Annotated in this window: 103 protein-coding genes, 1 other RNA gene and 1 pseudogene (1 of these 105 cut by a window edge); 58 read left to right on the forward strand and 47 right to left on the reverse strand. The window is 73.7% G+C overall.

The annotated features are described in order from the left end of the window. The 4 genes from Sdi02f_RS22055 to Sdi02f_RS22070 all read right to left on the reverse strand — a co-directional run. The coding region (locus tag Sdi02f_RS22055; RefSeq protein WP_108933886.1) for a glycoside hydrolase family 13 protein at window positions 1-1300 on the reverse strand (1300 nt) is incomplete at its 3' end. A 119-nt stretch (window positions 1301-1419) separates the two neighbouring features. Beyond that, a complete protein-coding gene (locus tag Sdi02f_RS22060) occupies window positions 1420-2331 on the reverse strand; it encodes a sugar ABC transporter permease (protein ID WP_030403961.1) in 912 nt (303 codons plus the stop codon). A 13-nt stretch (window positions 2332-2344) separates the two neighbouring features. Beyond that, window positions 2345-3349: a carbohydrate ABC transporter permease gene (locus Sdi02f_RS22065; RefSeq protein ID WP_030403962.1), complete on the reverse strand. Its 1005-nt coding sequence runs from the start codon at window positions 3347-3349 to the stop codon at window positions 2345-2347. A gap of 110 nt (window positions 3350-3459) precedes the next feature. Continuing rightward, on the reverse strand, window positions 3460-4731 hold the full coding sequence (locus Sdi02f_RS22070; RefSeq protein WP_030403963.1) for an extracellular solute-binding protein: 1272 nt from the start codon (window positions 4729-4731) through the stop codon (window positions 3460-3462). 391 nt (window positions 4732-5122) lie between these two features. Between Sdi02f_RS22070 and Sdi02f_RS22075 the strand changes: the two genes are divergently transcribed. Continuing rightward, a complete protein-coding gene (locus Sdi02f_RS22075) occupies window positions 5123-6157 on the forward strand; it encodes a LacI family DNA-binding transcriptional regulator (protein ID WP_030403964.1) in 1035 nt (344 codons plus the stop codon). A 94-nt stretch (window positions 6158-6251) separates the two neighbouring features. Beyond that, on the forward strand, window positions 6252-7112 hold the full coding sequence (locus Sdi02f_RS22080) for a phosphatase PAP2 family protein (protein WP_037799966.1): 861 nt from the start codon (window positions 6252-6254) through the stop codon (window positions 7110-7112). 40 nt (window positions 7113-7152) lie between these two features. Here Sdi02f_RS22080 and Sdi02f_RS22085 read toward each other — a convergent pair whose 3' ends face one another. The 3 genes from Sdi02f_RS22085 to Sdi02f_RS22095 form a co-directional block, all read right to left on the reverse strand. Continuing rightward, on the reverse strand, window positions 7153-10155 hold the full coding sequence (locus tag Sdi02f_RS22085) for a bifunctional [glutamine synthetase] adenylyltransferase/[glutamine synthetase]-adenylyl-L-tyrosine phosphorylase (RefSeq protein WP_030403966.1): 3003 nt from the start codon (window positions 10153-10155) through the stop codon (window positions 7153-7155). 294 nt (window positions 10156-10449) lie between these two features. Further along, the gene (locus Sdi02f_RS22090) at window positions 10450-11076 is read right to left on the reverse strand and encodes a DUF305 domain-containing protein (protein WP_031087254.1); all 627 of its coding nucleotides are present in this window, start codon (window positions 11074-11076) and stop codon (window positions 10450-10452) included. Continuing rightward, complete coding sequence (locus tag Sdi02f_RS22095; RefSeq protein WP_030403968.1) at window positions 11073-11747, reverse strand: thioredoxin-like domain-containing protein; 675 nt, start codon at window positions 11745-11747, stop codon at window positions 11073-11075. The genes Sdi02f_RS22090 and Sdi02f_RS22095 overlap by 4 nt, the downstream gene beginning before the upstream one ends. 292 nt (window positions 11748-12039) lie before the next feature. On the opposite strand from Sdi02f_RS22095, the gene glnA2 reads away from it, so the two are divergent. Beyond that, a complete protein-coding gene (glnA2, locus tag Sdi02f_RS22100; protein WP_030403969.1) occupies window positions 12040-13401 on the forward strand; it encodes a gamma-glutamylpolyamine synthetase GlnA2 in 1362 nt (453 codons plus the stop codon). An 81-nt stretch (window positions 13402-13482) separates the two neighbouring features. Here the strand turns inward: glnA2 and Sdi02f_RS22105 are convergent, their stop codons facing one another. The 3 genes from Sdi02f_RS22105 to Sdi02f_RS22115 all read right to left on the reverse strand — a co-directional run bounded on the left by Sdi02f_RS22105 (window position 13483) and on the right by Sdi02f_RS22115 (window position 16990). Continuing rightward, a complete protein-coding gene (locus Sdi02f_RS22105) occupies window positions 13483-14346 on the reverse strand; it encodes a hypothetical protein (RefSeq protein WP_159107666.1) in 864 nt (287 codons plus the stop codon). A 259-nt stretch (window positions 14347-14605) separates the two neighbouring features. Continuing rightward, window positions 14606-15832 (reverse strand): MFS transporter, encoded by a 1227-nt coding sequence (locus Sdi02f_RS22110; RefSeq protein WP_108933888.1) that lies wholly within the window; start codon window positions 15830-15832, stop codon window positions 14606-14608. A gap of 105 nt (window positions 15833-15937) precedes the next feature. Next, a complete protein-coding gene (locus Sdi02f_RS22115; protein ID WP_030403972.1) occupies window positions 15938-16990 on the reverse strand; it encodes an endonuclease/exonuclease/phosphatase family protein in 1053 nt (350 codons plus the stop codon). 308 nt (window positions 16991-17298) lie between these two features. Between Sdi02f_RS22115 and panB the strand changes: the two genes are divergently transcribed. From panB to Sdi02f_RS22130, 3 genes are all read left to right on the forward strand, one after another. Further along, complete coding sequence (gene panB / locus Sdi02f_RS22120; RefSeq protein ID WP_108933889.1) at window positions 17299-18174, forward strand: 3-methyl-2-oxobutanoate hydroxymethyltransferase; 876 nt, start codon at window positions 17299-17301, stop codon at window positions 18172-18174. 200 nt (window positions 18175-18374) lie between these two features. Next, window positions 18375-19406: an ATP-binding cassette domain-containing protein gene (locus Sdi02f_RS22125; RefSeq protein WP_030403974.1), complete on the forward strand. Its 1032-nt coding sequence runs from the start codon at window positions 18375-18377 to the stop codon at window positions 19404-19406. Continuing rightward, window positions 19403-20230 (forward strand): ABC transporter permease, encoded by an 828-nt coding sequence (locus tag Sdi02f_RS22130; protein WP_030403975.1) that lies wholly within the window; start codon window positions 19403-19405, stop codon window positions 20228-20230. Before Sdi02f_RS22125 ends, Sdi02f_RS22130 begins: the two co-directional genes overlap by 4 nt. Window positions 20231-20253: 23 nt before the next feature. Here the strand turns inward: Sdi02f_RS22130 and Sdi02f_RS22135 are convergent, their stop codons facing one another. Then, window positions 20254-24216 (reverse strand): AfsR/SARP family transcriptional regulator, encoded by a 3963-nt coding sequence (locus Sdi02f_RS22135; protein ID WP_167458232.1) that lies wholly within the window; start codon window positions 24214-24216, stop codon window positions 20254-20256. 195 nt (window positions 24217-24411) lie between these two features. Here Sdi02f_RS22135 and Sdi02f_RS22140 point away from each other — a divergent pair, with 195 nt between their 5' ends. Beyond that, window positions 24412-25209, forward strand: coding sequence for a site-2 protease family protein (locus tag Sdi02f_RS22140; RefSeq protein ID WP_030403977.1), 798 nt, complete (start codon window positions 24412-24414; stop codon window positions 25207-25209). A gap of 6 nt (window positions 25210-25215) precedes the next feature. Here the strand turns inward: Sdi02f_RS22140 and Sdi02f_RS22145 are convergent, their stop codons facing one another. Beyond that, window positions 25216-25404 carry a hypothetical protein gene (locus Sdi02f_RS22145; protein WP_030403978.1) on the reverse strand — a complete coding sequence of 63 codons (189 nt, stop codon included), beginning with the start codon at window positions 25402-25404 and terminating at the stop codon, window positions 25216-25218. Window positions 25405-25457: 53 nt separating this feature from the next. Next, on the reverse strand, window positions 25458-26165 hold the full coding sequence (gene npdG, locus Sdi02f_RS22150; RefSeq protein ID WP_030403979.1) for an NADPH-dependent F420 reductase: 708 nt from the start codon (window positions 26163-26165) through the stop codon (window positions 25458-25460). A 129-nt stretch (window positions 26166-26294) separates the two neighbouring features. Here npdG and Sdi02f_RS22155 point away from each other — a divergent pair, with 129 nt between their 5' ends. Both Sdi02f_RS22155 and Sdi02f_RS22160 read left to right on the forward strand, forming a co-directional pair. Then, the gene (locus tag Sdi02f_RS22155) at window positions 26295-26909 is read left to right on the forward strand and encodes a hypothetical protein (RefSeq protein WP_030403980.1); all 615 of its coding nucleotides are present in this window, start codon (window positions 26295-26297) and stop codon (window positions 26907-26909) included. A gap of 482 nt (window positions 26910-27391) precedes the next feature. Beyond that, on the forward strand, window positions 27392-28726 hold the full coding sequence (locus Sdi02f_RS22160) for an MFS transporter (protein WP_051849799.1): 1335 nt from the start codon (window positions 27392-27394) through the stop codon (window positions 28724-28726). Here the strand turns inward: Sdi02f_RS22160 and Sdi02f_RS22165 are convergent, their stop codons facing one another. Beyond that, on the reverse strand, window positions 28727-28975 hold the full coding sequence (locus tag Sdi02f_RS22165; protein ID WP_030403982.1) for a hypothetical protein: 249 nt from the start codon (window positions 28973-28975) through the stop codon (window positions 28727-28729). It lies immediately after the preceding gene. A gap of 57 nt (window positions 28976-29032) precedes the next feature. On the opposite strand from Sdi02f_RS22165, the gene map reads away from it, so the two are divergent. After that, the gene (gene map, locus Sdi02f_RS22170) at window positions 29033-29890 is read left to right on the forward strand and encodes a type I methionyl aminopeptidase (protein WP_030403983.1); all 858 of its coding nucleotides are present in this window, start codon (window positions 29033-29035) and stop codon (window positions 29888-29890) included. Window positions 29891-30032: 142 nt separating this feature from the next. Further along, complete coding sequence (locus Sdi02f_RS22175) at window positions 30033-30680, forward strand: biliverdin-producing heme oxygenase (RefSeq protein WP_053639463.1); 648 nt, start codon at window positions 30033-30035, stop codon at window positions 30678-30680. Between the two features lies 1 nt (window position 30681). Here Sdi02f_RS22175 and Sdi02f_RS22180 read toward each other — a convergent pair whose 3' ends face one another. From Sdi02f_RS22180 to Sdi02f_RS22205, 6 genes are all read right to left on the reverse strand, one after another. Beyond that, window positions 30682-31326 (reverse strand): PhzF family phenazine biosynthesis protein, encoded by a 645-nt coding sequence (locus Sdi02f_RS22180; protein ID WP_030403985.1) that lies wholly within the window; start codon window positions 31324-31326, stop codon window positions 30682-30684. Between the two features lie 82 nt (window positions 31327-31408). Next, entirely contained in the window at window positions 31409-32005 is a 597-nt protein-coding gene (locus tag Sdi02f_RS22185) for an NADPH-dependent F420 reductase (RefSeq protein WP_030403986.1), read from the reverse strand. Between the two features lie 41 nt (window positions 32006-32046). Beyond that, window positions 32047-32880: an inositol monophosphatase family protein gene (locus tag Sdi02f_RS22190; RefSeq protein WP_031185751.1), complete on the reverse strand. Its 834-nt coding sequence runs from the start codon at window positions 32878-32880 to the stop codon at window positions 32047-32049. A 110-nt stretch (window positions 32881-32990) separates the two neighbouring features. Continuing rightward, window positions 32991-33950, reverse strand: coding sequence for a LysR family transcriptional regulator (locus Sdi02f_RS22195; protein ID WP_030403988.1), 960 nt, complete (start codon window positions 33948-33950; stop codon window positions 32991-32993). A 297-nt stretch (window positions 33951-34247) separates the two neighbouring features. After that, window positions 34248-35834 carry an HtaA domain-containing protein gene (locus Sdi02f_RS22200; RefSeq protein WP_108933891.1) on the reverse strand — a complete coding sequence of 529 codons (1587 nt, stop codon included), beginning with the start codon at window positions 35832-35834 and terminating at the stop codon, window positions 34248-34250. A 30-nt stretch (window positions 35835-35864) separates the two neighbouring features. Continuing rightward, entirely contained in the window at window positions 35865-37292 is a 1428-nt protein-coding gene (locus tag Sdi02f_RS22205; protein WP_108933892.1) for an HtaA domain-containing protein, read from the reverse strand. 102 nt (window positions 37293-37394) lie between these two features. Between Sdi02f_RS22205 and Sdi02f_RS22210 the strand changes: the two genes are divergently transcribed. From Sdi02f_RS22210 to Sdi02f_RS22240, 7 genes are all read left to right on the forward strand, one after another. Next, on the forward strand, window positions 37395-38426 hold the full coding sequence (locus tag Sdi02f_RS22210) for a heme/hemin ABC transporter substrate-binding protein (protein WP_108933893.1): 1032 nt from the start codon (window positions 37395-37397) through the stop codon (window positions 38424-38426). A 23-nt stretch (window positions 38427-38449) separates the two neighbouring features. Continuing rightward, window positions 38450-39508: a FecCD family ABC transporter permease gene (locus tag Sdi02f_RS22215; RefSeq protein WP_234328478.1), complete on the forward strand. Its 1059-nt coding sequence runs from the start codon at window positions 38450-38452 to the stop codon at window positions 39506-39508. Beyond that, the gene (locus Sdi02f_RS22220; protein WP_030403993.1) at window positions 39505-40350 is read left to right on the forward strand and encodes a heme ABC transporter ATP-binding protein; all 846 of its coding nucleotides are present in this window, start codon (window positions 39505-39507) and stop codon (window positions 40348-40350) included. The genes Sdi02f_RS22215 and Sdi02f_RS22220 overlap by 4 nt, the downstream gene beginning before the upstream one ends. Window positions 40351-40572: 222 nt before the next feature. Continuing rightward, window positions 40573-41745: an iron uptake system protein EfeO gene (efeO, locus tag Sdi02f_RS22225; RefSeq protein WP_108933894.1), complete on the forward strand. Its 1173-nt coding sequence runs from the start codon at window positions 40573-40575 to the stop codon at window positions 41743-41745. Beyond that, a complete protein-coding gene (efeB, locus tag Sdi02f_RS22230) occupies window positions 41742-43004 on the forward strand; it encodes an iron uptake transporter deferrochelatase/peroxidase subunit (protein WP_108933895.1) in 1263 nt (420 codons plus the stop codon). Before efeO ends, efeB begins: the two co-directional genes overlap by 4 nt. A 2-nt stretch (window positions 43005-43006) precedes the next feature. Then, window positions 43007-43879, forward strand: coding sequence for an iron uptake transporter permease EfeU (gene efeU / locus Sdi02f_RS22235; protein ID WP_031088000.1), 873 nt, complete (start codon window positions 43007-43009; stop codon window positions 43877-43879). Then, complete coding sequence (locus Sdi02f_RS22240; RefSeq protein WP_167458233.1) at window positions 43839-44828, forward strand: SCO2278 family lipoprotein; 990 nt, start codon at window positions 43839-43841, stop codon at window positions 44826-44828. Before efeU ends, Sdi02f_RS22240 begins: the two co-directional genes overlap by 41 nt. Before the next feature lie 9 nt (window positions 44829-44837). Here Sdi02f_RS22240 and Sdi02f_RS22245 read toward each other — a convergent pair whose 3' ends face one another. Together Sdi02f_RS22245 and Sdi02f_RS22250 are read right to left on the reverse strand one after the other, a co-directional pair. After that, window positions 44838-45569 (reverse strand): bifunctional DNA primase/polymerase, encoded by a 732-nt coding sequence (locus Sdi02f_RS22245; protein WP_108933896.1) that lies wholly within the window; start codon window positions 45567-45569, stop codon window positions 44838-44840. 106 nt (window positions 45570-45675) lie between these two features. Beyond that, on the reverse strand, window positions 45676-46317 hold the full coding sequence (locus Sdi02f_RS22250; RefSeq protein ID WP_030403999.1) for a TetR/AcrR family transcriptional regulator: 642 nt from the start codon (window positions 46315-46317) through the stop codon (window positions 45676-45678). A 125-nt stretch (window positions 46318-46442) separates the two neighbouring features. Between Sdi02f_RS22250 and Sdi02f_RS35680 the strand changes: the two genes are divergently transcribed. After that, window positions 46443-46598 (forward strand): DUF6243 family protein, encoded by a 156-nt coding sequence (locus Sdi02f_RS35680; protein ID WP_234319923.1) that lies wholly within the window; start codon window positions 46443-46445, stop codon window positions 46596-46598. 12 nt (window positions 46599-46610) lie between these two features. On the opposite strand, the gene Sdi02f_RS22255 is transcribed toward Sdi02f_RS35680, so the two are convergent. The 4 genes from Sdi02f_RS22255 to Sdi02f_RS22280 form a co-directional block, all read right to left on the reverse strand. Further along, on the reverse strand, window positions 46611-47273 hold the full coding sequence (locus Sdi02f_RS22255; RefSeq protein ID WP_030404000.1) for a response regulator transcription factor: 663 nt from the start codon (window positions 47271-47273) through the stop codon (window positions 46611-46613). 28 nt (window positions 47274-47301) lie between these two features. Further along, on the reverse strand, window positions 47302-48282 hold the full coding sequence (locus tag Sdi02f_RS22260) for a small ribosomal subunit Rsm22 family protein (protein ID WP_053665958.1): 981 nt from the start codon (window positions 48280-48282) through the stop codon (window positions 47302-47304). A gap of 450 nt (window positions 48283-48732) precedes the next feature. Continuing rightward, window positions 48733-49908: a serine hydrolase domain-containing protein gene (locus Sdi02f_RS22275; RefSeq protein WP_174843382.1), complete on the reverse strand. Its 1176-nt coding sequence runs from the start codon at window positions 49906-49908 to the stop codon at window positions 48733-48735. Beyond that, complete coding sequence (locus Sdi02f_RS22280) at window positions 49857-51194, reverse strand: multidrug effflux MFS transporter (protein ID WP_030405252.1); 1338 nt, start codon at window positions 51192-51194, stop codon at window positions 49857-49859. Before Sdi02f_RS22280 ends, Sdi02f_RS22275 begins: the two co-directional genes overlap by 52 nt. Window positions 51195-51379: 185 nt before the next feature. Here Sdi02f_RS22280 and Sdi02f_RS22285 point away from each other — a divergent pair, with 185 nt between their 5' ends. Then, window positions 51380-52438: a Gfo/Idh/MocA family protein gene (locus Sdi02f_RS22285; RefSeq protein ID WP_167458234.1), complete on the forward strand. Its 1059-nt coding sequence runs from the start codon at window positions 51380-51382 to the stop codon at window positions 52436-52438. Here the strand turns inward: Sdi02f_RS22285 and Sdi02f_RS22290 are convergent. Then, window positions 52425-54077: an alkaline phosphatase D family protein gene (locus Sdi02f_RS22290; protein ID WP_108933898.1), complete on the reverse strand. Its 1653-nt coding sequence runs from the start codon at window positions 54075-54077 to the stop codon at window positions 52425-52427. The genes Sdi02f_RS22285 and Sdi02f_RS22290 overlap by 14 nt on opposite strands. Window positions 54078-54209: 132 nt before the next feature. Between Sdi02f_RS22290 and Sdi02f_RS22295 the strand changes: the two genes are divergently transcribed. Further along, complete coding sequence (locus Sdi02f_RS22295) at window positions 54210-55001, forward strand: SDR family oxidoreductase (RefSeq protein ID WP_108933899.1); 792 nt, start codon at window positions 54210-54212, stop codon at window positions 54999-55001. A gap of 228 nt (window positions 55002-55229) precedes the next feature. On the opposite strand, the gene Sdi02f_RS22300 is transcribed toward Sdi02f_RS22295, so the two are convergent. Further along, the gene (locus tag Sdi02f_RS22300) at window positions 55230-55556 is read right to left on the reverse strand and encodes a nuclear transport factor 2-like protein (RefSeq protein ID WP_030405248.1); all 327 of its coding nucleotides are present in this window, start codon (window positions 55554-55556) and stop codon (window positions 55230-55232) included. A gap of 169 nt (window positions 55557-55725) precedes the next feature. Here Sdi02f_RS22300 and Sdi02f_RS22305 point away from each other — a divergent pair, with 169 nt between their 5' ends. Both Sdi02f_RS22305 and Sdi02f_RS22310 read left to right on the forward strand, forming a co-directional pair. After that, window positions 55726-56268: a DoxX family protein gene (locus Sdi02f_RS22305; RefSeq protein WP_030405247.1), complete on the forward strand. Its 543-nt coding sequence runs from the start codon at window positions 55726-55728 to the stop codon at window positions 56266-56268. Window positions 56269-56305: 37 nt separating this feature from the next. Then, window positions 56306-56644 (forward strand): MazG-like family protein, encoded by a 339-nt coding sequence (locus tag Sdi02f_RS22310; protein WP_031081422.1) that lies wholly within the window; start codon window positions 56306-56308, stop codon window positions 56642-56644. 66 nt (window positions 56645-56710) lie between these two features. On the opposite strand, the gene Sdi02f_RS22315 is transcribed toward Sdi02f_RS22310, so the two are convergent. After that, window positions 56711-57715, reverse strand: a complete 1005-nt coding sequence (locus Sdi02f_RS22315) for a polysaccharide deacetylase family protein (protein ID WP_108933900.1) — start codon at window positions 57713-57715, stop codon at window positions 56711-56713. Between the two features lie 34 nt (window positions 57716-57749). Continuing rightward, a complete protein-coding gene (gene xynA, locus Sdi02f_RS22320) occupies window positions 57750-58751 on the reverse strand; it encodes an endo-1,4-beta-xylanase XynA (protein ID WP_108933901.1) in 1002 nt (333 codons plus the stop codon). Between the two features lie 351 nt (window positions 58752-59102). Here xynA and Sdi02f_RS22325 point away from each other — a divergent pair, with 351 nt between their 5' ends. Continuing rightward, entirely contained in the window at window positions 59103-60152 is a 1050-nt protein-coding gene (locus tag Sdi02f_RS22325) for an LLM class flavin-dependent oxidoreductase (RefSeq protein ID WP_030405244.1), read from the forward strand. 83 nt (window positions 60153-60235) lie between these two features. Here the strand turns inward: Sdi02f_RS22325 and Sdi02f_RS22330 are convergent, their stop codons facing one another. Further along, on the reverse strand, window positions 60236-61891 hold the full coding sequence (locus tag Sdi02f_RS22330; protein ID WP_055467773.1) for a serine/threonine-protein kinase: 1656 nt from the start codon (window positions 61889-61891) through the stop codon (window positions 60236-60238). 233 nt (window positions 61892-62124) lie between these two features. Here Sdi02f_RS22330 and Sdi02f_RS22335 point away from each other — a divergent pair, with 233 nt between their 5' ends. The 5 genes from Sdi02f_RS22335 to Sdi02f_RS22360 all read left to right on the forward strand — a co-directional run bounded on the left by Sdi02f_RS22335 (window position 62125) and on the right by Sdi02f_RS22360 (window position 68480). After that, window positions 62125-62934: a 3-hydroxybutyrate dehydrogenase gene (locus Sdi02f_RS22335; RefSeq protein WP_030405242.1), complete on the forward strand. Its 810-nt coding sequence runs from the start codon at window positions 62125-62127 to the stop codon at window positions 62932-62934. A 172-nt stretch (window positions 62935-63106) separates the two neighbouring features. After that, a complete protein-coding gene (locus tag Sdi02f_RS22340) occupies window positions 63107-64537 on the forward strand; it encodes an MFS transporter (protein ID WP_051783198.1) in 1431 nt (476 codons plus the stop codon). A 49-nt stretch (window positions 64538-64586) separates the two neighbouring features. After that, window positions 64587-66554: a helix-turn-helix domain-containing protein gene (locus Sdi02f_RS22345; RefSeq protein WP_030399652.1), complete on the forward strand. Its 1968-nt coding sequence runs from the start codon at window positions 64587-64589 to the stop codon at window positions 66552-66554. Between the two features lie 127 nt (window positions 66555-66681). Next, window positions 66682-67710: a hypothetical protein gene (locus tag Sdi02f_RS22355; protein ID WP_245962231.1), complete on the forward strand. Its 1029-nt coding sequence runs from the start codon at window positions 66682-66684 to the stop codon at window positions 67708-67710. Window positions 67711-67937: 227 nt separating this feature from the next. Then, a complete protein-coding gene (locus tag Sdi02f_RS22360; protein ID WP_030399654.1) occupies window positions 67938-68480 on the forward strand; it encodes a DUF488 domain-containing protein in 543 nt (180 codons plus the stop codon). A 34-nt stretch (window positions 68481-68514) separates the two neighbouring features. Here the strand turns inward: Sdi02f_RS22360 and Sdi02f_RS22365 are convergent, their stop codons facing one another. The 5 genes and pseudogenes from Sdi02f_RS22365 to Sdi02f_RS22385 form a co-directional block, all read right to left on the reverse strand. After that, entirely contained in the window at window positions 68515-69423 is a 909-nt protein-coding gene (locus Sdi02f_RS22365) for a ferredoxin family protein (protein ID WP_031081431.1), read from the reverse strand. Beyond that, window positions 69423-69704 carry a hypothetical protein gene (locus tag Sdi02f_RS22370; RefSeq protein WP_108933902.1) on the reverse strand — a complete coding sequence of 94 codons (282 nt, stop codon included), beginning with the start codon at window positions 69702-69704 and terminating at the stop codon, window positions 69423-69425. Before Sdi02f_RS22370 ends, Sdi02f_RS22365 begins: the two co-directional genes overlap by 1 nt. Before the next feature lie 195 nt (window positions 69705-69899). Further along, window positions 69900-70303: RNase P RNA component class A (gene rnpB / locus Sdi02f_RS22375), an RNA gene on the reverse strand. A 70-nt stretch (window positions 70304-70373) separates the two neighbouring features. Next, window positions 70374-71201: pseudogene (locus tag Sdi02f_RS36875) on the reverse strand (DMT family transporter); the annotation flags it as partial. 19 nt (window positions 71202-71220) lie between these two features. Further along, entirely contained in the window at window positions 71221-72057 is an 837-nt protein-coding gene (locus Sdi02f_RS22385) for an AraC family transcriptional regulator (protein ID WP_108933903.1), read from the reverse strand. Between the two features lie 108 nt (window positions 72058-72165). Between Sdi02f_RS22385 and Sdi02f_RS22390 the strand changes: the two genes are divergently transcribed. The 4 genes from Sdi02f_RS22390 to eda all read left to right on the forward strand — a co-directional run bounded on the left by Sdi02f_RS22390 (window position 72166) and on the right by eda (window position 75091). Continuing rightward, complete coding sequence (locus Sdi02f_RS22390) at window positions 72166-72927, forward strand: MerR family transcriptional regulator (protein WP_108933904.1); 762 nt, start codon at window positions 72166-72168, stop codon at window positions 72925-72927. Beyond that, a complete protein-coding gene (locus Sdi02f_RS22395; RefSeq protein ID WP_108933905.1) occupies window positions 72924-73538 on the forward strand; it encodes a hypothetical protein in 615 nt (204 codons plus the stop codon). The genes Sdi02f_RS22390 and Sdi02f_RS22395 overlap by 4 nt, the downstream gene beginning before the upstream one ends. 37 nt (window positions 73539-73575) lie before the next feature. Next, on the forward strand, window positions 73576-74358 hold the full coding sequence (gene yaaA, locus Sdi02f_RS22400; protein ID WP_030399660.1) for a peroxide stress protein YaaA: 783 nt from the start codon (window positions 73576-73578) through the stop codon (window positions 74356-74358). A 73-nt stretch (window positions 74359-74431) separates the two neighbouring features. Then, window positions 74432-75091, forward strand: coding sequence for a bifunctional 4-hydroxy-2-oxoglutarate aldolase/2-dehydro-3-deoxy-phosphogluconate aldolase (gene eda, locus Sdi02f_RS22405; protein WP_030399661.1), 660 nt, complete (start codon window positions 74432-74434; stop codon window positions 75089-75091). On the opposite strand, the gene Sdi02f_RS22410 is transcribed toward eda, so the two are convergent. Genes Sdi02f_RS22410 through Sdi02f_RS22420 form a run of 3 tightly spaced genes read right to left on the reverse strand, consistent with a single transcriptional unit; the run spans window position 75066 to window position 78252 of the window. Continuing rightward, entirely contained in the window at window positions 75066-76634 is a 1569-nt protein-coding gene (locus tag Sdi02f_RS22410; protein WP_108933906.1) for a bifunctional RNase H/acid phosphatase, read from the reverse strand. The two genes, eda and Sdi02f_RS22410, sit on opposite strands and share 26 nt — an antisense overlap. A gap of 11 nt (window positions 76635-76645) precedes the next feature. Beyond that, entirely contained in the window at window positions 76646-77389 is a 744-nt protein-coding gene (locus tag Sdi02f_RS36120; RefSeq protein ID WP_037798361.1) for a zinc ribbon domain-containing protein, read from the reverse strand. Beyond that, window positions 77386-78252: a Nif3-like dinuclear metal center hexameric protein gene (locus Sdi02f_RS22420; RefSeq protein WP_108933907.1), complete on the reverse strand. Its 867-nt coding sequence runs from the start codon at window positions 78250-78252 to the stop codon at window positions 77386-77388. Before Sdi02f_RS22420 ends, Sdi02f_RS36120 begins: the two co-directional genes overlap by 4 nt. A gap of 233 nt (window positions 78253-78485) precedes the next feature. Between Sdi02f_RS22420 and Sdi02f_RS22425 the strand changes: the two genes are divergently transcribed. Both Sdi02f_RS22425 and Sdi02f_RS22430 read left to right on the forward strand, forming a co-directional pair. Continuing rightward, window positions 78486-79730, forward strand: coding sequence for a hypothetical protein (locus tag Sdi02f_RS22425; protein WP_031081446.1), 1245 nt, complete (start codon window positions 78486-78488; stop codon window positions 79728-79730). Between the two features lie 97 nt (window positions 79731-79827). After that, a complete protein-coding gene (locus Sdi02f_RS22430) occupies window positions 79828-79995 on the forward strand; it encodes a hypothetical protein (protein ID WP_037798358.1) in 168 nt (55 codons plus the stop codon). Between the two features lie 162 nt (window positions 79996-80157). Here Sdi02f_RS22430 and Sdi02f_RS22435 read toward each other — a convergent pair whose 3' ends face one another. Continuing rightward, on the reverse strand, window positions 80158-81057 hold the full coding sequence (locus Sdi02f_RS22435; RefSeq protein ID WP_108933908.1) for a MaoC/PaaZ C-terminal domain-containing protein: 900 nt from the start codon (window positions 81055-81057) through the stop codon (window positions 80158-80160). A gap of 130 nt (window positions 81058-81187) precedes the next feature. Here Sdi02f_RS22435 and Sdi02f_RS22440 point away from each other — a divergent pair, with 130 nt between their 5' ends. From Sdi02f_RS22440 to Sdi02f_RS22455, 4 genes are all read left to right on the forward strand, one after another. Next, window positions 81188-82120, forward strand: a complete 933-nt coding sequence (locus Sdi02f_RS22440) for an ABC transporter ATP-binding protein (protein ID WP_030399667.1) — start codon at window positions 81188-81190, stop codon at window positions 82118-82120. Beyond that, the gene (locus Sdi02f_RS22445) at window positions 82117-82833 is read left to right on the forward strand and encodes an ABC transporter permease (protein ID WP_030399668.1); all 717 of its coding nucleotides are present in this window, start codon (window positions 82117-82119) and stop codon (window positions 82831-82833) included. Before Sdi02f_RS22440 ends, Sdi02f_RS22445 begins: the two co-directional genes overlap by 4 nt. Before the next feature lie 38 nt (window positions 82834-82871). Continuing rightward, window positions 82872-84092 carry a sensor histidine kinase gene (locus Sdi02f_RS22450; RefSeq protein WP_108933909.1) on the forward strand — a complete coding sequence of 407 codons (1221 nt, stop codon included), beginning with the start codon at window positions 82872-82874 and terminating at the stop codon, window positions 84090-84092. Between the two features lie 82 nt (window positions 84093-84174). Continuing rightward, complete coding sequence (locus tag Sdi02f_RS22455) at window positions 84175-84747, forward strand: response regulator (protein ID WP_438363749.1); 573 nt, start codon at window positions 84175-84177, stop codon at window positions 84745-84747. A gap of 485 nt (window positions 84748-85232) precedes the next feature. Here the strand turns inward: Sdi02f_RS22455 and Sdi02f_RS22460 are convergent, their stop codons facing one another. Continuing rightward, window positions 85233-86681, reverse strand: a complete 1449-nt coding sequence (locus Sdi02f_RS22460; RefSeq protein ID WP_053638986.1) for an MFS transporter — start codon at window positions 86679-86681, stop codon at window positions 85233-85235. 248 nt (window positions 86682-86929) lie between these two features. Between Sdi02f_RS22460 and Sdi02f_RS22465 the strand changes: the two genes are divergently transcribed. From Sdi02f_RS22465 to Sdi02f_RS22485, 5 genes are all read left to right on the forward strand, one after another. Beyond that, window positions 86930-88687, forward strand: a complete 1758-nt coding sequence (locus Sdi02f_RS22465) for an MFS transporter (RefSeq protein ID WP_108933911.1) — start codon at window positions 86930-86932, stop codon at window positions 88685-88687. 97 nt (window positions 88688-88784) lie between these two features. Next, on the forward strand, window positions 88785-89453 hold the full coding sequence (locus Sdi02f_RS22470) for a class I SAM-dependent methyltransferase (protein WP_167458235.1): 669 nt from the start codon (window positions 88785-88787) through the stop codon (window positions 89451-89453). A 22-nt stretch (window positions 89454-89475) separates the two neighbouring features. Further along, window positions 89476-90462 (forward strand): N-acetylmuramoyl-L-alanine amidase, encoded by a 987-nt coding sequence (locus Sdi02f_RS22475; protein ID WP_053638989.1) that lies wholly within the window; start codon window positions 89476-89478, stop codon window positions 90460-90462. A gap of 157 nt (window positions 90463-90619) precedes the next feature. Further along, window positions 90620-91465, forward strand: a complete 846-nt coding sequence (locus tag Sdi02f_RS22480) for a DUF5336 domain-containing protein (protein ID WP_030399675.1) — start codon at window positions 90620-90622, stop codon at window positions 91463-91465. 107 nt (window positions 91466-91572) lie between these two features. After that, the gene (locus Sdi02f_RS22485; protein WP_030399676.1) at window positions 91573-91860 is read left to right on the forward strand and encodes a hypothetical protein; all 288 of its coding nucleotides are present in this window, start codon (window positions 91573-91575) and stop codon (window positions 91858-91860) included. 16 nt (window positions 91861-91876) lie between these two features. Here the strand turns inward: Sdi02f_RS22485 and Sdi02f_RS22490 are convergent, their stop codons facing one another. From Sdi02f_RS22490 to Sdi02f_RS22500, 3 genes are read right to left on the reverse strand one after another with little or no spacing between them, the layout of a single operon-like run. Further along, the gene (locus tag Sdi02f_RS22490; RefSeq protein ID WP_030399677.1) at window positions 91877-92965 is read right to left on the reverse strand and encodes a prenyltransferase/squalene oxidase repeat-containing protein; all 1089 of its coding nucleotides are present in this window, start codon (window positions 92963-92965) and stop codon (window positions 91877-91879) included. Further along, window positions 92962-93696 carry a class I SAM-dependent methyltransferase gene (locus Sdi02f_RS22495; RefSeq protein ID WP_030399678.1) on the reverse strand — a complete coding sequence of 245 codons (735 nt, stop codon included), beginning with the start codon at window positions 93694-93696 and terminating at the stop codon, window positions 92962-92964. Before Sdi02f_RS22495 ends, Sdi02f_RS22490 begins: the two co-directional genes overlap by 4 nt. Beyond that, window positions 93690-95081, reverse strand: a complete 1392-nt coding sequence (locus Sdi02f_RS22500) for a glycosyltransferase family 4 protein (protein ID WP_030399679.1) — start codon at window positions 95079-95081, stop codon at window positions 93690-93692. The genes Sdi02f_RS22495 and Sdi02f_RS22500 overlap by 7 nt, the downstream gene beginning before the upstream one ends. Window positions 95082-95290: 209 nt before the next feature. Here Sdi02f_RS22500 and Sdi02f_RS22505 point away from each other — a divergent pair, with 209 nt between their 5' ends. The 7 genes from Sdi02f_RS22505 to Sdi02f_RS22535 all read left to right on the forward strand — a co-directional run bounded on the left by Sdi02f_RS22505 (window position 95291) and on the right by Sdi02f_RS22535 (window position 102668). Beyond that, window positions 95291-95953: a TetR family transcriptional regulator gene (locus Sdi02f_RS22505; RefSeq protein ID WP_037798423.1), complete on the forward strand. Its 663-nt coding sequence runs from the start codon at window positions 95291-95293 to the stop codon at window positions 95951-95953. Between the two features lie 300 nt (window positions 95954-96253). After that, the gene (locus Sdi02f_RS22510; RefSeq protein ID WP_031081466.1) at window positions 96254-97519 is read left to right on the forward strand and encodes an SCO2321 family membrane protein; all 1266 of its coding nucleotides are present in this window, start codon (window positions 96254-96256) and stop codon (window positions 97517-97519) included. Beyond that, entirely contained in the window at window positions 97516-98181 is a 666-nt protein-coding gene (locus Sdi02f_RS22515; RefSeq protein WP_108933913.1) for an SCO2322 family protein, read from the forward strand. Before Sdi02f_RS22510 ends, Sdi02f_RS22515 begins: the two co-directional genes overlap by 4 nt. 112 nt (window positions 98182-98293) lie before the next feature. After that, window positions 98294-99460 (forward strand): energy-coupling factor transporter transmembrane component T, encoded by a 1167-nt coding sequence (locus tag Sdi02f_RS22520; RefSeq protein WP_053638992.1) that lies wholly within the window; start codon window positions 98294-98296, stop codon window positions 99458-99460. Beyond that, window positions 99457-101154, forward strand: coding sequence for an ABC transporter ATP-binding protein (locus tag Sdi02f_RS22525; RefSeq protein ID WP_108933914.1), 1698 nt, complete (start codon window positions 99457-99459; stop codon window positions 101152-101154). The genes Sdi02f_RS22520 and Sdi02f_RS22525 overlap by 4 nt, the downstream gene beginning before the upstream one ends. Beyond that, window positions 101151-101996: an ECF transporter S component gene (locus Sdi02f_RS22530; RefSeq protein ID WP_030399685.1), complete on the forward strand. Its 846-nt coding sequence runs from the start codon at window positions 101151-101153 to the stop codon at window positions 101994-101996. The genes Sdi02f_RS22525 and Sdi02f_RS22530 overlap by 4 nt, the downstream gene beginning before the upstream one ends. 258 nt (window positions 101997-102254) lie before the next feature. Beyond that, on the forward strand, window positions 102255-102668 hold the full coding sequence (locus Sdi02f_RS22535; protein ID WP_030399686.1) for an aggregation-promoting factor C-terminal-like domain-containing protein: 414 nt from the start codon (window positions 102255-102257) through the stop codon (window positions 102666-102668). Between the two features lie 20 nt (window positions 102669-102688). Here the strand turns inward: Sdi02f_RS22535 and Sdi02f_RS22540 are convergent, their stop codons facing one another. Continuing rightward, a complete protein-coding gene (locus Sdi02f_RS22540; RefSeq protein ID WP_167458236.1) occupies window positions 102689-103729 on the reverse strand; it encodes a GlxA family transcriptional regulator in 1041 nt (346 codons plus the stop codon). Between the two features lie 132 nt (window positions 103730-103861). On the opposite strand from Sdi02f_RS22540, the gene Sdi02f_RS22545 reads away from it, so the two are divergent. Then, window positions 103862-104452: a cysteine hydrolase family protein gene (locus tag Sdi02f_RS22545; RefSeq protein ID WP_108933915.1), complete on the forward strand. Its 591-nt coding sequence runs from the start codon at window positions 103862-103864 to the stop codon at window positions 104450-104452. Here the strand turns inward: Sdi02f_RS22545 and Sdi02f_RS22550 are convergent. Continuing rightward, window positions 104449-104883: an ATP-binding protein gene (locus Sdi02f_RS22550; RefSeq protein ID WP_108933916.1), complete on the reverse strand. Its 435-nt coding sequence runs from the start codon at window positions 104881-104883 to the stop codon at window positions 104449-104451. The genes Sdi02f_RS22545 and Sdi02f_RS22550 overlap by 4 nt on opposite strands. Before the next feature lie 93 nt (window positions 104884-104976). Between Sdi02f_RS22550 and Sdi02f_RS22555 the strand changes: the two genes are divergently transcribed. The 6 genes from Sdi02f_RS22555 to Sdi02f_RS22580 all read left to right on the forward strand — a co-directional run bounded on the left by Sdi02f_RS22555 (window position 104977) and on the right by Sdi02f_RS22580 (window position 111433). Continuing rightward, complete coding sequence (locus Sdi02f_RS22555; RefSeq protein WP_108933917.1) at window positions 104977-105825, forward strand: helix-turn-helix domain-containing protein; 849 nt, start codon at window positions 104977-104979, stop codon at window positions 105823-105825. Continuing rightward, window positions 105800-106060: a DUF397 domain-containing protein gene (locus tag Sdi02f_RS22560; RefSeq protein ID WP_107049478.1), complete on the forward strand. Its 261-nt coding sequence runs from the start codon at window positions 105800-105802 to the stop codon at window positions 106058-106060. The genes Sdi02f_RS22555 and Sdi02f_RS22560 overlap by 26 nt, the downstream gene beginning before the upstream one ends. A 217-nt stretch (window positions 106061-106277) precedes the next feature. Then, complete coding sequence (locus Sdi02f_RS22565; protein ID WP_108933918.1) at window positions 106278-108506, forward strand: glycoside hydrolase domain-containing protein; 2229 nt, start codon at window positions 106278-106280, stop codon at window positions 108504-108506. 14 nt (window positions 108507-108520) lie between these two features. Next, window positions 108521-108967 (forward strand): hypothetical protein, encoded by a 447-nt coding sequence (locus Sdi02f_RS22570; protein ID WP_053638996.1) that lies wholly within the window; start codon window positions 108521-108523, stop codon window positions 108965-108967. Continuing rightward, entirely contained in the window at window positions 108964-109653 is a 690-nt protein-coding gene (locus Sdi02f_RS22575) for a hypothetical protein (protein WP_108933919.1), read from the forward strand. The genes Sdi02f_RS22570 and Sdi02f_RS22575 overlap by 4 nt, the downstream gene beginning before the upstream one ends. Before the next feature lie 124 nt (window positions 109654-109777). Next, entirely contained in the window at window positions 109778-111433 is a 1656-nt protein-coding gene (locus tag Sdi02f_RS22580) for a DUF8823 domain-containing protein (RefSeq protein ID WP_031081482.1), read from the forward strand. Here the strand turns inward: Sdi02f_RS22580 and Sdi02f_RS22585 are convergent. Then, on the reverse strand, window positions 111387-111946 hold the 3' end of the coding sequence (locus Sdi02f_RS22585) for a bifunctional glycosyltransferase 87/phosphatase PAP2 family protein (protein WP_030399696.1). The gene runs 1624 nt beyond the window's last position; the window shows 560 of its 2184 coding nt (coding positions 1625-2184); its start codon lies off the right edge, out of view — the gene reads right to left on this strand; its stop codon occupies window positions 111387-111389. The genes Sdi02f_RS22580 and Sdi02f_RS22585 overlap by 47 nt on opposite strands.

Raw genomic sequence — 111946 nt, forward strand, 5'->3', positions numbered from 1 at the left:
CCACCCGGCAGCCGTCGCGGAAGCCGTCCTGGCCGGCGCCGCGGAAGTACGCCGGGTCCTGGCGCACCTCGTCGGGCAGGTCGACGACGTCCGGCAGGCCCAGTTCCTCGCCCTGGTAGACGTAGGCCGAGCCGGGCAGCGCGAGCATCAGCAGGGTCGCGGCGCGGGCCCGGCGCAGGCCCAGTGCGCGGTCGCCGGCCAGGCGGATCTGGGTGCCGAGGCCGGCCGGGTTGGCGAAGCGGGTGGAGTGCCGGGTGACGTCGTGGTTGGACAGGACCCAGGTGGCGGGGGCGCCGACGGGGCGCATGGCGTCGAGCGTCCGGTCGATGACCGCGCGCAGTTCCTCGGCGTCCCAGTGGGTGCCCAGGTACTGGAAGTTGAACGCCTGGTGCAGTTCGTCGGGGCGCACGTAGTGGGCGGTGCGCTCGACGGTCGGGGTCCACGCCTCGGCGACGAAGATGCGCTCCCCGCTGTACTCGTCGAGGATGCGCCGCCACTGGCGGTAGATCTCGTGCACGCCGTCCTGGTCGAAGAACGGCATGACATCGTTGCCCAGCAGCTTCAACTGCTCGTGGGAGCCGAGGTCGGGCAGGCCCTCGGCCTTCACCAGGCCGTGGGCGACGTCGATGCGGAAGCCGTCCACGCCCATGTCCAGCCAGAACCGCAGGATGGAGCGGAACTCGTCGCCGACGGCCGGGTGCTCCCAGTTGAAGTCGGGCTGCTCGGGGGCGAACAGGTGCAGGTACCACTCCCCCGGCGTGCCGTCGGGCTCGGTGACGCGGGTCCAGGCGGGGCCGCCGAAGATGGACTCCCAGTCGTTGGGCGGCAGTTCGCCGTTCTTCCCCTTGCCGGGGCGGAAGTGGTAGCGGTCCCGCGCCGGGGAGCCGGGGCCCTCGGCCAGCGCGCGCCTGAACCACTCGTACTGGTCGGAGGAGTGGTTGGGCACCAGGTCGACGATGATGCGCAGGCCCAGCGCGTGGGCGTCGCGGATCAGCGCGTCGGCGTCCAGGAGGGTGCCGAACATGGGGTCGACGGCCCGGTAGTCGGCGACGTCGTAACCGGCGTCGGCCTGCGGGGAGGCGTAGAAGGGGCTGAGCCACACGGCGTCCACACCCAGGTCGCGCAGGTAGGGCAGGCGGGTGCGGACACCCTCCAGGTCGCCCATGCCGTCGCCGTTGCTGTCGGCGAAACTGCGCGGGTACACCTGGTAGATGACCGCGTCCCGCCACCAGTCGTGGCGCCCTGCGACGGTGGCGACGGCGGAGGTGGGGGCCGGTGCGGCGGAGTGCTGCTGGCTCATGTCGTCCTTGGTACGTAGCGGAACGGAGTGGAGGCGTGGGCGGGGGGGGAGGCGGCCGGCCGCGGTGCAGCGGGGTCGGATGGGCACCGCGGCCGGACGTTTTCCGGGCAGGGCGGTGATCAGCCCTTCGTGCCGCCCGCGGTGAGGCCGGTCACGAGGTTCTTCTGCACGAGGTAGAAGAACGCGGAGACGGGTATCGCGACGAGCACGGCGGTGGCCGCCATCAGGTTGCGCTGCGCGTCGTGCTCGCTGACGAAGCTCTGCAGTCCGACGGCGAAGGTGTACTTCGTGTCGCTCAGCATGAACGTCGAGGCGAAGGCGACCTCTCCGAAGGCCGTGATGAAGCTGTAGAAGCCGGCCACCGCGAGGCCCGGCCGGGCCAGCGGCAGGATCAGCCGGAAGAAGGTGCCGAACGGGGACAGCCCGTCCACGCGTCCGGCCTCGTCGATCTCGAAGGGGATGGTGTCGAAGTAGCCCTTGAGCAGCCAGGCGCAGTACGGCACGGCGGTGGAGCAGTAGACGAGGACCAGCCCGAAGTAGTTGTCGATGAGCTGGAGCTTCGACAGGATCTGGTACATCGGCACGATCAGGACCGCGATGGGGAACATCTGGGTGACCAGCAGGACCCACATGAGCTTCTTGTAGCCCGGGAAGCGCATCCGCGAGACCGCGTAGCCGGTCGTCGCGGCGACCATCACGCCGATGACGGTGGTGCCCAGCGAGACGATCAGCGAACTCTTCAGCCAGTCGAAGAAGTTGGTGTCCTGGAGCACGAACGCGTAGTTGTCGAAGGTCATCTTCGACCAGATGCGTCCGGGGTGCAGGTAGTCGTCCTTGTCCGGGCCGAGGGACAGGTAGACCAGCCAGGCGACCGGGAAGAGCGCCACCAGGCTCGCGACGGTCAGGACGCCGTGGGAGGCGAGGGAGGCGGCGCGGCTGCGTTCGCCGCGGCGGCGCACCTTGCGCGGCGGCGCGGTGGGCGCGGTGACTCGCTCGGCGGGCGCCTTGGTGGGTGCGGTGCTTGTACTCATGGCGGCTCCTGCCTCAGTTCGCGAGCTGCTGCTCATTGCGGTTCAGCCAGCGGCGGTAGAAGGAGGTGAAGACGATCAGGATGGCCAGCAGCAGGATGCCGTAGGCCGCGGACTGCGCGAAGTCGCGCGGCTGCTGCCCGAAGCCGAGCTGGTACGCCCAGGTGACGAGGATCTGCGCGTCGGGGGCGGTGTTGCCGAACAGCAGGAAGATCACGGCGAACTGGTTGAAGGTCCAGATGATGCCGAGCAGGACGACGGTGGAGCTGACGGTCCTGAGGCCGGGCAGGGTGACGTAGCGGAAGCGCTGCCAGGCGTTGGCGCCGTCCATCTCGGAGGCCTCGTAGAGGCTGTTGTCGATGGACTGCAGGCCGCCGAGGAGCGAGACCATCATGAACGGCACACCGCACCAGGTGTTGACCATGATCGCGGAGAACCGCTGCCAGAAGGTGTCCTCCAGCCAGGCGGGGGTCGGCAGGTGCAGCCAGTCCAGGGCGGTGTTGATGATGCCGGCGTCGGCGAGCATGAAGCGCCAGCCGAAGACGGTGACGAAGGTGGGCACGGCCCAGGGCAGGACCAGGATCAGCCGGTAGAGGGTGCGGCCGCGCAGCTTCTGGTTGAGCAGCAGGGCGAGCCCGAGGCCGATGAAGAAGTGCAGGCCGACGCAGACGGCCGTCCACACGATGGTCCAGATGAAGTGCGACCAGAAGCGGTCGTAGGCCGTCGGGCCCCACAGGATGTCGGCGTAGTTGTCCAGGCCGACGAACTTGTAGGTGGCCTCGATCTCGTTGACGCCGATGGTGCGCGCGCTGTTGAGGCTGTTGGCGTCGGTGAGGGTGAGGTAGAGGCCGTAGCCCAGCGGGTACAGCACGAGGACGCCGATCACGACGGCCACCGGCGCGATCATGGCGTAGGCGTACCAGTGCTTCTGGTAGCCGTCTTTCAGACGCCGGCCCAGGCCGGGCCGCGGGGTGCGGTCACCGCGGCGCTTGCCGGTCGCGCGGTCGATGGCGACTGTCATGGTTCGACACCTTCGGGAGCATGGGGAAGATCAGAACGTCGGGCGTGCGGCGCACGGCCGGTGGCCGCCGGGCCCCTCCCCTCCGGTGGGGGCCCGGCGGCCACGCGGACTCACTTGCTGAAGTCCGGCACCAGCTTGGCGATCGCGGTCTCGACGTCGCCCAGTCCGTCGTCCAGGGACTTCTTGCCGCCGGCGATCTGGGGCAGCGCGTCGTCCAGCGGCGTCCACAGGGAGCTGTACTCGGGCAGCGCCGGCCGCGGCTGGGCGGCGGGCAGGACCGTCTGGAAGCCCGCGATGCCCGGGTCGGTCTTGACCTGGCCGGTGTAGGCGTCGTCGCGGGTCGGCAGCGTGGAGTTCTTCAGGGCGACGGTCTCCTGGGACTTCGCCGAGGTCATGAACTTCACGAGCTTGAGCGCCGCCTCCTGGTGGGCCTTGTCCGAGCCGGCGTAGACCGACAGGTTGTGGCCGCCGGTCGGGGCGCCCGCCTTGCCGGTGGAGCCGGCCGGGACGGTGGCGATGCCGAGGTTGTTCTTGTCCTTGAAGGCCGAGCCCTTGTAGAAGTTGGTGATCTCCCACGGGCCCTGGATGATCGAGGCGACCTTGCCGCTGACGAACGCCTCCTGGATGTGGGCGTAGGCGTCCGCGGTGGTGTCGGCCTTGTGCAGGCCCTTGCCGTTGAAGAGGCTCAGCCAGGTGCCGTAGGCCTTCTTGGCCTCGGGCGAGTTGACGGTGACCTTCTTGGCGTCGGCGTCGACCGTGTCGGTGCCCTCGCCGTAGAGGAACGGCTGCGCGTAGTAGCCGGCCGTGGAGGCCCAGTAGCCGTCGACTCCGGTCTTGTCCTTGATGGTGGCTGCGGCCTTCTTCAGGTCGTCCCAGGTCTTGGGGGCCTCGACGCCGGCCTTCTCGAAGAGTTCCTTGTTGTAGACGAAGGCGAGGGTGTCGGTGACCAGCGGCACGCCGTAGGTCTTGCCCTCGTACTTGGCCTGCTCGATCAGGTTGGGCTGGAACTTGTCCTGCTCGGCGAGGGCCTCGGTGCCGTCCAGCGGCAGGAAGAAGCCCTTCTTGGCGAAGGCGGGCGTCCAGCCGACCTCGGAACGCAGCACGTCGGGCGCGCCCTTGGAGCCTGCGGCGGTGTCGAACTTGTTCTGCGCCTGGTCGAAGGGGACGTTGACGAAGTTGACCTTGATGTCCTTGTTGGCCGCCTCGAACTCCTTGACCAGGGCCTTGTAGGTCGGCGCCTCGTTGGTCGCGTTGGAGGTGTCCCAGTATGTGATGGTGACCGGTCCGCCCGACTCGCTGTCGCTGTCGCCGTCCCCGCCGCACGCCGTCGCCGCCAGAGCGAGGGACGCCACCAGCGCGGTGGCCGCTATGCCACGCCGCATGAGTTCTCCTTGAGGGTGAAAAGCCCGTGTGGTGCAGGGTGCGGGCCCGTCCGCCGCTCCTGCCACTGTCGGCCGCGTCGTTGCCGCCGCCGAGCGACGTGAACGTAACAGCGTGGAAAGCTTCGCGAAAGGTCTTGCAGCAAAAATGTGCAAGAGATCTCCGAAGTTATCCGGGCGTGACCTCCTGGCGACCGTCATGAGACGCTTGTTTACGGGGCCCGAGCGGTATCGGGCGGGTTGTGCAAGACTCTGCAAGCTCTTGCCGCCACTTTCTCGAGGGAGCGCGATGACGCAGCAGCCCGCGCCGGGCCGTCCGACGGGCCGTCCAACAGGCCGCCGACGGCGCCCGATCGGTGTGCAAGGAGGCGGCCGACAGGTACAGTCCACCCCTGTGACCACACGGCTTGCCGACATCGCCGCCCAGGCGGGAGTGAGCGAAGCGACCGTCAGCCGCGTCCTCAACGGGAAGCCGGGCGTCGCCGCCACCACCCGCCAGTCCGTGCTCGCCGCCCTCGACGTGCTGGGCTACGAGCGCCCCGTGCGGCTGCGGCAGCGCAGCGAGGGCCTGGTCGGCCTGATCACCCCGGAGCTGGAGAACCCGATATTCCCGGCGCTGGCCCAGGTCATCGGCCAGGCACTGACCCGCCAGGGCTACACGCCGGTCCTCGCCACCCAGACGCCGGGCGGCTCCACGGAGGACGAGCTGACCGAGATGCTGGTCGACCGCGGGGTCGCCGGCATCATCTACGTCTCCGGACTGCACGCCGACACCACCGCCGACATGCAGCGCTACGAGCGGCTGCGCGCGCAGGGCGTGCCGTTCGTCCTCGTCGACGGCTTCTCCTCGCAGGTGCAGGCGCCGTTCATCTCCCCCGACGACCGGGCCGCGATGAGCCTCGCGGTCACCCACCTCGTCTCGCTCGGCCACACCAGGATCGGGCTGGCCCTCGGGCCGAAGCGGTTCGTGCCGGTGCAGCGCAAGATCGAGGGGTTCGTGCGCGCCGTCCAGGAGCAGTTGGGCCTGAGCGCCGAGACCGTGGAGAAGGAGCTGGTCCAGCACTCCCTGTACACCCTGGAGGGCGGTCAGGCGGCGGCCGCCGCGCTCATCGGGCGGGACTGCACGGCGGTGGTCTGCGCCAGCGACATGATGGCGCTGGGCGCGATACGCGCGGCGCGGCAGCAGGGCCTGGACGTGCCCAAGGACATCTCGGTCGTCGGCTTCGACGACTCGCCGCTGATCGCCTTCACCGACCCGCCCCTGACGACGGTCCGCAAGCCGGTCCCGGCGATGGGGCAGGCGGCGGTGCGCACCCTGCTGGAGGAGGTCGGCGGGACCCCCGCGCCGCACAGCGAGTTCGTCTTCATGCCGGAGCTGGTGGTGCGCGGCTCGACGGCGTCGGCACCGGGCGAGCGGCCCCGCCCCTGACGCTCCTCGGGGTGCCGGATCCGGGCCGGATGCGGGTCGGACCGACCTGGGGGATGATCGGTGGAAGAAGGCTTTTCTGGCAGACTTCATGCCTATGGGTGACGCGACCGTGAGGACTGGGGAACGCCTCGAGGACGGCGTTCCACACCCCGTCACCGGGACGACGGGGAAGGGACTCCTGCGCCGGCTGCGCACCCCGCGCCGGCCCCGCCTCTGGTTCGAGATCCTGCTGATCGCGCTCAGTTACTGGACGTACTCCCTGGTCCGCAACGCGGTGCCGGAGCAGCGGACGGCGGCACTGCGCAACGCCGACTGGATCTGGCGCGTCGAGCAGCAGCTCGGCATCGCCGTCGAGGAGAGCGTCAACCACGCCGTGAACTCGGTGACCTGGCTGGTCGTGGGCATGAACTACTACTACGCCACGCTGCACTTCGTGGTGACGCTCGGTGTCCTGGTGTGGCTCTTCCGCAGCCATCCCGGCCGGTACGCGGCGACCCGGCTGGTCCTCTTCGCGACGACCGGTGTGGCCCTGGCCGGCTACTACCTGTATCCGCTCGCCCCGCCCCGTCTGATGAACGGCGGGCACTTCGTCGACACGGTGATGGTCCACGAGACGTGGGGGTCGATGGCGTCCGGGGACCTGAAGAACATGTCCAACCAGTACGCCGCGATGCCGTCGATGCACATCGGGTGGTCGGTGTGGTGCGGGCTGACGATCTTCGCCCTGGCGTCGGTGCCGTGGGTGCGGGTGCTGGGGCTGGTGTATCCGGTGCTGACGCTGGTGGTGATCGTGGCGACGGCGAACCACTTCTGGCTGGACGCGGTGGGGGGTGTGCTGTGCCTGGCGTTCGGCTACGCGGTCGCCGCCGCGTGGTACGGGCGGCTGCCGTACGCGCTGCCCCGTCTCGTGCCGGCCGCCGCGCGGCGGAAGGCGTGGTCGCCGGGGCGGGCGTAGCCCGCGGCCGCGGGGCGGGCGTGCCCGCGGCCGGGTGACGTCACGCGTAGAACAGCTCCTCCACCACCGTCCGTGCCCGGCGGGCCGTGCGGCGGTACTCGTCGAGCATGTCGCCCGCGTGGCCCGAGCCGTGGCCGAGGTAGCGGCCGACGGCCGCCAGTTCCCGCGGGTCCGTCGGGAAGGTGTCCCCGGCCCGTCCCCGCACCAGCATCACCGCGTTGCGCACCCGCGTCGCCAGCACCCATGCCTCGTCGAGGATCTCGGCGTGCTCGGCCGACACGAACCCGGCGTCGCGGGCGGCGGCCAGCGCCGTGCGCGTCCCGGTGGTCCGCAGCCCGGCGACCTCGTGCCCGTGCCGCAGCTGGAGCAACTGCACGGTCCACTCCACGTCGGAGAGCCCGCCCGGCCCCAGTTTCGCGTGCAGCTTGGGGTCGGCACCGCGCGGCAGCCGCTCGGACTCCATGCGGGCCTTCAGCCGCCGGATCTCCCGCACGGCGTCCTCGGTGAGCCCGCCCGCCGGGTAGCGCAGGGGGTCGACCAGCTCGACGAAGCGCCGCCCCAGGTCCTCGTCCCCGGCGACGAACCCGGCCCGCAGCAGGGCGTGCGACTCCCACCCCAGCGACCAGCGCCGGTAGTACGCCTCGTACGACTTCAGGGTCCGCACCAGCGGCCCGGACCTGCCCTCGGGCCGCAGGTCGGCGTCGATCAGCAGCGGCGGGTCGGCACTGGGCACCTGGAGCAGGCGCCGCATCTCGGAGACGACCTTGTTGGCGGCGTCGCCCGCCTCCCGCTCGTCCACCCCGTCGCGGGGCTCGTGCACGAAGAGCACGTCCGCGTCGGAGCCGTAGCCCAGCTCGCGTCCGCCGAAGCGGCCCATGCCGATGATCGCGAAGCGGGTCGGCAGGACGTCGCCCCACTGGTCCCGCACGACCGCCCGCAGCGTCCCCGCCAGCGTCGCCGCCGTCAGGTCGGACACCGCGCCGCCGACCAGGTCCACCAGGGCGCCCTGGTCGGCCTCGACGGGCTGGGCCTCGGTGCCGTAGGAGCCGACGATGTCGGCGGCGGCCGTGCGGAACAGCTCCCGGCGCCGTACGCCGCGCACCGCGGTGACGGCCTGTACGGCGTCGTCGGCGCGGCGGACCGCGGCGAGGGTCTCCTGCTCCAGGGCGGCCCGGCCGCGCGGCCGCAGCCCCCCGGCGACGCCGTCGCCGAGCAGCGCGACGGCCTCCGGGGCCCGCATCAGCAGGTCGGGGGCGAGCCGCCCGGCGGACAGGACGCGGGCGAGGTTCTCGGCGGCGGCGCCCTCGTCGCGCAGCAGCCTGAGGTACCAGGGGGTGGTGCCGAGCGCGTCGGAGACCTTGCGGAAGTTGAGCAGCCCGGTGTCCGGGTCGGCGGAGTCGGCGAACCAGCCGAGCAGCACGGGCAGCAGGGTGCGCTGGATCGCCGCCTTGCGGGTGACGCCGGACGCCAGCGCCTCCAGGTGCCGCAGCGCCGCCGCCGGGTCGGCGTACCCGAGGGCCACCAGGCGCTCCCGGGCGGCCTCGGGGCTCAGCCGGGCCTCGCCGGGCGCGAGCTGGGCGACGGCGTCGAGCAGCGGCCGGTAGAACAGCTTCTCGTGCAGGCGGCGCACGACGGAGGCGTGCCGCTTCCACGCGCGCAGCAGCCCGCTCACCGGGTCGGTGCGCAGGCCCAGCGAGCGGCCGAGGCGGCGCAGGTCGGCCTCGTCCTCGGGCACGAGGTGGGTGCGGCGCAGCCGGTGGAGCTGGATGCGGTGCTCCATGGAGCGCAGGAAGCGGTACGCCTCCTCGAGCTGGGCGGCGTCGGTCCGGCCGACGTAGCCGCCCGCGGCGAGGGCCTCCAGCGCGTCCAGGGTCGTGCCGCTGTGCAGGGAGGTGTCGGCCCGCCCGTGCACGAGCTGGAGGAGCTGCACGGCGAACTCGACGTCCCTGAGGCCGCCGGGGCCGAGCTTGAGCTGCCGGTCGACCTCGGCGACGGGGATGGTCTCCACCACCCGGCGGCGCATCTTCTGCACGTCCGGGACGAAGTTCTCGCGGTCGGCGGCCTGCCAGACCAGGGGCTGGAGGGCGGCGACGTACTCGGCGCCGAGCCCGGGGTCGCCGGCCACCGGGCGGGCCTTGAGCAGCGCCTGGAACTCCCAGGTCTTGGCCCAGCGCTGGTAGTAGGCGACGTGGCTGCTGAGGGTGCGCACCAGCGGGCCGTTGCGGCCCTCGGGGCGCAGGTTGGCGTCGACGGGCCAGATGGAGCCCTCGACGGTCGTCTCGGAGCAGATCCGCATCATGTGCGAGGCGAGCGAGGTGGCGGACCGCAGCGCCTTGGTCTCGTCGGCGTCGGGGCCGGGGTCCGCCGGCTCGCCCACGAAGATCACGTCGACGTCGGAGACGTAGTTCAGTTCGTGTCCGCCGCACTTGCCCATCGCGATCACCGCGAGCCGGCACCGCGCCGCGTCCTCGGGTGCCGCCGCCTCGGCGAGGGCCAGGGCGGCGCGCAGGGTGGCGGTGGCGAGGTCGGCCAGCTCGGCGGCGGTCTCGGCGACGTCGATGGTGCCGCACACGTCGCGGGCGGCGATGGACAGCAGGCAGCGCCGGTAGGCGACGCGCAGGGAGACCGGGTCGGTGGCCTCGGCGAGCCCCCGCTCGAACTCCTCGACCCCGCGGTGCAGGTCCCGCGGCTCGAACGTCACCAGGGCCTGCCAGTCCCCGGCGTGCCGGGCGAGGTGGTCGCCGAGCGCCTCGCTGGCGCCGAGCACCCCGAGGAGACGGTCGCGCAGCGGCTTGGCCGCTATCAGGGTGTCCAGCAGCTCCTGCCGGGCGGTGGGGCCGGGCTGCGCCTCCAGGAGCCGTACCAGGCCGTGCAGGGCCAGGTCGGGGTCGGCGGTGGCGCCCAGCGCCTCCAGCAGGACGGGGTCGGCGCGCAGCTCGGCCAGCTCGGCGCCGTCGAGGAGCCGTTCGGCGGCGGAGGGGTCGGTGAACCCGTGCCGCAGCAGCCGCGTGAAGGTGCTGCTCCTGCGTCCCGGCGCCGTCATCTCGGCCTCCTGTCGGACCGTGCGGGTCGTGGGTCCCGCGGGATCAAGGTCGTACGGGCTGAGCGTAACCGGGGAACGGGGCGCGGGCGCCGGGGCGTACCGCTCCGGCTCCTCCGGCGGCCCGCTTCGGTCGTGCGGGCGCGCCACCACGACCGGCACCCGGGCGGCAGGCCCCGCCCGGCCCGGTGCCCGCCCGGACGCCCGGTGCGGGTGCCTGGCCGGGCGCCCGGAGCGGCGGACGGGGCACGGCGCACGGCGCACGGAGCACAGGGGCACGGCGCACGGGGCACGGCCTCACGTCCGCGGCTTCGCGCCCCGCTCGGCCAGCAGGTCGGCCATCAGCCGGATCTCCGACTCCTGCGACTCCACCATGCCCCGGGCCAGCCGCTTCTCCACCCCGACCGTGCACCGCTCGACGCACCCCTCGGCCATGTGGACGCCGCCCTTGTGGTGCTCGGTCATGAGCTGGAGGTAGTAGACCTCGGCCTGCTTGCCGTTCAGCGTCCCGAGCTTGTCCATCTCGGCGTCGGTGGCCATCCCCGGCATCAGCGAGCCCTCACCGGCCGAGGGCGCGTCCCCCATGCCCATCCAGGTCATCGGCGGGTCGGACGACACCTTGGGCAGCGCCCACAGGTCGAGCCAGCCGATCAGCATGCCGCGCTGGTTGGCCTGGGTCTGCGCGATGTCGTACGCGAGCCGCCGCACCTCCTCGTCGTCGGTGCGGTCGCGGACGACGTACGACATCTCCACGGCCTGCTGGTGGTGGACCGACATGTCCCGGGCGAACCCGGCGTCCGCGGAGCCGGCGGCCGGCACCTCGCTTCCGCCGTCGTCCCCGGCGACCGCGTAGGTGATGCCGCCGGCCGCGACGAGCACCGCCGCCGCGGCCCCGACGGTCCACCCGGTCCGTTTCGGGGTCACTGGGACAGCCCGTTGGTGCACGCGGCCCCCGGCTCGGGGGTCTGCTCGCCCTGGACGAACTTCTCGAAGAACGCGTCCACGTTCGGGTCGTCGGCACCGGTCACCGTGCGCTGGTGCCCCCAGGCGGACAGCACGATCGGGTCCTTCTGCTTGTCGTCGGGACTCATCAGCGAGTACGGGGTCTTCTTGACCTTGGCGGCCAGCTTCTCGACGTCGGCCTCGGACGCCTGGTCGGTGTAGGTCACCCAGACGGCGCCGTGCTCCAGCGAGTGCACGGCGTTCTCGTTGTTCAGCGGCTTGGTGTACACGTCGCCGTTGCAGTTCATCCAGACCTGGTTGTGGTCGCCGCCGACGGGGGGTTCGACGGGGTAGGTCACCTTCTTGGTGACGTGGTCGCGGCCCAGGTCGCCGTCCCAGGTCCGCAGCCCGTCCGCGCCGGTGACGAACTTGCCGGAGGTCTTCGTCCCGTCGCCCTTCGACTCCATGCCGTCGGAGTCGTCCGACTGCGACCGTACGAGGACGACGCCGCCGACGACGAGACCGGCGACGACCACGGTGCTGAGCGCGATCGCGAGGAGCCTCCTGCGGCGGTCGCGGGCCTCCTCGGCACGCCGCATCTCGGCTATGCGGGCCTGGCGCGCCGTGCTGCTGCTCTTCTTGGCGGAACCCATGGGGTGCTGCCCTTCTGGGAAGGAATCTCGGGACGAAGGAGCGGTGAGGGTCCGCTGATCGTAAGGGGGCGGGGCCCGTCCTTCGTAGGGCGGGCACAGGATCTGTCGCGGCCGCGGCCCAGGAATGGCCCGATCGAACAGGTGGCCTCTACGCTGCGGTCACGGGGTGGGCCGGCCGAGACAGGTCGGCAACGCCTACGCAACGGCGCTGTGGTGTGATGCTCACGTGCCCGACCGCCTCCCGCCGTACCGGAGACAGGCGGCCTGACCAGCAAGGATGGGGAAGCGGAAGATGGACAAGCAGCAGGAGTTCGTGATCCGGACGCTGGAGGAGCGCGACATCCGGTTCGTACGCCTGTGGTTCACGGACGTACTGGGCTTCCTCAAGTCCGTCGCCGTGGCCCCGGCCGAGCTGGAGCAGGCCTTCGACGAGGGCATCGGTTTCGACGGCTCCGCGATCGAGGGCTTCGCCCGGGTCTACGAGTCCGACATGATCGCCAAGCCGGACCCGTCGACGTTCCAGGTCCTGCCCTGGCGCGCGGAGGCGCCCGGCACGGCCCGCATGTTCTGCGACATCCTCATGCCGGACGGCTCGCCGTCCTTCGCGGACCCCAGGTACGTGCTCAAGCGCGCCCTGGCCCGCACCTCCGACCTGGGCTTCACCTTCTACACGCACCCCGAGATCGAGTTCTTCCTGCTGAAGGACAAGCCGGTCGACGGCTCGGTGCCGACCCCCGCCGACAACTCCGGCTACTTCGACCACACCCCGCAGAACATCGGCATGGACTTCCGCCGCCAGGCGATCACGATGCTGGAGTCGATGGGCATCTCGGTGGAGTTCTCCCACCACGAGGGCGCCCCGGGCCAGCAGGAGATCGACCTGCGCTACGCGGACGCGCTCTCGACGGCCGACAACATCATGACGTTCCGCCTGGTCATGAAGCAGGTGGCGCTGGAGCAGGGCCTCCAGGCCACGTTCATGCCGAAGCCGTTCTCGGAGTACCCCGGCTCGGGCATGCACTCGCACCTGTCCCTCTTCGAGGGCGACCGCAACGCGTTCTACGAGTCCGGCGCCGAGTACCAGCTCTCCAAGGTCGGCCGCTCCTTCATCGCGGGCCTGCTGCGGCACGCGGCGGAGACGTCCGCGGTCACCAACCAGTGGGTGAACTCCTACAAGCGCATCTGGGGCGGCACGGAGCGCACGGCGGGCGCGGGCGGCGAGGCCCCCTCCTACATCTGCTGGGGCCACAACAACCGCTCGGCCCTGGTCCGCGTCCCGATGTACAAGCCCGGCAAGACCGGTTCGGCCCGCGTCGAGGTCCGCTCCATCGACTCCGGCGCCAACCCGTACCTCACCTACGCCGTCCTGCTGGCCGCCGGCCTCAAGGGCATCGAGGAGGGCTACGAACTCCCGCCGGGCGCCGAGGACGACGTCTGGGCGCTCTCCGACGCGGAACGCCGCGCCCTGGGCATCGAGCCCCTCCCCCAGAACCTGGGCGAGGCGCTGGCCCTGATGGAACGCAGCGACCTGGTCGCCGAGACCCTGGGCGAGCACGTGTTCGACTTCTTCCTGCGCAACAAGCGCCAGGAGTGGGAGGAGTACCGGTCCCAGGTCACGGCGTTCGAGCTGAAGAAGTCGCTGCCGGTGCTGTAACGGGACCGGGGGCGGCCCGACGGCCGCCCCCGTTCCGGGCGTGGGACTTTCAGTCGTGGGGACGCTCGGTCGTGGGGACTTTCAGTCGTGGGGGACTTCCTCGATCACCGTCTCCGCGAACCGCCACGAGCCCCTGTTTCCCAGCGCCTCCGCGCGCAGCCCCGTCTCCCAGGCGATCCGGGCGGCCCGCTGCCGCGGGACGTCGGGGTACTCCTCGGGCTGGACCTCGATGTAGCCGCGCCGGTCGGCGGGGTGGCTGCGCAGCACTTGGCGCAGCTTCAGCTCCTGCTCGTCCGGCGTACCGGCGTCGCCGGTGACATGCCGGTACGCCTTGCCCCCGCCGGCCGTGCGCTTCCGCTCCTCCCGTCGGCGCGCCGCGTCCGAGCCGCGCCATGCCATCCACCCGACCGCACCGAGCGCGGCGAGACCTGCCGCCCCCGCGCCGATCAGCTCGCCGGTGGCGTCCGCCTGCCCCGGCGTCCGGGGGCGGAGTGCGCCTTCCGGGTCCGCGATCACGGTCAGTTCCTGGCCGACGTCGTAGAGGTCGGTCGTCGTCTCCAGCTCCGGCCCGGGCACGCGGGAGCCGTCCTCCCGTCGCAGCTCGTAGTGGGAGTGGCGGCCCTTGCGTCCCCGGGCCGGGTCGAGCCGCTCCTTCACGACCGTGGCCGTGACCTCCTCGCCGCGGTGCTGCAGCGTGAGGTCGTCGCGTCCCAGGTCGAAGACGTACACCGACATTACGGAGGTGACCACGACGAACAGCGCCGCGTACGTGCTCGACTCCCGGGCACCGAGCCTGCGGATCAGAACGACGAGAAGCAGCCCGTGCACGACCCACAGAGCGGTCTCGACGAACGCCCCGGTTCCGTCGACGAGGAGGAACATCGCCACGATCACGGCGATGGTGTAGCAACCGATGCCGACCGCGAGCGGGACGGAACGCCTCACGCTCCTCCCGCGGGCCTCGTCCCTCGCCTGCCGCACGCCGGCCATGCTCGTCGCTCCGTTCCTCCGCCGTCCTGGGCATCGGCCTTCAGGGCGTTCTCCGCACCCGGTTCCTCGTCCGGGACCGCCTTCATGATGCCGCCCGGCCGCGGGCACGGTGGTGCGGGTGCTGTCCGCGCTGCGGCGGCGCGCCGCGTGAGGCTGCCCCGGGTGGTCACGGCAGCGCCGGCGCGAGGCGTTCGACCTCATCGGCGCACCGCCGTCACCGCCGTACCGCCTCCACCCCCTCCGGCACGTGACCCGCGACCACGCGCTCGCGGACGGGTGCCGGGGTGAGGGACGCGCGGCGTCGGTCCACCGCCCACGCCGTGCCCGCGACCGCGAGGCCCAGGACCGCGAGGGCTGCGCCCGCCGTCGCCGGGGAGGTGACCCCGAATCCGGCGGCCAGGCCGAGGCCGCCGATCCAGGCGCCGCCCGCGTTGGCCAGGTTGAAGGCGGCCTGGTTGGCGGAGGAGGCGAGGGAGGGGGCCGCCGCGGCCTTCTCCATCACCATCAACTGGAGCGGGGACCCGGTGACGAAGGCGGCCATGCCGAGCAGGGCCACCGACGCGGCCGCCGTGACCGGCGTGCGCATCAGCAGGGGGAAGAGCCCCAGCACCACGACGAGGGCGGCCAGGCCCCCGAAGAGCGTGCCGCGCAGGGAGTGGTCGGCCAGGCGTCCGCCCAGCAGGTTGCCCGCGGTGGCGCCGACGCCGAAGAGGGCGAGCAGCAGCGTCACGCTGGTCTCGGCGAACCCGGCGGCGTCGGTCAGCATCGGTGTGATGTAGCTGTACGCGGCGAAGAGCGCGCCGAAGCCCGCGACCGTCGTGCCGAGCGCCAGCCAGACGGGCAGGGAGCGCAGGGCGGCCAGTTCGCCGCGCAGGCCGGCCGCGGGGGCGGGGGCGTGGTCGCGCGGGATCAGGACGGCCAGCGCCGCTATCGCCGCCACGCCGATCGCGCTCACGCCGAGGAAGGTGGCCCGCCAGCCGAGGTGCTGGCCCATGGCGGTGGCGGCGGGGACGCCGACGATGTTGGCGACGGTGAGGCCGAGGAACATCAGGGAGACGGAGCGGGCCCGGCGTTCCGGCGCGACCATGCCGGTGGCGACGACCGCGCCGACGCCGAAGAAGGCGCCGTGCGGCAGCCCGCTGACGAAGCGGGCGGCCAGGAGGGAGACCTCGCCGGGGGCGACGGCCGACAGGGCGTTGCCGAGGACGAAGAGGGCCATGAGGGCGATGAGGACCGTGCGGCGGGACATCCGGGTCGTCGCCGCGGCGAGCAGCGGGGCGCCGACGACGACGCCGAGCGCGTAGGCGGAGACGAGGTGGCCGGCGGTGGGGATGGAGATGCCCAGGTCGTCCGCGACGTCGGGCAGCAGGCCCATCATCACGAACTCGGTGGTGCCGATACCGAAGGCGCCCACGGCGAGGGCGAGCAGGGCCAGGGGCATGAAGGGTCTCGCCTTTCGAGAGCGGAGTGCGTACGGGTGAGGGGGACGACTGTATGTTCCCGTACGGAACAAAGGCTCTCAGGGCGGGTATTCCGCAGGCGAATTTCAGGAAGCCGTTGTGTCGACCTTCACACGCGCGGCGATCGGAAGGTGGTCGCTGCCGGTCGCCGGGAGGGTCCAGCTCGTCATGGGTTCGACGCCGGTGACCAGGATCTGGTCGATGCGGGCCATCGGGAAGGACGCCGGCCAGCTGAAGCCGAAGCCGTCGCCCACGGCGCCCTGCGGGGACCGCAGTTGCGAGGTGATGGCGGTGAGCGAGCGGTCGTTCATGGTGCCGTTCAGGTCGCCGAGGAGGATCTTGCGGGGCAGCTTCTCGTGGGAGATGGCCGCGCCGAGGGCCTCGGCGCTCTTGTCCCGCTGCCGCGCGGTGAACCCGGCCTCCAGCTTCACCCGTACGGAGGGCAGGTGGGCGACGTAGACGGCGATCTGCCCGGACGGGGTGGTGACGGTGGCGCGCATCGCGCGCTTCCAGCCCATCTCGATGTCGACCGGCCTCACGGCACTGATCGGGTACGTGCTCCACAGACCGACGGTGCCGACGACCGCGTGGTGGGGGTACTTCTCCTCCAGCGCCTTCTCGTACGTCGGCACGGCGGACGCCTTCAGCTCCTCCAGGGCCAGGACGTCCGCGCCGGCCGCGGCGACGGCGCGGGCGGTGCCCGCCGGGTCGGCGTTGTCGGCGTTGACGTTGTGCGTGGCCACGGTGAGGTCCCCGCCGGTGCCGGTCTTGTCGAAGAGCAGGCCGCCGAAGAGGTGGAGCCACACGCTCACCGGCAGCACCAGCGCGATCAGCGCCGTCGCCGACTTGCGCACCAGGGCGATCGCCAGCAGGACCGGGACCAGCAGGCCGAACCACGGCAGGAAGGTCTCCGTGAGGCTGCCGAGGTTGCCGATGGTGTTGGGGATGCGCGAGTGGGCCGCCATGACACCGGCCAGGAGGAGCGCGACGGCGGCGGTGACCAGGCCCCGGCGCCAGATCCGCCGGTCGCCGCGCCAGCCGCCGACCGCCCGGACGAGCAGGCGCCGAATCCGGGTCCCGCGGCGCTCGGGGTCCGAGTCGCCGCTGTCCGTCTCCGTCATGTACGCCTGCTGCGCCATACCGTCGCCTCACTGCCCGCCGTGCACACCGTCGCCCCCTGTGACTCAGCACCATAGGGGATGATCGGTTCCGATCCCGCCGTCCCTCGACGGCCGTACGGGCACGAGGACGAACGGGCCTTCCCGGGGAGTTCCTCCCGGCGCCCGGACGTGCCCTTCTGTGACAGAACGGGCACATTTCACCCCGTGGGACCGCTCCGCCGCGTGACGCGGGCCCCACTAGCCGCCGGCCCGCTCCAGGTGCCACCATGGAGGGGATCCGGGGACGCCGTCAGGGTGCCTCGAGATGACATGAAGGAGCCGTTGCCATGACGCAGCTTCCGGCTGCCCAGACGCCGCAGCCCAAGCCCGCCGAGGGGAACAGGGCGCTGTACGGCGGCAAGATCAACCGCCGTATCACCGTCCGGGACATCACCGCCGCCAAGGAACGCGGCGAGAAGTGGCCCATGCTCACCGCGTACGACGCGATGACCGCGTCCGTCTTCGACGAGTCCGGCATCCCCGTGATGCTCGTCGGCGACTCCGCGGGCAACTGCCACCTCGGCTACGAGACCACCGTGCCCGTCACGCTGGACGAGATGACGATGCTCTCGGCCGCCGTGGTACGGGGCACCAGCCGCGCCCTGATCGTGGGCGACCTGCCCTTCGGCTCCTACCAGGAGGGCCCGGTGCAGGCGCTGCGCTCGGCGACCCGGCTGGTCAAGGAGGCCGGGGTCGGGGCGGTCAAGCTGGAGGGCGGCGAGCGCTCGCACCGGCAGATCGAGCTGCTGGTGGAGTCCGGCATCCCCGTGATGGCGCACATCGGCCTCACCCCGCAGTCGGTCAACTCCATGGGCTACCGGGTGCAGGGCCGCGGCGAGGAAGCGGCCCAGCAGTTGCTGCGCGACGCCAAGGCGGTGCAGGACGCGGGCGCCTTCGCGGTCGTCCTGGAGCTGGTGCCGGCCGAGCTGGCCGCCGAGGTGACCCGGACGCTGCACATCCCGACGGTCGGGATCGGCGCGGGCCCGGACACGGACGCCCAGGTGCTGGTGTGGACCGACATGCTCGGGCTGACCGGCGGCCGGATGCCGAAGTTCGTCAAGCAGTACGCCGACCTGCGCAGGGTCATGGGCGACGCGGCGAAGGCGTACGCCGAGGACGTCGTCGGCGGGACCTTCCCCGCGGACGAGCACTCCGTCCACTAGCAGACCACCGCGGTACGACCCCGGCCCCCGCCGATCTTCCCCCGTCGGCGGGGGCCGGCGGTCCTTCCGGGCCGCCCGCCGTCCGGGCCGGGTGCCGCCGAGGCGGACGGCGGGGCGCTGTCGGCGGGATGTCGGTGGCGCCGGACGGCTGTCGGCGGACTGTCGGCGGTTTGTCGGTGGTCCCTGCCATCGTCTGGGGCATGAAGCGAATCGACGACATCCCCCGGGCCGCGGACAGCGCGGTCACCGTGCGGGGGCTGGTCAAGCACTACGGCGAGACCAAGGCGCTGGACGGCGTCGACCTGGACGTGCGCGAGGGCACCGTGATGGGCGTGCTCGGGCCGAACGGCGCCGGCAAGACCACCCTCGTGCGCATCCTGTCCACCCTCATCACCCCCGACTCCGGCCAGGCGTACGTCGCCGGCTACGACGTCGTACGCCAGCCGCGGCAACTGCGCCGGGTCATCGGCCTGACCGGGCAGTACGCCTCCGTGGACGAGAAGCTCCCCGGCCGGGAGAACCTGTACATGATCGGCCGGCTCCTCGACCTGTCCCGCCGGGACGCCCGCGCCCGCGCCGACGAGCTCCTCGAGCGGTTCTCGCTCACCGAGGCCGCCAAGCGCCCCGCGTCCACGTACTCCGGCGGCATGCGGCGCCGGCTCGACCTGGCCGCCTCCATGATCGGGCGCCCGGCGGTGCTGTACCTGGACGAGCCCACCACGGGCCTGGACCCGCGCACCCGCAACGAGGTGTGGGACGAGGTCAAGCGCATGGTCGGCGACGGCGTGACCGTGCTGCTCACCACGCAGTACATGGAGGAGGCCGAGCAGCTCGCCTCCGAGCTGACCGTCGTGGACCGCGGCAAGGTCATCGCGAACGGCGGCATCGAGGAGCTGAAGGCCAAGGTCGGCGGCCGCACCCTGCGGATCCGCCCGGCCGACCCGCTCCAGCTGCGCCCGCTCGCCGCCTACCTGGACGAACTCGGCATCACCGGGCTCGCCCGCACCACGGTGGACACCGAGCGCGGTGCCGTCCTGGTGCCGATCCTCAGCGACGAGCAACTGACGGCCGTCGTCGGCGCGGTGACCGCGCGCGGCATCACCGTCTCCGCCGTCACCACCGAACTGCCCAGTCTGGACGAGGTGTTCCTGTCCCTCACCGGCCACCGCGCCAGTGCCCCGCAGGACCCCGCGCCCGCCCCCGACGACACCCGCGAGGAGGTCGCCGTATGAGCGCCGCCACCACCACCGCGCCCGCCCCCGCCCTCACGCCCGACGCACGGATCTCGCCGCGCGCGCACGTGCGGCACACCGGCGCCCTGGTCCGCCGCAACCTGCTGTGGATCCGGCAGGACCCGGAGTCGATGTTCGACGCGCTGCTGATGCCGGTCGTCTTCACCCTGCTGTTCGTGTACGTCTTCGGCGGCTCCATCGGCCAGGCCCTGGGCGGCGGACAGGACGGCTACGTCCAGTACGTGATCCCCGGCATGATCGCGATGATGAGCATGACCCTGTCCCAGGGCGTCGGCACCGGCTTCAGCCAGGACTTCAACTCCGGTGTCATGGACCGGTTCCGCTCGCTGCCGATCGGGCGCGGCTCGGTGCTGTTCGCGAAGATCGCGGTGGAGATGCTGCGGATGCTGTTCGCGACGACCGTGCTGATGATCGTCGCCGTCCTGGTCGGCTTCGACATCGATCGCTGGGCCGGGCTGTTCGCCGCGGTGGGCCTGTCCGCGGTGTTCGCCTCGTCCATCATGTGGGTGTTCATCACCCTGGGCGTGGTCCTGAAGAACGCCCAGTCCGTGCAGGCCATGGGCTTCCTGGTGCTGTTCCCGCTGCAGTTCGGCTCGTCGATCTTCGCGCCGACGCAGTCGATGCCGGGCTGGCTGCAGGCCTTCACCGACTACAACCCGCTGTCCACCCTCGCCGACGCGGCGCGCGGGCTGATGGTGGGCGGTCCGGTCGCGCACGACCTGTGGATCACGCTCGGCTGGTCGGTGGCGATCACCGCGGTGATGGCACCGGTCGCCATCCACAAGTTCCGCACCAAGACCTGAGCGGGACGCGGGCGCCGTACGGGTCAGACGAGGGCGACGGCCTCCTCCGCGGAGAGCCGGCCGCCCTCGGCGCACGCGGCGTCGTACGCCTCGGTGCCGAGCACCTCGCGCAGCCGTTCGGCGGCCCGCTCGCGCGCGTCCCGTTCCATGCCCGTCGGTACGTGGCCCGGTGGCAGCATCGCCTCCGCGGCGCCCATGCACCGGGCGCCGTCCGCGGCCGGACGCCCGCCGTCCACGCGGGCCATGGCCATCGCGGCGATGGTCAGGTACGCGGAGCGCATGTGCGGGGCGACCGCCGCCGAGAGCGGGTCCTCGGCCCGCACCAGCGCCTGGCGGATCTTGGCCATGCTCTCCTCGTGCCGGTCCTCCAGGGTGGCGATCCACGCCTCCGAGGCGAGGATGAAGGCGTCGAAGACCACGAAGTGGGCGATGGAGAACTCCTCGCGCAGCAGCCGCAGTTGCTCGCCCGCCTCGGCGGTCCGCCCGGTCATGCCGAGCCGTCCGGCGAGGAACAGCCGGGCCGCGGGCATCGCGCCGTTGTGGCCCGTGCCGCGCGTGCGCTCGATGACGTCCCGCAGGATGCGCTCGCCCTGTTCGGCGTCGCCCGCCTCCAGGAGCACGCTGCCGAGGCGGGCGTCGAGGATCTCCACCTGGGCGCGGGCGCCGAGCCGTTCGGCGTACCGGGCGGCGGCCCGGTAGTCGTCGGCGGCGCGTTGGTAGGCGCCGATGCGCTCGTGGGCCTCGGCACGCCCGGAGAGTGCCTCGGCCATGCCCCAGGCGTCGCCGAGGCGGCCGTAGATCTCCAGCGCCTCGTCGGCGTCGCGGGCCGCGTCGCCCGCCCAGTTCGTGCGGTTGGCGAGCATGTTGGCGCGCATCTGCAGGGCGTTGGCCAGTTCCCACTCGAAGCCGGGGGTCTCGCGGCAGGTGCGCACGGTGGCGTCCATGATCTCGCGGAGCCGGGTCAGGTCTCCGGTGAGCATGACGGCGTAGAACCAGAGCAGGCCGGGGCTGGAGCAGGTCTGGGGCATTCCCGGCTCGTAGGTGTCCGCGATGATGCGCAGTTTGCGCTGGGCCGCCGGGTTCTGCCACGCGTCCAGTTCGGTGTCCATGCAGGCCAGGTGGCCCAGGTGCACCCCGCGCCGGGCCTCGGCGAGGACCTCGCCGGTCATCGGGGGCGGGGCGGAGGTGCAGCGCTCCCACACCGGGCGGGCCGGGGTGACGGGGTCGGTGAAGGGGTCCGGGCCGAGCGCCATGACCTCGACGAGCCAGTTCCGGGCCTCGACCCGCAGGTCGCGCATCTGCCAGTACCAGGTCAGGGACAGCGCCAGGCACAGCGCCTCCTGCTCGTCGCGTTCGGCGACGGCGTGGCGCAGGGCGGTGCGCAGGTTCTCGTACTCGCGCTCCAGCCTTTCGATCGCGGCGAGTTGCTGCGGGCCGCGCAGCAACGGGTCGGTGGTGCGCGCGAGTTCGCGGTAGTACGTGAGGTGGGCGCGGGCGGCGGCGGGGCGGGCGCCGGCCTCGTCGAGGCGCTCGCCGGCGTACTCGGCGACGGTCTCCAGGAGCCGGTAGCGCATGCCGTCGCCGTTGCTCCGGTCGGTCACGGGCGCGGCGACGACGAGGGACTTGTCGACGAGGGAGCCGAGGGCGTCCAGCGCGGCGGGCCCGCACACGGCCTCGGCGGCGGCGAGGTCGCAGCCGCCCGCGAAGACCGACAGCCGCCCCAGCACGTCGCGTTCGTCGGCGTCGAGCAGCTCCCAGGACCAGTCGACGACCGCGCGCAGCGTCTGCTGTCGGGGCAGGACGGTGCGGCTGCCCGAGGTGAGCAGGCGGAAGCGGTCGTCGAGGCGGTCGGCGATCTGGCGCGGGGTGAGCATGCGGAGCCGGGCGGCGGCCAGTTCGATGGCCAGCGGCAGCCCGTCGAGGCGGCGGCAGATCTCGGCGCAGGCGGCGGCGGTCGCCTCGTCGGCGTCGACGCGGAAGCCGGGGCGGGCGGCGGCGCCCCGGTCCGCGAGCAGCCGCAGCGCGGCGGGCTCGGGCAGCGGCTCCACGGGGCGCACCGACTCTCCCGGTACGCCGAGGGGTTCGCGGCTGGTGGCGAGGACGGTGAGGTGGGGGCAGCGGGCCAGCAGTTCCTCGGTGAGGCGGGCGGCGGCCTCGACGACGTGCTCGCAGTTGTCGAGGACGATCAGCATGCGGCGCCGCCCGCAGTGCTCGACGAGCCGCTCGACGGCGGTGTCCTGTCCCTCCGAGGCGGTGACGGCCCGCATCTCCTCGGCGCCGGCGCGGTAGAGCACCGTCTCGCGGGCGCCGACGGCGGTCAGGACGGCCTCCGGTACGTCGGCGGGGTCGTCGACGGGCGCCAGCTCGGCCAGCCACACCCCGTCGGCCGCCGTGTCCCCGACCCCCTCGGCGACCTCCTGCGACAGCCGCGTCTTGCCGGCCCCGCCGGGCCCGAGGAGCGTGACGAGCCGCGTCCCCGCCAGGTCGGCGCGCAGCGCCTCCACGTCGTCGTCCCGTCCGACGAACGAGGTGAGCCGGGCCCGAAGGTTGCCCCGGGGCCGGGACGCCTCCACGCCGGGGGCGGTGGACGGCTCGGGGGCCGTGGTGGAGCGGGGCGTCCCCGCGCCGGGGGCGGCGGACGCCCCGGGCACGACGGCGGAGCCGGGCGGCTCCACGCCGGGGACGGCGGGCGTGGGTGGGGTCCCGGGCGCCGTGCCGGACCCCGGGAGGGCAGCGGACTCGGGGGCCCTGCCGGGGACGGACGCGGGCGCGGGCCCGGACCGCGGAGCGGAGGCAGGGGGCCGGCCGGGGGCCGGCTCGGCTCCGGAGGCCGGGACCGGGCCGGGGGCCGGAGCCGTCTCGGGTCGCGGACCGGAAGCAGGGCCCGTCCCGTCGGCCGGCCCCGCGCCGGACGCCGGCGCCGTACCCGTACCCGCAGCAGCCCCGGCACCGGCACCGGAGTCGGGCCCCGCACCCGGCACAGACCCGGAGCCGGCCCCGGAGACAGACCCCGCACCCGGCACGGCCCCGGAGGCCGTGGCCGAGCCGGGGGTGGAAGCGCTGTCGGGCCCCGCGCCGGAAGCAGCCGCCGCCCCACCACGCGGCACCGCACCGGGCCCCGGCCCCGAGCCCCGGGCGGACCCGGCACCGGACCGGTCCCCCACGCCCGGCGCAGCCCCGGAACCCGCACCCGGTCCGGGCACCGCACCGGAAGCAGGGGCCGCGCCCGAGACGGGGGCCGCGCCCCGTGCCGGGGTCGGGGCCGGTGCGGGGCGGAGGAGTTCGGCGTGCAGGGCACGCAGTTCCGGGCCCGGGTCCGTGCCGAGGTGGTCGGTGAGGTGGTGGCGTACGGCCTCGTAGGCGGCCAGGGCCTCGGCGGTGCGGCCGGTGTCGCGCAGGGCGCGCAGCCGCAGGGCCTGGAGGGGCTCGTCGAGCGGGTGGGCGTCGCACAGGGCGGTCAGCTCGGGCAGGGCGTGCTCGGCCTCCCCCAGCTCCAGGCCGGCGGTGTGGCGGGCGCGCAGGGCGTCGAGGTGCCGGGTCTCCCAGCGGGCCGCCTCCGCCGTGCGGCCGGGCAGGTCGGCGACGACGGGGCCCCGCCACAGCGCGAGGGCGTCGTCGAGCACGACGGCCGCCTTGGCGGGGTCGCCGTCGGCGAGGGCGCGGCTGCCCTCGCCCGCGAGCCGGTCGAAGCGGTACAGGTCGACGTCGTCCTGGACGGCGTCGAGCCGGTACCCGCCCTCGGCCGAGGCGACCGCCTCCGCGCCCAGCGCGCGCCGCAGCCGCCCGACCAGTGCCTGCAGGGCGCCCGTCGCGTCGGCGGGCGGGGCCCCGTCCCACACCTCCTCCACCAGCAGCCCCGCCGGGACGGCGCGGCCGGCCCGCAGGGCGAGCACGGTCAGCAGGGCGCGCAGCCGCGCCCCGCCGAGCGGGACGGCCGTGCCGTCGGGGCGGAGTGCCTGTGTGGTGCCGAGGATGCGATAGCGCACGGCCCCATTGTCCCCGTTGCCGTCGGAGCCGGTCACGGGGTTTTGGCCGCACGGCGTGGCCGGACCCCTCGCCGCTCGCTCCCCCGGCCCGGAACGACCGCCTTCCCCGAGACGTTTTCCCCGTGCGCCCGGTACGGTCGGGCAGTCCCGCGCCCCGCGGACGCCCGCACGCGTGCCCGACAGTCAGGGAGTTCCATGACCACCGCCACCGCCCGCCCCAGCGACCGGAGGATCAGCCCCGTCTTCCTCGGGATCGTCGCCGTCGCCGCGGTCACCGGGTGGGCCACCTGGACCGGGTTCGCCGAGCAGCCGGGGCTGGCGGTGTTCCTGTTCGTGACGGCCGCGTGGGTCGTGTCGCTGTGCCTGCACGAGTACGCGCACGCCCGCACCGCGCTGCACAGCGGCGACATCTCGGTCGGCGCCAAGGGCTACCTCACGCTCAACCCGGTGAAGTACACGCACGCCCTGCTGAGCATCGTGCTGCCCGTCCTCTTCGTGATCATGGGCGGGATCGGGCTGCCCGGCGGTGCCGTCTTCATCGAGCGCGGGCGGATCAAGGGGCGGTGGCGGCACAGCCTCATCTCGGCGGCGGGGCCGCTGACGAACGTGCTGTTCGCCGTCGTGTGCACGGCGCCGTTCTGGCTGGACGCGCTGGACGGCGTGCCGCGCGACTTCCGGCTCGCGCTGGCGTTCCTGGCGCTGCTCCAGGTCACGGCCGCGATCCTGAACTTCCTGCCGGTGCCGGGCCTGGACGGCTACGGCGTGATCGAGCCCTGGCTGTCGTACCACGTGCGGCGGCAGGTGGAGCCGCTCGCCCCGTTCGGGCTGCTGATCGTGTTCGCGCTGCTGTGGATCCCGGCCCTGAACGGCGTGTTCTTCGACGCGGTGGACGCGCTCCTGCGGAGCCTCGGGATCGGCGACGTCGACACCTACTGCGGCTTCGAGCTGTACCGCTTCTGGCAGACCGACCCGCTGTGCACGCCGGGCGGCTGACGCCGCTCAGGAGGCGGCGGAGGCCCGACGGGCGTCCCGGCCGCGCTTGGCGTAGTACCAGCACATGTTGGACGACAGCCCCGACAGCAGCACCCACACGACGCCGATCAGCACGCTGCCCTGCACGAAGGAGACGACGGCGGCGGCCACGGCGAGTACGCAGACGACCAGGGCGTAGAGGGCGAGGCGGGGCATGGCGGGGGCTCCTGTCGGGGGGACACTGGTGCCCACCAGTGTCCCCCATCGCCTCATACGTCGGTGACGCGGAGCCCGGCGTGGGCCTTGTAGCGGCGGTTGACGGAGATCAGGTTGGCGACCAGGGACTCGACCTGGTGGGCGTTGCGCAGCCGCCCGGCGAAGATGCCGCGCATGCCGGCGATGCGGCCGGCGAGGGCCTGCACGATCTCGACGTCGGCGCGCTCCTCGCCGAGCACCATCACGTCGGTGTCGATCTCGTCGATCTCCGGGTCCTGGAGGAGGACCGCGGAGAGGTGGTGGAAGGCGGCGGCGACCCGGCTGTCCGGCAGCAGGGCGGCGGCCTGCTCGGCGGCGCTGCCCTCCTCGGGCTTGAGGGCGTAGGCGCCCTTCTTGTCGAAGCCCAGCGGGTTGACGCAGTCGACGACGAGCTTGCCGGACAGCTCCCCGCGCAGGGCTTCGAGGGTCTTGGCGTGGCCGTCCCACGGCACGGCGACGATCACGACGTCGCTGCGGCGGGCGGTCTCGGCGTTGTCGGCGCCCTCGACGCCGTGCCCGATCTCCTCGGCGGCGGCCACGGCGCGCTCGGCGGCGCGGGAGCCGACGATCACCTTCTGGCCGGCCCGGGCGAGGCGGTACGCGAGGCCCTTGCCCTGGGGCCCGGTGCCGCCGAGCACGCCGACGACCAGCCCGGACACGTCGGGCAGGTCCCAGGGGTCCTTGGCGGGGGCCTTGTGTGCAGCACTGTCGGTAGAGGTCATGGGGCGACCCTACGTCCGTGACGGCCGGCCCGGGGGTACGGGGCCCGCCCGGCGCAGGCGTCCCCGGGCCGGGTGAATCCGGGGCGAACGCGGGACCCCGCGCGGGGGGTTGCGGCAGGATGCGGCCCCATGGACGCCGTACGGGTCGCGCTGCTGCGGGAAGTGCTCGCCGGGACGGAGTGGCTGGGGGCCACCCGGTCCTTCGCGGGGGCGCTGCGCGGGTCGGTGGTGCCGCACGGGGGCGGTCTGCTGCTGGTGGGCACCCCCGGGTACGAGCCCTGGCACCTGGCGGCGCACCTGGTGGACGAGGCCGCCTGGTCGGGGACGCCGGAGCTGGCGCCCACGCTGGTGCGGCACGACGCGCGTCCCTCGGACCCGGCGCACCTCGCGGTGGGGCTCGGCCGGCTGGCGGCGGCCCGGCGCGGGGAGACGCTGCTGGTGGTCACGCCCGACGATCCGGGCGCGGGTCTCCTGGAGCGGGTGCACGACGCCCGCCGGGCCGGGGCGACGGTGCTGGCGCTGGGCAGCGGCAGGGAGCCGGGCGAGCGGGAGCTGACGGCGATGGCCCACGAGACGCTGACCGTCCCGGACGGCGCGGAACTCGACCTGGACACGGTGCAGCACCTGGTCAGCGCGTCCGCCGGCGAGAACGCGGTGCCCCCGCCCCGGGGCCGCCGCCGCTTCCGGGACCGCCTGTCCCGCCTGGCCGACCACCTGACGGCCCCACCGCCCTCGGGGTGGTGACGGGACGACGCCCCGCCCTGCCGCCGCTTCCGGGACCACCTGCCCCGCCTGGCCGACCACCTGACGGCCCCACCGCCCTCGGGGTGGTGACGGGACGACGCCCCGCCCGGCCGCCGCTTCCGGGACCACCTGCCCCGCCCGGCCGACCACCCGACGGCCCCACCGCCGCCGGAACGGTGACAGGACCACACCCCGCCCGGCCCCCACCCCGCGACCGCCTGCCCCGCCCGGCCGGTGCCCACCCGTCCCGGCAGTAGTGGCCACTGGGGTCCGCTCGGCGCCCCCCGACCGGCCGACGGCCGTCCGCTGCCGACGGGGTCCGGGCCGGCCCGCTCCCCCTCTGCCCGCTCCTCCCTCTGCCCGCTCCCCCGTCTGCCCTCTCCCTCCCCTCCCCGCCGCCGGGCGACCCCGCCCCGGCCAGTGGCACCGGCTCGCGAAAACCGGTTGCCGGTACGCGGCCGGCCGCCGGACGATGACCCCTCGTGACCGACACGACCTCCCCCTCCGACGCCCCCGCCGGAGGTCCCGCGGACCCGCCCGCCGGGTTGCGTGCCCTGTTGCCCGACCTCTCCCCCTGGCGGGCCTCCCCGGACTTCCGCCGGCTGTGGGTTTCCGGGCTGATCACGAACTTCGGGAGCTTTCTGACGTTCGTCGCGCTGCCGGTGCAGCTCAAGGAGCTGACGGGGTCGGCCGCGGCGGTGGGCGCGATCGGGGCGGTGGAGCTGGTGCCGCTGGTGGTCTTCGGGCTGTACGGCGGTGCGCTCGCCGACGCCTGGGACAAGCGGAAGCTGATCCTGTGGACGGAGGCCGGTCAGGGCGTGCTGTGCGCGGCCCTGCTGGTCAACGCGCTGCTGCCGAGCCCGGCCGTGTGGCCGCTGTACGTGATCGCCGCGTTCACCTCGGCGCTCGGCGCGGTCCAGCGCCCGGCCCTGGACTCCCTGATCCCGCGGATCGTGGCCCACGAGCACCTGCCGGCCGCCGCCTCGCTGAACGCGCTGCGCTGGCAGGTCGGCGGCATCGCCGGGCCGGCGCTCGCGGGCGTGGTGGTGGCGTACGCGGGTCTCGGCTGGGCGTACGCGGTGGACCTGGCCACCTTCGCCGCCTCGGTGGCCCTGGTGGCGGGGCTCGTCTCCTCGCCCGCCTCGCACGAGGCGCGCAAGCCGTCCTGGGCGGCGATCGCGGAGGGCGCCCGGTACGCGTGGAGCCGCAAGGAACTGCTGGGCACGTACGCGGTCGACGTCGCGGCGATGCTGCTGGCCATGCCGCTCGCGGTGCTGCCGTTCCTCGCCGACGAGCTGGACGCCGCGTGGTCGCTCGGGCTGATGTACGCGGCGATCCCGGCGGGCTCGCTGCTGGTGAGCGTGAGCAGCGGGTGGACGTCGCGGGTGCACCGGCACGGGCGGATGGTGGTGCTGGCGGCGGCCGGGTGGGGCCTGGCGATCGCCGCGGCGGGCGTCGCCGGGAACGTGTGGCTGGTGCTGGCCTGCTTCGTCCTCGCCGGGGCCTGCGACATGGTCAGCGGTGTCTTCCGCAGCGCCATGTGGAACCAGACCATCCCGGACGAGCTGCGCGGCCGGCTCGCCGGGATCGAGCTGCTGTCGTACTCGGCGGGCCCGCAGCTCGGCCAGGTCCGGGCGGGCGGCACGGCCGCGCTCACCGGGGTGCGGGCGTCGGTGTGGTCGGGCGGGCTGCTGTGCGCGGGGGCCGTGGGGCTGCTCGCGCTGTGCCTGCCGACGATGATGACGTACGACGCCCGGACGAACGAGCACGCGGTACGGCTGCGCGAGAAGCGCGCAGCCGACGCCGCGAGCGGCTGATCAGCCGTCCCGGCCGCCGTCGCCGTCGGCGCTTCCCGTGGCCGGGGCGTCGTGCCACTTGGGGTCGTTCTCCCACTCGAGGTTGCGCTCGCGGGCGGTCTGCATCGCGTGCTCGGCCTCGGTGCGGGAGGCGTACGGCCCGAAGCGGTCCTTGCCCGGGCAGTCCGGGCCCTCCTCGACCTTCTGGTGCTCCAGGCAGTAGTACCACTCGCCCGGTTTGCCGACCGTGCGCTTCTTGAACAGGGCCATGGGCAGCTCCTCTCGCCACCGACATGTTCCCCCATGCGTGCTGGTTAGACTCGCTCCATGTCTGGCCAGTCGCTGCTCGTACCAGGGGAGCTGTCTCCCACCCGTTCCGTGCCCGGAAACATCCGCAGGCCCGAGTACGTCGGCAAACCCGCGCCGACGCCGTACACCGGTCCGGAGGTGCAGACGCCCGAGACGGTCGAGGCGATGCGCGTGGCCGGGCGGATCGCCGCGCGGGCGATGGAGGAGGCCGCGAAGCACATCGCGCCCGGCGTGACGACGGACGAACTGGACCGGGTGGCGCACGAGTACATGTGCGACCACGGCGCCTACCCCTCGACGCTCGGCTACCGGGGCTACCCCAAGTCCCTGTGCAGCTCGGTCAACGAGGTCATCTGCCACGGCATCCCCGACTCCACGGTGCTGCGCGACGGCGACATCGTGAACCTGGACGTGACGGCGTACATCGGCGGGGTGCACGGCGACAACAACGCGACCTACCTGGTCGGCGACGTGGACGAGGAGAGCCGGCTGCTCGTCGAGCGGACCCGGGAGTCGCTGGCCCGCGCGATCAAGGCGGTCAAGCCGGGCCGGCAGATCAACATCATCGGCCGGGTCATCGAGTCGTACGCGAAGCGGTTCGGGTACGGGGTGGTGCGGGACTTCACCGGCCACGGCATCAACACGTCGTTCCACTCGGGGCTCATCGTCCCGCACTACGACAGCCCGCACGCGACGACCGTCATGCAGCCCGGGATGACCTTCACCATCGAGCCGATGCTGACGCTGGGGACCCACGAGTACGACATGTGGGACGACGGCTGGACGGTCGTGACGAAGGACCGCAGGCGCACGGCGCAGTTCGAGCACACGCTGGTGGTGACGGACTCCGGGGCCGACATCCTCACCCTGCCCTGACCCGGCCCCGCACGCGCCACGCGGGACGGCCCGCTCTCCCCGGAGGGCGGGCCGTTTCGCGTGCCGGTGGGTAGGCTTTTACCGACAGCCCGTCGGCAAGCCTATTGACTTAGGTAAGCCTAACCATAGAAAATCATGCCTCATGGACTCCTTCTCGACGCTCATCCGCACCGCCTCCCACGAGCAGCACGTGGAGGCGGAGACCTCGACGTTCATGAGCGACCTGCTGGGCGGGCGGCTCGGCGTCGACGCCTACGCCCGCTACACCGAGCAGCTCTGGTTCGTCTACGAGGCCCTGGAGGCCGGCACCGGCCATCTGGCGGCGGACCCGGTGGCCGGGCCGTTCGTCCGGCCGGAGCTGCTGCGGCTGGCCTCCCTGGAACGGGACCTCGCGCACCTGCGCGGCGCCGACTGGCGCACGGGGCTGACCGCCCTGCCCGCGACCGAGGCGTACGCGGCCCGGGTGCGCGAGTGCGCCGAGCAGTGGCCGGCGGGGTACGTCGCGCACCACTACACGCGCTACCTCGGCGACCTGTCGGGCGGGCAGATCATCCGCGACAAGGCCGAGCGGACGTGGGGCTTCGCCCGGAAGGGCGACGGGGTCCGCTTCTACGTCTTCGAGGAGATCGCGAACCCGGCCGCGTTCAAGCGGGAGTACCGCGACCTGCTGGACGGCATCCGGGCGGACGACCTGGAGAAGCAGCGGGTCGTCGCCGAGTGCAAGCGCGCCTTCGCCCTGAACACGGCGGTCTTCCGGGCGCTGGGCGAGGAGTTCCCGCTGTCCGCCTGAGTCACCGCTCCAGGCGCACCCGCCCGCCGATCTCGACCCAGCCCTCGGGCTGCGGCGCCGTGAGGATCTGCGAGCCGACGCCCTGCGTGATGTTGAGGGCGCGGCCCAGCCGTGCGGTCAGCAGCAGCGCCGCCGCGCCGGTGGCCTCGTCCTCGTCGATCCCGTCGTCGCGCCCGGGGAAGGCGCGGGCCCGCACCCGCCCCGCCGCCTCGTCCTCCCACGCCCAGGCATAGATCCACTCGCCCTTCGGGGGCACCGCGAGGCCGTCGACCTCGGCGACGGTGGCGTACTGGCGCAGGGTGCGCGCCGGCGCCCACTCGGGGCGGGCCTCGATCCAGGTGAACTCCCCGTCGAGCCGGGCGCCCACCACCCCGGCCCCCGTGACGAGTTCGGGCACGTCGAGGAGCCAGGCGGTGCCGACGCAGGGGTGCCCGGCGAAGGGCAGGCGCAGGGTGGGCGTGTAGATGTCGACGACGCCGCGCTCCGGGTCGTCGACGAACACGGTCTCGCTGAAGCCGAGTTTCGCGGCCAGCTCCTGGCGCCGCCCTGGCTCCGGCAGTACGGAGCCGTCCCGGACGACGCCCAGTTCGTTGCCGTATCCGCCGTTCGGCGCGCAGAAGACGCGGAGCACGTCGTAGTCGGTCACCAGGGCATTCAAGCACCAGGGGCGGGCGGCCGGAGCGGCGCGGGGGCCCGGCCCGCGGTTTCCTCCGAGGCCGCGGCGGCCCTCAGCGGGTGATCGAGACGGCGAAGGGCGCGAATCCGCTGGAGCGCATCACGTGGGGGACGAACAGGACGGCGGCCTCCGTGGCCCGCGCCGTCTCGATCCCGCCGAGGTCCGTGACCCACTCCTGCCGCCAGCCGAGGTCGGCGAGCAGTTCACGGACCGTCTGCTTGGCCTCCTGGTCCTGTCCGGAGAGGAAGGCGGTCGGCGACTGGGTGAGCGAGGCGGGGGCGGTCATCACCGGGAAGAGCATGGTGTTGAGCGTCTTGACGACGCGCGTTTCGGGGAGCGCTTCCTGAAGTTGCTCGGCCAGGCTCGAGCCGGGGTGGATCAGGCGGGCGGGCAGTCCGTCCGGTCCGTCGACGGTGGCGTTGGAGACGTCGACGAGGATCTTGCCCCGCAGTTCCGCACGCAGCGCGGAGAGCCGCTCGATCGAGCCGGCGCCCGGGGTGGCGTTGATGACGACCGGCGCGGTCCGGGCGGCGTCGGCGGCGGCGCCCGGCGTGCGGTCCGCCACGGTCACCTCGTGTCCCGCCCGCGTGAGGGCCCGGGCGAGATTGCCGCCGACGCGGCCTTTTCCGAGTACTGCGATCGTGGTCATGCTGATGGGGTTCCTTCCGTGGCTGCAGGTGTGGGCGGGCGTCAGCGGGAGAGCGTGGTGACGGCTGCGGCGTGGACGCCGGGAGCGGCGGCCAGGAAACTCCCGCTCCGCGGGGTCCAGGGGCGGCCCTCGGCGTCGGAGACCCGTCCGCCGGCCTCGGTGACGAGGAGCGCCCCGGGGAGCAGGTCCGCGCGGGCGCCGGCGAACTGCCAGAAGGCGTCGATCCGGCCGGCGGCCACGTCGAGCAGGTGCAGGGTGGCGGGCACGGATGTCCGCACCACGAGGGCGTCGAAGAGCATCGCGGTGATGGAGGAGCCGATGCGCCGTACGACGTTCTCGTCCTCGTCCGGCCGGGCCTGGCTGGTGGCCACGAGGCCCAGACCGAGATCGGCGGTCCGGGACACGCGCAACGGGCGGCCGTCGAGGTGGGCGCCGGCGCCGGTGAGTGCGGTGCAGGTCTCGCCGGTCAACGGCAGGTGGACCGCGGTGAGCACCGGCCGGTTGTCGCGCACGAGCGTGGCGGTCACCGCCCATTCCGGCAGGCCGTGCAGGTGGTTGACGTTGCCCTCGGCCGGGTCCACTACCCACCATTCGCCGGCCGGCAGGGCCCCGCCGTCCAGTTCCTCCTCCACCCAGCCGGCGTCCGGGCGAAGGCGCGTGAGGGCGGGGCGCAGGATGCCGAGGGCCGCGTCGTCGTTGGCGGCGAGCGCGCTCATCAGTTCCTCGCGGCTCTGGTGGCGGACCACGCCCGTGAAGCGCTCCCGCAGCACCGAACCGGCCTCGCGCACGGCGCTCGCGGTCTGGGCGAGCAGGTCGGTGTCGGACGCGGGGACGGTGGTTGCCGCTGTTCCGGTGGACTGCGTCGACGCGGACATGGTGGTGCTCCCATCTGAGGCGGGGTGATCGGGCGGACCGGGCGAAACGGTGTGTGCCTGGCGCCCGCACCTCGACGGTAGAAGTCCTCACCATTGACTTCAAATGCATGTCAGGCAGTGCTGGGATGATTCTCGTGCAACTGGAGACCCTGCTGGTCAGGGGTGGGCGGGGTGGCGAACAGGGCCTGGAGGGTCTGTGCCGCCAGGTTGCGCAGCCAGGTGTGGGCCGGGTCGTTGTCGTGGCGCTGGTGCCACAGCAGATGGAGAGGCACGTCGGGCAGTTCGAGCGGCAGGCCGAGGGTGATCAGGCCGAGCCGGTGGCGGGGGGAGCGGGTGGCCGCGTCGGGGAGGGTGACCACGAGGCCGGCGTCGCGGGCGAGTTGCAGTGCGGTGGCCGTGGTGGGGGCGGAGGCGATGACGCGGCGCTCGTGGCCGAGGGCGGCCAGGGCGTCGTCGACCGGGTCGCGCAGGCTTCCGCGCCGGGAGACGGTGACGTGCTCGGCCGCCGCGTACCTCTCGGCGGTCACCGGCTGCTCGGTGAGCGGGTGACCCGGCCGGACGGCGAGGACGAGTCGGTCACGGCCGACGAGGCGGTGGCGGACGTCGGGCAGGGACGGCGGGCCGGCACTGGACGCGAGGTCGACGTCGCCGCGGCGCAGCTCCGGGGTGTCGTCGCCGGGTTCGGCCGTGAGGCGCAGCCGCACCCCGGGGGCCTGGCGGTGCACCGCGGCGACGAGGGGCGCCCCGCAGGTGGTGATGAGGGCGTCGTGCCAGCGCACGGTGAACACCTGGTCCAGGGCGGCCAGGTCGACTTCCGTGCGGGCGGACAGCAGTTGGTGGGCCTGCTGCACCAGGGCGTGGACCTCGGTGCGCATGGCCAGCGCCCGGGCGGTGGGGGTCATGTGGCGTCCGGTGCGGACCAGGATCTGGTCGCCGGTGGCTTTGCGGATGCGGCCCAGCGAGCGGCTCATCGCCGGTGCGGTGACGTGGAGCCGGGCCGCGGCCCCGGCCACGCTGCCCTCCTCCAGCAGGGCGTCCAGGGCGGTGAGCAGATTCAGATCGAGTTGCATGACGGCAACCGTAGAAGCGAGAGCCATGCCTTCGTCGTCGACGGCCGAGGCCGCGGCCGGCCGGCGCGTCCCGTCACACCGTGCGAGGGGGGTGACGCCGGCACACGTCGGCGACGGTCGGCGCCGGGAACGGACGCAAGCGCGGTCCCGGCGAGGGCGAGGTCCGGCGGACGGACCGGCGGGGCACCGTTCGCGACCCGGTGGCCACAGCCCCGGCGGTCCGCCGCTCAGTGACCGGCACCGCTCACCCCGCGGCGCACCGCGCCCGGCGCGCTCCTTCCCTCCGCCGTCCCGGCGTCACCCGGCGGACCGCGCCCGGGTCCGCCGCCTGCGCGTCGCGTACACCGCGCCCGCGCCCACCACGACCGCGGCGCCCGCCGCGGCGCCCAGGGCCGGGCCCGGCAGGGAGGTGCCGGTGGTGGCGAGGCTGCCGCCGCCGATCGAGCCGCCGGCGGTCGTGCCGGTGCCGCCGACGGCCGAACCGGTGCCACCGGCGCCCCCGGTGGCGTTCGCGCCGCCGGTGGCCGCGCCGCCGCCCGTGCCCGAGCCGCCGGAGGAGGGCAGCCGGGCGTCGTCGGTGAGCGCCACCGACAGGTCGACCGCGTCGAGTGCCGTGCCGGCCGGGTAGTTGCCGAACACCCCGGCACCGGCGCCGGTGAGCGTCGCGGCGATGCCGTCGACCGTGATGACGTCCGCGTCGGCCTTCAGACCGCCGGACCCGGCCTCCAGGTCGGCCAGGACCACGCCCTTGGTCTGCTCGCCGAGGCTGTTCACGTCGGCGCTGAGCGTGCCGGTGCCGCCGTCGAGGGTGGCCTTCAGGTTGCTCAGGGTCAGGTCGAGGCCGTAGGTGTCGCCCGAGCGGTGGCCCTTGAAGGTGACGGCGCCCTTGAAGGCGGCGGTGAGCTTTCCGGCGTCCGTGTCGTAGGTGCCGGTGGCGTCCTTGAAGGTGAAGGCGCCGTTGCCCGCCGCCTGGACGGCGCCGCCGGAGACGGTGACCTCACCGTCGGCGATCGGCCCGACGACGTAGGAACGGAAGGACTCCTTCACCCCCCAGCCGAGGGTGCCGTCGGCTATCGCGCCCTTGGCGGGGGCCACGTCCCGCGCGGCGGTCGGAGAGGCGCCGGTGCTCGTCGTCGGAGTGGGGTGGGGGCCCGGGTCCGGGGAGCCCGGCGACGCGCCGGGCGTGGTCTGCGGGGCCGTCGGTTCCGGGTCGGCCGGCCCGGTGGACGGGTCCGAGGTGGGTTCCCGGGTGGTCGGCCCGGTGCTGGGCACGGTGCTGGGCTCCGTGCTCGGCTGCGTCTTCCGGGTCACCGTCAGCGGGTCGCCGGCCGCGCCCGCGTAGCCCGCGTTGCCCAGGTACTCGCCCGCCTCGGCGGTGAGGGTGGTCGCCATGTCCGTCATGTCGCGGGTCACGTCGACCGTGGCGAGCGGCACGTCGTCGCCCTCCGTGGTGGTGGCCGTGCCGTCGGCGGTGGCCACCTTCCTCACGTCGGCGGTGATCTCGCCCGCCGCGCTGTCGAACCGCACGTCGGTCAGCGTGATCTCGAAGCCGTGCGCCGCGGAGGCGCTCACGAGCCTGCCCTCGAAGGCGAGGTCGACGGTGTGCGTCGCGGTGTCGTACGTCCCGGTGCCCTCCGTGAAGGTGAACGCGCCGTTGCCGGCGGCCTGGGTGGCGCCCTCGGACGCGGTGAAGGCGCCGAACATGCCGACGTAGGTGCGGTACGACTGCTTGATGCCCCACGTCAACTCGTAGCCGGAGAGCGGGGTTTCGGCGGCCGAGGCGGTGGTGGCGCCGCCCAGCGCGGCGAGGGCGGTCGCGCCCAGGGCGGTGGCCGTGGCCACGGCGGCGGCGAGCGCGGTGGGGCGGTGTCGTCTGGCGGGCATGGTTCGGATCTCCTTGGGTGTCGGGGGTGTTCAGCCCTGGCCCGGGTCCACCGGGGACGCGGCGGGCCGGGCGCGGCGCCTGCGCAGGGCGACGGCCACGAGGGCCGCGGCCGCCGACAGCAGGGCGCCGGCCGCGAGGGAGACGGGCAGTGCGGGGAAGTCGCCGCCGCCGGCGCTGCTCGCGACGGGTGCGGCGGAGGTGTCCGCACCGGCGGTCCGGGTCGGCCGCGGGCTCGCGCCCGGCGTAGGCGTGCTGCCGAGGTCGGGCAGGGCGGGCAGGTGGGCGTCGGCGGTGAGGGCGACGGCCAGGGACACCGGGTCCATCTCGGTCCCGGCCCGGTACATGCCGCCGAAGGCCTCGGCACCGCGCGCGGTGAGCTTCGCGGGGGCCTCGGTGAACGTGACCAGGCCGTCGTCCGGCTTCGGTGCGCCCGCGGCGAAGGTGACCAGGGGCACCTTCTTCTCCTCGACGTCCGGGCTCCTCACGTCGGCGTAGAGCGTGCCCCTGCCGTCCCTCACGGCGGCGCGTACGCCGCTGAGGGTCAGGTCGAGGCCGTGGGCGCCGGTGAAGCGCACGGTTCCCTCGAAGGCGGCGGTGAGGGCGCCGTCCTCGTACGTGCCCCGGCCGCCGGGGAAGCGGAAGAGCGCGCCTCCGTCCTGGGCGCCCTCGGTCAGGGTCCAGCGGCCGTCGGCGATGTCGCCGGTGACGTACTCGCGGAAGGTGCGGCGCACGCCCCAGTCGACGGCGCCGTCACGGATCGCGCCGCTCGACGCCCGCGTGGGCTCCGGTGAGCCGGTGGAGGGGGTGGCCGACGGCTGCTTCTCCTGCCGCGGCGCGGGTGCCCGTACGTCGGCGGACAGGCTCACCGGGTCGAGCGCGGTGCCGGCGGTGTAGTACCCGGCGAAGGAGCGGGCGCCCGCTGCGGTGAGGGTGGCGGGCAGGTTGTTCAGGGTGACGGTGTCGCCGCCGCCGCGCATGTCGATGCCGCCGAGGGAGAGGGAGGCGAAGGGCACTTGACGGGACGTCGTGACCGTCCCGGTGTCCTTCGCCTTGCTGGTGACGTCCACGTGGAGGGTGCCGGTGCCGCCCGAGACGCTCACGGTGGGACGGCTGAGGGTGAGGTCGAGCTGGTGGGCGCCGTCGCTCGTGCGGTGGCCGAGGAAGTGCACACCGCCCGAGAAGGCGGCGCGGAAGGCCCCGGTCGCGGCGTCGTAGGTGCCGGTCGCCGAGTGGAAGCGGAAGGCGCCGCCGCCGACGGTCGCCGCTCCCTGGGTCAGGGAGTAACTGCCCTTGGCCACGGGCCCGGTGACATAGCTCTGGAACGACGACCTGATGCCCCAGTCGAGCCGTCCGCCCTGCACGGTCCGGCTCTCGGCGTGGGCGGCGGTCGCGGTCAGCAGGGCACAGAGAACGGCCGCGCACACCACGGTGGCCAGGGCGCGAAGGCGGGCGGGCATGCGAAGTCCTCCGGATCGGGGGCCGGTAATGAATTAAGGTAAGGCTAACCTAACTTCTATCGAGGCCGACATCGGCGGCCCACGAAAGGACGGGACGGAACCGTGCGACCCTTGCGCACCCGACTGGCGGGAGCACTGCTGTCCGTGCTCGCCCTCACCCTGACCGCGGCCGGATGCCAAGGCTCCTCCCGGGCCGCCTCCGACACCGCGTCCCGCGCCGCGACGGAACCGGCGGCGGAGAGGTCCGTCACCAACCGGGTCGAGCCACTCTCCCCGTCGCCCGAGCCCCGTCTCCCGGTGACCGTCCGGTCCGCCGACGGCACGCGCGTCACGGTCGAGGACGCCGAGCGGGTCGTCCCGCTCTCCGGCAGCCTCAGCGAGATCGTCTTCACGCTCGGGCTCGGCGACCGCGTCGTGGCCCGGGACGTCACCGCCACCTTCGAACAGGCGGCGGGGCTGCCCCTGGTGACCCGGGGTCACGACGTCTCCGCCGAGAGCGTGCTGTCGCTCAGGCCCGACCTGGTGCTCGCGGAGACCACCACGGGACCCGCGGAGGCGGTGGACCAGCTCCGCGCCGCCGGGGTCCCGGTGCTCTTCGTCGAGGCGGCGAAGGGCCTGGCCGACGTGGGCCCGCGCATCCGGGCGGTCGCCGACGCCCTCGGCGTACCGGCGGCCGGGAGGGAACTGACCCGGCGCTCGGAGCAGCGGATCGAGGCCGTGCGCGAGGAGGTCCCGCACGGCGAGGAGCCGCGGGTCGCCTTCCTGTACCTGCGCGGCTCGGCCTCCGTCTACCTCATCGGCGGCGGGGAGTCGGGCGCCGGTTCGCTGATCGAGGCCGCCGGGGCGGTGGACGCGGGGGCCGCCTCCGGCCTCACCAAGGACTTCACCGCCCTCACCTCCGAGGCCCTGGCCGCGGCGGCGCCCGACGCGATCCTCGTGATGAGCAAGGGACTCGAGTCCGTCGGCGGGGTCGACGGGCTGGTGAAGATCCCCGGCGTCGCCCAGACCCCGGCCGGGATGGACCGCCGGATCGTGTCCGTGGAGGACGGCGTGCTGCTCACCTACGGCCCGCGCACCGACCAGGTCCTCGGATCGGTCGTCGCCCAGCTCTACGGCGAGGACGGCGCCCGGTGACCGCGCTGGACGACAGGCCGGGGGTGTCCGCCGCCCCGGCCCCGCCCCGCACCCGGCGCACCACCGCCCGGCTGCTGACCGCGGCCCTGGCCGCCGGCCTCCTGGTCCTGGTCCCGGTCGCGGCCGGCACCGGCGCCTATCCGGTCCCGGTGGGCGACGTGATCGGCTCACTGCTGCACCGGACGGGACTCGGCGGCGCGGAACTGGACCGGGTGGCCGAGTCGGTGCTGTGGAACGTGCGCTTCCCGAGGATCGTGCTCGCGCTGCTCGTCGGCGCCTCCCTCGGGTGCGCGGGCGCGCTGATGCAGGGCGTGTTCGGCAACCCGCTCGCCGAACCGGGCGTCATCGGCGTCTCCTCGGGCGCGGCGGTCGGCGCGGTCGCCGCCATCGCGTTCGGCCTGAACGTCCTCGGCACCTGGACGGTGTCCGTCCTCGCCTTCGCCTCCGGGCTCGTCACGGTCCTGGTGGTGTACGCGATGTCCCGCTCGGGCGGCCGTACGGAGGTCGTCACGCTGATCCTGACGGGCATCGCGGTGAACGCCTTCGCGGGGGCGCTGATCGGGCTGTTCCTGTTCTTCGCGGACACGGCGGCGGTCAACCAGATCACCTTCTGGCAGCTCGGCTCGCTCGCCCAGGCGACCTGGCCGAAGGTGCTGGCGGTCCTGCCGTGCGCGGCCCTGGGCCTCGGGCTCGCCCCGCTGTACGCCCGCCGGCTCGACCTCCTCGCCCTGGGTGAGCGTCCGGCCCGGCACCTGGGCGTGGACGTGGAGCGGCTGCGGATCGTGCTGGTGCTGGTGATCGCGCTGCTGACCGCGGCGGCGGTGAGCGTGGCCGGGGTCATCGGCTTCGTGGGGCTCGTCGTCCCGCATCTGCTGCGGATGGCGGCGGGACCGGCGCACCGCTTCCTGATCCCCGGCAGCGCGCTGCTCGGCGCGCTGGTGCTGCTCGCCGCCGACCTGGCCGCCCGCACGGTCGCGGAGCCGGCCGAACTGCCGCTCGGGGTGCTGACGGCGCTGCTGGGCAGTCCGTTCTTCTTCTGGCTGCTGCGCCGCACCCGGCGCAGGCAGGGAGGCTGGGCATGAGGGGCCTGAAGCTGTCGCGGTTCGCGCCGTCGTCCCGGCCGGTGCCGCCGCCCCCGGCCGCGCCGGGCGAGGTCCTCGCCGAGGCCGAGGGGGTGGGCGTACACCTCGGCGGGCGGCCGGTCCTGGACGGCGTGGACGTACGGGTCCGCGCGGGCGAGCTGCTGGCCCTGGTCGGCCCCAACGGGGCAGGCAAGTCCACCCTGTTGGGCGCGCTGGCGGCCGACGTCCCGGTCGCCGGGGGCGTCGTCCGGGTCCACGGCCGCCCGGCGCCCCGGTGGTCGGCGGCCGAACTGGCGCTGCGCCGGGCGGTGTTGCCCCAGGCGGCGTCGCTGTCCTTCCCCTTCGCGGTGGAGGAGGTGGTCCGGATGGGCCGGGCGCCCTGGGCGGGCGGCGACCGGGAGGGCGAGGACGAGGCGGCGGTGGCCGAGGCGATGGCGCGCACCGGGGTGACCGGGTTCGCCGGGCGCCCGTTCTCCGCGCTCAGCGGCGGCGAGCGGGCCCGCGTCGCGCTCGCCCGCGTCCTCGCGCAGCGCGCTCCCCTCCTGCTGCTGGACGAGCCGACCGCGGCCCTGGACCTGCGGCACCAGGAGCTCGTGCTGCGGCTGTGCCGGGAGCGGGCGCGGGCCGGGGACGCGGTGGTCGTCGTCCTGCACGACCTCGCGCTGGCGGCGGCGTACGCAGACCGGGTGGCGGTGCTGCGCGCGGGCCGGATCGCGGCGGACGGCCCTCCGGCGGAGGTGTTCGCCGAGGAACTGCTGTCCGAGGTCTACGAGCAGCCGGTGGAGGTGTTCCCGCACCCGCGCACCGGGGCGCTCCTCGTCGTTCCGCGCCGGACACCCTGACGCCGGCCGCCGCCCGGCGGTGCGCCTTTGACGCACCTTTGACCTTCCCATGAGCACTTCATTGAGCCACCGTGACCGGCCCGTGCTCATACACCGTCCATGAGATTCGGATCACCGCGAGGGCGGGTTTTGCTTAGGAAATCCTTAGGTATGTTAGGCCAGCCTCACCTTCCCTGTGAGGCCCGTCACGCGCACTTTTCGGCCACCTCTTTGGAGCCCCGCATGCGAGCCGCCAGACTCACCGCCGTCACCGCCGTCGCCACCGCCGCGGCCCTGACCGCCGTCACGGGCTGCACGGAGAAGAGCGGCGCGGCGGACGGCGAGCACGTCGTCACGGTGACGGCGACGGACGACGCGTGCGAGGTGTCGACGTCGGAGTTCCCGGCCGGGCACGTCGAACTCGCCGTCGAGAACAAGGGCTCCAAGGTCACCGAGGTCTACCTCCTCTTCCCCGACGACCGGGTGGTCACCGAGCGGGAGAACATCGGCCCCGGCACCAAGCAGCGGGTCACCGCCGAGGTGAAGGCCGGCGAGTACCGGATCGTGTGCAAGCCCGGGATGAAGGGCAAGGGCATCCGCCAGGACGTGAAGGCCACCGGCGGCAAGGCCGCCGCGCGCGACCCGCGCCTGGACGAGGCCGTGGCCGCCTACCGCCAGTACGTGCAGCAGCAGGCCGACGAGACCCTGCCGAAGGCCGAGGCGTTCGCGAAGGCCGTCGAGGCCGGGGACCTGGAGGCCGCGAAGAAGGCGTACGCGCCCTCCCGCATCGGCTGGGAGCGCACCGAGCCGGTCGCGGAGTCCTTCGGCGACATCGACCCGAAGGTCGACGTCCGCGAGGACGGCCTGGAGGACGGCCAGGACCCGGCGACCGACTGGACCGGCTGGCACCGCCTGGAGAAGGCGCTGTGGCAGGACGGGAAGATCGGCGACCGGGAGAAGGAGCTGGCCGCCACCCTGGTCACCGACCTGAAGGACTGGCAGAACCGGGTCGGCAAGGCCGACATCACGCCCACCTCCATGGCCAACGGTGCCAAGGAACTCCTCGACGAGGTCGCCACCGGCAAGGTCACCGGCGAGGAGGAGCGCTACTCGCACACCGACCTGGTCGACTTCAAGGCCAACGTGGAGGGCGCGCGGACGTCGTACGAGCTGCTGAAGCCGGTCGCCAAGGAGAACGACGCGGCGCTGACGGCGGAGCTGGACCGCCAGTTCGGGGCGCTGGACAAGCTGCTCGACCAGTACCGCCCGAGCACCTCCTCCTACGAGTTCACCTCCTACGACAAGGTCGGCAAGGCGGACCGCAAGGAGCTGTCGGACGCGGTCAACGCCCTCGCGGAGCCGCTGTCCAAGCTCGCCGCCGCGGTCGTCGCCAAGGAGCGGGGAGACCGGCGATGAACGACACCGACTCCCCCGCACCCGCACCCGCCCCGTCCCGGCGGGCGCTGATCGGCTGGGGCGGCGCGGGCCTCGCGCTCGGCGCCGCCGCGGCGGCCGGCGGTGCGGTGGCGATGGACCGTACCGGCGGCGACGCGGCCCCGGCCGGTGGCGGCGCGGGCTCGGCCGTCCCCTTCCACGGGGCGCACCAGGCGGGCATCGCCACGCCGGTGCAGGACCGGCTGCACTTCGCCGCGTTCGACGTGACGACCGAGGACCGGGCGGCGTTCGTCGCGCTGCTCAAGGAGTGGACGGCGGCGGCCCGCGCGATGACCGCCGGTCACGCGGTGGGCGAGGGTGCCTACGGCGGACTGCCCGAGGCCCCGCCGGACGACACCGGCGAGGCACTGGGCCTCAGGCCGTCCCGGCTGACCCTCACCCTCGGCTTCGGTCCGTCCCTGTTCGAGAAGTTCGGCCTCGCCGGCCGGCGCCCCGAGGCCCTGGCCGACCTGCCGAAGTTCCCCGGGGACAACCTCGACCGGGCCCGCAGCGGCGGCGACCTGTGCGTCCAGGCCTGCGCCGACGACCCCCAGGTCGCCGTGCACGCGATCCGCAACCTGGCCCGCATCGGCTTCGGCAAGGTCGTCGTGCGCTGGTCGCAGCTCGGCTTCGGCAAGACCTCGTCCACCACGCCCGACGAGCAGACGCCGCGCAACCTGCTCGGCTTCAAGGACGGCACCCGCAACATCGCGGGCACGGACGAGGCCCGGCTGGAGAAGTTCGTCTGGGCCGCGGCCCAGGACGGGGCGGAGTGGATGGCGGGCGGCTCCTACCTGGTCGCCCGGCGCATCCGCATGCACATCGAGACCTGGGACCGGGCCTCGCTGCAGGAGCAGGAGGACGTGTTCGGCCGCGACAAGGGCGAGGGCGCCCCGGTCGGCAGGGCCAAGGAGCGCGACGAGCCGTTCCTGAAGGCGATGAAGCCCGACGCGCACGTCCGGCTCGCCCACCCCGACTCCAACGGCGGGGCGACCCTGCTGCGCCGCGGCTACTCCTTCACCGACGGCACGGACGGCCTGGGCCGCCTGGACGCCGGTCTGTTCTTCCTCGCCTACCAGCGCGACGTGCGCACGGGCTTCATCCCCGTGCAGCGCAATCTGGCGAAGGACGCGCTCAACGAGTACATCCAGCACGTGGGTTCGGCGGTCTTCGCCGTGCCGCCCGGCGTCCGCGACGCGGACGACTGGTGGGGCAGCACGCTGTTCGGCAAGGAGGCGTAACGGTGTTCTCCAACTACCTGATCGGACTGCGCGAGGGTCTGGAAGCCTCGCTCGTGGTCTGCATCCTGATCGCCTACCTGGTCAAGACCGGCCGGCGGGACGCCCTGAAGCCCATCTGGGCCGGCATCGGCGTCGCGATCGCCATCGCGCTCGGCTTCGGCTGCGCGCTGGAGTTCGGCTCGCAGGAGCTGACGTTCAAGGCCCAGGAGGCGCTGGGCGGTTCGCTGTCCGTCCTCGCCGTGGTCCTGGTGACGTGGATGGTCTTCTGGATGCGGCGCACCGCCCGGCACCTGAAGTCGGAGCTGCACGGCAGGCTGGACGCCGCCCTCGCGATGGGCACCGGCGCGCTGGTGGCCACCGCGTTCCTGGCGGTGGGCCGGGAGGGCCTGGAGACGGCGCTGTTCGTGTGGGCGTCGGTGCACGCGGCGAGCGACGGCACCCCGCGCCCGCTGATCGGCGTGGCCCTGGGCCTGGCGACGGCGGTGCTGCTCGGCTGGCTGTTCTACCGGGGTGCCCTGCGCATCAACCTGGCCCGGTTCTTCACCTGGACCGGCGGCATGCTGGTCGTCGTGGCGGCGGGCGTCCTGGCCTACGGCGTGCACGACCTCCAGGAGGCCGACCTGGTGCCGGGCCTGACGAACCTGGCCTTCGACATCAGCAACACGGTCGACCCCTCCAGCTGGTACGGCACCCTGCTCAAGGGCGTGTTCAACTTCCAGCCCGATCCGACCGTCCTCCAGGTCACGGTGTGGCTGCTGTACCTGGTCCCGACACTCGCGCTCTTCCTCGCCCCGGTAGGGTTCGCCTCCGGGAAGGGGAAGGTGAAGGAACCTGATGAGCCAGGACCGCGGCCCTCGGAGGCCCCGCAGGCTTGAGAAGTGCGCGCTCATATCCGCCTCGGCGACCGCTTTGTCGTTGGCGGCGAGCGGGTGCGTGGTGGTGCACGGCGAGCGCGAGGTGCTCCCCTCGGCCACCCGGGCCGAGGCCGCGAAGGCACTGGAGCAGTTCACCACCGCGTACAACAAGGCCGACAAGGCGTACGACGCCGGCCTGGACGCCGAGCACACGACGGGCGCCCTCGCCGCGATCGACTCGGCGCGGCTGGAGGCGGGGGCGGCCAACCACCCGGACGGCAACCCCTCGCACACGCCGCTGGAGCTGACCGACGCCAGGTTCACCATCCCCAAGAAGGCGGGCTGGCCGCGCTGGTTCCTCGCGGACACCAAGGCCAACAAGAGCGGTAACGCGCGCTGGCTGCTGGTGTTCACCCGCAACGGCCTGGAGGAGACCTGGGAGGCGGCGTACCTGACGCTGGTCGCGCCCGGCAAAATGCCCGAGTTCAAGACCGACGCCGACGGCTGGGCGGAGGCCGTGCCCGCGAACGCGGCCGACGTGAGCGTCCCGCCGACCCGACTGAGCAAGGGCTACGCGACGTACCTGCAGAAGGGCGGCACGTCCTTCGCGGACGGGACGCACACCAGCTCCTGGCGCGCGCAGCGCGAGAAGCGCTCCTCCCGCCCCGGCCTGGCCACGCAGTACATCGACGAGCCGCTGACGAACGGCGACTACGCGCCGCTGGCGCTGCGGACGAAGGACGGCGGGGCGCTGGTCTTCTTCACCACCCGGCACTTCGAGAAGCAGACCGCCGCGCGGGGCGCCTCCGTGCCGACGCCGAACAAGGACGTGCTGGCGCTGACGGACGGCGAGATCAAGCAGTCGCTGACGATGGAGTTCGTCTCCAACGAGGTGGCGCTCGATCCGGCGGACGGACCGGTGTCGGTCCTGGGCCGCGTGCAGGGCCTGACCTCGGCGAAGGGTGAATAGCCCGCGCCCTCAGCGACGCAGGGGCCAGGCGGCGCCCGCGTGGTCGCTCTCCTCGCCGGCGTGCCGGGCGCAGGCGTCGGTGAGGGTCTCCAGCAGGGTCAGCGGGTCCGGCAGCGGATGCTCGGGACCGCGCACCCAGTGCACGGTCCGGCTCTCGCCGGGCAGCCGGGCCGGCGGCACCAGCACGTAGGAACCGCGGCAGTGCCAGCGCAGTCCGGGGTGCTCGTCCATGGTCTCGGGGTGGCAGTCCAGCTCGCAGGGCCACCACTCGTCCTCGTCCTCGGGGGTGCCGCGGGTGAGGGTGAACAGGAGCATGCGTCCGTCGTCGCTCTCGGCGACCGGCCCGACCTCGACACCGGCGGCGAGCAGCCGCTCGAGCGCCTCGCGACCGGCCTGGAGCGGCACGTCCAGGACGTCGTGCACCATGCCGGTCGCGGTGATGAAGTTGGCCTCGGGCTGGTGCCGGGCCCAGCGCTCGATCTGGGCGCGGTCGGTGGTGGACTGCGTCTGCCAGGCGAAGGACACCGGGTGGCGGGCCGGGGTGGGACAGCCCACGCGGTCGCAGGAGCAACGGTATCCGGAGGGGTGCGCGGCGGGTGCCAGGGGCAGTCCCGCACCGGCGGCGGCGAGCAGCAGATCCTCCCGGCCACCGTCTCCGGCGGCCTCCTTGGGGCGGCGTCCGCGCAGCCACGAGGAGAGTTTGCCCTGACGACCGCTCCGACCGCCGAACTCCGCGCTCATCTATCCCCTTGCCCTCGCCGTCGTTCGCTCCAGCATGCCCTATCGTCGCACCATTCGGCGCTTCGGGGTCGCGAAGGGACAAACTTCCCTGGTCAGCCCTGTCCGGTCACCGGGGGGCGAGCCCGTGCAGCGCGTAGTCGACGAGGGTGTCGGTGTAGGCGTGGGAGAAGGGCCCGGTGTGCTGGAGCCAGCGCTGGGCCAGCGGGGAGACGAAGAGTTCCAGGGCGATCCGCGGGTCGATGTCCGGCCGCACCTGGCCGGCCTCCTGGGCGGCGCGCAGGCGGTCGACGTAGAGCTGGAGCGAGGGTTCCAGGAGCTTGGCGACGAACTCCCGGCCGAGCTGCTCGTTGACGACGCCCTCCGCGGCCAGGGCGCGGGAGGGAGTCTCGAACCGCGGGTCGCGCAGCTCGTCGACGGTGGCGCGCAGGACCGCCTTGAGGTCGGCGGCGAGGTCGCCGGTGTCCGGAATCGCGTACGCCTCCTGCCCGGCGGCCTGCTCGCCCAGGTCGAGGAAGGCCTCCAGCAGGACGTCGGCCTTCGAGGACCACCAGCGGTAGATCGTCTGCTTGCCGACGCCGGCGCGGGCGGCGATGCCCTCGATGGTGGTCTTGGGGTAGCCGACCTCGCCGACCAGGGCGAGGGCGGCGTCGTAGATGGCCTGGCGGGACCGCTGGCTGCGCCGGGTGGCGTCGGGATGCGGCCGCTCGGCGGCGGGGGCAGGGGGACGGGTGGACTTCTGTGTGGCCATGGTCCGAAGTTACCAGGTTGACAAGACGCACCGTCTCGCCCAGAGTTTCACCACGAGACGAACCGTCTCGTACCATCCAGCTCACTCCAAGGAGAACCCCCATGACCCGAGGTGGAACCGGAAACATGCTGGGCGTCGGCGGCACGCGCCGGAATCTCGGCCGTGACGCCCTGCGCGGCGGCGACCCGGCCGGCCGCGTGGGCGGCGGCACGTCCCCGCAGGCCCAGAAGCGGGAACTGCTGCGCAGACTGCGGGAACGGCGGCAAAACCCCAAGAGCTGACCAGCCGGCCGCTCAGCGGCGTGGCACCCGCGCGTTCTCCAGATAGTGCAGAACGGCAGCCACCCGCCGGTCGACCTGGTCGGCCGGGGACAGGTCGAGCTTGGCGAAGATGCTGCGGATGTGCTTGTGGACCGCGCCGTCGGTGACGACGAGCCGAGCGGCGATGGCGCTGTTGCCCAGCCCCTCGGCCATCAGGGCCAGCACCTCCCGCTCCCGCGGACTGAGCCGCTCCAGCCGGGTGTCCTGGCGGGTGCGGGTGAACAGCTGGGCCACGACCTCGGGGTCGATGGCGGTACCGCCGCCCGCGACCCGGCCGAGCGCGTCCATGAACTCCTCGACCCGGCCGACCCGCTCCTTGAGCAGGTAGCCGAGCCCGCCGACGCCACCGGTCAGCAGGTCGGTGGCGAAGGACTGCTCCACGTAGGCGGACAGCACCAGAACGGCGAGCCCGGGGCGCCGCCGCCGCGCCTCGACGGCCGCCCGGACCCCTTCGTCGGTGTGGGTGGGCGGCATGCGCACGTCCAGGATGGCGACGTCGGGCTCGTGCGCGTCGATGGCGGCGAGCACCGCATCCGCGGTGTCCGCGGTGGCCACCACGTCCAGTCCCTCGGCCCTCAGCAGCAGGGCGAGCCCCTCGCGCAGCAGCGGATCGTCCTCGGCGATCACGATCCGCAGGGCGCGGTGCACGGCACGTTCCACGGGGTCACGTTTCCTCACCCGGCCAGGGGTCGCCCCAGGCCGCGTCGCGGGCCGCCTTGTACAGGTCTCCGTGGCGCTTGGTGACCGTCCGGCGGCGGAGCTCTTCGTCGGGCTCGCACAGGTCGAGCAGGACCTGGCCCTTGCGGATCTGCGGACGCCGGATCACGCGGGAGGGCGCCGGGGCGACCGGGAGCCGGGTGGCGGCGACGTAGCTGAACTTCTCGTCCTCGTAGGCGAGGGAACCGCTCTTGACCTGCCGGTGCAGGCTGGACCGGCTGACGCGCGCGGCGAAGTGGCACCAGTCCGTGCCGGGCACGATGGGGCAGGCGGCGCTGTGCGGGCAGGGCGCGGCGACCCGGAATCCGGCGGCGATCAGCCGGTCGCGGGCCTCGATGACACGGGCGTAGCCGGCGGGGGTGCCGGCCTCGACGATCACGACGGTCCGCGCGGCGCCGGCGGCGGCGTCCACGAGGGCGGTGCGGTCGGCGACGGTCAGCTCGTTGAGCACGTAGGACACGGTGACGAGGTCGGCACTCTCCAGGGTGAGCGCCGTGCCGATCCGGGCGCGCTGCCAGCGGGCGTCGCGCAGGGCGGGCAGCGAGGCGGCGATCTCCCGGCCGAGAGCGAGCGCGGGTTCGGCCCAGTCGAGCACGGTCACCGGGCGCGTGCCGTCCCAGGTGTCGCTGACGGCCCAGGTCGCGGCACCGGTGCCGCCGCCGAGGTCCAGGTGGCTGCCGGGCACCCAATCCGGCACGGCCGCGGCGAACTCGGCCAGTGCGGAGCGCACGGCGGCGAAGGTGGCGGGCATGCGGTACGCGGCGTAGGCGACGACGTCCGCGCGGTCACGGAGGATGGGGGCGTCGGTCGGGGTGTCCCCGCGGTAGTTGGCGATCAGCCGCTCCACGGCCTGCGCGGCCTGGCGGGGCGGGAGCCCGTCGACGAAGTCGGCGAGGGTGGTGCGGAGGGTGTCGGCGGGGTGGGTCACGCGGGCGATTCTACGAGGCACGCCGTGGGGTGGCGGGCGGGGTACGTGGCCCGGCGTCGACCGGTGCGCGGGGTGTGTGCGGGCGCGGGGTCGGGTCGCAAGCCCGGCGCAGCGGGGTGCCGCTGGGCCCACCCGTGCCGCCTGGGGGTACCTCCCAGGCCGTTCAGGCACTGGGGGAGGCACGACTGCCCGCAGCTGGGGGGCGTGGCGACTGCCCGCAGCTGGGGGGGCGACGGCCGGCGGCCGCGTACGGCGAGAAGGGGTCGTGTCGGGGGGTGTCCGCCCGCAGCGGTTGGCGCGTCAACGCCGGAGAGATCTGTGGCCGACCGATTCCGCGCCGTTCCGAGGACGGACACCCCCCGGCGCGGCCCCGACCCACAACGCACCCCACCGCGCTACGCGCACCCCCACCCACCCCGCACAGGCGCCGCAGGCAAACGCACCCGGAGATCAGGCCCGCACCGCCCGTGCCACCCCCGTGCACAGCGCCGCCCGGGGCCCGTTGGACGGGGCCCGGCGGCGTGGGTGGACCGTGTTGGCAAGGAGGATCACGAAGGTCTCCGTCACCCGGTCGAGGACCAGCATCGTGCCGGTGAACCCGGTGTGCCCGGCCGTCCCGCGCCCCGCCAGCTCGCCCATGAACCACGGCTGGTCGAGGAGGAACCCGAGCCCCGGCTCGGTGAAGAGCAGCTCCACGAAGTCCGGCCCCAGGATCCGCGCCGGCCCGTGGGAGCCCCCCGCGAGCAGCGCCCGGCTGAACACCGCGAGGTCCCGCCCCGTCGAGAACAGCCCCGCGTGACCGGCCACCCCGCCCAGCGCCCACGCGTTCTCGTCGTGGACGACCCCGCGCAGCATCCCCCGGTCCGCCTTGGCCCACGGCCGACGCTGGTCCTCGGTGGCCGCCGCGCCGGGGCACGGCCCGAAGCCCGTCGCCGTCATGCCCAGCGGCCGGGTGATCCCGTCCCGGACGAGGACGTCGAGCCCCCGGCCGGTGATGCGTTCCAGCACGTGCTGCAGGAGCAGCATGTTCAGGTCGGAGTAGCAGTACGTGCCCGGCACCCCCACCGGCGGCTCCGCCCGCAGCCGCCGCAGCCGTTCCTCGTCGTCGGCGCAGTCGTACAGCGGCAGTTCGGGCCGCAGCCCCGAGGTGTGGGTGAGCAACTGCCGTACGGTGACGCGGTGCCGGGCCGCGGCCCGGAAGTCCGGCAGGTAGGCGCCGACCTCCGCGTCGATGCCGAGCGTGCCCCGCTCGATCTGCTGCACGGCGGCGACCGCGGTGAACAGCTTCGTCAGGGAGGCCAGGTCGAAGGGCGTGTCGACGGTCGCCCGCACCCACGAGCCCGGCGGCAGTTCGACACCCGCGTCGGTCCCCGGGTCGTAGGCGCCGTAGCGCACGGCCCACCCCGCCGCCTCCTCGACGGCGAGCACGGGACCGCGTCCGACGGCCACGACGGCGCCCGCGGCCCAGGGGCGTTCGCCGGCCGTGAGGTCGTGCACCCGGTCGACGGCACGGCGGAGCCCGTCGGGGTCGAGCCCGGCCCGCTCCGGGGTGTCGGCGCGCAGTCTCGGAGCGCTCAGTTGTCCGCTCCCTTGCCCGTGGCCGAACTCGCTCCCTGCCCCCGGCACATGGTCACGAGGACGCCGAGCGCCACCACCGCCGCCACCAGCTGGACCACGGCCATGGGCACCGCGGTGTCCTCGCCCGCGATCCCGACCAGCGGGGAGGCGACGGCGCCGATGAGGAAGGACGACGTGCCGAGCAGCGCGGAGGCGGAGCCGGCGGACTGCTTGACCCGCATCAGGGCGAGCGCCTGGGTGTTGGGCAGGCTGAGGCCCATCGCGGACATCAGCACGAACAGCGCGGCGGCGACCGGCCCCAGCCCGACCTCGCCGAAGACGCCCAGGGACATCAGGAGCAGCACCGTCGCGGCGGCGATCACGACGAGGAGCCCGAGCCCGAGCACCCGGTCCAGCCTGACCCGTCCGACCAGGATCTTGCCGTTGATCTGCCCGACCACGACGAGCCCGACGGAGTTGAGCCCGAACAGCAGGCTGAACGTCTGCGCGGAGGCCCCGTAGATCTCCTGCATGACGAACGGCGAGGCCGCGACGTAGGCGAACAGCGAGGCGAAGGCGAACCCGCCGGCGAGCATGTACCCGCTGAAGGCGCGGTCGGCGAGCAGCCCGCGCATCGCGCGCAGGGTGTCGCCGACGCCGCCCGCGTGCCGTTCCTCGACGGGCAGCGTCTCCGGCAGCTTGGCCCAGACGACCGCCCCCAGCACCACGCCGACCACGACGAGGACGACGAACACGCCCCGCCAGTCCGTCACCCGCAGGATCTGCCCGCCGATGAGCGGCGCGACGACCGGAGCGACGCCGGAGATCAGCATGAGGGTGGAGAAGAAGCGGGCCATGGCCACGCCGTCGTACAGGTCGCGTACGACGGCACGGGCGATGACGATCCCGGCGGCACCGGCGAGTCCCTGCACCAGCCGGAAGGCTACGAGGAGTTCCACGTTCGGCGCGACGGCGCACAGGGCGGTGGCGACGACGTAGACGGCGAGTCCGGTCAGCAGCGGACGGCGGCGCCCCCACTTGTCGCTCATGGGACCGACCACGATCTGCCCGAGGGCCATGCCGGCCAGACAGGCGGTGAGCGTGAGCTGGACGGTGGCGGCGGGCGCGCTCAGGGACCGGGTGACCTCCGGGAGCGCGGGGAGGTACATGTCCATCGCCAGCGGCGGCGTGGCGGTGAGGCTGCCGAGGATGAGCGTGACGAGCAGACTGATCCGTCGGGCGGCGGGCAGTGTGGGCGCTGTCCGCGCGGAAGAAGACGTTCGCGGCTCGGGCACCGCGGGTGTGGTGGTCGTGTCCGGCGACTGGTGCGGTATGGACGGCCCGCGCTCGGGCATGTGATGTGCCCCTCCCTCTTCTACAGATCCGCCACCTATGCTCTCAGCTCGTACGCACTTGAACGAACAGACTCGAACGCCACACGACGAACAACACACGACGCACGGCGAACGACGCACGACGAACAACAATCACACGACGAACAACGAACGAACCTGAGCGAGGGTGGGGCAGGGTGTCAGCGGTGACCGGGCAGAAGGTGCGCTGGGGAATTCTCGCGACCGGCGGGATGGCGGCGCGGTTCACGGCGGATCTGGTCGATCTGCCGGACGCGGAGGTCGTGGCGGTGGCCTCGCGGACCGAGGCGTCGGCGAAGGCGTTCGCCGAGCGGTTCGGGATACCGCGGGCGTACGGCGGCTGGGAGACGCTGGCGCGGGACGAGGACGTCGACGTGGTGTACGTCGCGACCCCGCACTCGGCGCACCGCACGGCGGCCGGCCTGTGCCTGGAGGCGGGCCGGAACGTGCTGTGCGAGAAGCCGTTCACGCTGAACGCGCGCGAGGCGGCCGAACTGGTCGCGCTGGCCCGCGAGAAGGACGTCTTCCTCATGGAAGCGATGTGGATGTACTGCAACCCACTGGTGCGGCGCCTGAAGAAGCTGGTGGAGGACGGCGCGATCGGCGAGGTCCGCAGTCTCCAGGCGGACTTCGGCCTCGCGGGCCCCTTCCCGCCCGCGCACCGGCTGCGGGACCCCGCACAGGGCGGCGGCGCGCTGCTCGACCTGGGCGTGTACCCGGTGTCGTTCGCGCAGTTGCTGCTCGGCGAGCCGTCGGACGTGGCGGCGCGCGCGGTGCTCTCGGAGGAGGGCGTCGACCTGCAGACGGGCGCGCTGCTCTCCTACGACAGCGGCGCCCTCGCCTCGGTCCACTGCTCGATCACCGGCGGCACGCCCCACTCGGCGTCGGTCACCGGCTCCGAGGGCCGCATCGACGTCCCGAACGGCTTCTTCTTCCCGGACCGCTTCGTGCTGCACCGGGACGGCCGGGACCCGCAGGAGTTCCGTGCCGACCCGGCCGACGGCCCCCGCGAGAGCCTGCGGCACGAGGCCGAGGAGGTGATGCGGGCCCTGCGCGCCGGGGAGACCGAGTCGCCGTTGGTCCCCCTCGACGGCACGCTCGCCGTGATGCGGACGCTCGACGCGATCCGGGACCGCGTCGGCGTCCGCTACCCGGGAGAACGGGACGCACGAGGAGAACGGGGCGAACGGGGAGAGGCGGCGGAGCCGGTCGTCACGCCGGCTTGAGTCCCGGCTCCCCCGCCTCGGTCACGAAGGACCCGGCGGTGGTGAGCGGGGCGCCCTCGCCGGTCACGTGGGACACCGTCTTGAAGTCGGCGCGCGCGGACCGGCGGTCCAGCGAGACGGTCGCGTAGCCGCGCAGCCCGTTGAAGAACTTCAGGTGCGGGTTGGCGGTCATGAGGGTGTTCCAGTTGGACGGCTTCTCGGAGCCGTTGCCGCCGCTGGTGATCGACGTGGTGACGATCTCGGTGCCCAGGGTCCGGGAGTCCGGGTCGTCGAAGTCGCGCTTGATGTCGAAGCCGTAGGAGACGTGCACGTCGCCGGTGAGGACCATGAGGTTCTCGATCCCGGCGGCCTGCGCGCCGGCCAGGACCCGCTCGCGGGAGGCCGGGTAGCCGTCCCAGGAGTCCATGGAGACCTTCGACGGTGTGCTGGTGGAGTTGTACCGCCGGGAGAAGGTGACCTGCTGCGGCACCACGTTCCACAGGGCGTCCGACCGGTGCCAGCCGTTGATCAGCCAGCGTTCCTGGGCGTCGCCGGTGAGGGTGCGCTTCGGGTCCTCGGACTCGGGGCCGGGGAACTGCCAGCCGTCGCCGTACGCCTGGTTGGAGCGGTACTGGCGGGTGTCGAGGACGTCGAACTGGGCCAGCCTCCCCCAGTGCAGGCGGCGGTAGAGCTTCAGGTCGGGGCCGTCGGGCAGCTGGGGCCGGCGCAGCGGCATGTTCTCCCAGTAGGCGCGGTAGGCGGCGGCCCGGCGGATGAGGAACTCCTCCGGCGGGACGTCGTTCTCCGGGGTCTCGCCGGCGTAGTTGTTCTCGGTCTCGTGGTCGTCCCAGGTGACGACGAACGGGTGCGCGGCGTGCGCGGCCCGCAGGTCGGGGTCGGACTTGTAGAGGGCGTACCGCAGGCGGTAGTCCTCCAGCGTCACCGTCTCGTGGTTGAAGTGGGCGGGCAGGGTGCCCGCCGGGTAGGCGCGGGAGCCGCCGGTGGCGTTCACGGCGTACTCGTAGAGGTAGTCGCCGAGGTGGAGGACGAAGTCCACGTCCTCGCGGGCCAGGTGCCGGTACGCGGTGTAGTACCCCTGGTCGTACCGCTGGCAGGAGACGAGGCCGAAGGTGAGGTCGGCGGCCCGGCCGGCGCGGGCGGGCGCGGTGCGGGTGCGTCCGGCCGGGCTGACGTACCGGCCGGCGCGGAAGCGGTAGTGGTAGACGTGTCCGGGTGCGAGGTGACCGACCTCGACGTGCACGGTGTGCTGGAACTCGGGGTGGGCGGTGGCCCGGCCTCGTCTGACGACGCGGCGGAACCGTTCGTCCAGGGCCACCTCCCAGTCCACCTCCACGCGCTGGGCGGGCAGTCCGCCGTCGGCCTGGTACGGGAGCGGGGCCAGGCGCGTCCACAGCAGTACGGAGTCGGGCTGGGGGTCGCCCGAGGCGACGCCGAGCGTGAAGGGGTCGGCGGTCAGCCGCGCGGCGTCCAGCTCGGCGGCGCTCGCGGTCCCGGCGGACGGCAGGTTCACGGAGAAGGCGAGAGCGGCGGCGGCGCCGGTGACGGTCAGGAAGCGGCGGCGGCCCAGGTTCCGGGCGGCGGCGCGGAGTTCGGGCGCGTGCACGGCCCGGGTCGGGTCCTGGTGGTTCGCGGGTGTCATCCGTTCCTCCCCTTGCGGTGGTTGCAAGGGGCATTCGAAGCGGCCGGGACGACCCCGGCTTGGCGCGGACATGGCGATCGCATGTCGGACGGATGAGTTCCGCATGTTCGGCGGCCCGTACGCTGCCGACCCATGAACACCGTGAGAACCACCGACGAGGAAAGCACCGGCGCGCGGAAGGTCGCCGTCGTCACGGGCGCCGGATCCGGCATCGGCCGGGCGGTCGCCGTCGAACTGCTCACCGCCGGCTGGTCGGTGGCCCTGGCCGGCCGCCGCCCCGAGCCGCTGGCGCAGACGGCCGCGGCGGCCCGGGCGGGCGGGGGCACACCGCTCACCGTGCGCGCCGACGTCTCACGCCCGGAGGACGTGGCGGCCCTCTTCGGCGCCGTGCGCGACCGGTTCGGGCGGCTGGACCTGCTGTTCAACAACGCCGGGACGTTCGGCCCCGGCGGCGTGCCGGTCGAGGAACTGCCCTACGAGGCCTGGCGGCACGTCGTGGACACCAACCTCAACGGGGCGTTCCTGTGCGCGCAGGCGGCGTACCGGCAGATGAAGGAGCAGGACCCGCAGGGCGGCCGGATCATCAACAACGGCTCGATCTCGGCGCACACCCCGCGCCCGCACTCGGTGGCGTACACCGCGACCAAGCACGCGCTGACGGGCCTGACCAAGTCGCTGTCGCTGGACGGGCGTCCCTACGGCATCGCGGTCGGCCAGATCGACATCGGCAACGCGGCGACCGACATGACGGCCGGCATGCAGACCGGCGCGCTCCAGGCCAACGGGGAGACGGCACCCGAGCCCGTGATGGACGTCGCCGACGTCGCGCGTACGGTGCGGCACATGGCCGAACTGCCCCTGGAGGCCAACGTGCAGTTCGCGACGGTCCTGGCGACGGCGATGCCGTACGTGGGCCGGGGCTGAACGCGCACCCCCCGGACGCCCATCGATTCACACAATCGGAATTTCAACATCCGCGGTATTGCGGCCGGTGGAGGACGTATGCTCAAATCTCCTTCACCAGAACTTCACACTTGGTGCGTTGGTCTCCCACAACGCTCCACGAGGGCCACATCGAGGGGGGGGAGCGGCAGCCGTTCCACCGCACCGGTCGCACCGGCGGGCGGAACGGCTGCCGCACCGTTTTCCCGGTTACGCCTGCCCGGTCTCGAAGCGGGCGATCCGCCCCTCCTCGTCCACGGTGAAGTCCCACCGGGTGCGCATCTCGCCCCAGGTGTCGTTGCGGTAGCGGGCGATGAGGGCGCGGCCGCCGTTCGACTCGTTGTCGACCTCCATGTGGCCGTTGGAGGAGAAGATCTCCTGGTCGATCCACTGGTCGAGGTTCCGGTCGTCTCCGTCGTCGGCCATGGTGGCGTCGGGCGCGAGCAGCGCGAGGAAGGCCTCGCGGTCGTGGGCGTTGACTGCGGCGACGAAGGCGCGGACGGCCGGGTCGCGCAGTCGCGTGGTCTGAATCGTCATGGCGGCAGCGTCACACCGGGCCCGCACCCCCGCCACCGGGCGCCCCACCCGTCCCCTCCCCCCTGCGCCACTCGAACGGCGCCCGTGGCCGGGCCCCGCCCCCGCGGGCGGGCCACGGTGGGGAGAGGAGCCGTCGCCGTCCGCGAGGCCCGTGCGCGAAGGAGTCGACGTGAAGTGCTGTGACCGGCGTGATCTCGGACTGCTGCTGCTCCGCCTGGGTACCGGCGGCGTCCTGGCGGCCCACGGCGCGCAGAAGCTGCTCGGCTGGTTCGGCGGGGGCGGGCTCGCGGGCACCGGCCAGGCCATGGAGGCCATGGGCTACACGCCGGGCCGGGCCAGCGCCGTCGCGGCGGGCCTGGCGGAGGCGGGCGGCGGGACACTGCTGGCGCTGGGGCTGGCCACCCCGGCGGCGGGCGCGGCCGCGGCCGGCGCGATGGCGGGCGCCGCGGCGGTGCACACCCCGAACGGCTTCTTCGCCCAGGCCGGCGGGTACGAGTACGCCGCCTCCCTCGGCCTGACGGCGGCGGGCCTCGCCGTCTCGGGCCCCGGCCGCCTCTCGCTCGACCACGCCCTGGGCCACGCGGTCAACCGGAACTGGATGGTCCCCGCCGCCCTCGCGGCGACGGCCGCGGCCACGACGGTGGTCGTGGGCACGCGCAACAGGCGGCTGCGCAAGGCGGCGGAGGGGCGGCAGGAGCCGCTGTTCGAGTGACGTCCGCGGGGAGGGGGACCGTGGCACGCTGCTCCCCATGAGCGACAACCCGGACGGCACGCGAACCGACCCCTGGAGCACGGTGGAAGACCTGTGGAGGTGGCTGCAGGCGGACCAGCCCGTCGGCGGCAGGGAGGGCCTGCTGCTGCGCATGCTGAAGCTGTCGGAGGAGGTCGGCGAGGTCGCCGAGGCGGTGATCGGCGCGACCGGCCAGAACCCGCGCAAGGGCGTCACGCACACCTGGGACGACGTGGAGGCGGAGCTGTGCGACGTCGTCATCACGGCGATGGTGGCGCTGCGGACCCTCACCCCCGAGGCCCGGGAGGTCTTCGCCCGGCACCTGGCACGGGTGGCGGGGCGCTCGCTGGGCACGTGAGACGCACGGGACCCGCACCCGCGGAACTCGGCCACGGGTGCGGGCCCCTGCGCCCGGGCCGCCCGGTCAGCCGGCGCTGCAGGACACGGTCGGCCAGGTCCAGTTGCCGTTGGCCTGGATGGTCGAACCCCAGGTGTTGCCGCTGCCGTTCGGCTTGGCCGTCAGCGTCTGGGCGTTGGGATACGTCGCGTTGACGTTCCAGGTCGACATCACCTTCGCCGGCGACGGCACGTTCATCGTCACGGTCCAGTCGGCGGCCCCGCTCACCGAGACGTCGAGGTTGTACCGGTCCCCCCACTTCTGCCCCGCGGACAACGTGGCGGTACAGGAACCCCCGCCCCCGCCCCCGTTGTCGCCGCCACCGCCTCCGCTTCCGTCGGGGGCGACCGCGCGGCCGGTCTGCGGCGAGATCATGCCGGAGCACAGCCCCTTGGCGGCCAGGGTCTGCGCGATGCGCGGGACGGCGGCGAGTGTGTTGGCGGGCCAGTCGTGCATGAGGATCACCTGACCGTTGCCGAGGCGGGAGACGGCCTGCACGATCGCGTCGGTACTGGCGTTGTTCCAGTCCTGCGAGTCGACGTCCCAGATCACCTCGGTCAGCCCGTACTTGGCCTCGACCGACCGGAGCGTCGCGTTGGTCTCGCCGTACGGCGGCCGGAACAGCTTGGGCGTCCCGCCGCCGGCGCCGGCGATCGCCTGCTGGGTCCGGGAGATCTCCGAGTCCATCTGGGCCTGGCCGAGCTGGGTCATGTGCGGGTGGGTGTAGCTGTGGTTGGCGACCCACATGCCGGCGTCGGCCTGGGCCCGCACCAGGGCCGGGTTCTGGGCGGCGTACTGGCCCTGGTTGAACATGGTGGCCCGCAGCCCGTTCTGCCTGAGCGCGTTGAGCAGGGACTGTGTGGTGCCGGAGGGCCCGTCGTCGAAGGTGAGCCCGACATAGCCGTTGCAGGCGGCGGCCTGGGCCGGAGCGGCGCCGGTCACGACGGTGCCCGCGGCGGCGAGCGCGGTGACGGCGACGCCGGTGGCCAGGGTGCGCAGGGGGCGCGACGACGCGCGTGGTCGGGTACGCATACCTGTGAAGCCTCCTCTCGGGTTGCGGCGGCGGTCAGCCGGCGCTGCAGGACACGGTCGGCCAGGTCCAGTTGCCGTTGGCCTGGATGGTCGCACCCCAGGTGTTGCCGCTGCCGTTCGGCTTGGCCGTCAGCGTCTGGGCATTGGGATACGTCGCGTTGACGTTCCAGGTCGACATCACCTTCGCCGGCGACGGCACGTTCATCGTCACGGTCCAGTCGGATGCCCCGCTCACCGAGACGTCGAGGTTGTACCGGTCCCCCCACTTCTGCCCCGCGGACAACGTGGCGGTACAGGAACCCCCACCCCCGCCCCCGTTGTCGCCGCCACCGGAACCGGTCCCGCCGACGTTGATGCTGGAGCTGCCGCTGCTCTGGTAGCCCTCGGTGGCCATGATCATGTAGTAGCTGAAGCTGCCCAGCGGCATCCCGGCCCGCGCCCACGCGTCGAAGTGGTTGCCGGTGGTGATGGTGCCGCCGGTCCGCTTGGACTGCCTGACGCTCCAGTACTGGTCGAAGGTGCGGGTGCCCTCGACGGAGGGGGCGTTGTACCGCGTCGTCCTGTAGATGTCGTACGTGCCGCCGTCCGTGGTGACCGTGCCCTTGAACTCGCCGGTGGGACGGTAGGTGCCCCAGTTGTCGACGATGTAGTACTCGACCAGCGGGTTCGACGTCCATCCGTAGAGCGCCAGGTACGCGTTGCCGGACGGGTTGAAGCTGCCGGAGTACTGCACGGCCCGGCGACCGCCGTTGGCCCAGCCCTTGCCGGCCACGAAGTTGCCGGTGTTGCGCCACGAGGTGCTGTACTGACCGCCGGAGCCCATGTTCATGGAGACGGTGCCCTGGCTGTCGGTCCAGAACGAGTAGTAGTAGCCGTTGTCGGTGCCCTCCTGGTTGGTCGTGACGACCGTGTCGGCCCGGGCGGTGCCCGGCAGCATCAGCGCGGCGAGCGCGGCGAGGGCGACGGCCCAGGCACTCCGGACGAGCAAGGTGACGGGGACTCGTCTGCGGCCCTGCGGTGGGACGAGCAGGTTCATGGGGGGTGCTTCCTCTCCTGCTGGTTGCTCCTGCTGGTTGCTGGTTGCTCCTGCTGGTTCGGACAACGGCGCCAGTGTTGGGCCGCCCTCGTCGAGCGTCAACACTTTCGGTAGATGTTTCGAAACCTTCGTCCGGGTCTTCCGGTACCGCGGGAACAGAAAGCCGCTGCTGGTCCCAGACGAAGCCCACTTCCGCGCGCCAGCGCCAGGAACGCCTGCGAGCAGGCCCCGGAAAGAACGAAGAAGACGTTCGAAAATTTCGACGTCTCGCGCACTCTGGACAGCCACCCCCGCGACCTCACATCCTCGGGAGAGGCAGAGCACCGTTCCCCACGACGGAGGTTGGCGCTCGTGAAGTTCAGCTACGCGATGCTCCCCGACTACCCGCTGGCCGAGTCCCTGGAGTCGATCCGGCTCGCCGACGAGCTCGGGTTCCACGCCTGTTACGCCGCCGACGAGACCTGGCACAAGGACCTCTGGCTCCTCTTCGCCGCGGCGGCCGGCCGCACCGACCGCATCCGCCTGGGCCCGAGTGTCTCCCCGGTGACGCTGCGTGAGCCGACTCTCCTCGCCCAGGCCCTCGCCACCCTCGACGAGCTCTCCGGGGGCCGCGCCGAAGGCGTCCTGTCCAGCGGCAACTTCGGCCTGCTGGCCCAGTACCGCATCGACTGGACCGGCACCCGGCCCCTGTCCCGGGTGAAGGAGGCCCTGCACGTGATGCGCACGTTCCTGGACGAGGGCGCGATCACGTACGAGGGCGAATTCTTCTCCTACGACGGTCTGTTCACGTTCGCCCGCCCCGTCCAGGACCGGCTGCCGCTGAAGCTCGGGGCGATGCGGGGCCCGAAGTCCTTCGAGGCGGCCGGGGAGTTGTCGGACGGCTGCCACCACGCCCTGAGCTACACCCGTGAGGCCTACGACTACGCGGTGCGGCACATCAGGGCGGGAGCGGAGCGGGCCGGGAAGGACTGGCGCTCGCTGGACATCGGGGCCTGGGTGGTCTTCGCCACCGGTCCGGACTCGGCGACCGCCAAGGAGGCGGCGCGCAGCATGGTCGGCATCTACGCCTCCTCCATGCCGGAGGAGCAGGTGCGCCGCAACGGCGTCGACCCGGCGGAGCTGAAGCCGGTCGTCGACGCGATCGGCGCCGGCGACCTGGCCCGCGGCATCGAACTGACCACCCCGGAGATCGCCGAGCGCCTCTCCGTCGCGGGCACGCCCGAGGAGTGCCGGGAGAAGATCGAACGGGACATCGCACCCAGCGGCGTCAACCACATGATCTGCGCGATCACCGACCGCGCCCTGGTGAGGGCGTTCACGGGCCGGGACCTGCCGGGGGCGGCGGACGTGAACACGCAACTGCGGCTCGTGGCGGAGCGGGTGATGCCGGGGTTCGAGTGATGCCGGGGTCCGGGAGATGCCGGACTCCGGGTCGGCGGTGCGGCGCACCGCGTGCCGGCGCGGTCGTGCGGCCGGCCGCCGGGTCACCCTCCGGAGGCCGCGCGGGTCACCTCCACGACCACGCTGATCTCTCCCGTGTTGTCGTCGAGGCAGCCCTCGCCGTCGTTGATGCGGAGCTGGACCTGGCCGGCCCCGCCCGCCTTGAAGGTCTTCGCCTCCCCTATGGCGAGGACCGGTGCGTCCGGCGTGTCCGCGAGGCGGGTCATCAGCGTGCCGAACGGCGCCTCGGGGTCCACCTTGCACGGGGCCGCGAAGTCCAGCGTCCGGTCGGTCTCCGCGTCGTAGCCGGCCGGTCCGGTCATGGGCATGGTCTGCCGGTCGACCGTCCACTCGCCCTGCTGGGACCTCACGGTGACGGTGTCGCCCGCCCGGACCACCGCGTTCTCGACCGGCTGCCAGCTCTGGTCCGCCGTCACGACCAGGGTGTAGGAGGACACCTGGGGCGTAGCGGTGGCCGGGCTCGGGGGTATCGCCACCGGGGCGGGCTCGTCGGCCTCGACCCGGGCCGGTTCCTGCTCGTCGCCCTGGAACGGCACGACGCCCGCGAGGGCCAGCCCGCCGCCCGCGACGGCGACGAGCGCGGCGGCCCCGGCGAGTGTCGCCGCCAGCCACTGTCCGGGGCCGGCCCGGTGGACCGGGAGCGGGGTGGGCGCGGGCTCGGCGGTGGACACCGTCGTGTCCCCGAAACCGCCCGGGGGCGCGATCCGTGTGTCCTCCTCCCCGGGCGGCGACGCCGCGGAGGCGCCGCCGACGACCAGGGTGGCGGCGTCGGACGCGAGACCGACGCCCCCGGACGCGGCCACGGACGCGGACTGCGCGACGGCCTCCGGCGCCTCCCCCGCCGCGACGTCCCGCAGGGCCGCGGCCACCTCGTCGGCGGTGGGCCGCTCGCCCGGCGCCTTGCGCAGCAGCGCCTCGACGACCGGGCGGAGGGGGCCGAGCCGTTCGGGGAGAGCGGGTTGCCCGTACACGACGGCGTGCAGGGTCGCGGCGTACGCGGATCTGCGGAAGGGCGACTGCCCTCCGCAGACGGTGACCAGCGTGGCGCCGAGCGACCACAGGTCGGACTCCGGCCCCGCCTCCTGGGCCGTGGCCCGCTCCGGCGCCATGTACTCGATGGAGCCCACGAGTTGGCCGTTCGAGGTGGACAACTCCCCGTCGTCGAGGGCCGCGATGCCGAAGTCGGTGAGGACGGCGCTGCCGTCGGGCCGCAGCAGCACGTTGGCCGGTTTCACGTCACGGTGCAGGGTGCCGGCGAGGTGTACGGCCCCGAGGGCGTCGAGGAGTTGGAGTCCGAGGCGGGCGGTGTGCGCCGGGGTGAGCGGCCCGGACCGGCGTACCCGGGCCGCCAGGGAGGGGCCCCGCACCAGCTCCATGACGATCCAGAGCCGGTCCTCGGACTCGACCAGGTCGTGCACGCCGACCACATGGGGATGCGGCACCCGCGCGACGGCCCGCGCCTCCCGCACCGCACGCCGCATGCGCGTCCCGTGGTCCTCGTCGCCCTCGACCGCGACCCGTAACTCCTTGGCGGCGACGGGACGGTCGAGGAGCTGGTCGTGAGCGCGCCACACGACGCCCATGCCGCCCCTGCCGAGAACGTCGAACAACAGGTACCGGTCGGCGACCAGCCGCCCCGAGCCCCCGTCGGCCCGCTGATCAGGTACGCCGGTCCGCACCGGTCTCTCACATCCCTCTCGCTCCCGCTCACGGCACCCGCGCCCCCGCGAGACGGTGGCAACAATACCGACGCCCGGCACCCGGCGGGCGCGCCGCGGCACGGGCGTCGAGTGGCGGGCACCACCCTCCCGCGGCCCGGGCGTCGAGTGGCGGGCACCACCACCTCGCGGCCGGGAATTGTGTGACGGGCCCACGTGCCCGGGGTCCCGCTTCCTTCCTACGGTGTTCCGCCATGGACAGCACCGAGAACCCCGCCGGCGGCCCGGACCGGCACCCCCGCCCGGGCGCCACCGCCGCCCGGTTCCTGGCGGGACGCAAGGCCCTGGTCACCGGGGCGGCCGGCGGGATCGGCCGGGCCTGTGCCGAGGCCTTCGCGGCGGCGGGCGCCGACGTGTACGTCGTGGACCTGGCCGCCGGGGCCGCCGGGGAGGTGGCGGCGGCGACCGGCGGCACCGCGATCGTGGCCGACCTCGCCGACCCGGAGGCGGTGGAGGCGCTGCCCGACGACGCCGACATCGTGGTCAACAACGCCGGCCTCCAGCACGTCGCCCCCGTCCACGCCTTCCCGATGGACCGCTTCGCCCTGATCCAGCGGGTGATGGTGGAGGCACCCTTCCGGATCGTGCGCCGCACCCTGCCGCACATGTACGCGCGGCAGTGGGGCCGCGTCGTCAACATCTCCTCCGTGCACGGCCTGCGCGCCAGCCCCTACAAGTCGGCGTACGTCATGGCCAAGCACGCCCTCGAAGGGCTCAGCAAGGTGGTCGCGCTGGAGGGTGCCGCCCACGGTGTCACCAGCAACTGCCTCAATCCCGGCTACGTCCGCACCCCGCTCGTCGAGGACCAGATCGCGGACCAGGCGCTCGCCCACGGCATCCCGGAGGACCAGGTCGTGGACCGGGTCCTCCTCGACCGGACCGCGATCAAGCGGCTGGTCGAGCCGGCGGAGGTCGCCGCGGCGGCGGTGTGGCTCTGCGCCGGGAACACCGGCTGCGTCACGGGCTCCTCGCTGCCGATGGACGGCGGCTGGACGGCCCACTGAGACCCCGCCTCCACCGACCCACCGCGTCTCCCCGTCCCCCACCTCCCCGCCACCGACCCACCGCATCTCCCCCGCCCCCCCCACCGCCCACTCCCCCGGACCCGCTCGACCGTCCCCGACGTCCCCCGAGCCCGGTGGATCCGACCCCCTTCGCCCCGAGACGGTGACACACATGGCCAGCGCTCACACCGCCGTGAACGGACCAGGCAGCCCGAAGAAACCGGCCGGCCTCCGCAAGGTCGTCGCGGCCAGTCTCGTCGGCACCACCATCGAGTGGTACGACTACTTCCTCTACGGCTCCGCCGCGGCCCTCGTCTTCGGCCGGGTCTTCTTCCCGGAGTCCGACCCGCTCACCGGCACCCTGCTCTCCTTCCTCACCTACGCCATCGGCTTCGCCGCCCGCCCCGTCGGCGCCGTCGTCTTCGGTCACTTCGGCGACCGCCTGGGACGCAAGAAGCTGCTGGTGATCAGCCTGCTGATGATGGGCGGCTCCACCACCCTGATCGGCTGCGTCCCCGGCTACGACACGCTGGGCGTCGCCGCTCCCCTGCTGCTCACCACGCTCCGCCTGGTCCAGGGGTTCGCGCTGGGCGGCGAATGGGGCGGGGCGGTCCTGCTGGTGTCCGAGCACGGCGACGCCCGGCGCCGCGGCTTCTGGGCGTCGTGGCCGCAGGGCGGCGCACCGGCGGGCAACCTGCTCGCCGTCGGCGTCCTCTCCCTGATGACCACCGTCCTCAGTGACGACGCGTTCAACTCCTGGGGCTGGCGCGTCCCGTTCCTGCTCTCCGGCGTCCTGGTCGTGCTCGGCATGTGGATCCGGCTGTCCGTCGACGAGTCCCCGCTGTTCAAGGAGGCGCTGGCGAGGTCGAAGGAGCGCGCGGCGCGGCAGAAGGCCGAGCAGCTGCCGTTCGTCGCGGTCGTCCGCGACCACTGGCGGGACATCCTGGTCGCGATGGGCGCCCGGATGGCGGAGAACATCTCGTACTACGTGATCACCGCCTTCGTCCTGACGTACTGCGTCGAGCACCTCGGCATCGCCAAGCAGCCCGCGCTGAACGCGGTGCTCATCGGGTCGGCCGTCCAGTTCTGCCTGATCCCGCTGTTCGGCGCGCTCTCCGACCGGGTCGGCCGCAAGCCGGTCTACCTGGTGGGCGCGATCGGTGTGGGCGTCTGGTCCTGGGCCTTCTTCGGGCTCCTGGACACCAAGTCCTTCCCGGCGCTCGTCCTCGCGGTGACCGTCGGGCTGGTCTTCCACAGCGCGATGTACGCCCCTCAGGCCGCGTTCTTCTCCGAGCTGTTCGCCACCCGGATGCGCTACACCGGCGCCTCCATCGGCGCCCAGCTCTCCTCGGTGGCGGCCGGTGCCCCCGCCCCGCTGATCGCCACGGCGCTGCTGGGCTCGTACGGGTCCTCCGTCCCGATCTCGGTGTACGTCGGGCTGTCGGCGGTGATCACCGTGATCGCCGTGGCCCTCGCCCGCGAGACCCGCGGCACCGACCTGGCCGCGGTCGGGCCGGCCGATCCGGCGGACTCCCACGCCGGCACCGGAGCCGGCGCCGGGGTCCGCCCGGCCTCCGGTCCGACGGAGAACGCGTCCGCCTGACCCCGGCACGCTTGCGGGGTCCTCCCCTCTTCCTCACAATGGTCCGCCCATGCCCACGAACCCGTCCGTCGCCGCCCACCTGCGCCGGCTCCTCGACCTCCTCGCCTCCGGCGCCCCCGCCGAGGACTTCGGCACCGTCGCCGCCGAGGCGCGGCGGGCCGGGGTCGGCGGCGACGGTCTCGCGGAGATCGAGCAGGCCACCCAGGCCGCCCTGCGCGTGCACGGCGCACTGCGGCAGCACCAGCGCCGGGAGGCGGAACTCACCGCCCTCTTCGACACCGCCGGCGATCTCGCCGCGCTGCGCGACCTGGACGCGGTGCTGCGGTCCATCGTCCGCCGCGCCAGGATGCTGCTCGGCACCGACACGGCGTACCTGACGCTGCCCGACGAGGAGGCGGGCGACACCTTCATGCGCGTCACCGACGGCTCGGTGTCCGAGCTGTTCCAGAACCTGCGGCTGCAACTCGGCGAGGGGCTCGGCGGCCTGGTCGCGCAGACCGCGCGCCCCTACGCCACGCCCGACTACCGCACGGACGAACGCTTCCACCACACGCCGGGCATCGACGCCGGTGTCCTGGACGAGGGCCTGGTCGCGATCCTCGGCGTTCCCCTGCTGCTGGGTTCCGGCAGCGGCGGCAAGGTGATCGGCGCCCTGTTCGCCGCCGACCGCACGCCGCGCGCCTTCTCCCCGGACGAGGTGGCCCTGCTGTGTTCGCTGGCCAACCACGCCGCCATCGCCATCGACACCGCCAAGGCCATGACCGACGCGCGGGTCGCGCTGGCCGAACTGGCCGAGGCCAACGCCGTGATCCGGGAGCGCTCGGCCGCCATGCAGCGGGCCGAGGAGTCCCACGACCGGCTCAGCGACCTGGTCCTGCGGGGCGGTGACGTGGCCGACGTGGCCGCCGCCGTCGCCGACCTCCTGGAGGGCGACGTCACGGTGTTCGACGCCGGCGGCCGGCCGCTCACCCCGACCGCGCGGAGCGCGGGACGCGGGGCCCCGGGCGCGGCGGGCGGCACGGGCGATGCGGACGCCACGACCGGCCCCGACGCCGCGGCGGCCCTGGTGCGGGCCGCCGAGGAGTCCCGCGCCACCGCCCACGCGGTGGTCCACGACGGACGCTGGGTGTGCGCGGTGCTGGCCGGGCAGGAGCTGCTGGGCAGCCTGGTCCTGGCGGGGCGGCCGGACCTGGACGGCCCCGACCGGCGCCTGTTCGAGCGCAGCGGCGTCGTCACCTCACTGCTCCTGCTGCTGCGCCGCTCGGTCGCCGAGGCCGAGAACCGGGTGCGCGGCGACCTGATCACCGACCTGCTCACGGCCCCCGACCGCGACCCGGCCGGTCTGGTGGCCCGGGGCCGCAACCTCGGCGTCGACCTGAACCGTCCTCACCTGGTGCTGGTCGCCTCGACGGACGCGGGCGCACGCGACCGGCTGCCGGGCGCCGCCGTGCGGTACCTGTTCGGCGGCGACGGCGTCAGCGCCGAACACGCCGGTACGGTCATGCTGGTGCCGGCCGGCGACGCCACGCCGGGCGAGGCGGCCGGCGCCGCCGCCGAGCAGCTCACCCACCTGGTGGGCGCCCCGGTCACGGTGGCCGGTGCCGGGCCCGCCGCCGGACCCCGTGCCCTCGCCGACGCCCACGCCGAGGCCGCGCGCTGTCTGCAGGCGCTCAAGGTGCTGGGCCGCCGGGGAAGCGGGGGCAGCGCCGGCGAACTCGGCTTCCTCGGGGTGCTGCTGGGCGAGGACCACGACGTGGAGGGGTTCGTCACGGCCACCCTCGGGCCGCTGCTGGAGTACGACGCACGGCGCGGCACCCAGTTGGTGCACACGCTGGGCGCCTACTTCGGCTGCGGCGGGAGCCTGACGCGGGCGAAGGAGGAGCTGCACGTGCACATCAACACGGTGGTGCAGCGCCTGGACCGCATCCAGGCGATCCTCGGCCCCGGCTGGAACAGCCCGGAGAACGCGCTGGAACTCCAACTCGCGCTGCGCCTGCGCCTGCTGTCCCTGAGCTGACGCCCGCCACGGCCCGATCACCCGTGACACGCATCACGTAAAGAAGATGTGAAAATAGCGCAACCGTTCGTGTGCCCTGCCGGTCAAGCAGGGCGACGCATCGGTCACTTCCTCCTCTGAGGTACACATGAGAATTCGCCGCTTTCTGGCTGTCGCCGCCGCGACGGCCGTGACAGCCCCGGTCGCTCTGCTCGTGGCCCCGGCCGCCCACGCGACGGATGACAGCCCTTCGCCCACCGTCTCCGAGACGGCTCCCTCCCAGGAGGAGTCCACGCCCGCGGCGGACGACACCTCCGCCGCGGCCGACGACACGACCCCGGCCACCGACGAGTCGACCCCCGCGGACGACGAGTCGACCCCGGCCGCCGGCGACCCGGCGGCGCCGGGCACCTCGCCCTCGGCAACCGTGTCCGCCTCCCCCTCGGCATCCGCCTCCGCCCCGGCGTCCGGCCCGGCCGAGTGCAGCGAGGAGGACGTGACGTTCGACGACGACCTGCACACCGGCCTGTCCGGTCTGCCCTCCGAGATCGTCGCGGGCAGCGGCTTCCACGGCTTCAAGCTGACCGTCGACAACAAGGGCGACAAGGCCTACCACCGGGTCGACCTCGGCGTGTTCGCCGCCCGGATCGACGAGAACGACTTCTTCGTCGACACCGGCCACCTCACCCTCCAGTACAAGGACCCGGCCACCGGCGCCTGGACCGACATCTCCCTCGCCCAGGACGACGAGGGCGCCGGCTACCTCGGCTACACCGACGTCCGCGCCAAGGAGTCGTTCTCCGTCGACCTGCGCCTGGCCGTGGACGCGAAGGCGCCGTCCGGCCTCGGCTTCGCCATCAGCATCGGCGTGTACGCCGACGACGAGGGCAACTGCGTCTTCTCCGGCGACGACGGCTACTACGAGTTCGACATCCTCGCCGCCGGGACCACCCCCGCCGACACCGGTGACGCCAAGCCGCAGGGCGGCAGCAAGCCGCTGCCGGTCAAGCCCGTGGGCGACACCCGGATCGACCCGCAGGGCCGCCTCGCCGCGACCGGCTCCAGCTCCGCCCTCCCCGCCCTCGCCCTCGCGGGCGGCGCCGCCGTCGCCCTCGGCGTCGGCACGATGTTCGTCGTGCGCCGCCGCAGGACCACCGGCTCCGGCGCCACCGCCTGACACCCCTCACCACCGGAAGGGCCGCGCCGCGGAACCGGCGCGGCCCTTCCGCCGTGGCCGAGAAGGGGCCCGGGGCCGAGTGGCGCCGCCGCGCTCGCGTGGGACTCTGGAAGGCGTACCGCCGCAGAACGGAACGGAGCGACGCGCATGGCGAGCGAGACGTCCCCGGCAGGGCCGACGGCGACGCCCGGCACCGGGGCGCGGCGCTGACGACGGCGCGGGAAGCGATGTGCGGCCCCGTCCACACGATCGGGCATTCGACGCGCGGCTTCGACGACGTGCTGGAGATGCTGCTCGGTCACGACGTCACCTGTCTGGTCGACGTCCGTTCCTTCCCTTCGTCGCGGAAGCATCCCCAGTGGAATCAGTCGGCCGTCGTCGCGCGTCTTCCGTCCGGCATCGGGTACCGCTGGATCCCGCGGCTCGGAGGCCGGCGCCACACCCCCAAGGGAGTGCCCAGCCCCAACGGCGCGTGGCGCGTGAAGGCGTTCCGCGACTACGCCGACTACATGGCGGGGGACGAATTCGCCCGGGGACTGGAGGAGTTGCTCGGGCTCGCCCGGCGCGGGCGGCCCGCGATCATGTGCAGTGAGGCGGTGCCGTGGCGCTGCCACCGCCGTCTGATCACCGACGCGCTGCTGGTCGCCGGGGTGGAGGTGGTGCACATCATGTCGAGGACGGCCACGAGGCGGGCCGTGCTGAACGAAAACGCCCGGGTCCGCGACGGCCACCTGGTCTACCCGCCGCCGGCCGGGCAGGAACCGCCGTGACCCTCCTCGACGGCCACGGCGATCGCGTCCCGGCTCACCGCGTCCGGACGGAAGTGACCTCGTAGACCACGGACGCGCTCCGCGCCGCGCCGCGGCACGTCAGCCGGGTCGGCGGGACGCGGCGGGCCCGTACCTCGACGTCGAAGTCCGCCCGTCGTGCCGAGCGGCCCGTGACACGGATCTGCCAGCGGTCGCCCTCGCGGACCGTTTCGGTGACCGCGTAGTCGTGCCGGCCGGCCGGACCGGCGTGCCGGAGCACGGCCTCGACGGCGGCCTGCTGCGGCGGGAAGAGGTCCGTGTATCCGCGCAGGTGCTCCGGCCCGATCCGGCCGGCCAGATGCTCCTCGATCACCGCGACGGACGAGGTGCCGTCGAGCCCTCCGTAGTAGACGCCGTCGGGCGCGACGAGGACGTTCGCGGCGTACCTGTCGCCGCCGACGTGCGCGCACTCCCAGACCAGGTCCGGCCACCGCTCGCTCAGCGCACGGGCCACGGGCCGTCCGCGCACCGCGCAGCACGGGTCGTGCTGACCGTGCGCGCAGACGAGGACCACGGGCGGAAGACCGGCGTCTCCCGGGGCGTCGAGGGCCTCCGCGACCTGGGCCAGGTCCGCGTCCGAGTGCCAGGTCCCCCAGAGTTGCCGATGGGCGCCGGAGGGCTCGTGGCGCAGTACGGCCCAGCGCGCCGCGGAGTCCCGGGAGGAGCGACGGCCGTGCCGCCGCACCAGCAGAACCCGCGCCCGCACGGCCTGGGCGGCGCGGTACACCCGTGCCTTGACGTCGGGTTGGAGGCCGAGTCCGTCGAACCCGTTGGCCGGCCAGCCCCCTCGGTGTTCGACGAGGACCCAGACGCCGCCGTACGGTGCCGTGCCCGCGATCGGGTCCCCGCGCTCCCGAGCGGCGTCGGAGCAGAAGAAGGGGCCTGCCGCGTCCACGGCGGGCATCACGGCGCGGCGGGCACGACGACGCCCGCGCGCAGCAGTCTGCCGACGAGTCCGACGCCGAGGTCTCCGGCCCTGCGCGGTCTCCCGTCGAGCACGAGGGTGACGGACGCCCGTTCGTCCCCGGAGCACTCGAACCGGCCCACGCGGGTGTACAGGATGCGGCCCTCCTGACGCGCCTGAAGCCCGTCGCGCAGCCGTACCCGGGAATCGGGACCGAGTCCCTCGACGGCCTCGAACTGGGCCAGCGGCCCAGGGGCGCCGGCCGTCCCTGCCCGCGTCATGGTTCCTCCTGCTGGTCGGGCAGGTGGGGACCGGCTCCCGTCGCGGGTGGGTCACCGGAACGGCGCGGTCTCCCGTGGGCACCCCCCTCAGCCACCGTAGCCCCGCCCGGCGAAAGCCTCGACTCGGGCGGATGCCCGGAAGAAGCCGTCCCGGCCCGCACGCCGGCGGGAGGACGGGGGAACCCCGGGGGGCGGCAGACGAGTCGGGCTGTACGCCGGGTTCTGTTCCGGAAGGTCCTCGCGGGCCTTCCGGCGACGGCCATCCATCTAGGACCGGCGTTGCCACCGGCCTCCAGCGGTCTACCCGCGGACTCGGGCGGGCAGCCCTCGATCGTCCGCGCAGAGCGCGTGTTACGGCGCTCCTCTTGACCTTGCTCCGGGTGGGGTTTACCTAGCTGCCCAGGTCGCCCTGGGCACTGGTGGTCTCTTACACCACCGTTTCACCCTTACCGGGGGCCGAAGCCTCCGGCGGTCTGCTTTCTGTGGCACTTTCCCGCGGGTCACCCCGGGTGGCCGTTAGCCATCACCCTGCCCTGTGGAGCCCGGACGTTCCTCGGGGAATCCCGTGAGGGACTCCACGCGGCCGCCCGCCCGGCTCGTCTGCCGTGCCGCCCATGCTACCCGGCGGACCTGCCGCCCCGGACCGGCGGCGGCCGTCGCGAGGACCGAGCCGGCCAGGATCAGGGCGAAGGCGACGCCGACGCCGAGAGTCAGGTCCTCGTCCAGCAGCAGGGCGCCCGCGGCGACGGCGACCGCCGGGTTGACGTAGGTGATGACGCCGGCGCGGACCGGGCCGACCTCCTTGATCAGCTCCAGGAAGGCCACGAAGGCGATCGCGGTGCAGACGACGCCGAGTCCGGACAGGGCCGCCAGGGCCTCGCCGGAGGGGAGGGTGGTGGGTCGGGTCAGGAAGGCCGCGGGGGCGTAGACGACGGCGGCCAGGGTCAGGCAGGGGGTGATGAGCTGGAGGGTGGGGACGTCCTTGAGGTGGCGGGCGGCGATCAGAGGGGCGGTGGCGTACCCGACGACCGTCACCAGCACCTCGGCCAGCGAGCGGGCGTCGCCACCGGTGAGGTGCGGCACGGTGAGGACGGCGACGCCCCCGAGGCCGAGGCCGAGTCCGGTGATCCGGCGGGCACCGACCCGTTCCCCGGCGCCGAAGAAGCGGGCCAGGAGCACGCCGACGATCGGCACGCCCGCGATCAGCAAGCCGGCGGTGGAGCTGGACAGGTGCCGTTCGGCGTCCGTCAGGGTCCACCAGGGGCCGATGATCTCGATCACGGCGAAGGCCAGCATCGGCTTCCAGTGGCGCCGTACGGTGCGGAAGAGGTCTCCCTTGCGCAGGGCGAAGGGGAGCAGGAGCGCCGCGCCCAGCGCGCAGCGCGCGAACACCACTCCGGACGGGGACACCTCGTCCACCGCCACCTTGATCATCAGGTAGGGGACGCCCCAGACCACTCCCATCAGGGAGAACAGGAACCAGCCGCGTGCAGTCATGCGGGGAGTCTCGGCCGCCTCACCCCGCGCGGTCTTGAACGCTGTTGCGGTACGCCGCAGGGGTCACCCCGAGGACCCGGCGGAACCAGCGGGTCAGGTGCGCCTGGTCGGCGAAGCCCACCAGAGCCGCCACCTCGGCGGGGCGCAGGCCGGCGTCCAGGAGTCCGCGTGCCCTGGCCACCCGGTGCTGGGCGAGCCAGGCGTACGGCGGCATCCCCGTCGACGTACGGAAGGCCCGCAGGAGTTGGTAGCGGGACAGGCCGAGGTCGGTGGCGAGGGCCGCGAGGGACGGCGGCGCGAGGAGTTCGTCGGCGAGGCGGTCGCGTACGACGCGGGCGACGCGGTCTGCGCCGAGGACCGTGTCGTCGGCCGCGCGGGCCGTGGAGTGGCGGCGGGCCAGCGCCGTGAGCAGCCAGGGCAGCCGGGACTCCGCCTCCAGCGGGTCGGGGCAGCGGGCCAGGTCGGTGTGCGCGGCGCGCAGGGCGGCGGCGAGTTCGGGGTCGTCGAGGACGGGCTCGCGGAAGTACGGCAGGGCGCTGTCCGTCCGGGTGCCGTCGGTGAGGAGGTTCGGGGCCGCGTACAGGGCTCGATAGGAGTAGCCCTCGGGGGCGGCGGGGCCGCCGGTGTGCACCTCGCCCGGTTCCAGGACGACGATGGAGCCCGGCCCCGAGTGGATGCGGCCGCCCCGGTAGGCGATGACCTCCAGACCGCCGACGGTGACGCCGACCGTGTACTCGTCGTGGGCGTGCGGGGCGTAGACGTGCCGGTCGAAGCGGGCGGTGAGGAGATCGAGGGGCGGGCCGCCCCTTCCCAGCCGGGCCCTGCTCCACCGTGCCTGTTCACGCGCGCCCGCCATCGCTGCACACCCCCCTCCTCCCAGCCGATCAGAGGAAGCCCGCGGTGTCCAGAGGCGCGGAGTCCGTCCCCTTGACCCTGCCGCGGCGTCAACGTTTCTACTGAGGCCATGCGGATCGGAGAACTCGCCGGCGCCGTCGGCGTCACCACGCGGACCGTGCGGCACTACCACCACCAGGGCCTGCTGCCCGAACCGGAGCGGAGGGCCAACGGATACCGGACGTACACCCTGCGGCACGTCGTCGTGCTGGCCAGGATCAGGCGGCTGACCGAGCTGGGGCTCGGGCTCGCGGAGGTGCGGGACGTCCTCGCGGACGAGGCCGGCAAGGACCTGGCCGAGGTGCTGGAGGAGCTGGACGCGGATCTCGCGCGGCAGGAGGCGGCGATCCGGGAGCGCCGGGCGCGGTTGCGGACGCTGCTTCGGACGGAGGGCGCGCTGCCGGCCGAGGGACCCGTCTCGCCGGAGCTGGCCGGGCTGTTCGCCGGGATGGGGGACGTGTCCGGCTCGCCGACGGCCCTGCGGGACCGGGAGGTGCTGGCGTTCGTGGAGAGCGCCGCGGGCCCCGGGGAACGGGAGGGGATGCTGGCCGCCCTGCGGGACGCGTTCGGGACCCCGGAGGCGGTGGCGCGCGCCCACCGGGCGTACGCGCTGCTCGACGAGCTGGCGGACGCCGGTGCCGACGATCCCCGGGTGGCCGGGGCCGCGCGGACCCTCGCCGACTGCATCCCCGCGGAGCTGCTGCCCGCGGAGGGCGTCGACCTCGACTCCGGCAACGGCGTCCTGCGCGCCCTGTACGCCGACTTCGCCCCGGGTCAGGCCGAGGCGGTCCGGCAGGCCCTCGCCCTCGTGGCGCGGGGACGGCGGTCATGAGCGCCCCCTCCCTCGTCGCCGTCCCCTCCCTCCTGGTCCGGCACGAGCTGCGGCTGCTGGCGAGCCTGTGGCTGTGGGCGGCCCGGCGGACCCACGGGGCGGTGGCCGGCGGGGCGGTCTTCGGGTACGCGCGGGGGCAGGGCGCGATGACGGCCGGGTTCGCCTTCGTGTGTGCCGTCGAGTCCCTGACGATGTCCGTGCTGCTGCGGGAGTGGCCCACCGCGCACCACGTCGTGCTGGTCCTGGACCTCTACACCGTCGTGATCGTGATCGGGCTGCACGCCGCGTCCGTGGTCCGGCCGCACGTCCTGGACCCGGCCGCCGGTGTGCTGCGGATCCGCCGGGCCGTCCACGTCGACGTGCGGATACCGCTGGAGCGGATCGCCTCCGTCCGGCGGGAGCTGCGGACGACGCACGAGCGGACGGACGGGGAGCTGGATCTCGCCGTCGGGTCCCAGACCTCGGTCACGGTCGAGCTCGCCGAGCCGGTCGTCCACCTCTCCTTCTTCGGGCGGCGGCGCGGGGTCCGCGTGGTGCGGTGTCACGCCGACGACCCCGGGGCGCTCGTACGGGCCGTCGAGCGGGCGCGGGAGGGGCACGCCGTACCCTGATCGGGAGCCCGGGGGCTCGTGAAGTGAAGGAGTACGTGTGCTTGTCCTGCTGCCGCCGTCCGAGGGGAAGGCCGCGTCCGGCCGGGGTGCCCCGCTGAAGACCGGATCGCTGTCCCTGCCGGGGCTGACCGCGGCCCGGGAGGCCGTGCTCGGCGAGCTGGTCGAGCTGTGCGCCGGAGACGAGGAGAAGGCGCGCGAGGTGCTCGGGCTGAGCGAGGGGCTGCGCGGCGAGGTCGCCAAGAACACGGAGCTGCTGACCGCGGGCGCGCGTCCGGCCGGGGAGATCTACACGGGCGTGCTGTACGACGCCCTCGGCCTGGCCTCGCTGGACGCCGCCGCCAAGAGGCGGGCCGCCCGGTCGCTGCTGGTGTTCTCGGGGCTGTGGGGTGCCGTGCGGGTGACGGACCGGATCCCCTCCTACCGGTGCTCGATGGGGGTGAAGCTGCCCGGCCTCGGGGCACTGGGCGCGTACTGGCGGGCGCCGATGGCCGAGGTGCTGCCGGAGGCGGCCGGGGACGGGATGGTCCTCGACCTGCGTTCGGCTGCGTACGCGGCGGCCTGGCGGCCGAAGGGCGAGGTCGCCTCGCGGACGGCGACCGTACGGGTGCTGCACGCGCCGACCCGGAAGGTGGTCAGCCACTTCAACAAGGCGACCAAGGGGCGGATCGTACGGAGTCTGCTGGCGTCCGGCACCGCGCCCGAGGGGCCGGCGGAGCTGGTGGACGCGCTGCGGGACCTGGGGTACGCGGTGGAGGCCGAGGCGCCCGCGAAGGCCGGGAAGCCGTGGTCGCTGGACGTGCTCGTGGACGAGGTGCACTGACCCGTCGGACACGACCGTTGCATTTACTGCAACGGTGATTGCACAGCGTGCGTTTCGGCGGCACGATGAGGGCATGAGTTCTCCGCTGCCCTCCTCCCCCGCCGCCTCGGTGCTGGATCTCGCGCCCGTCGTACCCGTCGTGGTCGTCGACGACCTCGCCGACGCCGTGCCGCTCGCCAGGGCGCTGGTCGCCGGCGGGCTGCCCGCGATCGAGGTGACGCTGCGGACGCCGGTCGCGCTCGACGCGATCCGGGCCATCGCCGGTGAGGTGCCGGACGCGGTGGTCGGCGCGGGCACGGTCGTCACGGCGGAGCAGGTCGCGGACGTCGTGGCGGCCGGGGCGCGGTTCCTGGTCAGCCCGGGGTGGACGGACGCCCTGCTGGAGGCGATGCGGGGGTCCGGGGTGCCGTTCCTGCCGGGGGTGTCGACCACCTCGGAGGTCGTGGCGCTGCTGGAGCGCGGGGTGCGGGAGATGAAGTTCTTCCCGGCGGAGGCGGCGGGCGGCACCGCCTATCTCAAGGCACTCTCCGCGCCCCTGCCCCAGGCGCGTTTCTGCCCGACCGGCGGCATCACGCCGGCCTCCGCGCCGGAGTACCTGGCTCTTCCCAACGTCGGCTGCGTGGGGGGCAGTTGGATGCTGCCCAAGGACGCGGTGGCCGGCCGGGACTGGGAGCGTGTGGAGCGGCTCGCGCGTGCGGCGGCCGGGCTCAGCGCAGGTGGGACGTCTCGTTGAACAGGCGGACGCTGGCGCCGCCGTCCGCGTAGTACGCCACCGCCGACAGGGACGCCGCCGACAGTTCCATCCGGAACAGCGACTCGGGCGGGGCGCCCAGGGCGAGTTGGACGAAGGTCTTGATCGGCGTCACGTGGGAGACCAGCAGGACCGTACGGCCCGCGTACGCCGCGACGAGCCGGTCGCGAGTGGCGGCGATCCGGGCGCCGGTCGCCGCGAAGCTCTCGCCGCCACCGGTGGGCTCCGCGTCCGGGGAGGCCAGCCAGGCGTCCAGGTCGTCGGGGTGGCGGTCGCGCACCTCGCCGAAGGTCAGCCCCTCCCACGCGCCGAAGTCGGTCTCCCGCAGCCCCTCCTCGACCGCCACCTCCAGGCCGAGGCGGGCGGCGACGATGCCGGCGGTCTCGCGGGTGCGGGCCAGGGGCGAGGCGACGACCGCCTCGATCGTGCCGCGCCGGGCGAGGCTCGCGGCGACCTTCTCGGCCTGCTCCCGGCCGACGGACGACAGGGACGGATCGCTGCCGCCGCTCCCGGAGAACCGCTTCTGCGGGGTGAGCGGCGTCTCCCCGTGCCGCAGGAGGACGAAGGTGGCGGGGGCGCCCAGGTCGAGGGGTCCCCAGCCGGGCGAGGCCACGGCCTTCGCGGCCCGCACGTCGGCGTCGGCCGAGGATCCGCCGCCGGCGGCCGCCCCGGCCCCTCGCCGGTCCGTACCGGCCACCGCACCCCGGGCACCACTGCCGGCCGCCCGCCCGAGGTACTCACCCTCGGCCGCACCGCCCCGTGCCGGGGCGGCTTCCCCGCCCCCGCTTCCGCCGGCTCCGGCCGCACGGCCCGCACCGGTCGTCGCGTCGGCGGGTTCGGCGGAGCCCGCCGAACCCGCGGGTGTCGCGGCCGGCCCGTCCCCGGTGCGGCGGCCGCCTTCCGCGGATTCCCCGGCGGCACCCCGCCCCACGGCGCCCCCGGCACCGGCGGCCGTCGCCGCACCGGCGCGTTCCGCGGCCCCGGCGGGCACCGCGCCGCTTCCGCCGGCTCCGGCCGCACGGCCGCCCGCGCCGCCCGCGTCCAGTTCCGCCGTCGACCCGGACGCCGACCACCGTTCGCCCCGCGCGCCCGCGTCCATCGCCTCGTTGGCCAGGCGGTCGGCGTGCTTGTTGTCGGCCCGGGGAATCCACTCGTACGTCACGCGGCCGGGCGGGAAGACACGGGCCGCCTCGGTCGCCAGGGGCTTCATGTCGGGGTGCTTGATCTTCCAGCGGCCCGACATCTGCTCGACGACGAGCTTGGAGTCCATCCGGACGTGGACGAGGGCGTCCGGGTCCAGGCCCCTGGCCGCGCGCAGCCCGGCGAGCAGGCCGCGGTACTCGGCGACGTTGTTGGTGACGACCCCGAGGTACTCGGCGGCCTCCACCAGGGTCTCCCCCGTCGCCGCGTCCCGCACCACCGCGCCGTAGCCCGCGGGCCCCGGGTTGCCCCGTGACCCGCCGTCGGCCTCGACGACGAACTCCCGCGCGGGACGAGCGGCCGGACGCGCCGCCTGGTCGGTCACGAACCGGCCCCTTACAGCCCGGAGTCGGCCGTGCGCACCAGGATGCGGCGGCAGTTCTCGCAGCGGACGACCGTGTCGGGCGCCGCCGCGCGGATCTCGCCCAGCTCGGTGATGGCCAGCTCCTGGCGGCACCCCTGGCAGCTGCGCTGGTACAGCTTGGCCGCGCCGACGCCGCCCTGCTGCTCGCGCAGCTTCTCGTACAGCTTGAGCAGGTCGTCGGGGACCGAGCCCGCCACGACCTCGCGCTCCTTGGTCACCGAGGCGGCCTCGGCGTCCAGCTCCTCGACGGCCGCGTCACGGCGCGCGGTGGCGTCGTCGAGCTTGCCCTGGACCGCGCCGACCCGCTCGGTCAGCTCGGCGACCCGCTCCTGCGCGGACTCGCGGCGCTCCATCACCTCCAGCACGACGTCCTCGAGGTCGCCCTGGCGCTTGGCGAGGGAGGCGATCTCGCGCTGGAGGTTCTCCAGGTCCTTCGGGGAGGTGACCGCGCCGGAGTCCAGGCGCTGCTGGTCGCGGACGGCACGCTGGCGCACCTGGTCCACGTCCTGCTCGGCCTTGGTCTGCTCGCGGGCGCAGTCGCTCTCCTCGGTCTGCGCGGCCACGAGCAGGTCGCGCACCTGGGTGTGGTCCTTGGTCAGCGACTCGATCTCGGCGTGCTCGGGCAGGGACCGGCGCTTGTGCGCGAGCTGCTGGAGCCGCGTGTCGAGGCCCTGGACGTCGAGGAGTCGGATCTGGTCGGCGGGCGCGGCTTTCAGTTGGGGGCTCCCATTGCGCTAGAGGTCGGGGCGGACGCCGCGTGGGCGGTCCAGGGGTCGGTGACCGTCTTCGAGACGTGGACCCGGAGGTCCCAGCCGTTGCGGTCGGAGATCTCGTCGAGCTGGGCCGCGCCCAGCTCGCACCAGGGCCACTCGGTGGCCCAGTGCGCCGCGTCGAGCAGCGCGAGGGGACTGTGGTCGCGGTCCGCGACGAACTCGGCGGCCGGGTGGTGGCGGAGGTCCGCGGTGAGGAAGGCGTCGACGCCCGCCGCCCGTACGGAGGCGAAGAGGCTGTCGCCGGAGCCGCCGCTGACGGCGACCGTGCGCACGATCGCCTCCGGGTCCCCGGCCACGCGGATGCCCTGCGCCGTGGCGGGCAGCCGCTCGGCGGCGCGGGCGGCCAGCTCGCGGACGGTCAGCGGATGCCGCAGCTCGCACACCCGGCCCAGGCCGCGGCGTCCCTCGGGGTCGCTCGGGTCCGGCACCAGGGGCCGTACGACGTCCAGGTCGAGGGCGCCCGCCAGCGCGTCGGAGACGCCGGGGTCGGCGGTGTCGGCGTTGGTGTGGGCGACGTGCAGGGCGATGTCGTGCTTGATGAGGGTGTGCACCACGCGGCCCTTGAAGGTGGAGGCCGCGACCGTCGTCGTCCCGCGCAGGTACAGCGGGTGGTGGGTGACGAGCAGGTCCGCGCCCAGCTCCACCGCCTCGTCGGCGATCTCCTGGACGGGGTCCACCGCGAACAGGACCCGGGAGACCTCCTGGCCGGGGTCGCCCACGACGGTGCCGACCGCGTCCCAGGACTCGGCCCGCTCGGCGGGCCACAGGTTGTCCAGCGCGGCGATGACTTCTGACAGACGGGGCACGCCTGCAAGGCTACCCGGAGGTTCTGCGCCGTTGTACCCGCGGCCGCACCCCCGGGCGTACGCGCGCCCGCCGCCGGCTGTGGCCGGCCGGAGCCGCCCGGCCGGCACAGCACACACCGTGCCCTTCCCTCAGGCGAATCGTTCCTGTGACACACGTATGTGTGATGGGGACCGCTGCCGCTCCCCCGCCCGTGCGTGCGATAACTAGCTTCGTCGCCGGAGGTGACCGAACGATGACGGCCTGTGCGATCGAGCCTGCGGCGGACCCCGGGAACGGCGGGGCCCCGCAGGCGGGCTGCAGCATCACCGCGGAGGGTGCCTACGCCGCGCGTCTCACCCGCAGCGGGGAGGACGGCGAGGCCTGGTACCCGGAGCGCTGGACCCTGGACGGCCCCGAGCCGTACGCGGTGCCGCTGCCGGGCAACCAGCCCGAGGAGCCCGGCACCGGGGTGCAGCCGATGGGCGACGGACGGGTCCTGGTCCACCGCGTGGCGGCCGGACGGCACGTCTTCGCGCTGCTGTACCCGACCGGGCCCGGCACCGGCGAGCTGCCGCTCGGCGCGGTCGAGTGCCCGGCGGACGGCCCGGGGCTGCGGCTGCTGCCGCCGGTTCCGGGCGGCGAGCGGGCGTACGCCCTGGCGGCCGGTCCGCGTTCGACGGTGCTGTGGCAGGTCGCGGGCGGGGCCTTCGGACCGGAGCGGGTGGCCGAGATCCCCGGCCGCTGCTCGGGCGGGGTCTGGCTGGACCGCGCGGGACGGATGCTGGCGGTGGACCGGGAGACCGGCGGACGCACCAAGGCGGTCGTGGTCGACCTGGAGCGGGACGGCGAGGTGTCGCCGCTGCTGCAGATCGCCCCGGACAGCGACGACCGGCTCCTGCTGGCCGACCCGGACAGCGGCCTGGTGCTGATCGGCTCGGACGCCCCGTCGCCGGGGCGGGAGCGGATCGGCTGGGGCGTGCTGGGCAGCACGCTGCCGGTGCGCTTCCCGGAGTGCCTGCGGCTGCCGGACTGCGTCGTGACGCCGTTCGCCGTCCAGCCGGGGCAGGTGCTGACTCCGGAACGCTGTGCGGTGGCCCTGCGCGTGGACGGCTCGTTCGGGAGCTGGGTCGGCGTGTGGCGGCCCGCCGAACGGCAGGTGCGGCACCTTCCGGCGCCCGAGGGGTGGCTGACGGGTGCCGGGCTGTGGACGCCGGACGGGGAACTGCGGCTGCCGTGCTCCACACCGCGGTCGCCGTGCGGGGTCGCCCGGCTGATCGCGCCGGAGCCGCGAGAACCCGGCGCGCGGGACGCGGGCGACGGGCCGTTTGGGGACGCGGAGGCCCCGGCCGAGGGAGAGACCGCTGCGGACCGGACGGTTGCGGGCGAAACGGCTCCGGACGGGACCGGCGGACCCGGCGCGGCGGACCCCTCCGGCGCCGTCCGGTCACGTCCCGTGCCGCTGCAAGAGGCTCCGCTGGCACGGCTTGTAACGAAGTAGTGCCGGTTGGCGTGGCCGTCTGGATCCGTCCCGAGGTGTGCCGGTTACACTCGCCCGGCTGTAGGAAAGATCATGTTGACGGGGTGAATTCCTTCCGATGAACGACGCCAGCACGACCCAGCCGATCCAGGCCGCCGGTGCCGACGTTTCCGAGATCGACGCCGGCCACGGCAAGCACCGCGGACCGGTCTCCAGCCAGGAGGGCGAGGCGACCCCGCAGGGCCGCCACCGCAAGCCCGCCGAGGAGTCCGGAACGGCCGCCTGACGGCACGACCGGCCGAGCCACCGGCCCCGGCCCTGACCGCGGGCACAGGCGCAGGCACAGGCACACAAGAGCAAGCGGCTCCGGCCCCGTTCGTCGCACCCGGCGGACGGGGCCGTTGTCGTGCCCCGTGCCCCGTGCCCCGTGGCCCGTGTCCCCGTCCGGCTACCCGTACCGGACGACCGTGTCGGCGAGGACGGGCGCGTCGTCCCGCTCGACGGCACTCACCGCCACCCGCACCTCCCCGGCCCCCGTCCCGCCCCCGGCGCCGGCGCCGTCCGCCCCGGTCGCCCGCCACATCCGCACCCGCAGGGTCTCCCCCGGGTACACCACACCGGCGAACCGCGTGCCGTACGCGCGCACCCGGGTCACCTCGCCGTCCAGCAGCGTGTCGACGACGGCCTTGAGCGTGGCGCCGTAGGTGCACAGCCCGTGCAGGACGGGCCGCTCGAAACCGGCGCGTGCGGCGAACTCCGGGTCGGCGTGCAGGGGGTTGAAGTCGCCGGTGAGGCGGTAGAGCAGGGCCTGGTCCTCGCGCACGGCCCGTTCGACGACGTGGTCCGGCGGCTCGGCGGGCGGGGCCGAGGGGCGCGCGGAGGGGCCCCGTTCGCCGCCCCAGCCGCCTTCCCCGCGGACGAACGCCTCGGCCTCCTCGGTCCACAGTGGCCCGTCCGCGTCGGTGACCTCGGTGCGCAGGACGAGGACGGCGGCGGTGCCCTTGTCGTGCACGGCGACCACGCGCGAGGCCGCGCTCGCCCTGCCCCGCACCGGAACGGGCCGGTGCAGCCGCAGCCGCTGTCCGCCGTGCAGGACGTGGGCGAGGTCCACGTCGACGCCGGGCATCGACAGCGCGCCGATCACCCCGGGGACGCCGCCCCCGGCCACCGTCGCGAAGCTCGGCAGGACACGCAGCCGGGACTCCAGGGTGTAGCGCAGCTCGCGGGGGTCGGTGGCGGGCCGGCCGGCGCCGATGCCGAGGTGGTAGAGCTGGACGTCCTTGTGGTCCCAGGCGATCTCACGGACCCGGGGCGCGGTGGTGAGCGCCCCGGCGGCGTCGATGGGCATGGCTCTCCCCGCTCGTCCCTGCAGTTCCCGGTCACCGTACGGGACGCCCGCCACCCGTGACATTTGTCCTCCCGAACTCCGGACAACCGCATCTGCCGCCGGTCCCCGCCGGCTCCGTAGCGTCACGGGCATGACACCGACCGAGGGCACCATCCCCGCCGTCTCCTTCACGGGAGCGGCCAAGGCGTACGGCGACGTCCGCGCCGTCGACGGCGTGGACCTGCGCATCGGGCGCGGGGAGACCGTCGCGCTGCTCGGCCGCAACGGCGCCGGCAAGTCGACGACGATCGCCCTGCTGCTCGGCCTGTGCCCGCCCGACGCGGGCACGGTGGAGCTGTTCGGCGGCCCTCCGGAAGCCGCGGTGCGCGCCGGCCGGGTGGGGGCCATGCTCCAGGAGGCACGGGCGGTGCCCCGGGTCACCGTGGGCGAGCTGGTCGCCTTCGTGGCCGGACGGTACCCGGCGCCGATGCCCGTCGGGCAGGCCCTGGAGCTGGCGGGGATCGCCGCGTTGGCCGGGCGGCGCGTGGACCGGCTCTCCGGCGGCCAGGTCCAGCGGGTGCGCTTCGCCCTCGCGCTGGCCGGCCGCCCCGACCTGCTGGTCCTGGACGAGCCGACGGCGGCCCTCGACGTGGAGGCCCGGCACGCCTTCTGGGAGTCGATGCGGGCCTACACCCGGCGCGGCAGCACGGTCCTCTTCTCCACGCACTACCTGGAGGAGGCCGACGCGCACGCCGACCGGATCCTCGTCGTCGACCGGGGGCGCGTCGTCGCGGACGGCACCGGCGACGAGCTGCGCCGGGCGGCGGGCGGCAGCCGCGTCTCCTTCGACCTGGCGGGGCGGCCCGCCGACGGCCTGACGCTGCTGCCGGGGGTCCGTTCGCTGGAGGTGCGCGGGGACCGCGCGCTGCTGCGCACCGAGGACTCCGACGCGACGGTGACCGCCCTCGCCGAACTCGGCGCGATACGCGGCCTGGAGGTCGCTCCCGCGTCCCTGGACGACGCGTTCCTGGCCCTGACGAGCGCGGTGCCGGCACCGGCCACGCGGAAGGAGAGTGTGCGATGAGGGACTACCTGGTCCTGGAGACGCGCCGTACGCTGCGCGATCCCGGCTTCGTCATCGGCGGCGTCGCCGTGCCGGTCCTGATGTACCTGCTGTTCACCAACCTCGGGGGCGACGCGGGCGAGTGGAAGACGGGCGCGATGGTCGGCATGGCCGCCTACGGCGCGGTCGGCTCGGCCCTGAACACCGGCGGCGGGGTCGCCGAGGACCGGGCGATCGGCTGGCTGCGGCAGCTGCGGGTGACGCCGATGCCCCCGCACCAGGTGGTCGTGGGCCGCGCCCTGACCGCCTCCGTCACCGTGCTGCCCGCGATCACGGCGGTGCTCGGCGCGGGCGGCCTGGTCAACGGCGTACGGCTCGACGCCTGGCAGTGGGCGGCGCTGGCGCTGCTGCTCTGGCTCGGGTCGGTGCCCTTCACGCTGCTCGGTCTCGGCAACGGCTACCGGCTGACCGGGCAGACCACGGGCGTGGCGAACATGGTGGCCAACCTGGGCCTCGCCGTGCTCGGCGGGCTGTGGTTCCCGCTCGCGCTGTTCCCGGAGTGGCTGCGCACCGTGTCGGCGTACACCCCGACCAACCGCTTCGCCCAGCTCGGCACTTCGGTCGCCACGGGGCACGCGCCCACCGCGGGTGCCATCCTCGTGCTGACGGGATGGCTCCTGGTCTTCGGTGCGTACGCCGTCCTGTCCTACCGCCGCGGCGCGGGAAACAACTGAGCGCCCCGGGGCGCCCGATCGGAAGGGAGCCGGCACCCATGACCGGGATCCGGGAGCGGCTGCGCAGGACCTCGCACCGCCTGGACGCGTGGCAGCTCGCACGGCAGTCCGAGCCGGAGCCGGACGGGTCCGGCGAACGGCCGCAGCGGACGGGTCCGGCGCCCAGCGGCTTCACGCTGCTGCCGTGGCTGCTGATGGGCCTGGGCAGTCTGGCCAACATCTTCCAGGGCAACAGCGCCAACCCCTGGGTCGGCGGAGCGGGACTGATCGTCTTCAACTCGCTCTACATCCACGTCGCCTTCCGCTCCTTCCACAAGGAGCTGCGCGAGTCGCCGAACACCCGGCTGGCGCTGGCCGCGATGGCGGTGGTGACCTGTTCTCTGGCGCTGGCGTACGGCGGCAGTTGGCTGCTGTTCTTCCCGCTGCTCGGCCTGGCCGCGGGGGCGGCGCTGCGCGGCCCGTGGCTGGGCCGGTGGGGCTGGTCGCTGGCGGTGGTGGCGGGCGCGGTGGGCGGCGTCAAGGACGGCTGGAACGGCCTGAGCATCGCCTACGGGACCTTCCTTTCGACGATGGTGACGGCCGCGATCCTGAGCCTGTCCGACGCCGTGCGGCAACTGCGCGCCGCCCGGGAGGAACTGGCCACCCGGGCGGTGGCGGAGGAGCGGCTGCGGTTCTCGCGGGACCTGCACGACCTGCTGGGGCACACGCTGTCGGTGATCGTGGTCAAGTCGGAGGCCGCCCGGCGGCTGGCGCCCCGGGACCTGGACGCGGCGCTGACCCAGATCACGGACATCGAGTCGGTCGGCCGGCAGGCGCTGACCGAGGTCCGCGAGGCGGTCACCGGCTACCGGGAGGGCAGCCTCGGCACGGAGCTGGACCGGGCCCGCTCGGCACTGGACGCGGCGGACGTGGAGGCGGTGGTCCGCCGCTCGGGCCCGCCGCTGCCGCCGCAGACCGAGGCGCTGCTGGGGTGGGTGGTGCGGGAGGCGGTCACCAACGTCGTACGGCACAGCGGGGCGAGCCGCTGCGAGATCGCGGTCCTCGGCGGTGCGGACCGGGTCCGGCTGACGGTCACGGACGACGGCACGGGGACGGCGGGCCCCGCCCGGGGTCCGGGCACGGGCCTGACCGGCCTCACGGAACGCCTCGCCACGGCGGGCGGTTCGCTCACGGCGGGCGCGGAGCCCCGGGGCGGCTTCTCGGTGACGGCGGAGCTGCCGGTGCGGGAGGAGGAACGGCCGGTGGGCGCACCGGCGTAGGCCCCCTACCCTTGCCTCCGTGACCGACCAGACGCCGCCCCGCACCCACCCCGTCCGGGTCCTGCTCGCCGAGGACCAGGGCATGATGCGGGGCGCGCTCGCGCTGCTGCTGGGGATGGAGGCGGACATCGAGGTGGTGGCGCAGGTGGCGGCCGGGGACGAGATCGTCGCCGCCGCGCTCGCCCACCGGCCCGACGTCGCCCTCCTCGACATCGAACTGCCGGGCCTGAGCGGCCTGGACGCCGCCGCCGAACTGCGCGAGCGGGTGCCCGGCTGCCGGGTGCTGATCCTGACCACCTTCGGCCGCCCCGGGTACCTCAGGCGGGCCATGGAGGCGGGCGCCGCCGGTTTCCTGGTGAAGGACGGCCCGGTGGAGGAACTGGCCGGGGCGGTCCGCCGGGTGCTGGCCGGTGAGACGGTCGTCGACCCGGCGCTCGCCGCGGCGGCGCTCAGTGCGGGGCCCAGCCCGCTCACCGGGCGGGAGTGCGACGTGCTGCGGGCCTCGGCGGACGGTGCGACGGTCGCGGACATCGCCGCGGCGCTGCATCTGTCCGAGTCGACGGTCCGCAACTACCTGTCCGCCGCGATCGGCAAGACCGGGACCCGCAACCGGGCGGAGGCGCTGCGCGCGGCTCGGCAGCGGGGGTGGGTCTGAGCCGGGCGGGGCACCGACGTTGCACACCCGCCACAAACGCCGACGTGGCTCGCACCCCGCGACGAAGCGCCACCCCCGGATCGCCCCCCACGGCGAAGCCACTGCGCACGACTCGACAGCGAGGCCGGGTCCGAACCGGGCGGGGCACCGACATTGCACACCCGCCACAAACGCCGACGCGGCTCGCACCCCGCGACGAAGCGCCACCCCCGGATCGCCCCCCACGGCGAAGCCACTGCGCACGACTCGACAGCAAGGCCGGGTCCGAACCGGGCGGGGCACCGACGTTGCACACCCGCCACAAACCACCGGCACGCCCCACCCCCCGACGAAGCCACACCCGCACCACACCCCACAGCGAAGCCGCACACCGGACGCGCCCCGTGGCGAAGCCGCACACCGGTCGCGGTGGCGTGGCGAAGCCGCACACCGGTCGCGGTGGCGTGGCCCTTCGAGGCGTGCCTCGGCGGGCGTCGCCCGCGCGCTCAGTCCCTCCCGCGTGCCTTCGGCAGCCACGCCCACATCAGGACCGCCGCGACGACCAGGACCCCCGCCGCCGTGCGGAACACCAGCGCGTAGCCGTCCGTCAGTGCCGCCGGGCCCGCGTCCTCGCCGCCGGAACGGGACGCCGCGAGCGTCGACATCACCGCGAGTCCCAGCGAACCGCCCATCGTGCGGGAGGTGTTGATGAGACCGGAGACCAGGCCGGCGTCCCCGGGAGCCGCGCCGGAGATGGCCAGTGAGGCCAGCGGGGTCGCCGCGATGCCCGCGCCCAGCATCATCAGCACGCCGGGGATCATGATGGCGGTGAGGTAGCCGCCGTCCGCGGTCATCGTCGACTGCCAGCCGAAACCGACCGCCGCGACGAGCGTGCCGAGCACCGCCACGTTCCGGGCGCCGAGCACCGGCAGGAACCGCGGGGCCGCCTTGGAACCGAGGACGACCGCGAGGGAGCTGGGCACCAGGGCGACGCCGGCCTCCAACGGGGAGTAGCCCAGGACGTTCTGCGCGTACAGGGTCATGAAGAACCACATCGAGAACATCGACGAGCCGGACACCAGCATCGCCACGTTCGCCGACGCCACCGACCGCAGCCGCAGCAGGGCGAGCGGCATCAGCGGCGAGGCGGTGCGCGCCTCGACGAGGAGGAAGAGACCGAGCAGCGCGAGACCGGCCACCAGCGGCACCAGGGTCGCCGTCGCCGCCCATCCCTCGGACTCGGTCTGCGAGATGCCGTAGGCCAGCGCGGCGAGTCCGGCGGTCACCAGCAGCGCGCCCGGCAGGTCGAGGCGGCGTCGCGGGCCGCCCCGGCTCTCCGTCAGCCACAGCAGGGCCCCGGCCAGCACGACCGCGCCCACCGGCACGTTGATCAGCAGCACCCAGCGCCAGGACAGCCCGTCCACCAGGACGCCGCCCACCAGGCCGCCCGCCGCACCGCCGCCCGCGCCCACGGCCGTCCAGGTCGCGATCGCGCGGGCCCGGGCCGCGCCCTCCGGCACCGCGGCGGTCAGGAGCGTCAGCGTCGAGGGGGCGAGCACGGCCGCGCCGAGACCCTGCGCGGCCCGTGCGGCCAGCAACTGCCAGCCCTCCTGGGCGAGTCCGCCGCCCAGCGAGGCCAGCGTGAAGAGGCCGAGCCCGACCAGGAACATCCGCTTGCGCCCGTACAGGTCGCCGGCCCGCCCGCCGAGCAGCATGAACCCGGCGAAGGCGATGGCGTAGGCGTTGACCACCCACTGGAGGCCCTGGGCGCTCAGCCCGAGGTCGGTGCGCATCGAGGGCAGGGCGACGTTGACGACGGACACGTCGAGCACGACGAGGAACTGTCCGGCGCAGGCGAGCGCCACGACCAGCCAGGTCGGCGGCGTACGGCGCGGGGATATGCGGCGTGCGTCGGTGGGCGCGGACGGGGAGGTGGAGCCGGTGGCTTCGAGCATGGGTGTCATGGTCTCAAGCCGGGTGCGCCCCTTGCATCGGTTTTTGGTCCCGCCCGCCCGCCGGCCGTCCTAGGACCCGGGTCGTAGGCGGCCGTCCGGTGAACCGCGCAGGGGCCGGGCACCAAGAGAAGGTCAAGAATTAGTTAGGGACTCGAAGCAACGGAATAGTTGCCCCGGCGCACGAGGTTCAGCCTGCACACACCCACGATCCACGCATCCACCGACTCCCGGCCTGGAGGCCCCACCCCATGTCCCACACGACGACCGACGAGCCCGTGCGGCAAGCGAGCGGGGCCACCGTCCCGGTACTCGCGTTCGCGGGCATCGTCGTCGCGGTGATGCAGACCCTGCTGGTCCCCGTCATCAAGGACCTGCCCCGACTCCTGGACACCTCACCCAGCAACGCCACCTGGGTCCTGACCTCCACGCTCCTGTCCGGAGCCGTGGCCACGCCGATCATGGGCCGGCTCGGCGACCTGTTCGGCAAGCGCCGCATGCTGATCGCCAGCCTGTCGGTGATGGTCTTCGGCGCACTGCTCAGCGCGCTCACCGACGCCCTGGTCCCGATGATCGTCGGCCGTACGCTGCAGGGCTTCGCGATGGGCGCCATACCCCTCGGCATCGGCCTGATGCGCGACATGCTGCCCCGCGAGCGGCTCGCCTCGGCCATGGCGCTGATGAGTTCCTCGATCGGCGTCGGCGGCGGACTGGCGCTGCCCGCCGCGGCCCTGGTCGCGCAGCACACCGACTGGCACGTCCTCTACTTCGGCGCCGCCGGCCTCGGCGCCCTCTCCATCGCCCTGACCCTGCTGGTCGTGCCGGAGTCCCCGCTGCGCGCCAAGGGCTCCTTCGACCTGCCGGGCGCGCTGGGCCTGTCCGCCGGTCTGATCCTCTTCCTCCTGCCGATCAGCAAGGGCAGCGACTGGGGCTGGTCGTCGCCGACCACGCTCGGCCTGTTCGCCGCCGCCGTCGTGGTGCTGCTCCTGTGGGGCCTGATGGAGCTGCGCGTCGCGGCCCCGCTGGTCGACCTGCGCACCACGGCCCGCCGCGAGGTGCTGCTCACCAACCTCGCCTCGATCATGGTCGGCGTCTCCTTCTTCGTCATCTCCCTCGTCCTGCCGCAGCTCCTCCAACTGCCCGCCGAGACCGGTTACGGACTCGGCCGGTCGATGGTCGTCGCGGGCCTGTGCGTGGCCCCGCTGGGCCTGACGATGATGTTCACCGCGCCGGTCTACGCCCGGCTCTCCGCCCGCTACGGCCCCCGCACCACCCTGATCGTCGGCCTGGTGGTCATCGGGATCGGTTACGCCGGCGGCCTCGGCCTGATGAGCGCCGCCTGGCAGACCGTCGTCACGTCGGTGCTGATCGGCGCGGGCATCGGCCTCGCCTACTCCTCCCTGCCCGCGCTGATCATCGGCGCGGTCCCGGCCTCGGAGACCGGCGCGGCCAACGGCCTCAACACCCTGATGCGGTCCATCGGCACGTCGGTGTCGAGCGCCGTCATCGGCATGGTCCTCGCCAACACCTCGACCGACGTGGGCGGTGTCGCCGTGCCGACCATGCACGGCTTCCGCGTCTCCTTCCTGATCGCGGCCGCCGCCGTCGCCGTCGGCCTGGTGCTGGCCTTCTTCCTGCCCCGCCGCAGCCCGGCCGGGGTCTCGCAACTGCGCGCGAGCAGCGAGGAGGACGCCAACCTGGCCCGCGCCAAGCAGGCGCTCGCCGGGGCGGTCCGGCCGCCGCACGGCTTCCGGGGCCGGGTGCTGGCCGCCGACGGCACCCCCGTCCCCCGCGCCAAGGTGACGCTGATCGACCGGCACGGACGGCAGGCGGGCGCGACCCTGTCCGCGGAGGACGGCGGCTACGCCCTCGCCGTGCCGGCCCGGGGCCCCTACGTCCTGGCCGCCCGGGCCGCGGGCCACGCCCCGCTCGCCCACGCGGCGACCCACGACGGCGACCGCCCGGTCGACCTGGACCTGTCCCTGCCGGGCGAGACGGTCCCGGCCTGACTCCCCGCCCCGGCCCGTACCCCCTGTCGCGGTGCGCGGCGGGGGGTACGGCAGCATGGGGCGCCGGCACTCCCCGCACGACCACCGAAAGGCCCCCATGACCGCGGCCCCCGCCTCCGCTCCCTCCCCGTCCCCCGACGTCCTGGCCGCCTTCGAGGCCGCGAAGGGGTTCATGCCCGCGCACGAGGGCCGCGCGCTGTACGCCGCGGCGGTGGAGGCGGGCGGGCTCGGGCTGCCGCTGCTGGAGGTCGGCACGTACTGCGGGCGTTCCACCGTGCTGCTCGCCGACGCGGCCCGCCGGGCCGGGGTGACCGCGCTGACCGTCGACCACCACCGGGGCAGCGAGGAGCAGCAGCCGGGCTGGGACTACCACGACCCGGAGACGGTCGACCCCGAACTGGGCGTGATGGACACCCTGCCCGTCTTCCGCCGCACCCTGCGCCGTGCCGGACTGGAGGAGCACGTGGTCGCCCTCGTCGGCCGCTCCCCCCAGATCGCCGCCCTCTGGAACGCCCCCCTCGGCCTCGTCTTCGTCGACGGCGGCCACACCGACGAGCACGCCAACGCCGACTACGAGGGCTGGGCCCCGCACGTGGCCCTCGGCGGCCTGCTGGTCATCCACGACGTCTTCCCCGATCCTGCCGACGAGTTCACCGGCCAGGCCCCGTACCGTGTCTGGCTCAGGGCGCTGGCGTCCGGCGCGTTCACCGAGGTCTCGGCGACGGACTCGCTGCGCGTCCTGCGGCGAAGCGGCGCGGGGATCTGAGGGCGCGGTTAGAGTCGCTGACGTGTCGTACACAGGCCCGGACTTCGAACCTCCCCAGCCCCGCCGCTCCCCGCTGCGCCGCACGCTGACCGTGGCGGTCGCCGCGCTCGTGCCCGGGGCGCTGCTCGGGTGGGGGGTGTACGCGGCGGTCGGCGGCCCGGACGACGGGGGCGGCGACCGCGCGGGCGCCCCGGGGTCGTCGCCGGTACCGTCCTCCAGTGCTCCGGCCTCCGGTGCTCCCGCGTCCCCGGGCGGAGGTGACGCGAAGAAGCCCACGGGCTCCTCCCCCGCCCCCGCGTCGCAGAGGCCGTCCGCCTCCCGGTCCGCCGCCTCCGGCCCTCTCAAGGGGAAGGTCGTCGTCATCGACCCCGGCCACAACCCCGGCAACTTCCGGCACGCGTCCGAGATCAACCGCAAGGTCGACGTCGGCACGCACCGGAAGGAGTGCGACACGACGGGCACGGCCACCGACGCGGGCTGGCCGGAGGCGAAGTTCACCCTCGACGTGGCCCACCGGCTGCGCACGCTCCTGAGGGAGCAGGGCGCGACCGTCGAGCTGACGCAGGACGGCGACCGTCCCTTCGGGCCGTGCGTGGACGAGCGGGCCCGGATCGGCAACGAGGCGCACGCGGACGCGGCCATCTCGATCCACGCCGACGGATCGGCGGCGGGCAACCGGGGCTTCCACGTGATCATGCCGGGCCGGGTGCACGAGGGCACCGCCGACACCCGCGCCATCGTGGCGCCCTCCGCCGAGCTCGGCGAGCGCGTCGCGGGCGGCTTCGTGCGCGTCACGGGCACCGCGCCGTCCAACTACCTCGGCGACGGCACCGGTCTGGTCACACGCACGGATCTGGGCGGTCTCAATCTGTCAACGGTTCCCAAGGTGTTCGTCGAGTGCGGCAACATGCGTGACGCCAAGGACGCGGCACTGCTGACCAGCGGCAGTTGGCGCCAGAAGGCGGCGGAGGGGATGTCTGAGGGAATCGTGAGTTTCCTGCGCGGGTGACGGGTGGCGTCCCGATCCCTGCGGACAGCCCCGAGCCGTGGACGATAGTGTCGTCCGTACGATGAGGGGCCACCCCCGCGCTTCACACGGAACCTTTCGGCGCCATCGTGACAGCGACGCCTCTTCCGACGACGAGACGACCTACGAAGGACCTGAAGTGAATATCCGCTCCCTCACTCGAGGCGACGGCGTGGTGATCGGAGCAGCGGTGTTGCTGTTCATCGCGTCGTTCCTCGACATCTACTCGATCGACGGTGCGTCGGACAGCGCCGACATCCCCAGCCTGTGGGGCAGTGGGCCGGTCGTGCTCGGTGTCGTCCTGGCGGGCGTCATCGGCGCGGCGCTCGTCGTCCTGAACCACGCGCTGCCGCAGCCCTTGAAGGTGGCCGGTCTCGACCTCGGTCAGTTCGGCATCGCCTTCACGGTCTTCGCCGCCTGGTGCGCGCTCGGCAACATCTTCGACCCGGCCGGCCCCTTCGACAACTTGGGGGGGACGCCCGGTCTGGGGGCCGGGGCGGGTCTGATCCTCGCCCTCGTCGCCACCCTGGTCCTGGCCGCCGCGGCCGTCGCCACCCCGCTGCTCCCCGCCCTGAAGGGCTCCCTGATCCCGGCCGCCCGTCCGGCCGCACCGCAGCCCTACGGCGGCCAGCCCCAGGGCGGTTACGGCTACCCGGGCGCGCAGCAGCAGCCGTACGGCGGCCAGCCGGGCCAGCCGGGCCAGTCCTTCGGCGGCCAGCCGCAGCCGGGGCAGCCGCAGCCCGGTCAGCCGCAGGCCCCGCAGCAGGCGCAGGCGCAGCCGGCCGGGGACTTCTCCCCGTTCTGGTTCGCCGTGCCGGTGCCGCGTCCGCTGTTCGCGGAGGACGGCTCGCCCACGCCGATCGCCGAACTGGCGCCGGGCACCTGGTACCTGGCGGTCGAGCAGCGCGGCGCCCACCTGGTCGCCCAGACGCAGGACGGCCGCCGCGGCGTCCTCCAGGACACCTCGGGCATTCAGCGCGGCTGATCCCGCCCGCTGCGCAGACGCCTCAACGGCCCCCCGTCCGCTCCGAGTCGCGGACGGGGGGCCGTTCGCACAGGTTTTCTCCGCGCCCGCGCGGCCATACGGAAGGCATGTCCAGATACCGCGGTTCCAACTCCGCAGGCAGGGCCGTCGCGATCGTCGCGGACGTCATGGCCTTCATTCTCGGCCTGTGGATCCTGATGTACCTGTTGGACGCCAACCGGGCCAACGACCTGGTGCGGTTCGTCCATGACGCGGCCGACTGGCTGGCGGGCTGGTCGCGCGACCTGTTCACGTTCGACGAGGCATGGGCCCGCGTCGTCGCCGGGTACGGCCTGGCCGCCGTGGTGTACCTCTTCGTCGGCCACGCCGTCGCCAACCGTCTCGGCCGTCACTGACCGGCCGGTCCGCCGCTCAGACGCAGCAGTCCGGGTCCAGTCCCCTGGGCAGCCGGTCGCCCGCGAAGACCTGGCAGGTGGCCTCGTGGCCGCCGAGCGCGGCGACGGCGAGGAGCAGGGAGCCGGCCGTCCAGGTGGTCAGTTCGCGGGGCCAGACCGCGTCGTCCTCGAAGACGTAGCCCGTCCAGTACAGGCCGCTGTCCGCGTCCCGCAGGTGCTGGATGGACTGGAGGATCTCCAGGGCGTGGTCGGACTCGCCCACCGCCCACAGGGCGAGCGCGAGTTCGGCGGACTCGCCGCCGGTCACCCACGGGTTGGGCACGACGCAGCGCACCCCGAGGCCGGGGACGACGAAGCGGTCCCAGCTCTCCTTGAGGCGGCTTCTGGCCTCGGTGCCGGTGAGCGCGCCGCCGAGGACCGGGTAGTACCAGTCCATCGAGTAGCGGCCCTTGTCCAGGAACCGTTCCGGATGGCGCCGGATGGCGTGCCGCAGCGCGCCCGCCGCCAACTCCCAGTCGGGCTGCGGCTCTTCGCGCAGTTCGGCGATGGCCAGCGCGCAGCGCAGCGCGTGATGGACGGAGGAACTGCCGGTCAGCAGCGCGTCCTTGGTGTCCGTGCCGTCCTCGTCGCGGCGCCAGCCGATCTGCCCGCCGGGCTGCTGGAGGGCGAGCACGAACTCGACCGCCGCGTGGACGACGGGCCACATCCTCTCCAGGAACGTGTCGTCGCCGGTGGCGAGGTAGTGGTGCCAGACGCCGACGGCGACGTAGGCGACGAAGTTGGTCTCCCGGCCGCGGTCGGTGACGTCGGCGAAGTCCCCGTCGGCGTAGGCGGCGTACCAGGAGCCGTCCGGGTTCTGGTGCCGGGCCAGCCACGCGTAGGCCCGCCCGGCGGCCTCGTGTTCGTCGGCGGTGTCCAGGGCCATGGCCGCCTCGACGTGGTCCCACGGGTCGAGGTGGTGCCCGCGGAACCAGGGGATCGCCCCGTCCTCGCGCTGCACGGCGAGGATGCCGCGGACGGTCGCGGCGGCCTCGGCGTCGGTGAGGACGCCCGGCAGGACGAGGTGCTCGGTACGGGGGGTGCGGGGCGTGCGCGAGGTGGTCACGCGGCGTCCACGGCCGGCAGGTGCGGCTTGGTGGCGTAGGCCACGAAGCTCTTGCCGATCAGCGGGTTCAGGGCCTGCTCGGCGACCCGGGTCGCCAGCGGCTTCTTCATGATGTCCCACACCAGCAGCTTGTGGTACGCGCGCACCGGCAGCGCCTTGTCGTTGTCGACGCCGAACGCGCACTTGAGCCACCAGTACGGCGAGTGCAGCGCGTGCGCGTGATGGGTGCCGTACGGCTTGAGGCCGGCCTCGCGGATGCGGGCGAGGAGCTGGTCGGCCCTGTAGATGCGGATGTGGCCGCCCTCGACCTCGTGGTAGGCGTCGGAGAGGGTCCAGCAGACCTTCTCGGGGCCGTAGCGCGGCACGGTGATCGCGATGCGCCCGCCGGGCCTGAGGACGCGGACCATCTCGGCGAGGACGCCCTTGTCGTCGTGGATGTGCTCCATCACCTCGGAGATGATGACGACGTCGAAGGACTCGTCCGGGAAGGGCAGGGCGAGCGCGTCGCCCTCCATCGCGGTGGCGGTGGCGCCGGCGGGGGCCTCACCGGCCTCCTTCATCGCCGCGAACCACTTGGCGACCTCGCGGATTTCCTCGGCGTTCTGGTCCAGCGCGACGACCTGGGCCCCGCGCCGGTAGCACTCGAACGCGTGCCGGCCGGCGCCGCAGCCGAGGTCCAGGACGCGGTCGCCCGGGGCGAGCGGGAACCGGGAGAAGTCGACGGTCAGCACGTGGCCCTGCTTTCGGGGTAGACGCCGGTGTCACGGGTGGTCGGGGTCGCGGGCACGATCCTCGGGGCGGTGGTGGGGGCGGAACCGATGGCCTCGCGGTAACGGGCGACGGTGCCCTCGGCGGCGCGGGCCCAGGTGAAGTGGCGCAGCACGCGCTCGCGTCCGGCGGCGCCGAGGCGGGCCCGCAGTTCGCGGTCGCCGAGCAGCCGGTTCAGTCCGCCGGCCAGCGCGTCCGCGTCCCCCGGCGGCACGGCGAGGCAGGTCTCCCCGTCGGGTCCGGCGACCTCCGGGACGGCCCCGCCGGTGGTGGCGAGCAGGGCGGTGCCGGTGGCCATGGCCTCGGCGGCGGGCAGCGAGAACCCCTCGTACAGCGAGGGCACGCACGCGACCTCGGCCGACCGCACGAGGTCGACCAGTTCGGCGTCGGAGATGCCCTTGACGAACTCGACGGCGCCTTCGAGCCCGTACCGCTCGATCGACTGGGCGACGGGCCCCTCGGCGGGCCGCTTGCCGACGACGACGAGGTGGGCCCGGGGGTGCTCGGTGCGCGCCTTGGCGAGCGCCTCGACGAGGAAGACCAGGCCCTTGAGCGGCACGTCCGCGCTGGAGGTCGTCACGATCCGGCCCGGCACCCGCGGCACCGACGGGTCGGGCGAGAACAGGTCCGTGTCGGCGCCGATGTGGACGACGTGGATGCGGTCGTCCCGGACGCCGAGGTGGTCGACGATCTCCTGGCGGGAGGTGCCGGAGACGGTGAGCACGGAGGGCAGGCGGCGCGCGACGCGCTTCTGCATCCGGGTGAAGGCGTACCAACGGCGCACCGAGTAGCGGCGTTTGCGGCTGTCGGCGGCGTCCAGTTCCAACTGCCGGTCGACGGTGATGGGGTGGTGGATGGTGGTGACGAGGGGTGCCCCCACGTCGCCCAGCAGGCCGTAGCCGAGGGTCTGGTTGTCGTGCACGACGTCGAACTCCCCGCGGCGGGCGCGCAGATGGCGCCGGGCGCGCAGGGAGAACGTCAGGGGTTCGGGGAAGCCGCCGGTCCACATGGTGCCGACCTCGAGCGCGTCGATCCAGTCGCGGTACTCGTCGCGCTTCGGGGTGCGGAAGGGGTCGGGCTGGCGGTAGAGGTCGAGGCTGGGCAGCTCGGTGAGGGACAGCCGGTCCTCACGGCCGTCGAGGACGTCGAGGACGGGGTAGGGCTGGGCGCCGATGACCTCGACGCGGTGGCCGAGGCGGGCCAGTTCGCGGGAGAGGTGGCGGACGTAGACGCCCTGGCCGCCGCAGAACGGGTTCCCCTTGTAGGTGAGCAGTGCGATGCGCAGCGGTGGCGAGCCGTCGGCTGCGGGCTCCGGACGGGGACCCGTCTGACTGGCCTCGGCGGTCACTCCGGTCCCCCTTCTCACTGCACTGTCCGGCGACACTACGTCGGGACGATAATCTAGAACAAGTTTCAGACTTGATCGTCGGAGGCCCCCGAATCTACCGGCAGGTAGCCGGGCTGTGACGAGTGGATCAGGTGATTCGCGCCACGACGGGTCACGGCGGGAGCACGGCGGAAACGGCGGAGACGGCGGAAGCGGAACAGGGGGAGAAGGTGACCGAGGCGGACGCACCGGCGACGGAGCCGGCGGGCGCGGCGCACCGCGCCGCCGCCCCGCCCCTGACCGAGCGGCAGCGCGAGCGCCGCGGCCGCATCCTGCACGCGACCGCCCAACTGGCCTGCCGGGGCGGCTTCGAGGCGGTGCAGATGCGGGAGGTCGCGGAGTCCTCGCAGGTCGCGCTCGGCACGCTGTACCGCTACTTCCCCTCCAAGGTGCACCTGCTCGTCGCCACCATGCACGACCAGTTGGAGCGCCTGCACTGCACCCTGCGCAAGAGCCCGCCCACCGGCGAGACGGCGGCGGACCGCGTGGCCCAGACCCTGATGCGGGCCTTCGGCGCGCTGCAGCGCGAACCCCGGCTGGCCGAGGCGATGGCCCGCGCCCTGACCTTCGCCGACCGCAGCGTCTCCCCGGAGGTCGACCAGGTCTCCCGGCAGACCACGGCGATCATCCTGGACGCGATGGGCGGCCTGGAGCACCCGACCCCGGAGCAGCTCTCCGCGGTCCGGGTCGTCGAGCACACCTGGCTCTCGGCCCTGATCACCTGGCTCGCCGGCCGCACCTCCCTCGCCCAGGTGCGGGTGGACATCGAGACGGTCTGCCGGCTGATCGACCTCACGGAGACCGGCGCCCGGGGCGGGACGGCGTCCCGCTGAGGGCCCGTGATCGGGTCGGCCGCCCCTCGGCCCCGCTCCGGCGGGCGGGTAAAGTGGCGGCGTCGTCATCACCCGTACGGGGGGAAGCCGGTGCAATTCCGGCGCTGACCCGCAACCGTGAGCCGCCCGCCGAGCCCGCCCGAGGCTTCCCGGACGGTGAGCCGGACTGCCCCGCGCGGATGTGACCGGCTCACGTGCCCGGCGCCCGCCGGTGCACGGCACCGTCGAGGCATACGGGGCCGAGCCGCCGGGGGTGCCCCGTGCTGCCAGGCCCCGCACAGGGAAAGGCACCCGCCGCTCATGAACGTCCGCCGTCGCAGCAGCGCCGCGGCTCTGGCCGCCATAGCCGTGATCGGCGCCGCCACCGCGCCCGCGGTCGCCGCCGATCCGTCGCCCTCCGCTCCCGCCTCCTCCCCGTCCACGCCGTCCGGGCTGTACGGGACCACCGATCCCCGGTACGACGGTGTCTGGCGCCAGTCCCTCGCCCTGCTCGCGCAGGACACGGCGGGCGTGGTCCCGTCGTCGAAGGCCGTGAAGTGGCTCACGGACCAGCAGTGCGCGAACGGCGCCTTCGCCCCCTTCCGCGCCGACCCGGCCGCGGCCTGCGACGCCAAGACCCCGGTCGACTCCAACAGCACGGCCGCGGCCGTCCAGGCCCTGTGGGCCGTCGGCGGGCACGGCGACGTCGTCGAGAAGGCCCTCGGCTGGCTGAAGTCCGTGCAGAACGAGGACGGTGGCTGGGGCTACACCCCCGGCACCCCGAGCGACGCCAACTCCACCTCCGTCGTCATCGGCGCCCTGACCGCCACGGAGACGGACCCCGGGAAGGTCGTCAAGGACGGCAAGTCCCCCTACGACGCCCTGTTGTCCTTCGCCCTGCCCTGCGCGAAGGACAAGGGCGCGGGCGCCTTCGCCTTCCAGCCCGACAAGGACGGCAAGCTGCTCCCCAACGCGGACGCGACCGCCGCCGGTGTCCTCGGCGCGCTCGGCAAGGGCCTGGTCGCCGAGGCCGCCGACCCCTCCGGCTCCGGCGCGCGGTCCGACGCCGCCTGCGCCGACGCGGACAAGCCCGGCCGGGAGCAGGCCGCCGCCAACGGCGCCGCCTACCTCGCCGACGCGCTCGCCGAGGACGGCCACCTCGTCTCCGCCCTCGGCGGCTCCGCCGACCAGCCCGACTACGGCAACACCGCCGACGCCGTCGTCGCCCTCGCCGCGCAGGGCGGCGCGGACCGGGCCGCCGAGCCGCTGGCCTGGCTGAAGAAGAACGCCGCGACGTGGGCGTCGCAGAGCGGCCCGGCCGCCTACGCCCAGCTCGTCCTCGCCGCCCACGCCACGGGCACCGACCCGCGCGACTTCGGCGGCACGGACCTGGTGGAACGGCTGAACGCGACCGGCCCGGCCCCGCAGGGCACGGCGGTGAAGGACACGGCGACGGCGAGCGACGAGGACCGGAAGAAGGACGAGGACTCGCCGTTCGGCGTCTGGTGGTTCGTCGGCGTCTGCCTGGTCTTCGGCATCGGCATCGGCTTCCTGCTCAGCAACCGCACCAAGAAGCAGCAGCCGTGACCGCCCGCCGCGTCACCCTGCTCCTCCTGGCCGCCTTCCTGCTGATCGGGACGGCCGGCCAGGCGCAGGCCGCCGGATACCGCTACTGGTCCTTCTGGGACCGCGACGGCGCCGGGTGGGTCTACGCCACACAGGGTCCGTCCATGGTCCGCCCCTCCGATGGCGACGTGCAGGGCTTCCGCTTCGCGGTGAGCGAGGACTCGGGCGACGCGGCCCGGCCCCGCGGCACCGCGGACTTCGCGTCGATCTGCGCGAAGACGCCGGCCAAGGACGGCAGCAAGCGGGTGGCGCTGGTCCTCGACTTCGGTACGGCCCCCGACGCCCCGTCCGGCGAGACCCCGCCGGCCCCGCGCACGGCCTGCGCCCAGGTCTCCCCCGACGCGACGACGGCCGACGCCCTGGCCGATGCCGCGGGCCCCCTGCGCTACGACACCAACGCCCTGCTGTGCGCGATCGCGGGCTACCCGAAGTCGGGCTGCGGGGAGCAGGTGTCGCAGAAGGAGGGCTCCGGCGTCCCGGCCGCCCCGAAGGCCACGGCCGACGAGGGCGACGAGGGCGACGACGGCCCGTCGGTCGGCCTCTACGCGGGCATCGCCGTCGTGGCGGCCCTGGCCGGCGCGGCCACCTGGCAGGCGAGGCGGCGCAGGAATGCGACCCGCTGAAGCCGCCGTCCCCGCGGGCAGCCGAGCCGCCGGGGCCGCCGCTCCCGCGGGCAGTCGTGCCGCCGGGGCGACGGGGGTCCCCCCGCGCGAGCGAGGCCGAGCGTGGGGCAGGGTGGGCGCGGGGGGCACCCCCTCTGGGGGACGCACCCCGTCAGCGCCGGCCGGCGCCCCCGCCCTCCACCGGCACCGGGCAACCGCCCTGCACCCCGGCGCCTGGTGGCTCTGGGCGCTGGCCCTCGGCACCGCCGCCACCCGCACCACCAATCCCCTCCTCCTCACCCTCCTCGTCACGGTCTCCGCCTACGTCGTCGTCACCCGCCGCCCCCACGCCCCGTGGTCCCGTTCCTACGGCGCCTTCGTCAAGCTCGCCCTCGCCGTCCTCCTCATCCGCCTCCTGTTCACCACCGTCCTCGGCTCCCCCGTCCCGGGCACCCACACCCTCCTGACCCTCCCCGAAGTCCCCCTCCCCGACTGGGCGCAGGGCATCCGCCTCGGCGGCCGGGTCACCGCGGAGGGCCTCGCCTTCGCGCTGTACGACGCGATGAAGCTGGCCACCCTCCTCATCTGCGTCGGCGCCGCGAACGCCCTCGCCAACCCCTCCCGCCTCCTCAAGTCCCTGCCCGGCGCCCTGTACGAGATGGGCGTCGCCGTCGTCGTCGCCCTCACCTTCGCGCCGAACCTCATCGCCGACGTCCAGCGCCTGCGCGCCGCCCGCCGCCTGCGCGGCCGTCCGGACCGGGGCCTGCGCGGACTGCTCCAGGTGGGACTGCCCGTCCTGGAGGGCGCCCTGGAGCGCTCCGTCGCCCTCGCCGCCGCGATGGACGCCCGCGGCTACGGCCGTACCGCCGACGTGCCGGCCCCCGTCCGCCGTACCACCGCCGCCCTCACCCTCGGCGGTCTGCTCGGCGTCTGCGCGGGGACGTACGGGCTGCTGACCGCCGCGGGCGGCACGTACGGCGTTCCCGTCCTCCTGGCCGGTGTCGCCGCCGCCGTCGCGGGACTGTGGCTCGGCGGGCGGCGGACGGTGCGCACCCGCTACCGCCCCGACCGCTGGGACGCCCGCGCCTGGCTGGTCACCGCCTCCGGCGTGGCGGTCGCCGCGCTGCTGTTCCTCGCCGCCGCCCGCGACCCGGCGGCCCTGCACCCGGGCGTGGTCCCCCTGGTCGCGCCGGCCCTCCCCCTCTGGCCGGCGGCGGCCGTACTCGTCGGCCTGCTCCCGGCGTTCGTCACCCCCGCCCCCGATCCCGCCCCGAAGACCGCCGTGAAGGAGCCGTCGTGATCCGCTTCGAGGACGTGTCGGTCACGTACGACGGCGCGGGCGAACCCACCGTCCGCGGCGTGGACTTCGAGGTCCCGGAGGGCGAACTCGTCCTGCTCGCCGGTCCCTCCGGCGTCGGCAAGTCCACCGTGCTGGGCGCGGTGGGCGGCCTCGTCCCGCACTTCACCGGCGGCACGCTGAGCGGCCGGGTCACCGTGGCCGGCCGGGACACCCGCACCCACAAGCCGCGCGAACTGGCCGACGTGGTCGGCACGGTCGGCCAGGATCCGCTCTCCCACTTCGTGACGGACACCGTCGAGGACGAACTCGCCTACGGCATGGAGTCGTTGGGCCTGGCGCCCGACGTGATGCGCCGCCGCGTCGAGGAGACCCTCGATCTGCTGGGCCTGGCCGACCTGCGCTCCCGCCCCATCGCCACGCTCTCCGGCGGCCAGCAGCAGCGGGTCGCCATCGGCTCGGTCCTCACCCCGCACCCCGACGTCCTGGTCCTGGACGAGCCGACCTCGGCCCTGGACCCCGCCGCCGCCGAGGAGGTCCTTGCCGTCCTCCAGCGCCTGGTCCACGACCTCGGCACGACGGTCCTGATGGCCGAGCACCGCCTGGAGCGGGTCGTCCAGTACGCCGACCAGGTGGTCCTGCTCCCGGCCCCCGGCGAGGCACCGCTCATCGGCGCCCCGGCGGACGTGATGGCCGTTTCCCCGGTGTACCCGCCGGTGGTGGACCTGGGCAGGCTGGCGGGCTGGTCCCCGCTGCCGCTGACGGTCCGGGACGCCCGCCGCCGGGCGTCCGGGCTGCGCGACCGGCTGGCCGGCCGCGAGATCCCGGACCACACCCCGCCGACGCCCGCCGCGCCCCCCGAACCCCCCGCCCTCCGGCCCGCTCCGGCACGCCGTTGGCGCCGCCGCGGGACGCCCCCGCGGACGACGCCCGCGATCCCCTCCCCGTACGCCGCCGAGGTCCGTTCCCTCGCCGTGCGCCGCGACCGGATCCAGGCGCTGCGCCACGTCGACCTGACCGTCTCCCCCGGCGAGACGGTCGCCCTGATGGGCCGCAACGGCGCCGGGAAGTCCACGCTGCTGTCCGCCCTGGTCGGCCTGGTCGAGCCGTCCGCCGGCACGGTCCGGGCGGGGGACGCCGTACCGCACCGTACGGCCCCTCGTGACCTCGTGCGCCGGGTCGGCCTGGTCCCGCAGGAGCCGCGCGACCTGCTGTACGCCGACACGGTCGCCGCCGAGTGCGCGGCGGCCGACCGGGACGCGGAGGCGGCGCCCGGCACCTGCCGCGCCCTCCTGACCGAACTGCTCCCGGGCGTCACGGACGACACCCACCCCCGGGACCTGTCGGAGGGCCAGCGTCTGACCCTCGCCCTGTCCGTCGTCCTGACCGCCCGTCCTCCGCTCCTCCTCCTGGACGAGCCGACGCGCGGCCTGGACTACGCGGCCAAGGCCCGGCTGACCGGCATCCTGCGCGCACTGGCCGCCGAGGGCCACGCGATCGTGCTGGCCACGCACGACGTCGAACTGGCCGCCGAGCTGGCCCACCGGGTCGTGCTGCTCGCCGAGGGCGAGGTGATCGCCGACGGCCCCGCGGCGGACGTGGTGGTGGCCTCCCCCTCCTACGCCCCGCAGGTGGCGAAGGTGCTGGCGCCGAGGAAGTGGCTCACGGTGGCACAGGTGCGGGAGGCCCTGTCATGACGGGCCCCCGTGTCACCGCTCCCCGCGACCGCCAGGCCCGCGCGGTCCGCCTGGGCCCCCGCTCGGTGGCGGCCCTGCTCCTGGTCAGTGCGGTGGGCGTGGCGGGCTTCGGCTGGCCCTTCCTGGCTCCGCCGGACGCGTCGCTGAACGCCCACGCGCAGGACGCGCCGTGGCTGTTCGCGGGCGTGCTGGTGCTGCTGGTGGCGGTGGTGGCGGCGACGATCTCGGAGTCCGGCCTCGGTCCGAAGGCCGTGGCGATGCTCGGCGTCCTGGCGGCGGCCGGGGCGGCGCTGCGTCCCATCGGCGCGGGGACGGCGGGCCTGGAGCCGATGTTCTTCCTCATGGTCCTCAGCGGCCGGGTCCTGGGCCCGGGCTTCGGCTTCGTGCTCGGCTCGGTCACGATGTTCGCGTCCGCGCTGCTCACGGGCGGGGTGGGGCCGTGGATGCCGTTCCAGATGCTGGCGATGGGCTGGTTCACGATGGGCGCGGGCCTGCTGCCGGGCCCCGACCGCCTGCGCGGCCGGGCGGAGCTGCTGATGCTGGCGGCGTACGGCTTCCTGGCCGCCTTCGCCTATGGCACGGTGATGAACCTCGCGGGCTGGACGTTCATGAACACCCTCGCCTCGAACATCGCCTTCGACCCGGACGCGTCGGTCCCGGACAACCTGGCCCGCTTCCTCTCCTACTGCCTGGCCACGTCGCTGGGCTGGGACGGGGGCCGCGCCGCGATGACCGTCGTCCTGACCCTCGCCCTCGGCACCCCGGTCCTGAAGGCGCTGCGCCGCGCGACCCGCAGGGCGGCCTTCGAGACGCCGGTCACGTTCGAGAAGCCGGCGGGGTGAGCCGCCCCACGTGAGCCGCTTCACCTACGAAGCGGAATCGTGGCCGAAGGCCGGCCGGTGGACGGGCCGTACGGCCTCCGGGGCGCAGCACCACCGCGCCGCCTACGACCGCGCTTAGCACAAGGGACGATTGCGGACGACCGGCCCGCCTGTTTCTCTGAACCGGTCGCAAGGCGCCGACGCCCTCCCGGGCAGCGGCGCCGACGCATGCCGGGCCGGTGTGCGCCGACGCCCCTGTCCCCGAAGAAAGGCCCTCCGTTGACCGCCGCTTCCCTCCTCCGTACCGCCGCCACCCCGAAGAAGGCCCTCGCGGGTGCCGCCCTGGCCGCGGCCGCCTGCGGCTCGCTGATCGCCGCCGGGCCCGCCCAGGCCGCGACGCCGGCCTCCTCGGCGCAGGCGACCGCGAAGAAGATGATCGGCGACTCGGCCGAGTTCCAGTGCTTCTCCAAGATCGTCGACCACGAGAGCGGCTGGAACGTCGACGCCACCAACGCCTCCAGCGGCGCGTACGGCCTGGTCCAGGCCCTGCCGGGCTCGAAGATGGCCTCGGCGGGCGCGGACTGGAAGACCAACCCGGCCACCCAGATCAAGTGGGGCCTGGACTACATGAAGGACCGCTACGGCAGCGCCTGCGACGCGTGGAGCTTCTGGCAGACCAACGGCTGGTACTGACACCCCCGCCCCGCTCCCCCTCACACCGAAGACGGCCGCCCCTGGTCCCCCGGGCGGCCGTCTTCGCGCGTGCTCGCCGTCGTGCGGAATCGGCGGCGGTATTCGGTCGGGGTGGTGTCCAGTCTGCGGCGGAAGGCCCTGACCAGGGTGTCGACGGTGCGGAAACCGCAGGCGGAGGCGACGCGTTCCAGGGTCGCGTCGGTGGATTCGAGCTGCTGGCGGGCCACTTCCACGCGCGCCGACTCGACGTAGGCGTACGGGGTCGTGCCCAGCTCGGTCTTGAAGATGCGGGTGAGCTGCCGGTCACTGACGTGGGCGTGGGCCGCGAGGTCGGCGACGGTGAGCGGTTCGGCGATGTGGCGCATGATGTGGTGGCGGAGGTCCTCGACGCGCCGGGTCGTGGCGACCTGCTCCAGCGGGACGCTGAACTGGCTCTGCCCGCTGGGCCGTTTCAGGTACATCACGAGCTGCCGGGCCACCCGCAGCGCCACGGCCTCACCGAGATCGTCGGCGACCAGGGCGAGGGAGAGGTCGAGGCACGAGCTGATGCCCGCACCGGTCCACACGTCGCCGTCGCGGATGAAGATCGGGTCGGCGTCGACCTCGACCGCCGGATGCTCGTCGGCGAGCTGCCGCGCGGTCGACCAGTGCGTGGTGGCGCGCTTGCCGTCGAGGAGCCCGGCGGCGGCGAGGACATGCGCTCCGACACAGACGGAGGTGACCCGCCGGGTCCGTGCCGCGAGCCGCCCCACCCACTCGACCACGACGGGGTCGGTGAGCGCCCGCACCCGGCGTCGGCCGTCCACCTCGACCGCGCCGGGCACGAGCAGCGTGTCGATGCGCCGCCCGGGCAGGCCGTCGAAGGTGACGTCGGGCAGGACCCGGACACCGGCGGCGGTGGTGACCGGGCCGGTGGTCGCGGCGGCGAGCAGCACCTCGTAGCCCGCCGCGTCCTCCGTCTCGCGCCGCGCGAGGGAGAACACCTCCGGCGGCCCGGTGACGTCGAGCAGGTCGACGCCCTCGAAGAGCACGACGACGATCAGTCGTCCGGCGGGGTTCACGGTCCCTCCCTGGGTCGCACGGCCATGTCGGTATCTGCAGGTTAGACGACATTGCCGACATCGTCGGGCGGCCCTAGCGTCGTAGGAGCAGGCCAACGGCTGCCACCCACCCCCGGATCCAAGGGAGTTCCCATGCCCAGAACCACCCTGCGCCGCCTCAGCGGACTCGACGACACCCCCGCCAGGCTCGCCGACTCCACGCTGGTCCTCGTCGACTACCAGAACACCTACACGACCGGCGTGATGGAACTCGACGGCTGGCAGGCCGCGCTCGACGCGGGCGCCCGGCTGCTGGCCCGCGCCCGCCGGGAGGGCGCCAAGGTCGTCCACGTCGTCCACGACGGCGGCGAGGGCTCCCCGTACGACCTCGGGGCCGAGATCGGGCAGATCCACCCCAGCGTCGCGCCGGCCGAAGGCGAGCCCGTCGTCACCAAGAAGGCGCCGGACTCCTTCTACGGCACCGACCTCGGCGAGCACGTCGACGCGGCCGGCCACAAGGACCTCGTCGTCATCGGCTTCATGACGCACATGTGCGTGGCCTTCACCGCCCAGGGCGCCTTCCTGCGCGGCAACCGCCCCACGGTCGTCGCCGACGCCTGCGCCACCCGCGCCCTGCCGGCCGCGGACACCGAACTCGACGCCCGCCAGGTGCACTACGGCGCCCTCGCCACCGTCGCCGACATGTACGGGGTCGTCGTTCCGACACAGGAGTCCCTGACCTAGGCCGGTGCGCGGCCGGCCCCGCACTCGAACCACACGGTCTTGCCGCCCCCGGGCCCCGGACCCACACCCCACGTGTCGGCCACCGCCTCCAGCAGCACCAGCCCCCGGCCGCCCTCCGCGTCGTCGCTCACCCACACGGAAGGCACGGGCTGCCGGGGGCTCCCGTCGGCCACCTCCACGCGGACCCCGTCCGCCTGTCGCCGCAACAGCACCGTGCAGCGGCGGTCCGGGACATGGCGTACGACGTTGGCCAGCAGCTCGGTCACGCCGAGTTCCACCGCTTCGGCCAGCTCGGCGAGATCCCACTCGCGCAGGTACGAGCGGACGATGCGGCGGACGTGCCGCGCCGAGTGCGCGCCGGCGGTGAAGCTCATCCGGTACTGGTCCGCCAGGGGGTGGCCCACGAGGACCGAGGGAAAGTATTCGTTCACGGCACGAGCCTGACGTCGGACGACTACCGTGGGCTACCGAACGGATACAACCGGTGCCCCAGTGGACCGAGTTGTGCGCGAAGGGGGCTGTGCGTGACCCACATCAACGTCCTTGACCCGGGCGCCTCGCCGCTCGACTACTACGGTTTCGAGCTGCGCCGCCACCGGGAGGCCGCCGGGCTGACCCAACGGCAGCTCGGCGACATCGTCAACTACACCGGCTCACTGGTGGGCCAGATCGAGACGGCCCGGAAACTGCCGACGCCGGAGTTCAGCGAACGGGTCGACGCGGCGCTGGGGACGGGCGGGTTGCTGTCCCGGCTGGTCACGCTGGTGATGCGCGCCCAGCTTCCGGCCTGGTTCCAACAGATCGCGGAGTTGGAGACACGTGCGGTCGAGATCTGCGCGTTCCAAACGCACATGGTCCACGGCCTGCTCCAGACCGACGCCTACGTCAGGGCCGTGCTGGGCACGTTCGACCCGACCGATCTCGACGACCGCACAGCCGTGCGGCTCGCCCGCCAGCGCATCTTCGAGAAACAGACGCCACCGGTCTTCTGGTCGATCGTCAGCGAGGCCGCGTTGCTCCAGGAGATCGGCGGCCGAGAAACGATGCGCGGCCAACTGGCCCACCTGTTGTCCTTCGAGGACAACCCCCGGATCAACGTTCAGGTCCTCCCGTTCTCGACGGGAGCACACCCGGGACTCACAGGCTCATTCAGTATCTTCCGGTTCGCGAGCGACCCGGCCATCCTCTACACGGATAGGTACGGCAGCGGTCATCCGACCGCCAACCCGGAGAGCGTCAAGGACTGTTCGCTCCGTTACGATCATCTTCGAGCCGCCGCGCTCTCCCTCAAGGACTCGGCGGCACTGATCCGCCGGGTAATGGAGGAACGCTATGGCGAGCAGGGCAATGCCGACGACTGTCCAGTGGCGTAAGTCCAGCTACAGCAGCGACCAGGGCGGCGAATGCGTGGAGTGCGCGCCTCTCGGTCTGCTTGCCTGGCGCAAGTCGTCGTACAGCGGCGACCAGGGCGGCAACTGCGTCGAAGTGGGCGAACTGCCCACCACCGTCGCCGTCCGCGACTCCAAAACCCCGGCGGGCCCGGTCCTCACCCTCGCCCCCGCCGCCTTCACCACCTTCGTCGGCTGGGCCCGCACCACCCACAAGTGACGCGACGGCGTACGCAATTGCGCCAACCATGAGCCGAACCCTGGGACTTGTGATCTTCGTGTGCCTAAAGTGTGTGCGCCTTAGGCACTCGCAACAGGTCATCCCCTGACACACGACCGCGGCGGGCACGCACCACCTCTGCCCGACCCGCGCCGGTCGAGCGCGGCCTCACTCGGGCTCGGGTGGCGGCGCCCTCCGACCGAGAGGAAGCCGGCCCATGGCTGACGAGATGGTGCGCGCAGCGCAGCAGTTCATCAACACCACGTATGACAACGGCGCCAAACTGGGCATATCGAGGCTCGACGAGAACGGCCGGACGAGCTGGACCGTGATGTACGCCCTGACCAGGGCGCTCCAGTACGAGCTGGGCATCTCCGGCCTGTCGGACAACTTCGGCCCCACGACGCTCTCCGCGCTCCAGTCGAAGTACCCGAACATCCACGCCTCGGGCGCCCCCGGGAACATCGTCCGGATCGTGCAGGCCGGCCTGTACTGCAAGGGGTACGACGGCGGCGGCATCGACGGGACGTACAGCGAGCGGGTCCAGAACTCGGTGCTGTCGCTGAAGTCGGACATGGGGGTCGACTTCGCCTACCCCGGCAGCGACGTGGTCCCGAAGGTCTTCAAGGGCCTGCTGAACATGGACCCGTACGTCACCGTCAACGGCGGCTCCGAGCAGATCAGGGCCGTCCAGCAGTGGATGAACGGCGAGTTCGTCAACCGCCGGGACTTCTACATCGTGCCCTGCGACGGACACCACTCCCGGACCGTCGCCACGGCCATGCTCTACGCGGTGCAGTACACGATCGGCATGGCCGACGGCGTGGCCAACGGCAACTTCGGGCCGGGCACCAAGTCCGGGATCAAGGCGCACACGCTGTCGGTGGGGTCGTCCGGCACCTGGGTGCAGCTCTTCACCGCGGGCATGCTGCTCAACGCGCGGCCGGTGTCGTTCGGCGGCACCTTCACCTCGGCGCTCGCCGACGCCGTCCGCTCCTTCCAGTCGTTCGCCAAGCTCCCGGTGACGGGGCAGGGCGACTTCTCCACCTGGGCGTCGCTGCTGGTGTCGTACGGCGACCAGGACCGCAAGGGCGCCGCCTGTGACGGCGTCACCCGGATCACCCCCGACCGGGCCAAGGCCCTCAAGGCGGAGGGGATCACGATCGTGGGGCGCTACCTCACCAACCCGGTCCCGGGCGGCGGCGCGGTGCCCGAGAAGGAGATCCAGTCCGGGGAGCTGCAGACCATCGCCGACGAGGGCATGCGCTGCTTCCCCATCTACCAGACCTTCGGCCGGGGTGCGAGCGACTTCAGCTATCCGCTGGGACGCGCCGCGGGGCAGGCCGCGATCAACGCCGCTCTCGACCACGGGTTCAGGTCCGGGACCAGGATCTTCTTCGCCGTCGACTTCGACGCGTACGACTACGAGGTCACCGACAACGTCCTGCCGCACTTCAAGGGCATCGAGGACGCGATGCGCGACGACGGCAACCGGTACACGGTCGGTGTCTACGGCCCGCGCAACGTGTGCACGCGCGTGTCCGACGCCGGGCACGCCTCGGCGTCGTTCGTGTCCGACATGTCCTCCGGGTTCTCCGGGAACTTCGGTTACCCGCTGCCCACCAACTGGGCCTACGACCAGATCGTCACCAAGACCGTCGGCTCCGGCAGCGGCTCCATCAACATCGACGTCAACATCGCCTCCGGACGGGACAGCGGCCAGGGGTCCTTCGACCCGCCCCGCGGCGTCAAGCCCGACACCCGTCTCAGCCCCGACGTCACGACGGCCATGGAGACCGACGTCGGCAAGTACATGGAGTCGCTCGGCTTCCCCCTCGACGGGGGACTGCGGTCGTACCAGCACTGGAAGTGCTTCGAGCGCACCGTCACCGCGCACGACGACCTGATCACGGAGCTGTCGAACCGGCACAACATGCGCAAGGCGCTGATCCAGACCACCGCCTACTGGGAGATGCGGCACATCGCCCCGGACGACGAGGCGGCCTGGGCCGCGGTCATCCTGGCCTTCAACACGACCCGGCAGTACATCCGGGACACCTCCACCGGCATCGCCAAGCAGCGCGCCGTCACTCTCATCGGCGCCTGGAACCACGCGCTCGACAAGGGGTACGGGTCGGGTCAGCCGCGCCGGGACGTGTCGGTGGACGAGGACAAGTACAACGCGTGGAAGCAGGCGTACGACAGCGAGACGTACGCCCTCACCAGCGTCGCGCTGATCCACCGCTGGGACATCGACGGCAAGCCCGGCGGCGACGACGACTCACCGGCCCTGCGCCAGCCCACCCTGGGCTACACGGACCAGGAGATCTACGAGGTCCTGCGCCGCTACCAGGGCCCCGGCGACGTCGCCTACGAGGAGGCCAAGAAGAGAATGGGGCTCTACTACGTGATGGAGAAGTACAACTCCATCTCCCGCAACCTCTGACAGGAGCACGGCACATGTCAGGCGACCAGCCCTACGCCGAGCACGAGGGTGCCGTCCTGCTGCTGTTGCTGCTGGCCGGTCTCGTCGCCGTGGTGTGGCTCACGGTCCGCGCGGTCACCGGCCTGGTGCGGGCCCGCCGGAGGGGCACGACCCTCCTCGGTCCGGCGGCCGTACTGGCCTGGGACGCGGCGGTCGGCATGTACACCTGGGGGCTGCTCCACCTGTTCTTCTTCGACGACCACGCCCAGGCGGAGGCCTGTGCGAAGGCCGTCGACGGCAGGGTCACCGGCTACGAACCGACCTTCGTCCCGCTGCACTTCGGCTGCCGCACCGGTGACGGCCGGGTGACCGAGGCGGTCGTCCCGTCCTACCTCAACCCGGCGACCCTGCTGCTCGGAATCTGCGCGCTCGTCCTGACCTGGCTCGTCATCGCACACCACAAGAAGGGCACCCACACGTGACCACCCCCCTGTCCCGCCGCCACGTCCTGCGCCGTGCCGCCTTCCTGGCCGCCGGGACCGTCGTCGGCTCCCAGATGCTGTCCTCCCCCGCCCTCGCGCAGCCGGCAGGCCCGGAGCCCGACAAGCTCCGCGAGTCGGTGCGCAGGGCGCAGGAGCGCAACAAGCGCGTCCTGAGCGGTGTCCCGTCCCTCAACGGATGGGAGATGGAGAAGACCGCGGACCACCACGGCCACATCTACACCAGACCCGTACCGGGCCTTCCGGTCGACGGCGTCCAGGTACGCATGGGCGACGTCGAAACCGTGCTGGTCCATCTGATCCGCCGCTTCCACTACGAGGTCGACCAACTGCGCCGCGGCGACGTGACCGGCTGGCGCCACCCCTCGACGGTCCGCAAGGGCATGGCCGAGTCGAACCTGGCGTCCGGTACGGCGGTCCTGATCCGGCCGGGTTCCTACCCGTCGGGAGTGCGGGGCGGCTTCTTCCCGCAGCAGTTGACGGCGATCCGGGACATCCTCGCGGAGTGCGACGGAGTGGTCCGCTGGGGCGGCGACGACAAGCACCCGGACGAGGCGCTGTTCCACATCGACGTCGAGCCCGGTGACGACAGGCTGCCGAAGCTGGCCGAGAAGATCGTGGAGTGGGACTGGACCCCCGGCAAGGGGGCCGGTTCCGGCACCGTCTGAGCCGGGCGGACGGGCCCGGGCCGGATCGCGACCCGGCCCGGGTCAACGTTTCTGTTCGAACTATCGTCTTCGCACGTGTGTCCACACCGGGCACCCCGACGACGCCGAACGGAAACCCCGCCCCGTGGCCCCTGCCGAACTCACCGTCCCCCGGTCCGCACCGTTTCGGTCCGGACGTCCGGGCGACGCGCTGCGCGCCTTCGGGCGTCGGTACCGCGTGCCGCTGCTCGCGACGCTGCCCACCGTCCCGCTGTACGCGGTGTGGTGGGCTTTCCTCGCCACGGGCGGCGGTGACCTGGCCGCGCAGCAGGCGTGGGCGGACTTCGCGTCACGGCACGGGGGTTCGGCCTACGGGCTGTTCTGGTACGGCGGGATGCACACCGCCAACTACAGCGTCATATCCCCGTACTTGATGGCGGCGCTCGGCGTGCGCACCGTCACGGTCGTCTCCGGCCTCGCCGCCTCCTGGCTCGCCGCCGTGCTGATGGTGCGGGGCGGGGTGCGCCGTCCCGTGTGGCCCGCGCTGCTCGCCTCCCTCGCGCTCTGGTGCGACGTCGCCTCGGGCCGGACCACCTTCGCGCTCGGCGTCGCGTTCGCGCTGGCCGCCTGCGTGCCGCTGGTGCGCGAGCGGCGGCTGTGGCTCGCGGGCGGGTACGCGGCGCTCGCCACCCTGGCCTCCCCGGTGGCCGGGCTGTTCCTCGCCGTGGTCGGGGCCGGGTTCCTGCTCGTACGGGACTGGGGACGCGCCCTCGTGCTGCTCATACCCCCGGCCGCCGTCGTCGGGCTGACGACGCTGTTCTTCCCCTTCACCGGGGAGCAGCCCATGCCGGCCGACCGCATCTGGCCGCCGGTCGTACTCGGCCTCGCCGTCACCGTGCTGGCCCCGCGCACCTGGCGGGTGGCCCGGTGGAGCGGGGCCGTCTACGCGCTCGGGACCGTGCTGACGTACCTGATCGCCTCGCCGGTCGGCACGAACGTCGAGCGGTTCGCGGAGCTGTTCGCGCCCGCCGTGCTGCTGGCCGCGCTGCTCTCGGCCCCTCCCGGGCTCACCGCGGCCCGGTCCCGGCGGCTGGTGTCGGGCCTGCTGGCCGTGGCGGTCGTCTACTCGTCCGGGTGGGTGGGGAAGAAGACCGTCGACGACCTGAAGGTGTCCACGGTCGTGCCCGCCTGGGCCGCCGAGACGGACGGTGTCGTCAACGCGCTGAAGGGGCTCGGCGCCGACCGGACGCGGGTGGAGGTGGTGCCCGCCCGCAACCACCGCGAGGCCACCCTCCTCGCCCCGCACGTCAACATGGCCCGCGGCTGGAACCGGCAGCTCGACGTGGAACGCGGGCGCCTCTTCTACGACGGCACCTTCTCCGCGGCCGCCTACCGGCAGTGGCTGGACCGGTGGGCGGTGGGCTTCGTCGTCGCGCCGCTCGGCAGGCCGGACGGCCCGGCGTGGGCCGAGGCGGACCTGGTCCGGGACCCGGAGCTGCGGCCCGAGTGGCTGGAGCCCGTCTGGCGGGACGCGCACTGGCAGGTCTACCGGGTGCGGGAGGCCGTACCGCTCGTCTCCGCGCCCGGCACCGTCGTGTCCACCGGCCCCGCCGAGCTGGTGCTGCGGGTGGAGCGGCCCGGCGCGGTGACCGTGCGGATCGCCTGGTCGCCGTGGCTGCGCAGCGACGGCGGATGCCTCGCGCGGGAGGGCGAGTTCACCCGGCTGACGGTGGACGCTCCGGGCGAGTACCGGCTCAGCTCGCGCTACGGTCCTTCGCCGGGGACGGGGGGTCGCTGCTGACTCCGGACGCGGGATCCCCGGCCGCCACGGGCTCCCCGGCCGCCAGGGGTTCCTTGGCCGCCGCTGGTTCCTCGGCCACCACGCCCCCCTTCGCCACCGCCCCCGGTTCCGCCGCCGTCCGGGCCGCCGGCACCGCCGTGAGGGTCCTCGCCCGCGGCCCCTGGAACGCGTACGCCAGCCCGAAGCCCGCCGCGACCACCGCCGCGCCTCCCACCGCGTCCAGCACCCAGTGGTTGCCGGTCGCCACGATCGCGGAGACGGTGAACAGCGGGTGCAGCAGGCCCAGCGCCTTCATCCACACCCTCGGCGCGATGACCGCGATCGCCACCCCGCACCACAGCGACCACCCGAAGTGCAGCGACGGCATCGCCGCGTACTGGTTGGTGAGGTGGGTCAGCGTGCCGTAGTCCGGCTTGGAGAAGTCCTGCACGCCGTGCACCGTGTCGATGATCCCGAGCCCCGGCATCAGCCGCGGCGGGGCCAGCGGGTAGAGCCAGAAGCCGACCAGGGCCA

It is taken from the genome of Streptomyces ardesiacus (assembly GCF_003112575.1).
Classification (GTDB): Bacteria; Actinomycetota; Actinomycetes; order Streptomycetales; family Streptomycetaceae; genus Streptomyces; species Streptomyces ardesiacus.

What these genes read in the sequence shown, in the direction of transcription:
- Sdi02f_RS22470 (WP_167458235.1), top strand. Translation starts at nt 88,785, where the DNA reads ATGACCGCGGCCCCCGCCTCCGCTCCCTCCCCGTCCCCCGACGTCCTG.
- Sdi02f_RS22570 (WP_053638996.1), top strand. Translation starts at nt 108,521, where the DNA reads ATGTCAGGCGACCAGCCCTACGCCGAGCACGAGGGTGCCGTCCTGCTG.
- Sdi02f_RS22115 (WP_030403972.1), bottom strand. Translation starts at nt 16,990, where the DNA reads ATGGCGCAGCAGGCGTACATGACGGAGACGGACAGCGGCGACTCGGAC.
- Sdi02f_RS22425 (WP_031081446.1), top strand. Translation starts at nt 78,486, where the DNA reads ATGACGGCCTGTGCGATCGAGCCTGCGGCGGACCCCGGGAACGGCGGG.
- Sdi02f_RS22395 (WP_108933905.1), top strand. Translation starts at nt 72,924, where the DNA reads ATGAGCGCCCCCTCCCTCGTCGCCGTCCCCTCCCTCCTGGTCCGGCAC.
- Sdi02f_RS22125 (WP_030403974.1), top strand. Translation starts at nt 18,375, where the DNA reads ATGAAGCGAATCGACGACATCCCCCGGGCCGCGGACAGCGCGGTCACC.
- Sdi02f_RS22430 (WP_037798358.1), top strand. Translation starts at nt 79,828, where the DNA reads ATGAACGACGCCAGCACGACCCAGCCGATCCAGGCCGCCGGTGCCGAC.
- Sdi02f_RS22390 (WP_108933904.1), top strand. Translation starts at nt 72,166, where the DNA reads ATGCGGATCGGAGAACTCGCCGGCGCCGTCGGCGTCACCACGCGGACC.
- Sdi02f_RS22340 (WP_051783198.1), top strand. Translation starts at nt 63,107, where the DNA reads ATGGCCAGCGCTCACACCGCCGTGAACGGACCAGGCAGCCCGAAGAAA.
- Sdi02f_RS22200 (WP_108933891.1), bottom strand. Translation starts at nt 35,834, where the DNA reads ATGCCCGCCAGACGACACCGCCCCACCGCGCTCGCCGCCGCCGTGGCC.
- Sdi02f_RS22190 (WP_031185751.1), bottom strand. Translation starts at nt 32,880, where the DNA reads ATGTCCGCGTCGACGCAGTCCACCGGAACAGCGGCAACCACCGTCCCC.
- Sdi02f_RS22440 (WP_030399667.1), top strand. Translation starts at nt 81,188, where the DNA reads ATGACACCGACCGAGGGCACCATCCCCGCCGTCTCCTTCACGGGAGCG.
- Sdi02f_RS22310 (WP_031081422.1), top strand. Translation starts at nt 56,306, where the DNA reads ATGAGCGACAACCCGGACGGCACGCGAACCGACCCCTGGAGCACGGTG.
- Sdi02f_RS22485 (WP_030399676.1), top strand. Translation starts at nt 91,573, where the DNA reads ATGTCCAGATACCGCGGTTCCAACTCCGCAGGCAGGGCCGTCGCGATC.
- Sdi02f_RS22085 (WP_030403966.1), bottom strand. Translation starts at nt 10,155, where the DNA reads ATGACGGCGCCGGGACGCAGGAGCAGCACCTTCACGCGGCTGCTGCGG.
- Sdi02f_RS22080 (WP_037799966.1), top strand. Translation starts at nt 6,252, where the DNA reads ATGGGTGACGCGACCGTGAGGACTGGGGAACGCCTCGAGGACGGCGTT.
- Sdi02f_RS35680 (WP_234319923.1), top strand. Translation starts at nt 46,443, where the DNA reads ATGCTGGGCGTCGGCGGCACGCGCCGGAATCTCGGCCGTGACGCCCTG.
- Sdi02f_RS22065 (WP_030403962.1), bottom strand. Translation starts at nt 3,349, where the DNA reads ATGACAGTCGCCATCGACCGCGCGACCGGCAAGCGCCGCGGTGACCGC.
- map (WP_030403983.1), top strand. Translation starts at nt 29,033, where the DNA reads ATGTCTGGCCAGTCGCTGCTCGTACCAGGGGAGCTGTCTCCCACCCGT.
- Sdi02f_RS22355 (WP_245962231.1), top strand. Translation starts at nt 66,682, where the DNA reads ATGAGAATTCGCCGCTTTCTGGCTGTCGCCGCCGCGACGGCCGTGACA.
- Sdi02f_RS22315 (WP_108933900.1), bottom strand. Translation starts at nt 57,715, where the DNA reads ATGCGTACCCGACCACGCGCGTCGTCGCGCCCCCTGCGCACCCTGGCC.
- Sdi02f_RS22370 (WP_108933902.1), bottom strand. Translation starts at nt 69,704, where the DNA reads ATGACGCGGGCAGGGACGGCCGGCGCCCCTGGGCCGCTGGCCCAGTTC.
- npdG (WP_030403979.1), bottom strand. Translation starts at nt 26,165, where the DNA reads ATGACCTCTACCGACAGTGCTGCACACAAGGCCCCCGCCAAGGACCCC.
- Sdi02f_RS22145 (WP_030403978.1), bottom strand. Translation starts at nt 25,404, where the DNA reads ATGCCCCGCCTCGCCCTCTACGCCCTGGTCGTCTGCGTACTCGCCGTG.
- Sdi02f_RS22445 (WP_030399668.1), top strand. Translation starts at nt 82,117, where the DNA reads ATGAGGGACTACCTGGTCCTGGAGACGCGCCGTACGCTGCGCGATCCC.
- Sdi02f_RS22070 (WP_030403963.1), bottom strand. Translation starts at nt 4,731, where the DNA reads ATGCGGCGTGGCATAGCGGCCACCGCGCTGGTGGCGTCCCTCGCTCTG.
- Sdi02f_RS22165 (WP_030403982.1), bottom strand. Translation starts at nt 28,975, where the DNA reads ATGGCCCTGTTCAAGAAGCGCACGGTCGGCAAACCGGGCGAGTGGTAC.
- Sdi02f_RS22220 (WP_030403993.1), top strand. Translation starts at nt 39,505, where the DNA reads ATGAGGGGCCTGAAGCTGTCGCGGTTCGCGCCGTCGTCCCGGCCGGTG.
- Sdi02f_RS22175 (WP_053639463.1), top strand. Translation starts at nt 30,033, where the DNA reads ATGGACTCCTTCTCGACGCTCATCCGCACCGCCTCCCACGAGCAGCAC.
- Sdi02f_RS22545 (WP_108933915.1), top strand. Translation starts at nt 103,862, where the DNA reads ATGCCCAGAACCACCCTGCGCCGCCTCAGCGGACTCGACGACACCCCC.
- Sdi02f_RS22060 (WP_030403961.1), bottom strand. Translation starts at nt 2,331, where the DNA reads ATGAGTACAAGCACCGCACCCACCAAGGCGCCCGCCGAGCGAGTCACC.
- Sdi02f_RS22280 (WP_030405252.1), bottom strand. Translation starts at nt 51,194, where the DNA reads ATGCCCGAGCGCGGGCCGTCCATACCGCACCAGTCGCCGGACACGACC.
- Sdi02f_RS22455 (WP_438363749.1), top strand. Translation starts at nt 84,175, where the DNA reads ATGATGCGGGGCGCGCTCGCGCTGCTGCTGGGGATGGAGGCGGACATC.
- Sdi02f_RS22155 (WP_030403980.1), top strand. Translation starts at nt 26,295, where the DNA reads ATGGACGCCGTACGGGTCGCGCTGCTGCGGGAAGTGCTCGCCGGGACG.
- Sdi02f_RS22250 (WP_030403999.1), bottom strand. Translation starts at nt 46,317, where the DNA reads ATGGCCACACAGAAGTCCACCCGTCCCCCTGCCCCCGCCGCCGAGCGG.
- Sdi02f_RS22110 (WP_108933888.1), bottom strand. Translation starts at nt 15,832, where the DNA reads ATGCCCCTGGCCCTGCTCGCCCTCGCCGTGGGCGCCTTCGGTATCGGC.
- Sdi02f_RS22095 (WP_030403968.1), bottom strand. Translation starts at nt 11,747, where the DNA reads ATGGGTTCCGCCAAGAAGAGCAGCAGCACGGCGCGCCAGGCCCGCATA.
- eda (WP_030399661.1), top strand. Translation starts at nt 74,432, where the DNA reads ATGAGTTCTCCGCTGCCCTCCTCCCCCGCCGCCTCGGTGCTGGATCTC.
- Sdi02f_RS22345 (WP_030399652.1), top strand. Translation starts at nt 64,587, where the DNA reads ATGCCCACGAACCCGTCCGTCGCCGCCCACCTGCGCCGGCTCCTCGAC.
- Sdi02f_RS22140 (WP_030403977.1), top strand. Translation starts at nt 24,412, where the DNA reads ATGACCACCGCCACCGCCCGCCCCAGCGACCGGAGGATCAGCCCCGTC.
- Sdi02f_RS22450 (WP_108933909.1), top strand. Translation starts at nt 82,872, where the DNA reads ATGACCGGGATCCGGGAGCGGCTGCGCAGGACCTCGCACCGCCTGGAC.
- xynA (WP_108933901.1), bottom strand. Translation starts at nt 58,751, where the DNA reads ATGAACCTGCTCGTCCCACCGCAGGGCCGCAGACGAGTCCCCGTCACC.
- Sdi02f_RS22205 (WP_108933892.1), bottom strand. Translation starts at nt 37,292, where the DNA reads ATGCCCGCCCGCCTTCGCGCCCTGGCCACCGTGGTGTGCGCGGCCGTT.
- efeB (WP_108933895.1), top strand. Translation starts at nt 41,742, where the DNA reads ATGAACGACACCGACTCCCCCGCACCCGCACCCGCCCCGTCCCGGCGG.
- Sdi02f_RS22460 (WP_053638986.1), bottom strand. Translation starts at nt 86,681, where the DNA reads ATGCTCGAAGCCACCGGCTCCACCTCCCCGTCCGCGCCCACCGACGCA.
- glnA2 (WP_030403969.1), top strand. Translation starts at nt 12,040, where the DNA reads ATGGACAAGCAGCAGGAGTTCGTGATCCGGACGCTGGAGGAGCGCGAC.
- Sdi02f_RS22185 (WP_030403986.1), bottom strand. Translation starts at nt 32,005, where the DNA reads ATGACCACGATCGCAGTACTCGGAAAAGGCCGCGTCGGCGGCAATCTC.
- Sdi02f_RS22290 (WP_108933898.1), bottom strand. Translation starts at nt 54,077, where the DNA reads ATGACACCCGCGAACCACCAGGACCCGACCCGGGCCGTGCACGCGCCC.
- Sdi02f_RS22435 (WP_108933908.1), bottom strand. Translation starts at nt 81,057, where the DNA reads ATGCCCATCGACGCCGCCGGGGCGCTCACCACCGCGCCCCGGGTCCGT.
- Sdi02f_RS22510 (WP_031081466.1), top strand. Translation starts at nt 96,254, where the DNA reads ATGAACGTCCGCCGTCGCAGCAGCGCCGCGGCTCTGGCCGCCATAGCC.
- Sdi02f_RS22130 (WP_030403975.1), top strand. Translation starts at nt 19,403, where the DNA reads ATGAGCGCCGCCACCACCACCGCGCCCGCCCCCGCCCTCACGCCCGAC.
- Sdi02f_RS22365 (WP_031081431.1), bottom strand. Translation starts at nt 69,423, where the DNA reads ATGCCCGCCGTGGACGCGGCAGGCCCCTTCTTCTGCTCCGACGCCGCT.
- Sdi02f_RS22240 (WP_167458233.1), top strand. Translation starts at nt 43,839, where the DNA reads ATGAGCCAGGACCGCGGCCCTCGGAGGCCCCGCAGGCTTGAGAAGTGC.
- Sdi02f_RS22385 (WP_108933903.1), bottom strand. Translation starts at nt 72,057, where the DNA reads ATGGCGGGCGCGCGTGAACAGGCACGGTGGAGCAGGGCCCGGCTGGGA.
- panB (WP_108933889.1), top strand. Translation starts at nt 17,299, where the DNA reads ATGACGCAGCTTCCGGCTGCCCAGACGCCGCAGCCCAAGCCCGCCGAG.
- Sdi02f_RS22530 (WP_030399685.1), top strand. Translation starts at nt 101,151, where the DNA reads ATGACGGGCCCCCGTGTCACCGCTCCCCGCGACCGCCAGGCCCGCGCG.
- Sdi02f_RS22335 (WP_030405242.1), top strand. Translation starts at nt 62,125, where the DNA reads ATGGACAGCACCGAGAACCCCGCCGGCGGCCCGGACCGGCACCCCCGC.
- Sdi02f_RS22300 (WP_030405248.1), bottom strand. Translation starts at nt 55,556, where the DNA reads ATGACGATTCAGACCACGCGACTGCGCGACCCGGCCGTCCGCGCCTTC.
- efeO (WP_108933894.1), top strand. Translation starts at nt 40,573, where the DNA reads ATGCGAGCCGCCAGACTCACCGCCGTCACCGCCGTCGCCACCGCCGCG.
- Sdi02f_RS22360 (WP_030399654.1), top strand. Translation starts at nt 67,938, where the DNA reads ATGTGCGGCCCCGTCCACACGATCGGGCATTCGACGCGCGGCTTCGAC.
- Sdi02f_RS22565 (WP_108933918.1), top strand. Translation starts at nt 106,278, where the DNA reads ATGGCTGACGAGATGGTGCGCGCAGCGCAGCAGTTCATCAACACCACG.
- Sdi02f_RS22465 (WP_108933911.1), top strand. Translation starts at nt 86,930, where the DNA reads ATGTCCCACACGACGACCGACGAGCCCGTGCGGCAAGCGAGCGGGGCC.
- Sdi02f_RS22295 (WP_108933899.1), top strand. Translation starts at nt 54,210, where the DNA reads ATGAACACCGTGAGAACCACCGACGAGGAAAGCACCGGCGCGCGGAAG.
- Sdi02f_RS22245 (WP_108933896.1), bottom strand. Translation starts at nt 45,569, where the DNA reads ATGAGCGCGGAGTTCGGCGGTCGGAGCGGTCGTCAGGGCAAACTCTCC.
- Sdi02f_RS22195 (WP_030403988.1), bottom strand. Translation starts at nt 33,950, where the DNA reads ATGCAACTCGATCTGAATCTGCTCACCGCCCTGGACGCCCTGCTGGAG.
- Sdi02f_RS22560 (WP_107049478.1), top strand. Translation starts at nt 105,800, where the DNA reads ATGCCGACGACTGTCCAGTGGCGTAAGTCCAGCTACAGCAGCGACCAG.